The sequence below is a fragment of the Aeromonas sp. 2692-1 genome, assembly GCF_013085505.1.
Lineage (GTDB): Bacteria > Pseudomonadota > Gammaproteobacteria > Enterobacterales > Aeromonadaceae > Aeromonas > Aeromonas hydrophila.
Genome location: NZ_CP038513.1, coordinates 112042 through 222810, shown reverse-complemented (window position 1 = coordinate 222810; position 110769 = coordinate 112042). Strand labels below are relative to the sequence as shown.

At 58.8% G+C, this 110769-nt stretch carries 118 protein-coding genes and 2 pseudogenes (2 of these 120 cut by a window edge); 61 read left to right on the top strand and 59 right to left on the bottom strand.

What is annotated here, in order from left to right; genetic code table 11:
* The 19 genes from E5E97_RS23455 to E5E97_RS01110 form a co-directional block, all read right to left on the bottom strand.
* Window positions 1–2347, bottom strand: the 5' portion of a protein-coding gene (locus E5E97_RS23455) for a phage tail protein (RefSeq protein WP_253265134.1). It extends 722 nt beyond the left edge of the window; 2347 of the gene's 3069 nt are visible here — the first part of the coding sequence; its start codon is at window positions 2345–2347; its stop codon lies beyond the left edge, outside the window.
* A complete protein-coding gene (locus E5E97_RS01190) occupies window positions 2347–3027 on the bottom strand; it encodes a phage tail protein (RefSeq protein WP_171279758.1) in 681 nt (226 codons plus the stop codon). Before E5E97_RS01190 ends, E5E97_RS23455 begins: the two co-directional genes overlap by 1 nt.
* The gene (locus E5E97_RS01185) at window positions 3020–4207 is read right to left on the bottom strand and encodes a baseplate J/gp47 family protein (RefSeq protein WP_171279757.1); all 1188 of its coding nucleotides are present in this window, start codon (window positions 4205–4207) and stop codon (window positions 3020–3022) included. The genes E5E97_RS01190 and E5E97_RS01185 overlap by 8 nt, the downstream gene beginning before the upstream one ends.
* Entirely contained in the window at window positions 4204–4527 is a 324-nt protein-coding gene (locus E5E97_RS01180; RefSeq protein ID WP_016352032.1) for a DUF2590 family protein, read from the bottom strand. The genes E5E97_RS01185 and E5E97_RS01180 overlap by 4 nt, the downstream gene beginning before the upstream one ends.
* A complete protein-coding gene (locus E5E97_RS01175) occupies window positions 4527–6296 on the bottom strand; it encodes a phage tail tape measure protein (protein WP_171279756.1) in 1770 nt (589 codons plus the stop codon). The genes E5E97_RS01180 and E5E97_RS01175 overlap by 1 nt, the downstream gene beginning before the upstream one ends.
* A 191-nt stretch (window positions 6297–6487) precedes the next feature.
* The gene (locus E5E97_RS01170; RefSeq protein ID WP_171279755.1) at window positions 6488–6751 is read right to left on the bottom strand and encodes a putative phage tail assembly chaperone; all 264 of its coding nucleotides are present in this window, start codon (window positions 6749–6751) and stop codon (window positions 6488–6490) included.
* A complete protein-coding gene (gene lysC, locus E5E97_RS23405; RefSeq protein ID WP_236707760.1) occupies window positions 6751–6993 on the bottom strand; it encodes an Rz1-like lysis system protein LysC in 243 nt (80 codons plus the stop codon). Before lysC ends, E5E97_RS01170 begins: the two co-directional genes overlap by 1 nt.
* A complete protein-coding gene (locus tag E5E97_RS23450; RefSeq protein WP_171279754.1) occupies window positions 6875–7318 on the bottom strand; it encodes a hypothetical protein in 444 nt (147 codons plus the stop codon). Before E5E97_RS23450 ends, lysC begins: the two co-directional genes overlap by 119 nt.
* Window positions 7315–7776, bottom strand: coding sequence for a glycoside hydrolase family 104 protein (locus E5E97_RS01160; protein ID WP_171279753.1), 462 nt, complete (start codon window positions 7774–7776; stop codon window positions 7315–7317). Before E5E97_RS01160 ends, E5E97_RS23450 begins: the two co-directional genes overlap by 4 nt.
* Window positions 7763–8089, bottom strand: coding sequence for a phage holin, lambda family (locus tag E5E97_RS01155; protein WP_019838947.1), 327 nt, complete (start codon window positions 8087–8089; stop codon window positions 7763–7765). Before E5E97_RS01155 ends, E5E97_RS01160 begins: the two co-directional genes overlap by 14 nt.
* Before the next feature lie 21 nt (window positions 8090–8110).
* A complete protein-coding gene (locus tag E5E97_RS01150; protein WP_171279752.1) occupies window positions 8111–8320 on the bottom strand; it encodes a TraR/DksA family transcriptional regulator in 210 nt (69 codons plus the stop codon).
* Between the two features lie 3 nt (window positions 8321–8323).
* Window positions 8324–8779 (bottom strand): DUF2597 family protein, encoded by a 456-nt coding sequence (locus E5E97_RS01145; RefSeq protein WP_019838945.1) that lies wholly within the window; start codon window positions 8777–8779, stop codon window positions 8324–8326.
* 3 nt (window positions 8780–8782) lie between these two features.
* Window positions 8783–9907 carry a DUF2586 domain-containing protein gene (locus E5E97_RS01140; RefSeq protein WP_171279751.1) on the bottom strand — a complete coding sequence of 375 codons (1125 nt, stop codon included), beginning with the start codon at window positions 9905–9907 and terminating at the stop codon, window positions 8783–8785.
* Between the two features lie 4 nt (window positions 9908–9911).
* A complete protein-coding gene (locus tag E5E97_RS01135) occupies window positions 9912–10598 on the bottom strand; it encodes a phage virion morphogenesis protein (protein ID WP_101316813.1) in 687 nt (228 codons plus the stop codon).
* Complete coding sequence (locus E5E97_RS01130; RefSeq protein ID WP_171279750.1) at window positions 10595–11119, bottom strand: phage tail protein; 525 nt, start codon at window positions 11117–11119, stop codon at window positions 10595–10597. Before E5E97_RS01130 ends, E5E97_RS01135 begins: the two co-directional genes overlap by 4 nt.
* Complete coding sequence (locus E5E97_RS01125) at window positions 11116–11577, bottom strand: head completion/stabilization protein (protein WP_049045777.1); 462 nt, start codon at window positions 11575–11577, stop codon at window positions 11116–11118. The genes E5E97_RS01130 and E5E97_RS01125 overlap by 4 nt, the downstream gene beginning before the upstream one ends.
* Before the next feature lie 113 nt (window positions 11578–11690).
* Complete coding sequence (locus E5E97_RS01120; protein WP_171279749.1) at window positions 11691–12419, bottom strand: terminase endonuclease subunit; 729 nt, start codon at window positions 12417–12419, stop codon at window positions 11691–11693.
* Between the two features lie 3 nt (window positions 12420–12422).
* On the bottom strand, window positions 12423–13481 hold the full coding sequence (locus tag E5E97_RS01115; RefSeq protein WP_171279748.1) for a phage major capsid protein, P2 family: 1059 nt from the start codon (window positions 13479–13481) through the stop codon (window positions 12423–12425).
* A 10-nt stretch (window positions 13482–13491) separates the two neighbouring features.
* The gene (locus tag E5E97_RS01110) at window positions 13492–14343 is read right to left on the bottom strand and encodes a GPO family capsid scaffolding protein (RefSeq protein WP_171281189.1); all 852 of its coding nucleotides are present in this window, start codon (window positions 14341–14343) and stop codon (window positions 13492–13494) included.
* 175 nt (window positions 14344–14518) lie between these two features.
* Here E5E97_RS01110 and E5E97_RS01105 point away from each other — a divergent pair, with 175 nt between their 5' ends.
* From E5E97_RS01105 to E5E97_RS01095, 3 genes are all read left to right on the top strand, one after another.
* Window positions 14519–16339: a terminase family protein gene (locus tag E5E97_RS01105; RefSeq protein WP_171279747.1), complete on the top strand. Its 1821-nt coding sequence runs from the start codon at window positions 14519–14521 to the stop codon at window positions 16337–16339.
* Complete coding sequence (locus tag E5E97_RS01100; RefSeq protein ID WP_171279746.1) at window positions 16336–17349, top strand: phage portal protein; 1014 nt, start codon at window positions 16336–16338, stop codon at window positions 17347–17349. Before E5E97_RS01105 ends, E5E97_RS01100 begins: the two co-directional genes overlap by 4 nt.
* A gap of 65 nt (window positions 17350–17414) precedes the next feature.
* Complete coding sequence (locus E5E97_RS01095; RefSeq protein ID WP_049045784.1) at window positions 17415–17666, top strand: ogr/Delta-like zinc finger family protein; 252 nt, start codon at window positions 17415–17417, stop codon at window positions 17664–17666.
* Window positions 17667–17752: 86 nt separating this feature from the next.
* On the opposite strand, the gene E5E97_RS01090 is transcribed toward E5E97_RS01095, so the two are convergent.
* From E5E97_RS01090 to E5E97_RS01035, 12 genes are all read right to left on the bottom strand, one after another.
* A complete protein-coding gene (locus E5E97_RS01090) occupies window positions 17753–18670 on the bottom strand; it encodes a serine protease (RefSeq protein ID WP_171279745.1) in 918 nt (305 codons plus the stop codon).
* 146 nt (window positions 18671–18816) lie between these two features.
* Window positions 18817–19323, bottom strand: a complete 507-nt coding sequence (locus E5E97_RS01085; RefSeq protein WP_171279744.1) for a hypothetical protein — start codon at window positions 19321–19323, stop codon at window positions 18817–18819.
* A complete protein-coding gene (locus E5E97_RS01080; protein WP_253265165.1) occupies window positions 19320–21506 on the bottom strand; it encodes a replication endonuclease in 2187 nt (728 codons plus the stop codon). The genes E5E97_RS01085 and E5E97_RS01080 overlap by 4 nt, the downstream gene beginning before the upstream one ends.
* Window positions 21507–21646: 140 nt before the next feature.
* Entirely contained in the window at window positions 21647–21904 is a 258-nt protein-coding gene (locus tag E5E97_RS01075) for a hypothetical protein (RefSeq protein WP_010636123.1), read from the bottom strand.
* The gene (locus E5E97_RS01070) at window positions 21901–22437 is read right to left on the bottom strand and encodes a DNA methyltransferase (RefSeq protein WP_171279742.1); all 537 of its coding nucleotides are present in this window, start codon (window positions 22435–22437) and stop codon (window positions 21901–21903) included. Before E5E97_RS01070 ends, E5E97_RS01075 begins: the two co-directional genes overlap by 4 nt.
* Window positions 22434–22643, bottom strand: coding sequence for a hypothetical protein (locus tag E5E97_RS01065; protein WP_045525316.1), 210 nt, complete (start codon window positions 22641–22643; stop codon window positions 22434–22436). The genes E5E97_RS01070 and E5E97_RS01065 overlap by 4 nt, the downstream gene beginning before the upstream one ends.
* Window positions 22640–22831: a hypothetical protein gene (locus tag E5E97_RS01060; RefSeq protein ID WP_171279741.1), complete on the bottom strand. Its 192-nt coding sequence runs from the start codon at window positions 22829–22831 to the stop codon at window positions 22640–22642. Before E5E97_RS01060 ends, E5E97_RS01065 begins: the two co-directional genes overlap by 4 nt.
* Window positions 22828–23001: a hypothetical protein gene (locus E5E97_RS01055; protein ID WP_253265133.1), complete on the bottom strand. Its 174-nt coding sequence runs from the start codon at window positions 22999–23001 to the stop codon at window positions 22828–22830. The genes E5E97_RS01060 and E5E97_RS01055 overlap by 4 nt, the downstream gene beginning before the upstream one ends.
* 2 nt (window positions 23002–23003) lie before the next feature.
* Window positions 23004–23180, bottom strand: a complete 177-nt coding sequence (locus E5E97_RS01050; RefSeq protein WP_160163719.1) for a hypothetical protein — start codon at window positions 23178–23180, stop codon at window positions 23004–23006.
* Window positions 23181–23246: 66 nt separating this feature from the next.
* On the bottom strand, window positions 23247–23705 hold the full coding sequence (locus tag E5E97_RS01045; RefSeq protein ID WP_171279739.1) for a hypothetical protein: 459 nt from the start codon (window positions 23703–23705) through the stop codon (window positions 23247–23249).
* 10 nt (window positions 23706–23715) lie between these two features.
* Window positions 23716–24225, bottom strand: a complete 510-nt coding sequence (locus tag E5E97_RS01040; protein WP_171279738.1) for a phage regulatory CII family protein — start codon at window positions 24223–24225, stop codon at window positions 23716–23718.
* Window positions 24226–24251: 26 nt separating this feature from the next.
* On the bottom strand, window positions 24252–24485 hold the full coding sequence (locus E5E97_RS01035; RefSeq protein ID WP_156853774.1) for a regulator: 234 nt from the start codon (window positions 24483–24485) through the stop codon (window positions 24252–24254).
* 137 nt (window positions 24486–24622) lie between these two features.
* Here E5E97_RS01035 and E5E97_RS01030 point away from each other — a divergent pair, with 137 nt between their 5' ends.
* From E5E97_RS01030 to E5E97_RS01020, 3 genes are read left to right on the top strand one after another with little or no spacing between them, the layout of a single operon-like run.
* Window positions 24623–25321, top strand: coding sequence for a helix-turn-helix transcriptional regulator (locus E5E97_RS01030; protein WP_171279737.1), 699 nt, complete (start codon window positions 24623–24625; stop codon window positions 25319–25321).
* Window positions 25322–25330: 9 nt separating this feature from the next.
* Complete coding sequence (locus E5E97_RS01025; RefSeq protein WP_171279736.1) at window positions 25331–26185, top strand: hypothetical protein; 855 nt, start codon at window positions 25331–25333, stop codon at window positions 26183–26185.
* Window positions 26166–27227 (top strand): site-specific integrase, encoded by a 1062-nt coding sequence (locus tag E5E97_RS01020; RefSeq protein WP_171279735.1) that lies wholly within the window; start codon window positions 26166–26168, stop codon window positions 27225–27227. Before E5E97_RS01025 ends, E5E97_RS01020 begins: the two co-directional genes overlap by 20 nt.
* A gap of 308 nt (window positions 27228–27535) precedes the next feature.
* Here E5E97_RS01020 and E5E97_RS01015 read toward each other — a convergent pair.
* Window positions 27536–28623, bottom strand: a protein-coding gene (locus E5E97_RS01015; RefSeq protein ID WP_099368947.1) for an IS3-like element ISKpn10 family transposase whose coding sequence is annotated in 2 segments (ribosomal slippage) — window positions 27536–28371 and window positions 28371–28623 — 1089 coding nt in all. Because the reading frame shifts where the segments join, the coding sequence is not laid out codon by codon here.
* Window positions 28624–28663: 40 nt separating this feature from the next.
* Between E5E97_RS01015 and E5E97_RS01010 the strand changes: the two genes are divergently transcribed.
* Both E5E97_RS01010 and E5E97_RS01005 read left to right on the top strand, forming a co-directional pair.
* Window positions 28664–29689 carry a site-specific integrase gene (locus E5E97_RS01010; protein ID WP_171279734.1) on the top strand — a complete coding sequence of 342 codons (1026 nt, stop codon included), beginning with the start codon at window positions 28664–28666 and terminating at the stop codon, window positions 29687–29689.
* 255 nt (window positions 29690–29944) lie between these two features.
* Window positions 29945–30688: a hypothetical protein gene (locus E5E97_RS01005; protein WP_171279733.1), complete on the top strand. Its 744-nt coding sequence runs from the start codon at window positions 29945–29947 to the stop codon at window positions 30686–30688.
* A gap of 547 nt (window positions 30689–31235) precedes the next feature.
* On the opposite strand, the gene E5E97_RS01000 is transcribed toward E5E97_RS01005, so the two are convergent.
* From E5E97_RS01000 to E5E97_RS00985, 4 genes are all read right to left on the bottom strand, one after another.
* Window positions 31236–32969, bottom strand: a complete 1734-nt coding sequence (locus tag E5E97_RS01000; protein WP_171279732.1) for a LeoA/HP0731 family dynamin-like GTPase — start codon at window positions 32967–32969, stop codon at window positions 31236–31238.
* Entirely contained in the window at window positions 32941–34680 is a 1740-nt protein-coding gene (locus E5E97_RS00995; RefSeq protein ID WP_171279731.1) for a hypothetical protein, read from the bottom strand. Before E5E97_RS00995 ends, E5E97_RS01000 begins: the two co-directional genes overlap by 29 nt.
* Before the next feature lies 1 nt (window position 34681).
* Entirely contained in the window at window positions 34682–35476 is a 795-nt protein-coding gene (locus tag E5E97_RS00990; RefSeq protein ID WP_024946433.1) for a hypothetical protein, read from the bottom strand.
* Between the two features lie 146 nt (window positions 35477–35622).
* Window positions 35623–35769, bottom strand: a complete 147-nt coding sequence (locus tag E5E97_RS00985; protein ID WP_162791266.1) for a hypothetical protein — start codon at window positions 35767–35769, stop codon at window positions 35623–35625.
* A gap of 110 nt (window positions 35770–35879) precedes the next feature.
* Between E5E97_RS00985 and E5E97_RS00980 the strand changes: the two genes are divergently transcribed.
* The 4 genes from E5E97_RS00980 to E5E97_RS00965 all read left to right on the top strand — a co-directional run bounded on the left by E5E97_RS00980 (window position 35880) and on the right by E5E97_RS00965 (window position 41809).
* The gene (locus E5E97_RS00980) at window positions 35880–36089 is read left to right on the top strand and encodes a hypothetical protein (RefSeq protein WP_203134094.1); all 210 of its coding nucleotides are present in this window, start codon (window positions 35880–35882) and stop codon (window positions 36087–36089) included.
* Window positions 36090–36096: 7 nt separating this feature from the next.
* Window positions 36097–37896 (top strand): phage/plasmid primase, P4 family, encoded by a 1800-nt coding sequence (locus E5E97_RS00975; protein WP_171279730.1) that lies wholly within the window; start codon window positions 36097–36099, stop codon window positions 37894–37896.
* An 889-nt stretch (window positions 37897–38785) separates the two neighbouring features.
* A complete protein-coding gene (locus E5E97_RS00970) occupies window positions 38786–39292 on the top strand; it encodes a terminase (protein ID WP_238427675.1) in 507 nt (168 codons plus the stop codon).
* A 363-nt stretch (window positions 39293–39655) separates the two neighbouring features.
* Window positions 39656–41809, top strand: coding sequence for a nuclease-related domain-containing protein (locus E5E97_RS00965; RefSeq protein WP_171279729.1), 2154 nt, complete (start codon window positions 39656–39658; stop codon window positions 41807–41809).
* Between the two features lie 62 nt (window positions 41810–41871).
* Here E5E97_RS00965 and E5E97_RS00960 read toward each other — a convergent pair whose 3' ends face one another.
* Window positions 41872–42087, bottom strand: a complete 216-nt coding sequence (locus E5E97_RS00960; RefSeq protein WP_130632757.1) for a hypothetical protein — start codon at window positions 42085–42087, stop codon at window positions 41872–41874.
* Window positions 42088–42329: 242 nt separating this feature from the next.
* Between E5E97_RS00960 and E5E97_RS00955 the strand changes: the two genes are divergently transcribed.
* Window positions 42330–42887: a recombinase family protein gene (locus tag E5E97_RS00955; protein WP_171279728.1), complete on the top strand. Its 558-nt coding sequence runs from the start codon at window positions 42330–42332 to the stop codon at window positions 42885–42887.
* A gap of 200 nt (window positions 42888–43087) precedes the next feature.
* On the opposite strand, the gene E5E97_RS00950 is transcribed toward E5E97_RS00955, so the two are convergent.
* Window positions 43088–45292, bottom strand: a complete 2205-nt coding sequence (locus tag E5E97_RS00950; protein ID WP_171279727.1) for a hypothetical protein — start codon at window positions 45290–45292, stop codon at window positions 43088–43090.
* A gap of 388 nt (window positions 45293–45680) precedes the next feature.
* Window positions 45681–46427 carry a hypothetical protein gene (locus E5E97_RS00945; protein WP_171279726.1) on the bottom strand — a complete coding sequence of 249 codons (747 nt, stop codon included), beginning with the start codon at window positions 46425–46427 and terminating at the stop codon, window positions 45681–45683.
* A 194-nt stretch (window positions 46428–46621) separates the two neighbouring features.
* Between E5E97_RS00945 and E5E97_RS00940 the strand changes: the two genes are divergently transcribed.
* From E5E97_RS00940 to E5E97_RS00900, 10 genes and pseudogenes are all read left to right on the top strand, one after another.
* The gene (locus tag E5E97_RS00940; RefSeq protein ID WP_238427674.1) at window positions 46622–46804 is read left to right on the top strand and encodes a hypothetical protein; all 183 of its coding nucleotides are present in this window, start codon (window positions 46622–46624) and stop codon (window positions 46802–46804) included.
* 99 nt (window positions 46805–46903) lie between these two features.
* Window positions 46904–47353 (top strand): hypothetical protein, encoded by a 450-nt coding sequence (locus E5E97_RS00935; protein WP_253265132.1) that lies wholly within the window; start codon window positions 46904–46906, stop codon window positions 47351–47353.
* A gap of 176 nt (window positions 47354–47529) precedes the next feature.
* A complete protein-coding gene (locus E5E97_RS00930) occupies window positions 47530–49941 on the top strand; it encodes a hypothetical protein (protein WP_171279725.1) in 2412 nt (803 codons plus the stop codon).
* A gap of 96 nt (window positions 49942–50037) precedes the next feature.
* Window positions 50038–50745, top strand: a complete 708-nt coding sequence (locus tag E5E97_RS00925) for a hypothetical protein (RefSeq protein WP_171279724.1) — start codon at window positions 50038–50040, stop codon at window positions 50743–50745.
* Entirely contained in the window at window positions 50739–51287 is a 549-nt protein-coding gene (locus E5E97_RS00920; protein ID WP_171279723.1) for a hypothetical protein, read from the top strand. The genes E5E97_RS00925 and E5E97_RS00920 overlap by 7 nt, the downstream gene beginning before the upstream one ends.
* 201 nt (window positions 51288–51488) lie before the next feature.
* Window positions 51489–51788 carry a hypothetical protein gene (locus tag E5E97_RS00915; RefSeq protein WP_171279722.1) on the top strand — a complete coding sequence of 100 codons (300 nt, stop codon included), beginning with the start codon at window positions 51489–51491 and terminating at the stop codon, window positions 51786–51788.
* A 136-nt stretch (window positions 51789–51924) separates the two neighbouring features.
* Window positions 51925–52245 (top strand): annotated as a pseudogene (locus E5E97_RS23445) (transposase); the annotation flags it as partial.
* Window positions 52246–53199: 954 nt separating this feature from the next.
* Window positions 53200–54636, top strand: a complete 1437-nt coding sequence (gene amt / locus E5E97_RS00910; RefSeq protein WP_016351995.1) for an ammonium transporter — start codon at window positions 53200–53202, stop codon at window positions 54634–54636.
* A 334-nt stretch (window positions 54637–54970) separates the two neighbouring features.
* The gene (rlmD, locus tag E5E97_RS00905; RefSeq protein ID WP_171279721.1) at window positions 54971–56323 is read left to right on the top strand and encodes a 23S rRNA (uracil(1939)-C(5))-methyltransferase RlmD; all 1353 of its coding nucleotides are present in this window, start codon (window positions 54971–54973) and stop codon (window positions 56321–56323) included.
* Window positions 56324–56547: 224 nt separating this feature from the next.
* On the top strand, window positions 56548–56730 hold the full coding sequence (locus tag E5E97_RS00900; RefSeq protein WP_171279720.1) for a DUF5363 family protein: 183 nt from the start codon (window positions 56548–56550) through the stop codon (window positions 56728–56730).
* Here the strand turns inward: E5E97_RS00900 and tppF are convergent.
* Window positions 56699–57316 (bottom strand): type IVa pilus pseudopilin TppF, encoded by a 618-nt coding sequence (gene tppF / locus E5E97_RS00895; RefSeq protein ID WP_171279719.1) that lies wholly within the window; start codon window positions 57314–57316, stop codon window positions 56699–56701. The genes E5E97_RS00900 and tppF overlap by 32 nt on opposite strands.
* A 40-nt stretch (window positions 57317–57356) precedes the next feature.
* Here tppF and E5E97_RS00890 point away from each other — a divergent pair, with 40 nt between their 5' ends.
* The 7 genes from E5E97_RS00890 to deoD all read left to right on the top strand — a co-directional run bounded on the left by E5E97_RS00890 (window position 57357) and on the right by deoD (window position 64550).
* Complete coding sequence (locus tag E5E97_RS00890) at window positions 57357–58145, top strand: TatD family hydrolase (RefSeq protein ID WP_171279718.1); 789 nt, start codon at window positions 57357–57359, stop codon at window positions 58143–58145.
* A 213-nt stretch (window positions 58146–58358) separates the two neighbouring features.
* On the top strand, window positions 58359–59633 hold the full coding sequence (locus E5E97_RS00885) for a NupC/NupG family nucleoside CNT transporter (RefSeq protein WP_011707414.1): 1275 nt from the start codon (window positions 58359–58361) through the stop codon (window positions 59631–59633).
* Between the two features lie 123 nt (window positions 59634–59756).
* Window positions 59757–59927 carry a XapX domain-containing protein gene (locus E5E97_RS00880; RefSeq protein ID WP_005305103.1) on the top strand — a complete coding sequence of 57 codons (171 nt, stop codon included), beginning with the start codon at window positions 59757–59759 and terminating at the stop codon, window positions 59925–59927.
* Between the two features lie 391 nt (window positions 59928–60318).
* Window positions 60319–61092 (top strand): deoxyribose-phosphate aldolase, encoded by a 774-nt coding sequence (gene deoC, locus E5E97_RS00875; protein WP_011707413.1) that lies wholly within the window; start codon window positions 60319–60321, stop codon window positions 61090–61092.
* A 109-nt stretch (window positions 61093–61201) separates the two neighbouring features.
* Window positions 61202–62533 carry a thymidine phosphorylase gene (gene deoA / locus E5E97_RS00870; RefSeq protein WP_171279717.1) on the top strand — a complete coding sequence of 444 codons (1332 nt, stop codon included), beginning with the start codon at window positions 61202–61204 and terminating at the stop codon, window positions 62531–62533.
* Between the two features lie 14 nt (window positions 62534–62547).
* Window positions 62548–63756, top strand: coding sequence for a phosphopentomutase (locus tag E5E97_RS00865; RefSeq protein WP_024945853.1), 1209 nt, complete (start codon window positions 62548–62550; stop codon window positions 63754–63756).
* Between the two features lie 77 nt (window positions 63757–63833).
* Entirely contained in the window at window positions 63834–64550 is a 717-nt protein-coding gene (gene deoD / locus E5E97_RS00860) for a purine-nucleoside phosphorylase (RefSeq protein WP_011707410.1), read from the top strand.
* A gap of 74 nt (window positions 64551–64624) precedes the next feature.
* Here deoD and E5E97_RS00855 read toward each other — a convergent pair whose 3' ends face one another.
* Both E5E97_RS00855 and E5E97_RS00850 read right to left on the bottom strand, forming a co-directional pair.
* Window positions 64625–66871, bottom strand: a complete 2247-nt coding sequence (locus E5E97_RS00855) for a PAS domain S-box protein (protein ID WP_171279716.1) — start codon at window positions 66869–66871, stop codon at window positions 64625–64627.
* A gap of 53 nt (window positions 66872–66924) precedes the next feature.
* Window positions 66925–67533 carry an AhpA/YtjB family protein gene (locus E5E97_RS00850; RefSeq protein ID WP_017411238.1) on the bottom strand — a complete coding sequence of 203 codons (609 nt, stop codon included), beginning with the start codon at window positions 67531–67533 and terminating at the stop codon, window positions 66925–66927.
* Between the two features lie 120 nt (window positions 67534–67653).
* Here E5E97_RS00850 and serB point away from each other — a divergent pair, with 120 nt between their 5' ends.
* Together serB and E5E97_RS00840 are read left to right on the top strand one after the other, a co-directional pair.
* Window positions 67654–68664, top strand: a complete 1011-nt coding sequence (serB, locus tag E5E97_RS00845; RefSeq protein ID WP_171279715.1) for a phosphoserine phosphatase SerB — start codon at window positions 67654–67656, stop codon at window positions 68662–68664.
* Between the two features lie 49 nt (window positions 68665–68713).
* A complete protein-coding gene (locus tag E5E97_RS00840) occupies window positions 68714–69619 on the top strand; it encodes an alpha/beta fold hydrolase (RefSeq protein WP_011707407.1) in 906 nt (301 codons plus the stop codon).
* 126 nt (window positions 69620–69745) lie between these two features.
* Here E5E97_RS00840 and E5E97_RS00835 read toward each other — a convergent pair whose 3' ends face one another.
* Window positions 69746–72124, bottom strand: coding sequence for a PilZ domain-containing protein (locus E5E97_RS00835; RefSeq protein WP_171279714.1), 2379 nt, complete (start codon window positions 72122–72124; stop codon window positions 69746–69748).
* A gap of 100 nt (window positions 72125–72224) precedes the next feature.
* Between E5E97_RS00835 and radA the strand changes: the two genes are divergently transcribed.
* Window positions 72225–73589, top strand: coding sequence for a DNA repair protein RadA (gene radA, locus E5E97_RS00830; protein WP_011707405.1), 1365 nt, complete (start codon window positions 72225–72227; stop codon window positions 73587–73589).
* A gap of 71 nt (window positions 73590–73660) precedes the next feature.
* On the opposite strand, the gene E5E97_RS00825 is transcribed toward radA, so the two are convergent.
* Window positions 73661–74041, bottom strand: coding sequence for a PilZ domain-containing protein (locus E5E97_RS00825; protein WP_011707404.1), 381 nt, complete (start codon window positions 74039–74041; stop codon window positions 73661–73663).
* 101 nt (window positions 74042–74142) lie between these two features.
* Entirely contained in the window at window positions 74143–74625 is a 483-nt protein-coding gene (locus E5E97_RS00820; protein WP_011707403.1) for an Rsd/AlgQ family anti-sigma factor, read from the bottom strand.
* A 97-nt stretch (window positions 74626–74722) separates the two neighbouring features.
* Here E5E97_RS00820 and E5E97_RS00815 point away from each other — a divergent pair, with 97 nt between their 5' ends.
* The 3 genes from E5E97_RS00815 (at window position 74723) to E5E97_RS00805 (ending at window position 75766) form a co-directional block, all read left to right on the top strand.
* A complete protein-coding gene (locus E5E97_RS00815) occupies window positions 74723–74908 on the top strand; it encodes a hypothetical protein (protein WP_130631666.1) in 186 nt (61 codons plus the stop codon).
* A 58-nt stretch (window positions 74909–74966) separates the two neighbouring features.
* Entirely contained in the window at window positions 74967–75239 is a 273-nt protein-coding gene (hupA, locus tag E5E97_RS00810) for a nucleoid-associated protein HU-alpha (RefSeq protein ID WP_005305063.1), read from the top strand.
* A 101-nt stretch (window positions 75240–75340) separates the two neighbouring features.
* On the top strand, window positions 75341–75766 hold the full coding sequence (locus tag E5E97_RS00805) for a hypothetical protein (protein WP_010636148.1): 426 nt from the start codon (window positions 75341–75343) through the stop codon (window positions 75764–75766).
* 75 nt (window positions 75767–75841) lie between these two features.
* Here the strand turns inward: E5E97_RS00805 and E5E97_RS00800 are convergent, their stop codons facing one another.
* Together E5E97_RS00800 and dusA are read right to left on the bottom strand one after the other, a co-directional pair.
* Entirely contained in the window at window positions 75842–75991 is a 150-nt protein-coding gene (locus tag E5E97_RS00800; protein WP_011707400.1) for a hypothetical protein, read from the bottom strand.
* A 2-nt stretch (window positions 75992–75993) separates the two neighbouring features.
* Window positions 75994–76980 carry a tRNA dihydrouridine(20/20a) synthase DusA gene (gene dusA / locus E5E97_RS00795; protein ID WP_049045830.1) on the bottom strand — a complete coding sequence of 329 codons (987 nt, stop codon included), beginning with the start codon at window positions 76978–76980 and terminating at the stop codon, window positions 75994–75996.
* 138 nt (window positions 76981–77118) lie between these two features.
* Here dusA and zur point away from each other — a divergent pair, with 138 nt between their 5' ends.
* From zur to E5E97_RS00780, 3 genes are read left to right on the top strand one after another with little or no spacing between them, the layout of a single operon-like run.
* Window positions 77119–77577 (top strand): zinc uptake transcriptional repressor Zur, encoded by a 459-nt coding sequence (gene zur, locus E5E97_RS00790; RefSeq protein WP_011707398.1) that lies wholly within the window; start codon window positions 77119–77121, stop codon window positions 77575–77577.
* Window positions 77567–78028, top strand: coding sequence for a chemotaxis protein CheX (locus E5E97_RS00785; RefSeq protein ID WP_016351979.1), 462 nt, complete (start codon window positions 77567–77569; stop codon window positions 78026–78028). Before zur ends, E5E97_RS00785 begins: the two co-directional genes overlap by 11 nt.
* Before the next feature lie 4 nt (window positions 78029–78032).
* Entirely contained in the window at window positions 78033–78263 is a 231-nt protein-coding gene (locus E5E97_RS00780; protein ID WP_024945844.1) for a hypothetical protein, read from the top strand.
* A gap of 70 nt (window positions 78264–78333) precedes the next feature.
* Here the strand turns inward: E5E97_RS00780 and brnQ (E5E97_RS00775) are convergent, their stop codons facing one another.
* From brnQ (E5E97_RS00775) to E5E97_RS00765, 3 genes are all read right to left on the bottom strand, one after another.
* Entirely contained in the window at window positions 78334–79611 is a 1278-nt protein-coding gene (gene brnQ, locus E5E97_RS00775) for a branched-chain amino acid transport system II carrier protein (protein ID WP_024945843.1), read from the bottom strand.
* Between the two features lie 393 nt (window positions 79612–80004).
* Entirely contained in the window at window positions 80005–81312 is a 1308-nt protein-coding gene (gene brnQ, locus E5E97_RS00770) for a branched-chain amino acid transport system II carrier protein (protein WP_011707394.1), read from the bottom strand.
* A 191-nt stretch (window positions 81313–81503) separates the two neighbouring features.
* Window positions 81504–82214 (bottom strand): tRNA1(Val) (adenine(37)-N6)-methyltransferase, encoded by a 711-nt coding sequence (locus tag E5E97_RS00765; protein WP_171279713.1) that lies wholly within the window; start codon window positions 82212–82214, stop codon window positions 81504–81506.
* Window positions 82215–82342: 128 nt separating this feature from the next.
* Here E5E97_RS00765 and srmB point away from each other — a divergent pair, with 128 nt between their 5' ends.
* The gene (gene srmB / locus E5E97_RS00760; RefSeq protein ID WP_016351974.1) at window positions 82343–83566 is read left to right on the top strand and encodes an ATP-dependent RNA helicase SrmB; all 1224 of its coding nucleotides are present in this window, start codon (window positions 82343–82345) and stop codon (window positions 83564–83566) included.
* A gap of 176 nt (window positions 83567–83742) precedes the next feature.
* Here the strand turns inward: srmB and yaaA are convergent, their stop codons facing one another.
* The 3 genes from yaaA to tapT are packed head-to-tail and all read right to left on the bottom strand — an operon-like array spanning window position 83743 to window position 86720.
* Window positions 83743–84516: a peroxide stress protein YaaA gene (gene yaaA / locus E5E97_RS00755; RefSeq protein WP_171279712.1), complete on the bottom strand. Its 774-nt coding sequence runs from the start codon at window positions 84514–84516 to the stop codon at window positions 83743–83745.
* Between the two features lie 31 nt (window positions 84517–84547).
* Window positions 84548–85657 (bottom strand): type IVa pilus ATPase TapU, encoded by a 1110-nt coding sequence (gene tapU / locus E5E97_RS00750; RefSeq protein WP_017411211.1) that lies wholly within the window; start codon window positions 85655–85657, stop codon window positions 84548–84550.
* 28 nt (window positions 85658–85685) lie between these two features.
* Window positions 85686–86720, bottom strand: a complete 1035-nt coding sequence (tapT, locus tag E5E97_RS00745) for a type IVa pilus ATPase TapT (RefSeq protein WP_011707389.1) — start codon at window positions 86718–86720, stop codon at window positions 85686–85688.
* Window positions 86721–86759: 39 nt separating this feature from the next.
* On the opposite strand from tapT, the gene E5E97_RS00740 reads away from it, so the two are divergent.
* From E5E97_RS00740 to E5E97_RS00720, 5 genes are read left to right on the top strand one after another with little or no spacing between them, the layout of a single operon-like run.
* Complete coding sequence (locus E5E97_RS00740) at window positions 86760–87461, top strand: YggS family pyridoxal phosphate-dependent enzyme (protein ID WP_029304817.1); 702 nt, start codon at window positions 86760–86762, stop codon at window positions 87459–87461.
* Between the two features lie 58 nt (window positions 87462–87519).
* Entirely contained in the window at window positions 87520–88344 is an 825-nt protein-coding gene (gene proC, locus E5E97_RS00735) for a pyrroline-5-carboxylate reductase (protein WP_041216516.1), read from the top strand.
* Between the two features lie 40 nt (window positions 88345–88384).
* The gene (locus E5E97_RS00730) at window positions 88385–88936 is read left to right on the top strand and encodes a YggT family protein (protein ID WP_016351969.1); all 552 of its coding nucleotides are present in this window, start codon (window positions 88385–88387) and stop codon (window positions 88934–88936) included.
* Window positions 88936–89235, top strand: coding sequence for a DUF167 family protein YggU (yggU, locus tag E5E97_RS00725; protein ID WP_011707385.1), 300 nt, complete (start codon window positions 88936–88938; stop codon window positions 89233–89235). Before E5E97_RS00730 ends, yggU begins: the two co-directional genes overlap by 1 nt.
* Window positions 89236–89253: 18 nt before the next feature.
* Window positions 89254–89673, top strand: a complete 420-nt coding sequence (locus E5E97_RS00720) for a DUF4426 domain-containing protein (protein WP_011707384.1) — start codon at window positions 89254–89256, stop codon at window positions 89671–89673.
* Window positions 89674–89721: 48 nt separating this feature from the next.
* On the opposite strand, the gene E5E97_RS00715 is transcribed toward E5E97_RS00720, so the two are convergent.
* Together E5E97_RS00715 and E5E97_RS00710 are read right to left on the bottom strand one after the other, a co-directional pair.
* Complete coding sequence (locus E5E97_RS00715; RefSeq protein WP_042064670.1) at window positions 89722–90033, bottom strand: hypothetical protein; 312 nt, start codon at window positions 90031–90033, stop codon at window positions 89722–89724.
* A gap of 113 nt (window positions 90034–90146) precedes the next feature.
* Window positions 90147–91751, bottom strand: coding sequence for an ABC transporter substrate-binding protein (locus E5E97_RS00710; RefSeq protein WP_171279711.1), 1605 nt, complete (start codon window positions 91749–91751; stop codon window positions 90147–90149).
* Between the two features lie 172 nt (window positions 91752–91923).
* Here E5E97_RS00710 and E5E97_RS00705 point away from each other — a divergent pair, with 172 nt between their 5' ends.
* On the top strand, window positions 91924–92631 hold the full coding sequence (locus E5E97_RS00705; RefSeq protein ID WP_171279710.1) for a ParB-like protein: 708 nt from the start codon (window positions 91924–91926) through the stop codon (window positions 92629–92631).
* A gap of 51 nt (window positions 92632–92682) precedes the next feature.
* Here the strand turns inward: E5E97_RS00705 and E5E97_RS00700 are convergent, their stop codons facing one another.
* Entirely contained in the window at window positions 92683–93348 is a 666-nt protein-coding gene (locus tag E5E97_RS00700; RefSeq protein WP_171279709.1) for a CatB-related O-acetyltransferase, read from the bottom strand.
* Window positions 93349–93638: 290 nt separating this feature from the next.
* Between E5E97_RS00700 and E5E97_RS00695 the strand changes: the two genes are divergently transcribed.
* On the top strand, window positions 93639–94067 hold the full coding sequence (locus tag E5E97_RS00695) for a DUF2753 domain-containing protein (RefSeq protein ID WP_011707379.1): 429 nt from the start codon (window positions 93639–93641) through the stop codon (window positions 94065–94067).
* Between the two features lie 3 nt (window positions 94068–94070).
* Here E5E97_RS00695 and E5E97_RS00690 read toward each other — a convergent pair whose 3' ends face one another.
* Window positions 94071–94820 carry an enoyl-CoA hydratase-related protein gene (locus tag E5E97_RS00690; protein ID WP_171279708.1) on the bottom strand — a complete coding sequence of 250 codons (750 nt, stop codon included), beginning with the start codon at window positions 94818–94820 and terminating at the stop codon, window positions 94071–94073.
* An 89-nt stretch (window positions 94821–94909) separates the two neighbouring features.
* On the opposite strand from E5E97_RS00690, the gene E5E97_RS00685 reads away from it, so the two are divergent.
* From E5E97_RS00685 to E5E97_RS00675, 3 genes are all read left to right on the top strand, one after another.
* On the top strand, window positions 94910–95350 hold the full coding sequence (locus E5E97_RS00685; RefSeq protein WP_011707377.1) for a copper chaperone PCu(A)C: 441 nt from the start codon (window positions 94910–94912) through the stop codon (window positions 95348–95350).
* Between the two features lie 95 nt (window positions 95351–95445).
* Complete coding sequence (locus E5E97_RS00680; protein ID WP_011707376.1) at window positions 95446–96075, top strand: TIGR04219 family outer membrane beta-barrel protein; 630 nt, start codon at window positions 95446–95448, stop codon at window positions 96073–96075.
* A 64-nt stretch (window positions 96076–96139) separates the two neighbouring features.
* Window positions 96140–96817, top strand: coding sequence for an SDR family oxidoreductase (locus E5E97_RS00675; RefSeq protein ID WP_171279707.1), 678 nt, complete (start codon window positions 96140–96142; stop codon window positions 96815–96817).
* Between the two features lie 85 nt (window positions 96818–96902).
* On the opposite strand, the gene E5E97_RS00670 is transcribed toward E5E97_RS00675, so the two are convergent.
* Window positions 96903–98627: a proline--tRNA ligase gene (locus E5E97_RS00670; RefSeq protein WP_171279706.1), complete on the bottom strand. Its 1725-nt coding sequence runs from the start codon at window positions 98625–98627 to the stop codon at window positions 96903–96905.
* 135 nt (window positions 98628–98762) lie between these two features.
* Window positions 98763–100772, bottom strand: a complete 2010-nt coding sequence (locus tag E5E97_RS00665; protein ID WP_171279705.1) for a methyl-accepting chemotaxis protein — start codon at window positions 100770–100772, stop codon at window positions 98763–98765.
* A 238-nt stretch (window positions 100773–101010) separates the two neighbouring features.
* Between E5E97_RS00665 and ruvA the strand changes: the two genes are divergently transcribed.
* From ruvA to tolB, 11 genes and pseudogenes are all read left to right on the top strand, one after another.
* On the top strand, window positions 101011–101625 hold the full coding sequence (gene ruvA / locus E5E97_RS00660) for a Holliday junction branch migration protein RuvA (RefSeq protein WP_016351960.1): 615 nt from the start codon (window positions 101011–101013) through the stop codon (window positions 101623–101625).
* An 8-nt stretch (window positions 101626–101633) separates the two neighbouring features.
* A pseudogene (ruvB, locus tag E5E97_RS00655) lies at window positions 101634–102643 on the top strand (Holliday junction branch migration DNA helicase RuvB).
* Window positions 102644–103577: 934 nt separating this feature from the next.
* Window positions 103578–105134 (top strand): cytochrome ubiquinol oxidase subunit I, encoded by a 1557-nt coding sequence (cydA, locus tag E5E97_RS00650; protein ID WP_011707370.1) that lies wholly within the window; start codon window positions 103578–103580, stop codon window positions 105132–105134.
* A 12-nt stretch (window positions 105135–105146) separates the two neighbouring features.
* Window positions 105147–106283 carry a cytochrome d ubiquinol oxidase subunit II gene (gene cydB, locus E5E97_RS00645; protein ID WP_011707369.1) on the top strand — a complete coding sequence of 379 codons (1137 nt, stop codon included), beginning with the start codon at window positions 105147–105149 and terminating at the stop codon, window positions 106281–106283.
* 14 nt (window positions 106284–106297) lie between these two features.
* A complete protein-coding gene (cydX, locus tag E5E97_RS00640; RefSeq protein WP_005304933.1) occupies window positions 106298–106414 on the top strand; it encodes a cytochrome bd-I oxidase subunit CydX in 117 nt (38 codons plus the stop codon).
* On the top strand, window positions 106401–106712 hold the full coding sequence (locus tag E5E97_RS00635) for a cyd operon YbgE family protein (protein WP_238427585.1): 312 nt from the start codon (window positions 106401–106403) through the stop codon (window positions 106710–106712). The genes cydX and E5E97_RS00635 overlap by 14 nt, the downstream gene beginning before the upstream one ends.
* Window positions 106713–106817: 105 nt before the next feature.
* On the top strand, window positions 106818–107225 hold the full coding sequence (gene ybgC, locus E5E97_RS00630; RefSeq protein ID WP_011707367.1) for a tol-pal system-associated acyl-CoA thioesterase: 408 nt from the start codon (window positions 106818–106820) through the stop codon (window positions 107223–107225).
* Window positions 107215–107904 (top strand): protein TolQ, encoded by a 690-nt coding sequence (gene tolQ / locus E5E97_RS00625; RefSeq protein WP_011707366.1) that lies wholly within the window; start codon window positions 107215–107217, stop codon window positions 107902–107904. The genes ybgC and tolQ overlap by 11 nt, the downstream gene beginning before the upstream one ends.
* Window positions 107904–108350: a protein TolR gene (gene tolR / locus E5E97_RS00620; protein WP_011707365.1), complete on the top strand. Its 447-nt coding sequence runs from the start codon at window positions 107904–107906 to the stop codon at window positions 108348–108350. The genes tolQ and tolR overlap by 1 nt, the downstream gene beginning before the upstream one ends.
* A 5-nt stretch (window positions 108351–108355) precedes the next feature.
* Window positions 108356–109519 (top strand): cell envelope integrity protein TolA, encoded by a 1164-nt coding sequence (tolA, locus tag E5E97_RS00615; protein WP_011707364.1) that lies wholly within the window; start codon window positions 108356–108358, stop codon window positions 109517–109519.
* Window positions 109520–109613: 94 nt separating this feature from the next.
* Window positions 109614–110769: the 5' portion of a Tol-Pal system beta propeller repeat protein TolB gene (gene tolB / locus E5E97_RS00610; protein ID WP_011707363.1), read on the top strand. It continues 170 nt past the right edge of the window; the window shows 1156 of its 1326 coding nt (coding positions 1–1156); it begins with the start codon at window positions 109614–109616; the stop codon falls past the right edge of the window.

Sequence of the window (110769 nt, the reverse complement as noted above, 5' to 3'; positions counted from 1 at the left end):
CAAGCTCACCGGAACGAGCACCGCAGAGTGAGTTCCAGCGACTTGGCGTGCGCGTGGTTGCTGTCTCTACTTTGGTAATTTCAATGTTGCCAGAACCAGAGAATGCAACGGGACAGGTGAATGTGAACTGGTCAGCCGTGGGGGCAGTGACCACCACAACATCAACCGCGTCCGATAGCACCAAGGGGCCTGTAGTTGCCCGCAACCGCACACGGTTACCAACAACTGCGGATACTCCAGTTGCTTTGACAGTTACAGCGGTCCCGCTCACCGTGTATGTCCCAGTGCGAACAGTGAGATCTAATACCTTATTTGCATTAGACAGGTCAGAGTCAAGTAATCTACCGGCTCCAGCGCCTCCGAAATAGTTTCCATCAGCTTTCTTGATGTTCTGGCCAGCGCTAACGCCGATTGCAGTATCTTCTGCGCCATCACAAAGAGATAGAGTGTCGGCGCCATATGCTGTAATGCCATCGGCTGTTACAGGTGTCGGGTTGGTTATCTCTCCTGTCCAATCAATCGGGCAATATGACGATACCGCATTAGCGCCAGTCGCAGTTACCTTAATTGATGTGGTAACTGCCTGAGCTGTGTTTCTACCAAGTCCTACACCACGGTTTGCCGTTGTGGCGAACCGGAATGAATTGCTCATAATCGCCAGCATTCTCGTACCGGGAAAAGGTCCGTAGTCTGGGCTTTCTGATTCGATGAACTTGAGGGTATCCTCACCGATGCCGATATTATCCCTCAGCGTTATCCCCTCTGACATCGAGCCAGGTCCCCATGCCATAGCCTTTTTAACTCTGGTGGCGCTACCCATTGCCCCAGGCCCCATGGCGGCGACAAACCCGTCAGGACCAATATCATAATCATCTGCCAGCGATGCCAGAGCCCCTTCTCCACTAACAATGCGTCCAGATCCAAACTTTGGGGCGGTGTCGAACACGGCTTTGAACGTACTTGAACCAACCTTAAAATATCCGTTGGCGTAACGGTTACCTGTTGGTATAGCTGCAACAAGGTATGTCTTGCTCATCAGGTCAACGACTTGACCTGAGAAGGACGCCTCTAGCGCATCGAATGCTGCTTGGTCGTTCGTTTTTGCATCACCAACCGCCCCTTTATCCATTGGGGTTATACGCTCTTGCAGTTTACTCCCCACTGTTCTGGCATATGAGCCTGAACCAGCTTGTTCAAAACCAATTCTTTTGCTTCCGCCAGCTTCAGCCATCTTGTAATTAAGAGTTTCGCTACTGACTTCCTTCCATAGGTTATTTACTAAACCATTCGAGGTCCCTGGAGTAGAGTCCTCATCAATACTCTTCGGCAGCTCCCCCATCCATGCATAAACCTGCGTTCCATCTTTGCTCAGAAGCACCTGATTGGCTTTTTCAATAACATTCTTGGTGCCGAACTGGCCTATCAGGTCATAATCTGCCTCAGCCATCGATCGCTTCCACAGGGCGAAGGTGTCAGGGATTGAACCAGCCCCACCACTGCCACCTCCTGCACTACCTCGGCCATCCTCGATAGTTCCATCTGCCAGCACGGTGGCGAGCTTGGCCACATAGTGCTGATAGCCGTTGCTGTCCACATGGTCGGTCAGATCCGCCACGCTGGTGATGATGGTGAAGTGGTTCTGGTGTTCTGAGAGCAGCGAACCTGCACGATGTACATCAACCCAGACGCCGATCGGCTTGGTGCCCGGGTGGATTACCTCTGGCGCTTTCAGTTCGACCCGCAGGCCGCCTACGATAGCCACGCCCTTGGTGACCTGATAGGCGCCATCCTTCTCGACCACCTTGAAGCCGTCACCGATAAATGTGTGATGACCATATAGCTGGCTTGCAAGCTGGCGCAGGTCTTCATCCATCCCGCGCAGGCTGGCGGCATAGTCAATCTGCCACGTTCCTGCATCTACATGGGTGAGGGTGGCCTCGGCGGCTTGGTCGTAACCCATCAGCATCGACTTGACCAGGGAGTTGCCGGTCTGGCCGGTGGTCTGGTCGGTCTTGAGCTTGGTCTCGCGCCCTTTGTAGACAATCATCCCGATCACGCCGTTCTGCTTGTTGCGCAGGTACATGGCGTTGAACGAGAAGTCGCCGACCGTGGTATCCATCACGATGGTGTAGGCCACCGCGTTGTTATTGATGCGGCCGCGCTGGTCCACGTTCTGGCGATGCACGATCTGGCTTTCCGGCGGCATGCCGGTCTCCGGATCAATGGGGGAAGTGATATCCAGATTGGGGATATCAGCCAGAATAAACTCATCCAGCACGACCGGTTTCTCTGCGGCCAAGCAAGACTGCCAATATTGTTCGAATGCGTTGGTAATGACCTGGCTCATCAGGACTCCTTGCGGGGCAGGGTGGCCCCAAAAACGTGTTGAATGAAATGGATTTGACCGGCGCGCAGGTAACCCTTGCAGGCTGGTTTATTGAGGGTGGCGGCGAACACCTGATGGCCCATGTCGATACGGCCGGCATGCAGATATCCCATCGCCGGATAGAGCACCTGGAAGCGGTAGCGGCGGCAGGTGCGGCCGTAGTGCTGGATCAGGGTTTCCATCAGTTGCTGGTTTTGTGTCAGGGCGCTGTCAGCCACCTCGATGGTGATAACGTCCCACGGGGTACCGTCCTGGCGTTCGTGCAGTTCGCACCAACCGATGCCAAGACGTTCAAAAATGCGCTTGAAGCCCGCCACCTCTCCCGAGTCCTGAGCGTTGATAAAGGCGAACTTGACGCGCTTGCGGAACAGGGCGAGCGGCTCCCCCTTGAAGCGGGTGATATCGCGCTCCCATGCCAGCAACGCCAGCATGGCCTCTGAACAGGTCAGCGGGTCTTGTTGCGCCAACGGCTGCAACAGCCAGCCACGCATCCGGCGCCAGAACGCCATGATGCCCTTGGCCAAGAAAGCGGGTTCCTGTACCCCATCAGCGATGGTCTTGCCGTCTTCCCACCAGGGGGCTGTGCTGTCTGGCAACTGTGGGGCTTTGTCCTGGTGGTTGAGCTCGGTTGTCTTAGTCATGGAGGAACACCTCCAGCGCATTCAGTCGCGGGATGGTGAGACCAGAGACGATATCCAGCTCGGTGAAGTGCAGGCTTTTGATCTCTGGGAATGCCTGATGGAGTTCGCGGCCCAGCTGGCTCAGTGAAAAGCGTGACTGTGGCCATGTGCGGGTCACTGCCGGGTAGTCGGCTGATTGCCGGAATGCTGCCTGGATCAGCAGCTTCACGTCGTTGACCAGCGCCAGCCGCTGCTCGGCGGCCAAGTTCTCGATCGGCCACAGCTCAAGGTGCAGGGAGTGCTCGGTTTCCGGCATGGCCATCACCTGCAGGTCATCTCCGTGGCCGTGGTTGCCCTGGTTGTTCACGTAGTCATTGAGCTTTTCGATCAAGCTGGCGGGAGTGGTACCCACCTCCAGCAGGATGAAGGCGTTGGCGGTGCCCGGCCCCCGAGGAGCATCGTGCTCGAAGAAGATGTGATCGGCGCGAATGCCTGCCACGCTGGCCAGCATGGAGCGATAGATGGCGTCGATGTGATAGCGACCCACTGCCGAGAACTGGTTCTTGATGCGCAGGCCCAGCGCATCATTGCTCTCGGCGTCTGCGCCCTGGGTGGTGATCCACTCCTTCTCTGAGTTGCGGGCAGACAGGATGCCGGTGATCGGCTTGCTCAGCAGGTTGTAATAGCCGGGGGCCAGATTCCATGCCACCCCGGCGAACTCGGCCTCGCAGACGACCCGCGCCACCGCTTCACCCGCAGGGCTCACCATCGCCTGCACCGGCTTGACGCGGTAGATGGTGCCGTTGATGCGCTCGGTGGTGACCCACACATCATCCGGGATCGTGGTGGCCTCTGCCGGGTTCACCTTGGTGAAGTTGACGATTCCCCTGGTCTTCTGGGCTGGCTTGCGGGTCAAGTCCACATCCCACGCCTTGAGATCCAGATAGCTGTCTGTCGCCGTTGCGGCAAAGCTGGCTGGCAGCACATGGCCCGCCAGCAGGATACGGATCAGCCACAGCGCCGGAGTGATGACCACGGCGCGTACCAGCCGCCAGAACGGGCTCACATCGCTGTCGTTGGTGATGAGCGAACCGGCGGCCTCCACCTCCTTCTTGAGCTCGACCTCCATGGCCTCTTCGGTTGTCGGTACCCCGCTTTTTGCCAGCAGGGCCATAAAATCCACGGTTGGGCGCAGGTTCACAGGGTTACCTCCAGATCGCCAAATTCATAAGTGCGGGCGGTGACCAGGATGCGGTCGGGTGCCTCTTCGCTGATCACGATGGTGCCGGGGATCAGCCTGGTGTCGTTCTCGACCAGCAGCTCGATTTCGGTCATCACATCGGCGCGGAGGGTGGGGCTGCGCTCGCCGATCAGCTTGCTGGCCAGCCCTGACTCCATGATCCGGTGCTTGATGTCCTGACCGATGCTGTGGCGGTCTTGGGTGTAACGGGGTTGGCCACCGGCATCCAGCTGCCATGCCCCGTCTACCACCCAGATATCGATGTACTTGGCATCACTCATCACGGGGTCTCCAGCCATGCGTTTTCGGCCATCTGCTCAGGGGTCATCGGGTTCTGGCTGGTCATGTGCACCTCACCGATGTGCAGCACCTTGGCCGGTTTCTGGTTGGCGGTGGTGGCAGCTGCGTTGGCCTGGATCAGCTGCTGGCCAAGCCCACCCGATGGGATGCTGCTCCCCCCTTCGCGATAGCGAGCGAGCGGGGCATTGATGTTGGCAGGGTTCGGCAGGTTCAGATCAGGCATCGAGCCCGCTTCAATGTTGACGCCCGGGATCATGTTCAGCTTGTCGATCAGCCAGTCGATGGACTTGCCGAGCAGCTGGAACACGCCCCAGTCAGAGAAGGTCTTTTTCAGGTCGTCCCAGTAGTAGATGACAGCTGCCACCGCGCCGATCAGCAGCACGATGCCCGCCACGATCAGGCCAATGGGGTTGGCGTACATGGCGATGTTGACCGCCAGCATGATGGCGCGGAACGACACAAGGCCCGCTTTCAGCAGGTTGAGCGGGGCAATGATGATTGACCAGGCGATACCCAGCCCCAGCGTGGCCAGCTTGGCAATACCGGCAACCAGCATCCAAGTGCCGGTAACCATGCTCAAACCCACGATGGCCAGCGCGGCATAGCTGATCAGCTTGGTCAGGTTCGGGAAGAGGTGCGTCCAGCGCAGCACGTCGTTGGCGCCATCGGCAAAGGCACCCACCACGGCATTGATGGCGGGCAGCACCACCCCGAACGCAGCGGCGCGGATGGCAAACCAGGCTTGCTCGACCCGCTGCCACTGGTCTGTCATTGCGGCGGCCATCTGCTCTGCCTTTCCCATACCATGGGTGTTGGCCAGCGCGTTGATGTTGGTGGCGAGCCCCTTGGTGTTGGTCATCAACAGCTTTACCATGCTGACCGCTTCATCAGATCCGAATGCCTTCTTGAGCTCGTCCCCTTCGGCCACGCTCAGGGTTTCGCCATAGCGGGCCTTGAGTTTGTCCAGCACGGTGAGCACCGGCAGCATGTTTCCCGCTGCATCGGTGAATTGCAGACCCAGCGCCTTCTGGGCACCGCCCACACCAGCCAGAAACGCCTTGAACTTGGTACCGGCCTCGCCGCCGCTCATGGTGGCTTGCAGCTGGCCGAGCACGGCGAACTGTTCATCCATCGAGATCCCGGCGGCGGTGGCGTTCGCCCCGATCGCCCCGAAGGCATCTGCCATGCCCTGGCCAGTGGTCTTGAACATCTGCACCGCTGTAGCGGTCTTGCCTGCCAAGTCTTCCACCCAGTTGGCCTTGCCCATCATCTTGGCCTGCTGCTCAAAGATGCCGTACATGGTGCCCATGTAGTTGGTGATGGTGGCGGTGTCGGCCTTGGTCGCCTTGGCCAAGGTGGTGGAGGCGCGGGTAAAGGCTGGCAACTCGTTACCCTCCAGCCCCGCGATCGCCGACTGGATATCGTAGGAGGAACGGACAATCTCGGTGGCCGATTCGCCGTACTTCACCGATAGGGCCAGCGCTTCGCGCCCCAACGCCCCGAGCACATCCTTTTGCACATCGAGCGAGGCCACTTCACCCAGCGCCCGATCCATTTCGATGGCTGGGCCCAGAGCAGACTGGATCGCCATGCCACCGGCGGCCACCGTGGTGGCCCCCATAGCCATGCTGCTCCAGCCCTGACGGCCTGCCTTGCTGACCTTGTCCATCTGGGCATTGATGCCAGCAAGGGGCTTGGTGACTTGATCCACCAAAGCCACCTGCATCATCAATTTTTCCATCCAGGCCATAGGTCGTTATCCGTTGAATGCTTTGGCGATGCCCTCTGCCACGGCGGCGGCGTTGGACTCTCTTACGTGCTTGTCTAACCAGATGGCGCGGGCCAGGCTGTCGATATCGTCATCGTCATGGGGCAGGAAGTGGCGCCGCAGCGCCAGCGCCTGCTCCAGTTGGTTGCGCTCGATGGCCTCGGCGCGCGCCGTCAGTTTTTTACAGTAATCTCCAGATCGGGGGCGAACTGCTGGTTAATGGCGGCGGCCAGTTGCAATGCCGCGCCCGGGCGTTTGAGCAGCTCATCGAGCGCCTCTTTGCTTTCCTGGCAGACGATCTTTTTCAGGTAGTTGTGGGCCGGTGCCACCTTGTCGGTCGGCATCATGCCGTTGAGAAAGCCGTTATAGGCCACCATGGTGGGGGCGAACTTCAGCTCTTTACCGGCTACTTCAAGGGTGATAATCGGGTTTGCCATTAGTTGTTTTCCTCTTGTTCAATCCAGTGGTTCAGGGTGTTGATTTGGGTTTGGCAGCGGCGCATGGCCGTCTGCATGGTTGGGATAAACCGCACGGCATCGCCGTAGGTTGTCCCCGTGAACTCAGGTTCCGGGCAGTTTGGTACCAGCCCCGGCGGCGGAAGCCGCTTGACCACCTTGGTTTGCACCACGGTTGTGGGCTGGCTGGAGCAGGCGCAGAGCGCCAACAGGCAGAGGCTCACTAGCGCAGTTCGGGCGGCCTTCCGGTGGCGTGGCCAAGGCTTGTTGCAGTTCATCGGCGGTTTTCCTGTTCAGTTGGTCAAGCTCGGCCAAGGCGGCGTTCTGGTGTTTAAGCAGGGCGCGCAAGCCAGACTCCTGCAGCGAAAGAGCCCTGAACTCTTCGGCCATCTGCTGATTGGCCAGCTGCAAGGTGCTGATGGTGCCGTTGGCATCGGCCAGCGCCTTGGTGCGTTGGTCGAGTACCTTGTTCCCGGCAAACAGCGCGACCAGCAGGGCCAGCACCAGCACGAACAGCAGGTTGGAGAACAACTCCTTGAGGATGTTCATGCCAGCACCCCGCCGAACTCAGTGAACTTGGCCAGCAGATCAGCCAGCTTGTGTTCGCGCTGGCCATAACCGGCGCCCGGCAGGCTGGCCCAGATGTTGGCGCACTTGGTGATCGCTTGGCTGATGCGGCCCTTGAGCACATCGTCCAGTGCCTTGCGCTCGCGGATCAGCTGGATTGCCCAGGCATCTTGCGACTCGGGGCCAAAGTCCGGCAGGCCGAGCTGATCGCGGTAGTGGGCCCAGTGCTTTGACAGGTGCTGATAGCGGCCGGCAGCGGTGCTTTTCAGGGTTGGATTGACCTGCACCAGCACGTTCGGGTGGGTGCGGTAGTCGGTGAAGAACCCCGCCGGATTGACCAGTTTGTTGTACCCGTCATCGCCCCGGCCCTTGGTGCCTTCTGAAAAGGCAATCATGTCGAGAAAGGCGGCCACTTGCGGGTGGCAGTTACTGCGCGGCATTGCTGTCTCCCTTCTTGTTGAACACCAACTTGGCCCGCTCGCGGATGATGTCTACCCCGAGCAGCCCCACCACACCGCCGATAAACGGGGCCGCCTCATAGGGGACGCCGAGCAGGGTGGTACCGGATGCGGCGGCCAAGGTGATCAGGCCGCACATGGTTGATTCGATCAGGCGGCGGCGCCCGCTGCCGCCGTCATAGGTGATGCGCATAAATGAAATGCTCAACGCCAGCAGAGCCCCGGAAACGGCGGGCCAGTTATCCATCAACCAGGCCAGCAGGGCGGCCCAGAGGGTGGGGTCTTTGTTTGGCATAGGGTTCATATCCCGTTCTCGTTATTGCCCGCGCCGTTCTGCGCGGCTCTTGCAGCTGACACACAGGCGCACACCCGGCACATGCAGGCGGCGCGCATCCGGGATCGGATCGCCGCACTCCTCGCAGTGGTACAGGCTCTCGCCCTGGTGATGACTGCGGCCGAGCTGGTTATCCAACTGGGCCGCCAGCATCCGCTCGGCGTGTTGGGTGGCACGGTCGATCAGATCCATCCGTTAGCCCTTCATGTGGCGGGTGTCGTCTTCGGAGAGGTACGGCACGCCATTGATGTGAACGAAGTCGGGGGAGGTGACGAAACCCTTGATCTTGTGTACCCCCTTGCTGCCCCCCTTTGGGTCAACATCCAGCAGGTCAGAGATCTGGAGCTTCACGCCGAAGGCTTCCACCTTCATCTGTTCGTCGCCGGTGTCGGCGTAGAACAGCACATCGTCAGGCTTCATCCCGCGCCAGCTACCGGCCCGCTTGGCGGCATCGCTCAGCAGGGTGAAGTTCTTGGCATCGAGCTCGAACTCCAGCTCTGCGGCCACATCCCCATCGACATAGCCGTCAGGAATGCCACGGGTTTGCGCCACAGCGCTGTTGTCGGTGATGGAGAGGCTGGCCTTCTCGACGTGCACCATGGCGCCCATCAGTTCGGTATCGAAGCTCTGGCCTGAAATACGTCTGGTCATGGGTTAGCCCTCCCCGTTGTTGAGGCTCAAATCGAGCATGATGTTGATATCGATCCCCTTGGGGCAGTCCACGGTGCGCACCACCACGTAGATGGAGACCAAGTTCTTGGCCGTCCACTTGATGGTGATATCGCCATCCTTGGGTGAGGCGATATCGCCCGGGAACAGCTGGCCGTTGATGGTGACGGCCTTGGCCATCTCGCGCAGGTCTTTGCCGAAGTACATGATGGCGGCGGCGGTGCTGCCCGGGGTGGAGTTGAAGGAGCGATCGGCTACGCGAGCAATGGCGCGCAGGCGCATCCGGCGGGCCACCTTGTAGACCACCCGCAGGTTTTCGATCACCTGGTAGTCGCCGCCCTCGGCGTCCAGGGTGCGGCCATCGGCCCAATAGATGCCGTCATAGTCCGGGTACCACATCGGCACCGAATAGCGGTTCTGTTCGAGAGTTTGCAGGGTTGCCAGCGGCAGCTCGGTGCCGTCTTTATCCTTCGGCTTGTTGCCAAGGCCCACCATGGCGCCGGTTTTCACCCGGGCTGGGCTGTCGGCGATGCTCACCGCACGGTTGCAGAGGCGACCGGCGTAGGCCCCGGCGAGGTTGGGCCACAGCTGCGGCAGCAGGGTGACGGATTCCGCCTTGATGCCATCTTGAAGCGCGACCAGTTTGGCCTCGTATTCGCTCCAGTCCTGGCCGCCTTCGAGGGTAGTGACGATGCCAGCCACGACCAGCAGCATGAACTGCCAGCGCCCCATCTTGGCGATCAGCTCCTGGTTGAGGGCGTGGGCGGCGTTGATTTTCGCCTCGTCCCACTCCTGACCCAGTACCACACAGCCCTCGAAGGATTGGGTTTTCTGGGCTTCGCGGACGGCATCTTTCCAGTCCATGTCGGGGGGCAGTACAAAGGCGGCAGCCGTCCAGTTCTGACCGGCGTTGACCATGGCGGCTTGCAGGTTGGTTTTCAGCTCGCTGTCGGCCTCGCCCAGCAGCTTGTCGAAGTCGCTCTGGGTGTTTAGCGAAAGCAGCTTGCCGGTGTTGGTCGGTGCGGTGCCGATGAACAGCAGGTGGCGCTCGACTTCCGTCACTGGCCCCTGCATCTGGTTCAAGTTGTTGATCTGTACATAAGGCCACATGGCGTTATTTCCTCTTCATCTCTTGCTTGTTGACGTCCCAGCCGTAGTTGATGCTTTGCAGGGCGCGGGCAAAGGCTTGCTCTCGTTGCTTGGTGTTGGCGCCGAGGAACGGGCGGGCTGGCAGCTCAATCTCCCAGCTCTCTTTCACCGGCTCGTCCTTGAGCTTCTTGATCAGCAACCCCGCTTGCGCGTAGTTGAGATTGCCGGTTATCCAGCCGAGCGATGCCGATCTGTATGCCCGCTTGCGCTTGCCTGGACGCTTGAACCCCAGCTCCCGCAGCTTGCGGGCCTGCGCCTTGCTGGCCTGCTTGTTCTTGCCGCCATCGCTGGAGGCTATACGGCGCCGACTGGCCGCGGTCACCTTGTAGGTGTGTCCCTTCTGGTGGGTGTTGGCGACAACCCCGGCATGAACGTTCATTGCCCCCTTTTTGAACCCGAGCTCGGCCACATCCTGGCTTGGCTCATGGATCACCAGCAGCTTTGGCAGGCCGCGCAGCATCTTGCGTTTGCCCCGCTTGCGGGGGGCCCATGCATTGCCGTTGGGGTCTTGCTGCTGGCGCACGTTGCGGGCGGCCAGCTTCTTCATCTCGTTGGCGGCTCGCCACACCAGCCGCTGGCGCTTCTTGGGCGGCAGGGCCAGCAGGTTCAGCTGGTCCTTGCTGCGCTGGGTGTCGAGAGTGATGGTGATCATGACGGGTCACCGATCTGGTGATGGCCGGTGTCACCGACGTTCATATCGATGTGGTCTGCCACCCAGATTTCATACGGGGCCACGTTCCAGCGTTTTCCCATCCAGTTGATGGGGCCCTTGGGGTGTTCGATCAGGCGCAGCGGCTCGGTAAAGGCGAGCTGGATCTCGAGATCGGCGGTCTTCTCATCGTTCGGGGTGACGGCGTACTCGGGATCGGCCAGATCGAACTGCTCGCGAAACTCGTCATGCTCCTGCACCCAGGCGGCCACAGAGGCCAGCACGATGGCCGGATCCAGCTCGCGAAACGGCAGTTGCTCGACGGTGAACACCGCCTGATAGGTGAGCCATGCCACATCTACCCCAGTGGGGCCCATGTTCTTGGGCTCCAGCCTGATGGTGCCGTTCTCCATCCAGCTATCCAGATGCTTGTGGCACTTGGCTGGCAGCACCCGCTGGATCTCGGCGTGGAGAGCGTGGAGGAAATAGCCCTGGGCCTGCTGTTCGTTCATGCCTTCACTCATATCAAGGACACCCCCGCACGTCGCTTGCCCTTGATGCTGCGCACCAGTTGCTGACTCTCGGCCAGCAGCTGGGCGCGTTGGTCTGGGGATCGCTCTACCTGGTTGTTTGCTGCGGCCCGTTCTGTGACGCTGGCGAACTCCGGCAGCAAGGCTGCTTTGGCACGGGCAAACACGGCGGCCAGATACTGCTCGGTCAGGGCATTAGTGCCGCCCTCAAGGCTCGGCCCCGGCACATCGGCGGCGCTGACGTAGCCCTCTGCCATCAGTGCGGCCTGACGCATCGCCAGTTGCAGGTTGATTTCAGATACGGCGGCCAGCAGGGCGGCGCCGGTGGTCTGTTGGTCTAGGTCAGCAGGCAGGGCGCGGCGGCGCTCGAAGTCGGCCACGGCCACATCAGGCCAAAACCCGTCATTGCGGATAGTGGCTGCGCTGTAGTCGATATCCTTGCCTGCAAACATCAGTGACCTCGCTGGTTGAATAGGTGCACCCCTGAAGCCACGGATCACAGGATTCGGCGCAGGCCTTGCGGCTTGCCTATCCTCCCCGCCGGGGTGCGGTGGCGCGGAGAGTCTTATTGCTCCGGATTGAGCGCCCGCAGGCGCATGGCAATTTTGAGCAGCAGGGTGTTTACCCCCGCTTTGCGGTGCAGCTTCTCGGCCTGGAGCAGCCAGTGGGCTGCTTGTTCCAGGGTGGCGCTGTCACCCACTGCACTCGGTCGTGGCTGGCCGTCCTGGTCGCGCAGCAGCAGGCAACCCGCAGCCTTGAACCACTTGGCGGTCAGCTTCTCGTTGAGGCGCCACTCGTTGCGCACCTTGTCGAACACCCGGGAGAACCATGGCTCGACGGCATGGCCTTCGGCGGCGTTTTTCTCGGCCCACTCCAGCACTGTGTCGGCCACGAAGGTGGCCCAGTCGCGCTTGAAGTTGTTCGGGGTTCGTTGTCCCTGCTTGATGGCGAGCTCTGCCCAGGCGATCCCGGTGTCGAAGTCACCAACGTCAAAGGCCCAGATCACCAGCCTTTGAAACAGCTCGTTCTGGTAGGACTGACCGGACTCGGCCACGCTGGCCAGATACCGCTCCACATAGGGGCGGTATTTGGGCATCAGCTCGTCGCGTTTCATGTTCACCCGATCCCCAATTCGGGCCAGCTTGCGCAAGCGAACGATGTCCTGTTCCAGGGCAATCATTTGCAGGTGCAGGCTGTCAGCCACCGCACCGGTGGCCACGCCCGTGCAGGCGGCCTGTTCGGCCCCCTGCATGGCATGCACACGCTGCTTGTGACGTTGACCGGGTGAGCTCATGGTTTACGCACCCGCTTCTGCTGGAGCCGCAGGATCAGCACCGATCACGATGTCGGCCTCTTCAAAGCCGCCATAGGCCTTGTGCTCTCCCAGGGCATAGCCTTCCATACGCCAATACTGGTTATCGAAGCTCTTGGTGTCCTGGTTATCGTCTGCCTTGCGCTTGCGGGTACCGCGCTGGGTGTAGCAGTGCAGGTTGTCCAGGGTGGTTACTACCATCCGCTTGCCCGGGAAGAACGGCGGGATCATCGCCTTGCGACCGGCAATGGACTTGGCCAGCTGCTGGGCGGCGATCTGTTCGCTCGGCTTTGTTGCTTCGCTGTAGATCTTGGCTTGAGCGGCGGCTACCAGATCGGTACCGACCAGTACCACCAGTCGTGGGTCTTGCTGGAACAGCGGATCGATGGTGGTGCTGATAAGGTCGGAGGCCATCTCATCGAGGGTCTTGTAATCGCCCTTGCCGTCCGGGTCGAAGTAGATCTTCTTGCCCTCTTCCGCCTTGATGATCTGGCTACCACCGTTCCACTCGCGGGCGATCTGGTGCCAGCCTTTGTTGACGTCTTCGCCGAGCTGGTGAGATTCCGGATCGGTGGTATCAGCAGCGGATACACCGTTCCAGCCAACCCGCAGCATATCGAGGGCGAATGCGGTGTTGACGAACTCGCCAACCAGCTTGATGAACTCGCCTTCGCTACCGGCATTTGCCCAGGTGCAGAGGGTGGCCCAAGAGAGAGAGGCGCAGGAGTCGGTCTCTTTCAGCTCGTACTTGTTGCCATCAACGCCCACTTCGCCCTTGAAGCGGCCGCCTTTTTTACGACCGGTATAGAGCTGGCCGACGCCGACCTGCACCACTTGGCCGGTGATCTGGTCTACGTCCAGACAGGTGATCATGCCGAGGAATTCGACCGAGGCGAGCAGGGCAGAACGCAGGGTTGTCTCAACCGGCCCGGTGACGCTGAACTGTTTGCCCAGCTTGGTGATGTCGATGCCATAGGCTTTAGCCAGGGCATCGCAGTATTTGTTCAGGCGCTGTTCGGCCTGAACGGTCAGGGTTTGGCTCACTGAATGCTCCTTAGCAAACTTGATAGGTGGAGTCGTCACCGCCCAATGGGCTCGGGCGCTGGTCCGGCAACTCAACGGAGAACTTTTCGATCTGGCCTTTCAGCTCGCCGACGGTGGCTGCCAGACCAGTGATGGTCTCGTTCAGCTTGCTGAACTTGTCGTCTTCTTCTTTCGGTTCAATAACCGGCTCGGGCGTTACCTCCGGCTTTGCTTCCAGCTTTGCGCTAAAGCCTTCGATCTTGGTGCCAAGGCCGTTGACGGCTCCCAGCAACTGGTCGAACTGTTCTTTGGTCATTTCCTCATCCTCTGGATGGCTGGGGGTGGGTTTGGTTTCCTGTTCACCATGGCTGGCCAAGAAGCTGAAAAACTTGGTGATCAGACCGTCGGCTTTTTCGTTCTTTGGCAGTTTGAAGGTGGAGAGATCCAGCGGCTCACTGGTGCCAATCAGGCGAGATTTGCCACTCTTGTCTTTGAACTTCAGGTGGGTGGTGCCGGTGCTGGCTGGTTCATCGGTAACGCCGAGGCCGCGCAGGTAGGTGCGGCCCAGATCGGCAAATTGCTCTTGCGGCTCGATGGAACAGAATTGGTATTGGCCAACCTGGTTGTAATAAACCAGATCACGGGTCGGGCTCAGGATGGCGAATAGCTTGAGCTTGCCATCCACGACTTCTGTCTTCAGTTCTTGTACATAGCCGAAGTTCGACCAGCGGTCGTGATCAGGCCAAATCAGTGCGGTGTAGTATTCCGGATCGTAGGTCTCGGCCATGTCAGTCAGCCAAGCGGCGGTAATCTCCCGACCATCGACGGTTGTGCCTTCGGTGGCGATGCAGACCCAGCCAGTTCTCAAGGTTGATATGTTCATGCCAGCTCCCAATTGATACGGGCTCAGGCTATCGGGTCGGCAAGGGGTATTCATCCGGTTGTGTTCAAGGCGATTCGGATCCATGGGGATATCCGAATTGCTTGGAACATCAGGGCGATAAGTGGGGGCGGGGGGCTGGCTATGATGGCGCCATCATTCACAAGATGGAGGCGCCGTGGCGTATCCCGAAGAGATCCGCAATGCCGCGCGGGGACTCTACCTTAAACGATGGACACCCCAGGAGATCAAGGACGAACTTGGCCTTAACTCCTGCAGGGTAGTCTACTTCTGGGCCGAGAAGTACGGCTGGCGTGACCTGCTGACCGAAGAGGCGGTGGAGGATGCCATTGCCCGCCGCCTGCACTCTCTGCTGGGCCGAGAGAAGAAAACCCCCGAAGAACTCGACGAAATCGACCGACTGGTCGGGCACCATGTCAGCCTGAAAGAGAAGGCACTCAAGTGGGCCGAGCGCCAGCAGGCGCTGACCGCCCGCCGTGAATCCGGTGACGAGCCTTCCCCCGACCGTTCCCCGCGTAGCAGGGGCGGGCAGGATGGCGGTGGCCGCAAAGGGAAGGGCGGCAAGAAGGCCAAGAACGAGATCGGCCACCTCACCGAGGCAGACTTTGCCGAGTGGCTTGGTACCTTGTTCGGCTATCAGCTGCGCTGCCGTGAGGCCAAGAACGACCCGGCACTGCCGCGCACCCGTAACATCCTGAAGTCACGCCAGATCGGCATGACCTACTACTTCGCCGGTGAGGCGCTGGAAGATGCGGTACTGACCGGCGGCAATCAGATATTCCTGTCAGCCACCCGCGCCCAAGCAGAGGTGTTCCGCTCCTACATCTGCAAGATTGCCCAGACCTTCCTCGGTGTCACCCTGACCGGTAACCCCATTGTGCTGTCGAACGGGGCCGAGCTGCACTTCTGCTCGACCAACTCCAACAGCGCCCAGTCCCGCTCCGGCAACGTCTACATCGACGAGTATTTCTGGATCCCCAACTTCGAGAAGCTATCGGACGTGGCCAGCGCCATGGCGACCCAGAGCCGCTGGCGCAAGACCTACTTCTCGACCCCATCGAGCAAGGTTCACGAAGCGTACCGGTTCTGGACGGGGGATCGCTGGAAGGGCCAGCGTCCGAGCCGGGTGGCCATCGATTTCCCTGGTGAAGATGATCTGCGCGACGGCGGCCGCATCTGCCCTGATCGGCAGTGGCGTTACGTCATCACCATCGAGGATGCCATTCGCCTTGGTTGCAACCTCATCGACATCGAGGAGCTGAAAGACGAGTACCCCGAAGAGGTGTTCGATCGCCTCTACATGTGCCGGTTTATCGATGATGCCCTGTCGGTGTTCAAGTTCCAGGATATGGAGCGGGCAGGGGTTGACCCGAGCCGGTGGGAGGACTACAAGCCCGGGCGACCTGACCCGTTCGGGCGGCGCGAGGTGTGGATGGGCTACGACCCGAGCCGCACCCGCGACAACGCCACCCTTGTGGTGGTTGCCCCACCGATGGTCGCCGGTGAGCGGTTCCGTGTGTTGGAAAAGCACTACTGGCGCGGGCTCAACTTCCAGTTTCAGGCGCAGGAGATCGAGCGCATTGCCAAGAAGTTCCGGGTCACTTATCTCGGGGTCGATGTCTCCGGCATCGGCTCCGGGGTGTTTGACCTGTTGAAGCCCACCTTCAAAGGGGTATGCCACCCCATCAACTACAGCATCGAGAGCAAATCGCGGCTGGTACTCAAGATGATCGATGTGGTTGAGGCGAACCGCATCGAGTGGGACGGCTCGGATCGGGATATCCCGCTGGCGTTCCTCGCCATCAAGCGCAGCACCACCGGCGGCGGCCAGATGACGTTCCGTGCCGCTCGGGACAATGTGACCGGACACGCTGACGTGTTTTTTGCCATCGCCCACGCCGTGGCCAACGAGCCGCTCGATACCAACCGCAAACGTAAATCCACCTGGGTAACCAGCCAGCAGAAGAAGGCAGCATGACCAAACGACAAAAACCGGCCCAGCAGGTGGCCACCTCATCCCCTCGGCCATCTGTGATGTTCAGCACGGCGGAGGCCATCGACCCCACGGCCTGGATGACCGATTACACCGGGGTATTCTTCAATCCCTATGGGGAATATTACCAGCCGCCCATTGACCGCAAGGGGCTGGCCAAGGTGGCGCGGGCCAACGCTCACCACGGGGCGATCCTGATGGCGCGCCGCAATATGGTGGCGGGTCGCTTCACCACCCAGCGCAATGTCATCACCGCCTATGTGCACAACTACGTGCAATTCGGTGACGGTGGCCTGCTCAAGCTGCGCAATGGCTTTGGCCAGGTGGTGGGGCTGCACCCGCTTTCCAGCGTCTATTTGCGCCGCCGGGCTGACGGGTGCTTTGTCTATCTGCAGCAGGGCAAGCCTAACCTGGTTTATCGGCCGGAGGATGTGATTTGGCTGGCCCAGTACGACCCAGAGCAGCAGGTCTATGGCATGCCCGACTATCTGGGCGGCTTGCAGTCGGCCCTGCTCAACCAGGATGCCACCCTGTTCCGCCGCAAATACTTCCTCAACGGCGCCCACATGGGGTTCATCTTCTACACCACCGACCCGAACATGGACGATGAAACCGAGGAGGAGATGAAGCAGATGATCGCCAACTCTAAGGGGGTTGGTAACTTCCGCTCGATGTTCGTGAACATCCCTGAAGGCAAGCCTGACGGCATCAAGCTGATCCCGGTTGGGGATATCGCGACCAAAGACGAGTTCGCAGCCATCAAGGGGATCACCGCCCAGGATGTGCTGACGGCGCACCGGTACCCGCCTGCTCTGGCCGGTATCATCCCGACCAATGGCGGCGGCGGCTTGGGTGACCCTGATAAGTATGACGCTACCTATGCCCGCAACGAGGTGCTGCCACTGTGCGAACTGATCAAGGACTCCATCAACAGTGCCGGGCTGCCCCGCGCGCTGTGGGTCGATTTTCGGGAAACTATCGGGTCGGCTGTATAAAAAACCAGTCCTTTTGGGGTAAGATGCAATCTATTGATTGAATGTTTGATTTATCGGGAGGGGTGATGCGGGTTTATTGCAAAGTGTGTGGCCAACGGGGCCGCATTACCAAAACCAACAAGTTGAGCGATGACGTCTCTGATCTGTATTGCCAGTGCACTGATGCAGAGTGCGGCCACTCCTGGGTGGCTTGTCTGTCGTTCACCCATACACTGAGCCCGTCAGCCAAGACGGCGAACCAGCTGGTGCTGAGCTTGATGGGGTCGCTGACGCCAGAGGGGCGGCAGATGGTACTGGAAGGACTGGGGGCGCAATAGCGCCCCTTGACTTAAATGAGGTCGTTTCTTTTCAAACTTAAATGCATAGTATGGATTTATTGAATAGGTTTGCGCCGAACTTTTGGTTAGTTACTGACTTCTATCGGTGGATATGGATGCTTCACTAGATTACTGACATTAAATAACTCATCAATAAGGGATCTTTGCCAAACAATACCAATGTTTGGGTCTTTATCTCGCACTGAAACTCTTCCTGAATAAATCCCGACTAGACTAAAGCACAGTCTAGATTTCCCTTCCATGGACGTTGTATCAATACTACTAATAAAATCAGTAGCGCTGAGATTACCTTCTTTGTACATATGGTAACTATCATATGCTTCGCGATTTAGATCTACCATACTTCTCCAACTGGATACAAAAACAGGAGAGCCAGACATACCTGGATGCGTAAAAGCGTCAATAAAAAACATCGATAATCCGTTTGGTTTAACTGATGGTTCACTGGCGACAGTTCCCCTCTTCCATATTGGGTAATAGTCTTCCACGCTGTAACCCCATGGGAATCCGACAATAAACAAATCTGAGCCAGCCATTACATCTATATCTTCTACAAGACCTAGCATATCTTGGGTAAAGGTAACCGCCTCATCGGGGAACGATATTTCGATGGCTACTATATCTACGCCTTCTGCACGTCGTGAATGCTCATACCATGTTGTATCGGCATTGATTTTGATTGCACCTATTTCTGGTCTGAGTTTTGGCTGCATCAAAGTACTGAACTTTATTTCGTCCGGTGAGTCAGGATACCCTGGAAGTAGGCTTGCTGGGTCCTTAGGGTCTCTGCATGTCACGACGTGGTAATTTGTCACTAGGAACTTTTTATTTGAATCTTGATGTAAGTATATAAACCCAGTTCCTTCGCCTATTTTTATTCCTGCCTTATGGAGCTCTAAATGCAGAGGGAATAATGAAATTGGAGATATTTTTTTTTGACGAATCTGCTCACCCTCTAAATATACGATATTTGTCTTATTCATATACTATCTCTCCTAATCGTGAAAACTAGTACAAAGTGATTGTGATTCACTACGTTCTTAAAATAATGACATATTGTCCAGATTTTTTTGTGTTCTGATTAGAGTGATCATTCATGGCGATATCGTCAGTTTTTCAATAAAACATGTCATTCATGGCTTCCCGCTTGTTTCGTGGTCTCCCTGCTATGGTCAGCCACTACCTGGTGCAGGGCTGACTGGTATGTTTTGTTGAGCTGTTCGGCGGCGCCCGGGTTGGCGCGGTCGATTTGGCTGCCTGGTGCGATAAAGAGGGTGCGGCCGGTGACGGCGCATCGGATGGTGCCGCTCTGGTCGATGGCCACGGGGGTGAGCCCATCCACGATATGGCGGCGGCCAACAGTGCGGCCATCGGCTGAGCGCACCGGCACGGTGGGACGGTTGGTGCTGGCCTGAAACGGGTTCGGCACCTCGGTGGCTATGGCTGGCAGGGCCAGCAGCGCGGGGCGAGGGTGCCGGCGGCGCAGGATGGCGCAGGCCACGGACTGTTGTTTTCCCTTGAGCATCCCCACCCACTGGCTAATCTCGTTGGCTGGCCAGCGCTGCTGCAGGATGCAGGTCACCCGATTATCCAGGCGGCGGTAATCTTCACGGCTGACTGTCTGTTTGTTGTTCATACCCACTCCTCGCTGTAGTCGTTCTGTTCTTGCAGCCACTCCGGTGTATCCAGCTTCTCCAGCTCGGCCCACATGTGTGACTGGTAGGGCTCCGGCAGCATCTCGATCCAGCGGAATGCCCCGGCATGGCCCTGTGCCTGGTAAACCTTGCCGCACAGCTCAACCAGCATCGGCCAGTCCTCATCGCCTTCCGGCAGCGCGTACTCATCCGGCTGGCCCAGTTCGGCTGGCCGCTGGCCCTCTGGCTGCCAATCCGGCTCGCTCGGGATCGCTCGTCCCGATTGCACCTGACCGTTCTCAAGCCAGAGGCTGAAACCGTCCACGCTGACGCTGGCGCCTGAGCGCAAACGACCGATGGAGAAGGGCGATAAACCCCATTGCTCTGCCATTAACTGATCCGCGAACGCATCAGGATCCGGCTGCGTACAGTTATTGTCAGAGCTCCAAGGCGCCGGGCTGTCGCCCGCCTTAACCCCAACACCCCCAACCGAAACCCCGGCGGCCTTGGCGGCCTCAAAGGTGCCTGCTGGCACCACTTCCCACCCTTGCAGGCGGGTCTTGATACCCAGGCGAGCGGTGTGCAGCCCCATCAGGCGCTTGATGTCTTCGCCGTATCTGTTGGCCTGCTCTTCGATGAGGTGGGCCAGCTTGATGGGGTGCTCTGCGCGGGTAGAGAGGGCCCCACCCATGGCGTGTAGGTAGCAGCGGAAGATGCCGTTATCCGCGGCAAAGCGGGCTGCCTCAAAGCGCGGGTCTTGCAGAACCGGTTTGGGTGGCCCCACCAGATCGCCGTGCTTCTTGGCGTTGCTGATGCGGCGCAGCTCGCGCCACACCCCGACCGGGGCGCCGCCGATCTGCTGGAAGGTACGGACCCCCCACCAACTTGCCCACGCGCAAGCATGCTGGGCGCCCACGTCTGCCGTGGTGCCCGACTCGTCATCACCATCCACATGCTCACCATCGATGTTCTTGGCGATATAGGCGGCGATGTAGCCGGTGGCGTCCCCCTTGGACGGGTCTATCTCCTTCCAGTCGAAGCGCGGGGTAAAATCGGTGAAGGGGATGCCCTGATTGCTGCGCTCGAGTTCCTGCCGATCATCTGTCAGGGCATAACGCTGCAGGGTATCGATCACCCCATTCCGGTCGCATTTGCGCATAAACAGCAGCATGTGCCAGTGCGGGGTGCCATCGTGGTGCGGTTCGCAAACGCGGAAGCCATAGATAGGCATGCCCCAGCGCTTCAGGTATGAGCGTGCCCTGCTCCAGAGCTGGCCAAGATAGGCGCAGGTGTCGCGCGGGGTGGCCCCCTGGTACTTGTCGTTTTCGATGGTTTTGCCGTTGCGGCCCGTCTTCCAGGCGTGAAATCGGCTCGGCGCCGTCCAGGTGAAGAAGACTCCCACATGGCCCTGCTCCTCGGCGTAGTCTTCAAAGCCGCGCATGCGGGTCATCATCTCGGCTCGGCGGTTGACCGGGTTGGCATTGCTCGCCTCCCAGCAGTCCTTCATCGAGACAACCAGGTCGTGCTGCTCGTTCATCACCTCCGACTCGGCCAGCCAGCGCATCATGGCCCGCTTGCGCTCGCGCACCACCTTCATGGTGGCGTTCGAGACGTAGGCAGAAACGCCCTTGCGCACCTTACCCAACAGAATGGCGATGTGCTCTTGCAGGCGATCCCAACAGCGGTTGACGCGCCTCTCCCACCACTTGGCAGAGAGCAGGCGCACCATGACGCTCAGGATCCAGTTATCCCGCGCCTCTCTGGTTTTGAACTCCGGCATCTTGCCGATAAAGCCCCACTGGTCTGCTGGCTGCTTGATGGCTTCCCATGTCTCCATCAGATCCAGTTCACCGGCGGTGGCGTTCTGCTCGATATTTTTCCAGATGGCGGCCGTCTGGTTGGCGAACTGGTGGGCGACCCGCTTGCGGCCGTCATCATCACGCAGATGGTGGGCATCGACCGGCAGCGCCATTACCAGAGAGCGAACCCACTTCACCCGCTCCCGCAGCCAGATATTTGCGCTACGGCAGTTGCGGGCGGTTCCATCTTTGCGGCGGCGTACGTACTGCTTGAACAGCACCTGGGTGAACTGCATGGAGAGGCCATCGAGCAACTGCACCGCCCAGACCAGATCGGACTCTCCAGGGGCGCCCACAAAGGCGGCTTCCAGTTTGGTACCCGGCATGGCGTTGGCGAGCGCATCGATGCGTGACCGCAGGGCCTTTTTAGACAGCTGCAGCTGGTTGCGCTTTGGCGTCGGCAGGCGGTGGATGGCAAAACCAAGATGGCCAGCCTCGGCGGCTGGCCCTTTGTTGTTCTGGTTGGTCATTGGTAGTGGTTACCCGACAGCTCTTTGATGTTGTTCCGGCAGGAAGCCAGCGTATGGCGGGCATGCCTCGCCATCTTTCTGGCTGCGACACACTGGCGCAGTGTCAGAGAGACCGTGCAGCGTGGGCGAGGGGATAGTTGGCGCATTGCCAGCAGGTCTCGCTGGTAGCTTCGCAAACGGGCCTCATCACCCATCAGGGTGTTGAACCATCTATCCACGCGAGTTTGCAGGTCAGAGATCAGGCGATGGCTCATGCTGCCTCCTCTGCAATCAGGTGGCTCAGACCGTCCGGCAGGGCAACGCGGTTGCCCTTGTCCCAGATAAACCAGCTGTACTCGCAGGAGTCAGATCCGCCATTCACAAAACGCGGGCGAGGCACCAGGATCGGGGTCTTGTTCGGGAAGCCGATTTCAGCCCAGAACGGCACCCGCTTTTTGCTGCCTAGGAAGTTCACACGTTGCAGGTATATGAGCGTGCCGTCCGGCGCGAGTTCGGACAGGCTCTTTCTCATAAATTCCTCGGTGAGGGAAAACGGCGGGTTGGTGATGATGACGTCGAACTGGCGGCCAAAATCCCATTCCATGTAGTCACGGCCATGGCGGATCTCGGCCCATTCCTTCTGACCATCAGGCAGTGGGACGGCATCATAGATATTCCCCTCGGCGCGGCACGGCTCCATAAAGGTGTCACCCTGACGGAACTGAATGCGGCGCATCAGAGCGGCCACGGCACTTTTTGGGGTTGGGTAGAGTTCACGCTCAATGGTGTTGCCGGTGGTGCTACTCATTCCTCATCCCCCATCACTGAGTCGTCATCGAGCAGATCGGCAGGACGGCTGGTCACGACCAGCTGCACCTGGATGTACTCATCCCCCGAGTAGAGATCGCCCAGGGCGATCCGGTTTTCCTGCTCGCCGGTGGCCAGCAGTTCGGTCAGCAGCGGCAGCACTGCCTTTTCGGCGCGCTTGGCGATATGGATTGCATCGAAGCTCATGCGCTGGCCCTCCCGTTCATTGAGCGGAACACCTTGAGCCAACGCAGCTGCTGGCGGGCCTGCTCGCGTAGATTGCGGCCCTCTGGGCCGCGCTTGGTGTTGTATGTATTTGCCTTGATGCGATGTGGCAGCTCTGCCAAATCGGTCAAAGCCGCCTGCTGGGTGATGGGGTGGAACAGCTTTTTCATGCCACCCCCTCGATGATGCGGATCGCGCCAGAGGTCATGCGCTCCATGCGGGCGTACCCGTTCTGGCCGCGCAGCCAGGTGGTGCCGCAGTTGGTGTAACCCTGCCGCACCAGATAGGCGCTGGCGTCTTCGATGGTCGGAACGGTGCGGCGAGTGATAGCTGCAGACATGATCAGATCCCCCCTCGGCTGTTGACGCATGACCATACCGCTCGCCATGCCATGGCGGCCGGTTGTTCCACTGCATTGATCAGGTCAGGACTTGAGTTGTAGCGGCTGCCCAGGCGGGCCAGCTTGCGGTTTTGCAGGCGCAGGTTGCGCACTGTGTCGAGAATGGCTAAAGTTGGCATTCGACCTCCTAGTCGATAACTGATTGATGAAAGCCCGCTGGTGTTGGCGCACCGATAGCGGGTTTTTTATTGCCCGATTGCTCGTGGGCCGCTTTGGGCCATCTGGTTGGCGGCCATGACGGCGCGCTTCATGCGCAGCTTTGCGGCGCGTTCCTTCTTCTCTCTCTCGATATCCCCGATCGGTCTGGTCACTGGTGCCGGGTGCCACACCTTGGTGTCACAACCGCCGCGAAACTCCCCCTGGTACTCCAGCGCGATCACCGCCATCCTGACCGCTTCGCGTTGGGCATGGGGCAGGGCTGACAAGGTGGCTGTCATCAGCTCGCCACGTGGCTGGCGGGCGATGGCACAGATGGCCGCTTTCTTGGCTTGGCTCATGGCCAGCCAGTCGGTGTCCAAACTGGAGCGGGTTTTACCGAACAACTCACGCAGCATCAGGCAGCCGGCGGTATTCATGGCCACCTGCTCCATCGGAGTTAGGCCAGCGAGGTTGCGTTCTTCGTGGTTGATGGTTGTCTGTTGCATGGGTCTCCCCTTACATAGTCATGGTTTGCATCAGGATGTCTGATGCACAGGTGACAGTAGGCACAGCCTGAAAGCGGGCCTCGATGTCGTGGATCAGCAGTGCCAACGACCCCATTGCAGAGGTGGCCACACTGACGATGGTGTTGCGTTCGGTGCGTGAAACCCGTCCCTGCTCGGCCAGCGCCAGCGCGCGCTGACCAATACTGGCCACCTTTGCATTGAGGTCGATCGCTTGATGGGGGAGGGATGGCGCACGTTCAGCGTTTGGAATGGCGATGGCTGTCAGCCCGCATTCCAGCAGCATGCCGTCGAATAGGGTTTCGTCCCCTTCGGTGGCGTGATACAGCGCGATGAGATCGGCCATGGTCAGCTGGTGCGGCTGGTCAGGGTTGAGTTTGTTTCTCAACACCTGAGCATCTATGCCAGCCGCGGCGGCGACCTTGCTGATCACATGGGTGGAGGTAAATCTGCTGCATGCAGATTCAAAGTGCGGATGTTTGCATTCGTCACCGATAAACATGGTTCTCGCTCCATTGAGTGCCATAGTTATCCAACTACGATGACAACATTCTTTAGATTGGCTGACTCAACGGCTTTAACCGTTTCTGCCACCATATTGATCATGATGTTGTCGTTTGCTTTGTTCCTTGGCATAGCAGTCAGACGGCCGTCATGAAGCATCTTTCTAGCCGTCCCTTTTGCTACTCGATGTTCAGAGCAATACGTCTCGAACGGCGTAGCGATGGTTGCGATCTTGATCGTTATGTTGTTCGCTGACATGATGTCTCCCCTTTTACTCCTACTCGGTGCTGCTCTTAGATGTTCATTGCGATTTGGTGATTGCATGATTGATCTAAAAAAAGCGCCGGTCAAGTAATAGGTAGTTTTCGCTCACATAAACTTGATGGTGGCACGATATGGGTGGTAATTGCTTACAACAGATCGCATTTAGCCAAAGCGAGTTTGTTTCGAGGCTAGAAAAGGTTATTGGTAACGAACCATTGAGAGCTTTTGCTCGCAGAGCTGATATGACTGATGGTGGATTGCGGCGTTATCTCTATGAAGGAACGATCCCCCCGGTCGACCGCGCACTAAAGCTTGCACAAGCCGGAGGTGTCAGTTTTGAGTGGTTGGTTTTCGGTACGGGTGAGCAAGCTAAGTTTCATCGGGTCGCTAGCAATGATCTCATCCCAGAGCAATCCGGTGAGTTCACAACCATCCCCGCCTATCAAGTGTTTGCGAGTGCAGGCCATGGCGCCACAATCACGGATGAGCCGCTAGCCGAACCGATGGCCTTCCGTTCAGACTGGCTACGCCGCGAAGGATTTGACCCGGCCAAGATGGCTGTTATTCGCGCCAAGGGTGACAGCATGGAGCCGACTATCAATGACGGTGATGTGATCTTGGTGCGCTTGAAGAATGGGGAAGCGCCGCGCGATGGCCTCTATGTGCTGCGCCTCGATGGTGGCTTGTTCGTCAAGCGCCTGCAGTTCGATCTCGGTGGTGTGCGCATCATCTCTGACAACCCGCTGTATAAATCCCGTGACCTGAGTAAGGAAGAACTAGCCGAGCTGGATCTGGTTGGTCGTGTGGTCTGGGCAGGCAAAAAGTTCTAAGGAGTTCACATGCTTTCGTTGATGGCTGCCTTGGCGGCCCTTTTGTGTTTGTTGCTTACCGTGGCCGGTTTGTTCAAACCTGCTTTGCTTGGCCAGAAGCGCCGCCTGAATGCGTTTTTTATCGGCCTCTATGGATTCCTCGGGTTTTCCCTGCTGGGCATGGTTCCTGATGGCAAGATTGAGCTGTCTGGCGGACTTGTGCTGTTGGGCTTGCTGGCGGCTGCTCATAGCATCCTGCTATTCATCAGCCATGCGGTGGCCGTGAGCAAGATGAGCAAAGATGAACGGGCGCAGGTTCGCCCAGGCAAAGCAGCTGCAGGGGTTGTACTGTTGTTCCTTGCTGCTGGCGCTGGCGCTTGGCTGTCCCGTCCGGCTAGGTTTGATGCCCCCATGCCACCCGCTGATAGTGCGAATGAACAGCGAGAGCAACAACCATCCGATCAGCACCCCGCCGCGGTACTGCGGGCACTGTCACTCGCTGAGCAGTGCAGACTGGAACAGGATATCTATCAGCAGATGAATCAGGTCACGGATGGAGTGATGGCGCGCTTTGGTGGCCTGCTCAATGGCCAGCAGATCGACCCCAACCAGTTCGCAGAGTATCGGTTCATCACTGTCAATCCGGCGATATCTGCGGCCAGCGATTCGATGAGCGGCCTTCGCACCAGCCATATGGATGATGATGTGGTTATCCGGCATGCTGCTTCTCTGGTGCAACGCACCTATTCGTTTGTTGGCCAGCTCTATACCGCCGCCAGAACTGGCGATGATGTTTCGTTGAAGTCTGCGCGCGACCTTTTGGCGCAGGCCATTGCATCCCACAAGCAAGCCCGGGCGGTGTGCGATGACAGTCAAAAAAATTGAGGGGCAAGCCAAGCCGTGGCGGGCAGACGTTCGCCCTGATGGGGTAAACGGCCCCCGCCTGCGCAAATCCTTTATTACCAAGGGGGAGGCGCTGGCGTGGGAACGGCACCAGCTGATGAACAAGCCATGGCTGAAAGAGGATGAACCCGAGCCTGAGCAGAATGGCCAGCGGTTGCTCGATCTGGTTCACCTCTGGTTCGGCCGTCACGGCCAGACCCTGGCTGATGGCGACCGGCGCCGTGACAAATTGGTATGGCTGTGCGAGGCACTGGACAACCCGCTGGCCAGCGAGTTCACCTCTGAACACTTCTCGGCATACCGCGAGCGGCGCTTGGCTGGTGAGCTCTATGTACCAGGGCAGCGCAAGCAGGTCACCCCCACCACCATCAACCGCGAGCAGCTCTATTTGCAAGCGGTGTTCAATGAGCTGGCCCGCCTCGGGGTTTGGCACGGCGGTAACCCGCTTTCTGACCTGCGCCAGTACAAGGTGCAAGAATCCGAGCTGGCCTATCTATCCCAGGATGAGATCGAGCAACTGCTTGATGCCTGCAAGGAGCAGCGGGATCTGTGGCTGGTCGTTATGCTTTGCCTTTCGACCGGCGCCCGCTGGTCTGAGATTGAGAAGGTCAGCCGATCACAGATCGGCATGGGGCGGATCACTTTCACAAAGACCAAGGGCAAGCGGAACCGGACTGTCCCTGTCGCTCCCTGGTTGCTGGCCATGCTGCCCAAGCGCACAGGCCGCCTGTTCGATGATTGCTATGCCGAGTTCGAGAAGGCTATCCGGCGAGCAGGTATCAAGCTGCCCACTGGCCAGAGCACCCACGTTCTGCGCCATACCTTTGCCAGTCACTTCATGATGAACGGAGGCAACATTCTGGTGTTGCAGCGAATCCTCGGCCATACGGATATCAAGATGACGATGCGTTATGCCCACTTTGCCCCCGATCACCTGGAGGATGCGGTACGGCTAAACCCCATCACCGCACTGAAAAGTGTCCATAAACAGTCCACCGAACACCCCAGCAATGAGCATCAGTGAGCACCAGTGAGCAATGCAAAACGATATAAATCAGTAAGTTATTGATTTTAAAGGGTGGTCAACGGTTTCAAAATCCGCCGGTGAATAACCGTGTCGGTTCGAGTCCGACCCCGGGCACCATTATTAAAACCCTGTTTGGTCAACAGTTTAACGTGGCAAATGCGGCGTTATGTCTCCTGAGTACTGCGGTTGAAAACCAAAACTTCGTGCAATTTCGTGCAAAGGGTTTCAACCATGGCAAACATTCAAAAAATCACCGGTAAGCGTGGGGTAATCCCCCCATTTTTAGGGGCATTCAAAAGTAGAGGTCATGCGGCCTGTGCCAGACGCTGTTTCGGCGTGTAGCCACCCAGCGCCATATTGGGCCGCTCATGGTTATAAACCCACAGCCAGTTCGTGGCAAACTCCTGTAGTTCATTCAGTGACTCAAACAGGTAATGGCCCAGCCAGTCGTAGCGCACCGTGCGGTTAAACCGTTCGATGTAGGCATTCTGCTGCGGATTTCCTGGCTGGATATAGCCCAGGGTTATCCCCTCCTGTTTCGCCCATCGCTTGAGCTCTTCGCTGATGTATTCCGGGCCATTGTCACATCGGATAATGGCGGGCTTACCTCGCCACGTGATCACCTGCTCCAGCGCCCGTTTGACTCGTGAGGCGGGTAAGGAGAAATCCACCTCGATGCACAGCGCTTCACGATTGAAGTCATCGATCACATTAAACAGCCGCACCGAGCGGCCATCGCTGAGCTGGTCATGCATAAAGTCCATCGACCAGCACTGATTAGGCTGGTCGGGAACCGCCAACGGCTCTGGCTTAGCCCGAACCAACCGTTTCCTGGGTTTTATCCGCAGATTGAGCTCCAGCGCCCGATAGATCCGGTATACCCGTTTGTGATTCCAGCCAAAGCCTTGGACGTTGCGCAGGTACAAAAAGCATAACCCGAAGCCCCAGTTGCGCTGGCTGGCCGTGATACGTAGCAGCCAATCGGCAATTTCCTGGTTTTCATCGACCAGCACGGGCTGATAGCGATAGCAGCTTTCACTGACCTTGAAGATCCGGCAAGCCAGACGGATGGATATGGCGTAGTGAGTCACGGCTTTGGTCGCCATCTCCCGGCGGGCAGATGGCGTTACCACTTTTTTGCCATGGCCTCGGTGATGATCTCTGCCTTGAGGCGCTCCTCGGCGTACATCTTCTTGAGGCGGCGGTTTTCGTCCTCCAGCTCCTTGAGTCGAGCCATGAGGGAGGCATCCATCCCCCCGAATTTGGAACGCCACTTGTAGAAGGTGGTCGTGCTGATGCCATGCTCGCGGCAGAGCTCCGGGACGGGAGCTCCAGCCTCAGCTTGTTTGAGGATGGCGATGATCTGGGTATCGCTAAAGCGTGATGTTTTCATGTAGAACCTCCTGCGTTCAAGGTACGGGAAAATTCTACTTATGAGCACCCTGGTTTTTCGGGGGGATTACCGTGGCAGTAGCTATCGCGTACAGTTCATGAAAAATGGCCGTCGAATCGGTCAAACCTTCAAAACCAAAAAAGCCGCCGAAGCCTTTATGGCACAGCTCATTGTTTACGATGACATGGCCGATGCTTTGACGCACTCCAGCCTTTCCACAATCCTCATTGATTCCGCAATAACGGCATTTCTCGACCAGTATAAAGGCCGTGATCGTTCGATCATCCAGCGTCTTGGCTGGTGGGCTGACCGTCTCAATGGCAAGCCCGTCGGTAAGGTTTCTCGGCAGCACATCAAATCTGCTCTCGAGGCTCTCCAAAAAGATGAGAAAAGCCCCGGCACGCTCAACCGCTACAAAGCGGCCATTTCTTCCGTATTCCAATGGTTCAACGACAAGCACGACGTTAAGCACAACCCCGCCCGTGAAGTTCGCCAGAAGATTGAGGACAATGGTTGCACCCGCTTCTTATCTGATGATGAGCTGTCCCGCCTGCTGAAAGCCGCAAGTGCCAGTAAGTGGGAACGCCTGCATCTGCTTATCCACATGGCTATCGCCACCGGTGCCCGCAGGAGCGAGCTGATCAACCTGAAATGGGCGGACATCGATTTTCAACGCAAAACCGCTCGCCTTCCGCGTACTAAGAATGAGGATCCGCGCATCTTGGCGCTGACTGCATCCGTCATTCAAGAGCTGATGCTGTTCCGCCAGGTGGGAGATGCCTATCTGTTCCCCCACACTTCAGAGCTGCATGGTCCGTTTGAGCATTTCGATCATCACTGGAAAGCATGCCTTATCGAGGCCGCAATCACCGACTTCCGATTCCACGATTTGCGCCATACCTGCGCCTCCTTGCTTGCCATGAATGGTGCCACCCTGTTGGAGATTGCCAACCACTTGGGACACAAGACGCTGGCGATGGTTATGCGGTATGCCCACTTGTGTGTGGCCCATAAATCAGCCCTGACAGAACATGTTTTTGGTGACATAACGAGCATTGAAAAATGAAAAAATACGAATACAACGATGAAAATGAGGACGAATTTCTACCGACCAAAAGATTCTTGGAGGACTGACATAAGCAGGACCCACGGCAACAAAATCCTTTGTTGTATGAGCCCCATAGAGCGGACATTCGCAGGATTAAAGGCGTACTTACAAACTTCCGCAGTTTGTGGGCGGAAAAGATTGTACCACCCGATTGGATGATGGACTTCATGGCCGACAAATGCAAAGCGATCTCTGTGCCCGCGAGTGGTCGGCATGGTGCAAGTCATCTATGAACGCTTCGGAATGAGTGATGGGGTCAGCGACCAAAAACTCCGAAGCGAAATAGCAGCCGAACTGGATTTCCTTCCTCGTACGGTAGGTAACTATCTAACCATCACTGGGAATCACGTAGAGTACTACGTCGACTTCTTTCGGTGGGTGTATCCAGCACAAGATACGCCGGATATGCGCAAAGCCGAACGGTATGAAATGCTCAGCACCCTCAGTGAGTTGACCAAGTATCACTATGATCACGATGAACTTGACCTGATGAAACTTTGGGTCCCCTTTACGCCGCTTCCGAATGACTTAGTGGAGCGAATTCCTCGGTTTCGCGATGCGAGGCGGCGCATGCGTCGTAAAGAAGAGGATCGCAACACCATACAATTGCTGAACCAAGTTAATGACCTTCAGGAACAATTACTCGAGCACATGCGTGAAATCCTACGGGAAGAAACGCAGGAACTCCTGGACTTTAAATCTGGTTCTACGGAATTGCCGGACCTTTTAAGCCGATGGGAGGACCTTTTGAACCGCTGGCAGGGCCTTCAGGATCGATGGCATGATCTTGAGGGCCTATGGTTGGAACTTGAGAATCGATGGCAGGAACCTGAGAACCGATGGCAGTACCTTTTGAACCGAAGGCAGCTCATTGTGAATCAATGGAGGGGCCTTAATGACCAACTACTTGGAGTAACCAAAAGCGGTCACTCTGAGCCTGTAAATAATTCTGTGTAACTACCCACTCCATTACAGGTGACCGTTCAAGCGGTCACCCAATTCGACAAGAAAGCGATTCAGGGCAAGCTTCTCAGGGTGTACAGATCTAAATAACTGTTCCGAATAGTAGATCACAGGAGGAAGGGAACTCAGTCCAGTTTGTGCGATCTGATTAGTCGCCAAACAAAACCAATCACACCCAAAGGACTAAGTTGATGGCCATCTTACCACCCATACCGCGGCCACAACGGCGCGCATTCATAAAATCATCCACTCCACCCGTGACCACTTTAGGAACACAGCCTAGGCCAAATTTTGGCTTAGCGGCTGAAACGGCCTTTTCAAACTCACGGCCTGATATACCGCAGTAAATAAGAGTATCTCCTTCCCATACCGCATATACCCCGGCAGCAACTGGCGGCAGGTCCGGATTGGGCCATGCCGAAAACTTTTGCCTCGAAGAGAAATTCACCATAAGCCTGCTAACGTTTGAACTCAGGCCGCGGCCCGTTAGGGACGTCGGCCTGCAGCGAATGGTTGGGCGCCAGCGCCCCTCGCCATTCCTTCAAACCGTCGCTTTCAACCGCGCTGGCGTCGACGCAAGTGCATTCAACTTAGCCTTCACACCCTGAAGCTTGGCCTGATTGGCTCTGATAAAAGCCGAGCGCTCCTCCACCGTTTCCACGATCTTCTCGAACGCCTTGAGCTGTGGTGCAAAGAAATCCAGCAGCTTTTCGTCGTCGCCGATGATGTTGTAGATATCCTTGAAAGCACTTTTGATCACCTCGGCAATCGACTCCTTGGCGCTTTTCAACTCTTGTTCCAGTTCATGCGCTTTGTATGCGCTGAGCAGGTCCGAGGTAAGAGTGATGGCTGCACCTGCAGGGCCTGCCCATTTCGAAATGGCTCCGGCGATTTTAGTCGCCTGCCAGGGCTTGAACTTGATCGCGACACCGGTCACCGCGCTGAGCGCATCGCGGGCCGCGAAGACCGCGCCCTTGATAATGTCTGGGCTCAGATTCGCAATGCCTTTGGCAGCACCACCCATCGACTTCAATGCACTGTCGCCCATGGCATTGAGAAAACTTTCGCTGGAGTTGAGCTGGCGGCCAATATCCTGAGAGATGCGACAGGTCACTTTGGACGATTGATCGAATGAGCGGTCGATCGCACCCTTGATCTTCAGGTTCAGCTTGAAGCCTATGCCTTCCTCGGTGTAACCGAGTTCGTCCTCGAGGAATTCACGAATGTTTTCCAGGCCAAGAGGACGGAGCTTGCCCAGCAAACCTTTTTCAAGGTTCTGAAGTTCCTCGAAGAGCTCGCCAGCCAATCGCTTGACCTCACGGCGGCCCGTGGCAATGTCCTGACTGATGCGTGCCGATTCTTCGGCATTCTGTTCGGCAAAGACCTTGAGTTGCTCCAATTGCTCTTCGGCGCGTAGTACATGCTGGCCGACAACATCCCGCACCACATCCAAGCCTGTCTTAGCGATCAGCATCGCCGGCACATTGTTCCGCAGCACTTTTGTGGTCATGGCTTTGAGGTCGTTGATGCGCGAGCGGCTTTCATAGTGCTCCGGCTTGCCGAACCAGAACGGTAGGCCACGCCCATTGGGGTTGGATGCCAGGCAGACAATGTTCAGCCTGGCCATTTCGTCCGAGCTGAGATTGGCCGCACGCTGCAGTTTGCCCTTGAGGTTGTCCTTCTTGATCGTAGCCTGGGCATCGAACAGCACTTGTTCAGTGAGGTCGGTCACTTCGTCCATCTTGTTGATCACGAAAATGGTCGAGGACAGCTTGTTCAAGTCCCGCAGCACCCACTTGACGATGTCGTAGTGGCTTTCCTTGAGCGGATTAGTGGCGTCCACCACATACAGAATCAGGTGCGCCTCAGAGATGTAGCGCTTGGTCAGGTCTTCGTACATCACCTGCTCGCCGTCGACACTCTTTTCCTTGTCGCCGAACAGGCCGGGGGTGTCGACGATTTCGCACTTTTCCGGCAGCCCCTCTGGGGAGTAGATGGCCAGGCGGTCGGAGGACTCGTCCATGTCGATGTTCATGTCAGCCATGACCTTGCCCAACCAAGCGGCAATCACGCTGGTCTTGCCATCGGAAAAAGCACCGAGCAAGGCGATACGCAGAACGTCGGACTCGACCGCCTGTACCGCCGAGTCTATTTTCTGCAGCTCGCTGCCGACATCCGCGCCCATCTCGCCCAACTCGTCGAGCACTGCTCGCAGTTGTTCCAACCCTTTGAGTGCGGTCTGCTTCTCAGCATTGAACTGTTTGAATTGTTCCATAAGGCATGCTCTCCAGTTGTTCTTTGGTACGGGTCATCAGCGCTATCTGCTGTTCGATGATCTTCAGAGGGCGCCTGAGCGACTCGTCAAGTTGCTGCACACGAGACAACACGGTCTCATCAATTTGCTTGCGCACGGGGGCAAACAGCGTTTTGCGCTCTTCCTTCAAGGCTTTATGTGCTTCAAAACAGGCTTCATCGATCTTCTCCTGCACTTGCCCCTGCGCCTTGCGAATACGCTTTTCCTTGCCGGTGAAGACGCTCAGCAAACTGACCAGGATGCCCACTAGAGCACCGGCAGCAGCGCCTATCAGGTTACCTATCACAGGAAACGCTGTGCCGATACCTGCCCCTGCTAATGCGTAGGAGCCTATGTTGAAGGCCATCCAGCCATAGTCACCCAGCTCAAGGCCAAGGTCCAAGTCAGGTGTCTTGTAATTGATGTTCAGGGTTTCGGTGTCATAGAGAAGCTGCTCGAACTCCACCCGTGCAACGTCCTCCAATAGGCGCTGAATGGCCTGCTGCAGGTCTTTGCCCAAGTCGTCGAGGTACCGCTCGAACTGCTCCTGCAGTTTTTCCTTGAGCGAACTCTGCCGGGTCTTGAAGGCACGATTGATCTGGCTGGAAATAGCGTCGTTGTCGCCGAAATGGCGTTCGACGATATCGTTGGCGTCTTCCTTCAGGCTATTGAACAGATTGTCCCAAAGGTTTCGCCTTCCGGTCATGACCAGCCGTTCGAATCGCTCCATGGAACCCTTGATCGCTTCGCGGCACTTCTCAAACTCTGGCTTGGATCTAGCCACAAATGCTTCATGGGCGGAGTGCAATGATTGCAAGGTCGAGATGTTTTCAACCAGCAGTTCGTACACCTTGGTTTTGTTGCTCTCGACCATGTCTTCGCGGAACGTCGCAAGTTTGGAATGCAGCACTTTGGCGACCGACTTGATCTGGCTGAATTCGTACATCGCTTTCGACGAGGCGAAGTGCTTCTGATAATTGCGCTGCTGAATGACCAAGTCTCGGCCACGGGCAGGGTCGATTGTCGTGCGCCCAGTTTGCGCATCGCTCGCCAGCGACGAAAACGCTAGCAGGCCCTGCACGCAGTAGCCGGGCTGCAAGACCTTGCTGCCCAATACCGAACGCAGCACGTCCTCGGTCTGTTGCAAGGCAGCGGTAGCTCCGCCGTGCGCTGTCAGCGACTCGCGGTCTTCCTCGAACTCGTAGGCATCAGCATTACCACGCACGTTGACCAAGGGACAGACCTGAGTTCCTAGCCGCAGATAGGAACGAATTTTCTCTGCGGTGGCCTTTTCAGGCTTTTTATTGGTGCCGTTCACATAGAGGACAAGATGAGCCTTGGCCACCGCTTCGCGAACCATGTGCGCGTACTTGCTTTCGTCACCCTCGATACCGGGCACGTCGATCAGCTGAAAGCGTTTGCCCTTGTAGTTCAGGGGGTAGAGCGTGTTGCCCTTGGTGAAATCAGCTTCACCAGTGCCGATGATCAGCCCGTCTACCCGGCGTGTTTGAGCCTTCTTACGCTCGTGCGCCAACAACTTGTCATGCAGTGCCGTGAGTTGCTGATTGACCAGGGCATCCAGCGCCGGGGAGCGAGCCTCGATGTATTGGAGGGCAGGCGCATCATCCGAGGAAACAGGCAAGGGCGTTGAGGTAGCCTCATCGAACAGTTCATCGAGTTCATGTCGGGACATTTCAGGCTCCTGCCAACGTCAGGACTGCCGCCACAGCTGAGGCGCCGATCAAAACCCCACCGATGCCGAACAAGGCCAAGCGGACCTTGAAACGCGATATCGCATGCGCTTGCGCAATTTCCAGACGCTGTGAGGTTTCCTGCTGTTCCAGTGCCAGGCGTGCGTTGGACTCCTGTTCGGCGAGATCGCGCTTGGCCCTCGCGTCAGCCTCGGCTATCTGCTGGCGATGTGCTGCTACCTGTTGTTGCACCGCAATGCGTGCCTCAGCCTCTTGCTGGGCAATCCGGGTTCTTGCATCTGCTTCGGCTTGGGCAATCGTGTTTCGTTCCTGGGCTTCGCTCTGAACAATTTGCGTCAGTCGGGCTGTGCTTTGGCAGATGCTGGCCACTTCACCGGTGTACTCACTGTACAAGGCACGCAAGCCTTCGCGGACGTGTTCGAGCTGAGCGGTAAGGGCCTGGGAGAACTGTTCCAGGTCGTCGGCATGTTGTTGCAGCAGTGCCTGGCGGGATTCTTCCTTGAACAGGATGCGCAGAGATTCGATGATCGTGCTCTTGCCCGCGTTGGTCTCACCGAAAAACGCCAGGGTGAACGTGTCCCACTCGGCATGGGTTTTCAACTGCTGCAATTCGCTGTCGAATCGGCCCCGTATGTCACGCAGCTTGTCGGTGATATTACCGATTTCTCGCTTACCATCCTTGTGCTCAACATTGAGCGCGAGAATGTCTGCCATTGCGCTGCCAATGCTGTCCGACACATCGGTATAGAGGCGGTTTAGGTCTTCAGGGGAGTTCATTACGCGTCCTTGTGATGAGGCTATGTCAGGCAGGGGTTCGCTCGGCAATATACTCTGAATCGCCCCTACTTTCCGAGACACTTCCCAGCCGTTCTCGGTAACGGGTCTCGAACTCTACCGGGCTCAGCAGATCATTGGAACCATGTTTACGTTTGCTGTTGCTGTTGTAAATCAACAGAGCCCCACCGCACGGGATGCTTCACCTGCAAGGCCGTTGCTTGCGCCTCCTCACCGTTGTGCATTTCACAATCGATATCGACTTCCGGATAGGTTGGAAAAAAACCATTTTTCATTTCTTTCCAAATGACGATCGGATTTGTTGCATCCTGCGTTTGACCAAAACCGCAGTGACTCAAGACAACAAATGTAGGGGTATTAGATGACTAATAGCGAGCTTATTAGCATGACGCAGAATCTGGACAACTGGGTCCCGATGAGCCAGTTGCCGAACATCTATAAGCAGTTTGGCTATTCGACACTGAAGACTCTTTTCTGGAAACGTGCCGACCGCCCCGGCCTGGAAAGGTGTAGCCGTCTGGTGGGGAAACGCCTGTATGTCAACGTGCCGTTGTTCGGCCTGTGGTTGGCAGGTCAATTGCCTGAACAGCAGTAGGTGACGGATGACCAATCCGATCGCAACAGATGCTCCGGCTGATCTACCGTCCGATGTAGTGCAAAACGTCGTGCAAACAGGCAAGAAGGCGTGGCCTCGGACCCCATCTGGTGAGCTGGACATTGATCGGCTGGAACGTCGGGCCGATGGCTCCAATGGGGTGAATTACAACGCCTATGTGTCGCATGAGGACGGTGTCCACATCGCTATCGCTGTCAGGGATGCCGAACAAGCCCGGCGTGATGCAGCTATGGACCAGATGGAGGCCACGCCTCGCAAGTCGCTGTCTGGCAAACCGTCAGCCGAGGTCGTAGCCATGGCCCGCCAGATAGGTGCCGAGATCCGTGGGATGGATGGAGAGGCCATCCTTGCCCGTGCCAGCGGCGAGGTAATCCAGATGCCTACTTTTAACCCACCTGTCCGGCCTGCTTCCGCGCCGCTTGGTGAGCTGGACCCTGAAGTGTTATCCAAGATGCCGCCGAGCCGTCTTGGCCGCCTGCTGGCGAACCTGCTTGGTACGCCTGCCGTCTGCCGCGAGTCGGGGATCGTGTACCGTTATGAAGATGGTGTGTGGCAGCCCGTGCCGGACGCCAAGCTTACGCCGAAGCTGGCCAAAGTGTTTGATTCTGTCGACTGCGCTTATAGTGCCCGTAAACTGAGAGGTGCCGTGGAAACCATGAAAGACGGCTTGCCAGACATGGGGCTGCCGTCCATGGGCTTGATTGGCTTCGCTAACGGAGTGTATGACCTTAAGTCAGCTAGCTTTCGCCCACACTCGCCCGACCACTTTCTGCCGAGTCATAACGGGATCGCTTATGGCGAGCCGGTAGCGGGAGAGAACCTCAAGCAGCACGCGCCAAGCTTCAATCGTTGGCTGACCCATGCAGCCGGCGGCGACGTAGAGAAGATGGATCGCATCAAGGCCGCCCTGTTTATGGTGTTGGCGAATCGCTATGACTGGCAGATGTTCCTTGAGGTAACTGGTGAGGGGGGCTCTGGTAAGTCTGTCATGGCGAACCTGTGCGAGCTGTTGGTAGGCAAGGATAATGTGGGCCCCACCTCTATGGAGGCAATGCGCGGATCATTCGGCCTTGAGAACGTCTGGGATAAGCGCTTGATCCTGCTGACTGACCAGTCCCAATACATTGGTGACGGGGCATTGCTCAAGGCTATTACAGGGGGCGATGAGGTAGCTATCAACCGCAAGGGGCTGGCGATGTTTGGGGCTAAGGTGCGTGCCGTGGTGATCGCTACAAACAATGAGCCGATGAAGATGACTGAGCGGAACGGTGGGATTTCTCGGCGCCGGGTGATCTTCGCCTTCAACAACGTGGTGGCTGATGCAGATAGAGATCCGCAACTGGGGGGGAGAATAGCCGCTGAGCTGCCAGTAATCATTCGTCACCTGCTGGCCCAGTTCGCAGACCCTGAGCAGGCACGTCAGTTGCTGCTGGAGCCGCGCGACGGCGCTGAGGCGCTGGCCGTCAAGCAGGAGGCCGACCCGGTGATCGCCATGTGCGCTCAGCTGGAGTTTCTAAATGAGACGACGGGGCTTCGTGTTGGTGGTGGCAACGGTGTCCATGACCCTGTCCGTTTCTTGTATCACTTCTATTTGGAGTATCTGAAAGCCGAGGGGCTGGATCGCCCGCTGCACCGCACTGCGTTCGGTAAGGCGATGAAGGCAGCCGCCAAGGCTTACGGAGAGGAGTATCAGACCCGCAAGAGCAACGGGGATCGTGTCACCAACGTGAAGTTGAAGGACGAAGCCCGCAGCGTATTGCCGCAAACTCGATTATTGGATGACTAAGCCAGCCAGAAGGTAACAAGGGCTCCCAGACCGGGAGCCCGTTTTTTGGCTAACGCTAACGGGGTTGTTAAATATTGGGGATTTACTGGCACTGTTAGTTCTTTTGCTCTAAAAGCCGCGTCATTACTGACTTGGAGAACAGTGCTAGTATTTTTATTACTGGGACTTACTAGGACTGAGGCACTGCCGACCGAAAAATGAAGATCTATAAGCAGTGCCAGTAGTACCAGTGAGTGCCAATAGAAAAATCTACTGTACTGCCCTATAAGCCGCGCTATTGCTGGTTTTTTTGAGAAAGTGTCCACAGTGCCTGTAAATGGCTAAGTCACCTCGTAACCTTGGTTCCCCCTATTCCGACCCATCCACAAACCGGCAGCAGCCTCATTCTCTGGTTGGCGACTTTTTGCCCTCCGATCACCCGTTTGCACGGCGCTTTGCACGCTAACCAGCGCGCGCCCCTATTTGTTGGCAGGCCTACCGGGTGCGTAATCCACTGTTCCAGCTAAGGAGGGCAGGCTGATTTATTTCCACACATCCTGGCAACGATGTTCGTCCTCCCCCTGTAGGGCTGGAACCGGTCTACCTCCATAGTAAATACTGGTCGCCTATGATCTATTCCCCTATGCATACGACAGATTCCCCAGACTGGCACAGTATCAAACTCGCGTACTGTGCTGGCCGCCAGAGTGTGCGCCAAATAGCGATAGAGTACGGTGTTTCACATACCGCCATTAACAAGCGGGCCAAAACACACGAATGGTCAAGAGTCACAACACCCGTCAACGCTACCTCATCTTCAGGTATGCCTACGGCCCCGATCAGGGGCTCTGAACACGTGGATTCTACAACTCAAGTTATGATCCCAGTTTTTACTCCTAAGGTTTCCACTGTGGAAACCAATACGTCGAATTCCAAGCTGGTAACTAGAGGCCGTCGGAGTGCATTCACAAACGAGTTGGGGGAGGCTATATGCAGCGCCATTGCTGATGGGATGAGTCTACGCGCAGTGCTTGCGCGTCCGGGTATGCCATCCAAATCCATGGTGATGCGCTGGTTGGCTGATGAACGCTACATAGAGTTTAGGGACCAGTACGCGTGTGCGCGCGAGGATCTGGCCGACAAACTGGCCGACGAGATCCTCCAGATTGCCGATGACAGCAGTAATGACACCTTTCTCGACGCCAACGAGACCGTAAAAGTTAACCATGATGTGATTGCTCGTGCCCGCCTGCAGATCGATGCTCGTAAATGGCTGGCCTCGAAGTTGGCTCCCAAGAAGTACGGCGATGGGGGGGCGCGAGAAAATTCGGGCCTTAGCCACGGGAGCATGCAGGTGAAATCGACAGTCACGTTTGTGCATCCACCCAACTGCGACGAAGATAGCGAGGTTGATTAGGATGACTGATTTTGCAAGATCGAATGAAAGCCCCAAAGCCATCGTGGCAATCTCGTTCGGGACGAAGGGGTCGGAGGTTCGAATCCTCTCACACCGACCAAATTTAACAAGGGCTTAGCTTCGGCTAGGCCCTTGTGCTTTTCCGGTCCCCCAGTTCTGTGGGGCATTTTGATTTGCTGCCCTGCTTGCCACATCTGTAATTGCCAGTTCTTGGCTCCTCATCAGCAGTTTCCCCTTTCAGGGAAACGTGCTAACTATTTCCTTTCATACAGATTACCCGACCTTGCTATGGGTCTCACATGGAGCATCTGTTTCAGTGTCTTTGAATATCAAGATTCGACGGCTGGAAAAGGATAACCAGATATGAATGGCCAGGCGCGGCAATGTCAGGATTTTTACCAGACTCTCTTTGCTGGATATGCTCAGCAGCTTGCCCCATTCGCCGCACTTGATGAGTGCCTTCACGACTTTCTGGATCAACGTCCGAGCGGCAAATACACAACTCGCAATCGTGCTGCCGGACTAGCTGCCGCATCCTTTTGGTGGGAGCCAGTCAATCTTGAAGGTGCTCAACTGGCAAGCTTGGCACTGGGACGTATTTTGCATTTTGAGGATGCTATTAGCACTGCGCTGCTGAATCATCTGGCCGCTCGTCATCCAGATGTATTGCGTTGGGCGATTCGTTATTCGAAGCTGTTTACACGCAGCGATTCACCGCTCTGGCGGCATCTCCGAGACAATCTCGGTAGCGGAGATTGGTACGAATTTTTCGGCGTCTGTGATCGTCTACTTGAGCAACTTGAACCATTCGACGAAGCAATTGCACTGGCTGAGACCCACCTGAAGTCACTTTCGTTACTAGAGCTGCTTTCCTATTTGAGCGTGATCGCATATGGGCAACTTGGTGCCTCTCAGGGTAAGGACAGTTCTGCGGAAGATTGGGATGTCTATGATCGGTTAATAGCGCGCAAGCTGTCGAATTGCTCTGAGTGTGATTTTCAGCTGACAGAGGAAACTCTCGGTCGCTCTATTAAGCGTCATTTGTCGCCAATCCTTTTTCCACAGTCAGGTTTGGGGCGAGAGAATGTTGCCAACCTCGAATCGGTCGCCTTGCTTACTGTCGCCATGCGCGAGCGAATCGACTACGAGAATTCCATCAATTGGTTCTGTTTTGACAATGATTGTGGTTACCAGCTCAAACCGGGACAACCGGTCATATTCAACAAAACAGATACGGGCTCACAGCGCTGGCAGCGTACCGGGCGCAAAAGCAAGTTGCTTTGGCACTACTGGATGTACCGTGCAATTGACCAATTCGCAGCTTCGGATAAGGCTGGCAAAATCATCGGGAGACCGGAAAACCACGAATCGAATCAGCTAGCTTACATAAAAACCATCCGCAGTCAGCTTTACCTGCAGACGATATTCGGCCTGGGTGAGCGGGTCAGACTGAACGATGGAGCGGAGGTCGCCCTGCACCACGCGATATTAGCCAGTGAGCTGACGACAGTGTTTTTTGAGCAGGCGTTTCTTCAGCCTTTTCTTCGCTATATGGGCGACTTCGGTGTAGCAGCGAAAGCACTTGGTCAATTAGCTTTGGAAGGGCTTGTACAAGGCGAGAACCGCTTTCCCATCACTTGGTCGGAACCGAAAGATAAGATCCATCGTATCTGTGGTTGGGCCGTCAGTCCCGAACATCCCAAGGGCGACCCCGAGGCGGCCGAGGCCATCCTGAAGTTCTGGACCAGTGACCTGCAGGCACTGTCCGTGCAGATGAGGCAGACACCTAACATGCCATTTCCACGTATGTACGAGCGGCCATTCTACAAGATTGGCCGCTACAGCTTTCAGTTTCCCTGGGTTGCCGGTCAACAGAACAATCTGACCGCTACGGTGAATAACCTGCGACGTGTTGAGCAACGCAGGCCTGCTTTGCGCAGCGAAACGGAACGTATTGAACATACCCTTGCCGAAGCACTAAGGCAGAGGGGGTTCCGCGTCGTCGTGGGCTCCCAACCACCATTGAGTGATGAGCGCGATGCTGGTGAGGTGGACCTGATCTGTCATTTGGATGGGGTAGTTTTGCTGCTGGAGGTCAAGTCGGGCTTCATCCGTTCAACTCGTCATGAAGTCTGGCTGCATCGAACCAATACTCTGCGCAAGGCGGCGAGGCAGTTAAAGCGCAAGCAACCGGTTGTGCTTCAAGCCCTGCAAAATGACCAAGGGTTACGTTCAGATCTATTGCTGAGTGATGTCAATCCTCTGCTAACCCTGCATGCCTGGGTTGTGGATACGTCGATTGAATTTGATGGTGAGATTGTCGATGGTTTCCACGTCGTCTCCCGCGAGATCATGGAGATCGCTTTGCGCGATGAACCGCATTATCTGCGCGTGTTTGAAGAAATGGACGAGGCTGAGGTTGGGAATGAGGAAGAGACTCTGTATGCCGACGGATTCAGTGCGCAAGCTCTTGTTAGGTTGATCGAGTCTGATGGGGTCTGGTGTGACTTGCTTTAGATATCAAGATCACTCAAATATGCTTGCCATTCATTGGCGACGTCACCATATGTTGATCGGAACTAGTATGGGTTCCAGCGTTCATTCATAAAGCCGCCACCATGTTCGCGGCGATATTCTTCTCTGCGCTGCTCCTCTTCTGGGTCTGGGCGGTCGTACTCACTGTCGAGACTATCGTGGTTTTCCCAATACTCCCGCTCGGCCTCTTCCTCAAGAGTTTCTTCTATCTCGTCCTCGTCGCCGAAATCGTCGATAAGGTCATCATTGTCATTGCCCATTGTGTTCTCTCCCAGTAGGTACAATGCAGAGTGCATTCATAATACTACAGCTAACATTGAATATTTTAGTGTGTTGAGGAGGCACGGGACTAAGACTAACTATCTTTATGGTGGCTCATAGTGTGTACCTTTTGAGCCATATAATCAGTCCTTCAAAAAACATAGCTCAAAGCTGTTGTTTTTATTATGAGCCATACCTACATTTAGAGCCATAGATAATGAGCCAAGCATAGGGGCATATCGTGGCAGTCATCGGGTATCTCAGGGTTAGCACGGGCGAACAGAGCGTTGGTGCTCAACGGCACAGCATTGAACAAACGCACAATGTCGAAACCTGGTTTACGGACGAGGGGGTATCGGGAGGAGTGAAGGCACTACAGCGCCCTGGCTTTGCCGAGTTGTTCAAGTTCATACGCAAGGGAGACACGCTGATCGTTCCTGCGGTAGACCGCCTTGGGCGCAATACCATCGACGTATTGAATACGGTTGAGGCACTGCAAGGCAAGGGCGTTTCGATCATCAGTTTGCGGGAGGGGTTCGACCTGTCCACACCCATTGGCAAAGCCATGCTCACCATGTTGGCTGCTGTTGCAGAATTGGAACGTTCAAACATCAAGCTCCGGCAGATGGCAGGGATTGCCAAGGCAAAGGCAGAAGGTAAGGCGCTGGGGCGGGAGAAGACAATTGACGATGCTGCCGTTGCCATTTGGCGCAAAGAGAATACAGCAAGCATCAAGTTGACGGCTGAACATTTCGGTATCTCGCCCGCTAGTGTGAAGCGCGCATGTCGGTCTGCGTAATTAGCTTGCTGTGCAGGCGTTCACCGGCCCCGCTTGGTGACGCGCAGGCTTGGGCCACACAATATTTCGAGCATTTCCGACCCAAAGAGAATGTCGGCTGGCGTTGTTGACGGAAGCCCAGCCCGAATACCCGTCGTTCAAGCGATATTCCCAGAATCTGCCGTTCGTGGAGTTTCTGTACCACTGATCCATGAGCCGATTCAGGATAACCGGTGCCGGCATGACTCCAATAAGAACCGTATCATCGGGATGTCGGGCGCTTCAGTCTCTAGCACATAGTCCACATCGTCTTTGCATAATTGCAGGCGTCGTGTGGCAAGTGCCAGCAGGAATTCACTTGCAGCACCGCCGCGAGGGCTTTGGCTGGCGAGGATGACCCGCCTAATCAGCCGGCCCATTTCACGACTTTCAGCGACTGTGTCAGCGAAATTGAGCTCGTAGGGATAAGCAGCGCGCAACAGTGAAGCCTGAATGACATCGTCGTTGAATCGGCCGAAGTTGCCGGGCGCAAGAAGCGTCTGCTGGAACCAATTGCTGATGATCCGGCGCTCGCTGGGTACGAAAGCATTCGCACGGAGCCGCTGTAGCACCGAAGAGATCGTGAAGTACACGTCCGCCTGCCGGTGTCCGGGCTTTTCCGGCAGGCTTTTTGGCCAGAACACAAATCCTGGCTGGAGACACAGTTGCTGCTGCGCATTAGCCAAGAACAGGTCATCGCCCATGGGCTGGCTCGCAAGACGCAGGCGGTTAATCCGTGACTCTACGACAGGCAGCAACTGCTCCGGTACCAGTATCTTGATTTCCAGATCGATCAGCAACTGTAGCTCGGCGGCCCAAGCATGATTATCGTATGAGGCTGGAAGCACGATCTGGTCGACCGTCAGAAACTGATAGGGAAAGAAGTTGTGTGTCTGGATTAGGCTGTTCTCAAGCCGCTCACGCTTTGGTTCGCCTGTGGTCTTAGCCATGCCTACTAGGTACATTAGTGGCGCATCGGGCGAGATGCTTCGTAGGTCCCGGCTGATATCGAGCAATGTCCTACCGCTCTCAATGACACTCGCGACAATGACTATTGCTTCGCTCGTTTTGGCAGGAATGTCATCGATATTATCCCGTGCAATCACCAGCGCTGGCGTGGCGAGGTGGGCCGCCACGCGCGTTGCAAGCGCCTGCGACTGTTGGTCGGCGGCGATCACATGCGACAAACGCGCCGGTAGCGATCGGCGCAGAGCATAGTCGAGCTTTTTGCCAAAGTCTGCGCTTTCGAGCAGCTTGTCAGCGTTTACGTGGAACAAGCGCGGCGACTTGGAACCACTGCGTCCGAGCCCCACCTGGAATACCTCGGCACAGGCGTAGCGGTCCATCAGCGCCGAAAGCCCTTTTGGAGCATCGGCGAGTCCCACAAGCAGCGCATCCTGTTGGGGGCCCGCGAACTCGAACTGATCACCCCGGAGCTTGATTGCGTGTGAGCCTCCTTTGCACATTGGGCAATCCACGGACTCGTTGGCTGAGGGTAAAGTAGTGAATCCGGCAGGATTGACCTGGGCTTCCCGTAAAAGGTCACAGACGACTGGCGTCGTGCTCGGGTTTTGCCCGAGGTACAGCAAATGCACGATCCGCGTCGGCTCGGCATTTTTCTCGTCGATGAGGCGTGCCGCGAGAGAGCCGCTGGATGATGCAGAGATCAAAACCACTGCGTTATCGTCAATGTCGAACTCGTATTGATCAAAACCTGCATAGGACGAGAAATTGTCAGCGAGAATCCAACGCGCTCCCTCAAATGAGCGACGCTGCTCGTTGATTGCGGCGACGATAGCGTATAACGCGGGCGTATCAAGGTACGCCCTTGCTACTGTGGGGTCGATGTGAGGCAGGCAGCAGAAACCGATGAACGCGATCTCGGCACCGCGCGCCAATATGTTGGATAACCGTATGAACCGCTCAGTGTGGCGGCCAGAAGGGTTCTCGAAATGATAAGTGGCGTTCGCCTCGACGAATCCTTGGCGTTCGTTGAAGATAAAGGTGATTCCGCGACGCCGCACATCATCGATGGTCATGCCAGTGGTAGGCATAGTGCCCGCGACGGAGTGGCGTCTACTCTCTAATCCATTCCAGTCGTAACCGATGAGAGTGACGGTGCTATGGCCGAGCCTACCCAACGTCGAGTGATGAAGCGAATGGCTGGTCAGCATTTCCAGCGTGTCATCAAACGACGGATCGCGCACAATGATCGCAACCTCGTCGGGCACGAGATTGGTTTCAATCTCCGCCTCCATCATACTTGCGAACTCTTCTGGGTCGAGTTCTGGCTCCGCGACGAAGACCATCAACGTATCACGTGTTCTGGCTTCCGCTGCCTCGTTCGAGCGATGGAGGTCGAACCTCAAGCTAAATAGTGATTTCACCGTCCCCTCCGCAGTGGCAGCAGGACCGTAAGTAGACTTCCAGCGACCGGGGCAAGGACCCCGTCCTCAGGATGGAACACCTGGAGGGTCTCAGGGCCTTCCCCCACATTCGTATCCGAGAAGTCGGCATGGATCGATAGGCGTCCTGTTCGCAGTCTCAGGAACCCTCGCTCTTGACGCAGCACCCGCAGCACATGCGGTAACCCCTGTCCAAAGCGCGATCCTCCCTTGGCGCTGAAGGTAGTAAAGCAGTCCCGGACCGCGGCCTCTTCCTCTTCAATATCAAGCTCAACGAGCGGTTTGCCTGCACGTGAGACGGCAAAGCCAGGTCCAGAATCGAGGATTGATAGCTCGAACAGGTGAGTCTGGGCGGCTCCTTCCGCTGGTTCTAGCGACTGGCAATAATGAGCGAGGGGGGATAGTCGGCCACGATCTGGGCTAACGTTTCCGGCTTGATTGCATGATGTACGGTCTTGATGGCGCGGATCGACATCGACAGGATATTGCCGAAAGCGTCGAATTGGCCGTGTTCCTCGGTGTTTTTGAAAAGCTCAAAGATCATGCCACCTAGGGCATCGGGCATTTGTGGCGCGATCCTGTTTTGGTACGCTTTCGGCACGGTTTGCCGCAAAAGCCACGAAGCCAACGAGGCAAAGGAGTGTCTCGGCCGCAATTGGGGGGCCTGGCCGCTATCGGACTTATAGAGGAGATAAGGTGCATTACGCCCAAGATGATCTGCGCAGATAACTTCCACCGATGAGCCGCGATAGGCTGCTTTCGGCTTGGCGCTCAGCAAAGTTGTTAGGCGCGCGAGCGCTGCCTCTCGCACCTGATAAGTTAGGTCTCCTATTTCACCACCGCCCATGACGACCCCGGCGCAAAGGGCACCAGTCAGCCCAGGCAGGCGACGGACTAGTTCCCCGATCTGCTCAGGTGTTTCAACGTAAGTTTTCAGAGTAACGGGAGGGCGCGGCTGGGCCCATGTGACCAGCAATTGGTTCAGGGCCGCCTCGCCGCCGCATCCGAAATGACGCAGGTTAGACGGCAAAATGAAGGGCTCATTCTTGGGCGCGACGGCAGCTTCACGCAGGGCCCGCTCGATGTTGGCGACACTCGCCTGTGCTGGAATTCGCAACACTGTCTCCTTGAACCCTTCAGCTGAGGCCCGGGCCCAGCAGTTAGGAAATGAATGCAATCAGCTTCAACATTGCCGCAAAGGTTGAGGTTCGCCCATCCGATATCTCATTGACTTTATCTGGATGTTAAAAGCATGACAGGAATGTTAATCCGGCAATTGGAGTTGCGATAGCCCCAAATGAGATATTTCATATGTTCAGTAAACCATCCTTTATGGATGGTCATCGGGATTGGCTCGTCGAGCTGCACGAGGTGAAGGGGGTCTGGGAGGATGATGCCCGGGTGAAGATCAAGGTCGCGGCCAAGCAGCGCTGGATGTTCACCTTCGTCGGGGTACAGCGCAAAGGCGCCCACTGGTCACTGGAGGCATTCTGATGCGACTCGAATATGCGCTGTCGATAGGGGAGCCACGCTCGGCGATGATCCAGGCCATCCAGTCCCGCTCCACGGGCCCCTCTCACCTGACGCAGGCCGATGTACTGGGGGGGGCTGGGGCTGGTGCAGAAATATGAAGGGGTGGGCCTGGCGCTGATGATGGCCCGCTACACCAAGGACAAAGCCAGCCACCACAAGGCGGTGATCGGGGTGATGGCCCAGTGCAGTAAGCTGGCACCCAAGTATGTGGGGGCCATCAAGGAGCGCGGCCAGGGGATGGCCTTGAAGGCGATCGCCGCGCTGGCGGTTCAACACTATTGCCGCACGGTGGACAAGCCGGGGGCGGCCTGTCACCCGCAGTTCTGCCGGGGGAAGGGGGTGATCCGTGATCTGGAGCTGAGCCGCCTGCACGGCAAGGCCGTCGACAAGGTGTGCCCGCGCTATGGCGGTACCGGGCTGCGTCCCATCCCCGGCACACAGGTGCGCCGTGCCATCGAACCCTTGCTTGGGACGCTTAGCCGCGGCGTTTTACAAGCGAGTGACGCTTGATTAGTAGATTAAATGAGATGGCACTGAACTGCCCCCATTTTTCAACACACCTAATTGAAACAACTCCTATATTTAACACTTAGCTCTACACTGCTCGCCAAATGAGTCATTCGAGACTTGATATTACAGTGAGGCACTTTCTACAGTAACGCTATGTCAGCGCTTGGGGAATAAGAATGACTAATATCAAGTCACTATGTCGCCATACCGTGAGCTTACTTTGTGCGATCCTCTTCCTTTCCATAGAGTTGCCCGCCGTACATGCGGGGGAAGTGATTGACGAGAACCAAGTCTTGGTCCCTGGCAAGGACTGGATGTTAAGTGACCGCCAGGCGTGGGACCAAGCCGCTGGGAGTCTCCGTGGACAAGATTTGCATGCCTGGGTAGAGGATCATCCCAACCGTTTCTTTGAAGCCGCCATTCAAAACACCCTAGCGTTGCGGCCAGGAGAGTACGCAACGGTGCGCCAACGGCATAGCTATTACGACTATCTAGCGTACTACATGGAGTATTCGCAAGCTGCTCCCTCAACTTTGAAGGATGTGCGTTTCTTCGCAGCTACAACATCAGTCACGATTCGTGGTGAATTGGGGTTAATTGAAGGATTGATTGCAGCCAAAAGTGACAAGCTCGCGGAACTGCTGGATAGCACGCTCCCAACTGCTGCCAATTTCCTGAAGATCACTGCTGATTCTGCACGGACGCTTTCATCAATCAATGAACGACTGTTCCAGAAAAACATGAGAGTACTGAGGGATCTGCTCCAGACCTGGAAAGCCCCTCGTGATCCCAGAGTCGCTTCTCCCCGCAACGTTCTCACGGCGTTTGACTTTGACATGGCCATGGTCGACTTCGAGCAGTCTGAGGTTCAGGCGTTTCTAGACACTACGAGTGTGAGCGTGGCAAGGATCACCAATATCAACAGGCTCATGACTCTGCAGAAAGACTTCCTACCTGGTTTGTCCCTCGTCAGTACCCTCAACTCGTGGGCTGAGAAAGCGGGTTTCAAGCGTGTCGACTTTGGTGATAAAGGCTGGAGAGTCGCGCTGGGCCGCGCGATCGTTTTCCGCTTTAACAATAAAACCGAAGGCGAATACCTTGCGTACATGAAGGCTCACCCCGTAGCTAAGCAGCCACGAGCGGCGCTTTATGACGGGATGCAGGCGCCCCTCCGTTATACTGCGGACGTAACCGGCTCTTTCACTGTATTGGGATCTTGGCGCACCGAGGGCGGAGCAAAACGTCACCTAGCGAAATTGCGCTCTGATAACCCTGGGCTTCAGGCTAGCGTTTATCCTCCTTACGGGAGCGATCGATATTGGACAGTAATGGGGGCTACCTTTTCCGCAAACGATACAGCCGCTGAGTTGGCCAAAGTTGCGCGCAATAAAGGGGTGGCCCACGACGCATATGTCATCAAGCGCAAGGCGGTCGATGCTAAGGGTAATAAGCAAGCCCCTGTCGCGGGAGCTGCCGAACTGGGAGCTTCTTCGCGGCTGCTAGATCCCCTGCCCACGACCCATGACGCCCTGCACAACCATTTCCTCAGTGTTCTGAAAACTTCGTCACTGGACGAAGCCCGAACAGCCTACGCGGACTGGCGAATTCGGTTTCCAGATCTGCAAGTCGGGCTCTATAAGGTGGGGATGCCAGAGGAATATCTGATAGCGCTGGCTGCGTTCGTCTCCGAGACAGAAGTGGAACTTGCTAGGCAGATGGCGCGCAAAGTAGGCGTGGCTACCGAGGATATTAATACATGGACTCTTCAAGGCGGCTCTGTCGAGCGCCTCAACGAGAAAGGCACAGTTGCCACAGACGGTTGGGAAAAAGTTAAAGAGTGCTACCAATCAGGATCGATTACGGCGGCGGCTCTACATCAGTGCAGTGGTCAATGGCTGACACCCACAATTCTTACCAGGTGCATAATTCAGAATGACTGCGATGGGCTTGGCGATAAACTGTTGCCGACGATGGACAGGGTGAGAGCGTTCTATGCCTCCCAAGGATTGAATTTTGATGATGGGTTATTGGAACTGAAAATTCTGACCGAGGCGGTCCCACTTTCCACGAACGGAAATGCCTTCGTCAACGGAATGATCAACTGTAAGAACACCTCCGGCGGTAACAAAGACGCCTACCAGAAGTGCCTATCCACCGAGGTGCTTCCTGATGCTCAAGTGAACCTCAAATCCCTCGAATGCCTTCAAGCCAGCAACTCTAACGAGCAGGCCCTCCAGTGCGTCTCGCAGGCAGGTGCGCTGCCCTCTATGGCTGGCAAGATAGAGTGTTTTTCGGAGGATGGGATGGGCCCCACCGAAACAGCGCGCTGCCTGATGAGTGATAGCGACAAGCAGGCGCTCGAAAAGGCAAAGAAGTGCTTGTCCGGTGCATCAAGCGAGCGAGCTGCGCTGACTAAGTGTTTCGGGGCGCTGCTTCCTACTGAAGCTCGCCAAGCTGCCGATTGTGTTGCTGGCAACGCAGACAGCCCGAGAAATGTAATTAGCTGTTTTACTGGCGACAACCCCACTGCGCGCAAGGCCGCACAGGCCTTCGATTGTGCGACGCAGAAGGACATTTCCTCGCAGTAGGCTGCGTCGTGCGTGGCAGAGTTGGTCGGAGGTGACGCCGCTATGGTTGCCGCGTGTACCTCCAGCGCGGCTAATGCTGGCTCTGCGCTGAGTTGCATGCTGGAAAACAAGCCCGAGCTGCAGGCCGCTCGAGAGGCATACGAATGTGCTAGCAAGGCGACTAGCGCCGCTTCGATCGTTGCCTACTGCAGCGGTGACAGTATCGATCCCAAAGCTAAGGCCCTGGCCGCCTGTATCGCCAACGGTGGGGCTGACTTTTCCAACGCTGCCGCCAGCTGTGCGGCAAGTGCAATGCTTCCCCCAGAACTGGCCAGCGTTGTCGGCTGTGCGGCACAAAGCACGGGCGCTGTCGATACAGCACTGTGCATAGGGGCACCATCAATGAACGCGGAGATGCGGATGGCCTTGGAGTGCGCTAGTTCCACAGGAGGAGAACCCATTTCCTTTGCTTCTTGCACAGCAGGAAGATTGACCGTGGCCGAGCTGACCAAGTGCTTGAGCGGGCGCGTTGGCCAAGACTGCTTCGGCAAGGGCAACTCGATCATCGTCGCATTCGATACTGTGGCCAGCGATTTGAGCAAGTGCACCAGTGGCGGAGCATGTCTTGGGGAAAACAACGACATCACAAAAGCGGCTAGGGGGGCGGAGAAATTTATTGCAGATGTAGGCGAAAAAGCCGGGGATGCCTGGAATGGTGCGTTTGGCCCCGGTTCCGCTTGGTGTCGCGGCGATCTGACTGGCTGGACTTGTCCAGGGAAGAGCTCCGATTGGTGTCGCGGCGATCTGACAGGATGGACATGCTAGCCATGAAAGCAAAAACAGTATTTACATTTTTTCTGACCGCCATCCAGGCTGCATACTCGGCTGAAGGGCCTGAAGACCCACCGCCACCTAGCCCCCTCTGTGTGGTGCTCACGGAAGCTCTGTCTACTCATCCCTCCTATCAAAATTCACCTAGCCATGCAGTTGAATCGAACCAAGTGTGCACCGTATCGGATGGTGCTAAGACTTGGCGGTGCGAGCTGTTATTCAGGGACAGTTGCAATAACGTTATCCGAGGCAGTTCCGATGATCCGGGTAAAGTCTTCAGTGCAGCGCTGCGTACTGCCGAAGAGTGTTTTCCGGATAGAGTTCGCCGAAATACGGAACTCGTCGAGAACAACTCTGAACTACGCCGCCGTATACTTCGTGACGCTCACTTTGGATATCCCGAAGAGAGGATGCCAACCCTGACAGTTTCGGCGGATGCCATCCAATATCTAGGTAAGGACAGACAGTGCGAAACCATAAATATTGAATTACGTTTTGAAGAGGCGCCTCTTCCTCCAGCTCGGTCACTGCATTGACGCTACAGCTGGCCGGGCAGGATGCAACTGGACAGTCAAGTGCAATACAATTTTGCGACTGGCTTCGCCAAGCTGCTCAAGAATGATCAGCATCCACTGGGGTGTATGGAATGGATTATATGGACAACGACATCACGGTCGTTTGCCCCGTTGTCCAGTGAGTTCATGACCTGAAACTGAATCTAGTGAGGATGAATAACTATGGCTAGCACTGCAGTTTTACTGCTCGATTTCGGTAAGCAACTCAGTATCACCCTGCACGACAGTCATATTTGGGAAGTATCAGGGGACCCGAAGGGGGTGCTGGCGGTTGAAGGAGGAGATTGGAGTTTTGCTCCCACGGTTGGTACGCAACTGATCGCAGAGGGGCAAGTGGAGATCGTGTTTGTCGGCTGGAAGTTGGCGGATGTTACACCCGGAGCCAACAATGGGGGCACTGCCTATCTATTCCCGGAAACAGCGAATACGCTTGGTAATTTCAAAGTAACCTTGGCCGTGTGAGAGCTTCGGCGTAGTAGAGGGTACTTCGGGGATTCAGATAATAAGTGCGACATTAATGATTGAATGGCGAGAGGTGATTCTCTTCTCCTCGCACAGAGGATGTCGGTCTGTGCCACCGCACACGCCATTGACATTCTGGCAGCAACTTCATGGCGCCTTGCTGACCCAGCTACACCAAGCGGGTCACATCGACTGGAGCAGAACAAGTATCGATGGGGCCAGCAAACAGGGCGTAACCTGACCGACAGAGGCAAATTAGGCAGCAAACGACACATTGTGGTCTAGCGCCAAGGTATCCCCCTCGCGGTGCTAGTAACAGGAGCCAATCGTCATGATGCCATCGTGTTTGAGGCCTTGTTTGATGCACGCTCCCAGGTCTCTCGGGTAAGAAAGGGCGGTCACGATGTCGACCAGATAAGCTGCTGCCGACAAGGGGTATGACTATCCCCGTTGTCGCGCGTACCTGTGTTATCTGTTTACGCTTTGTGAAACGGTTTTGTTAGCGATGCACGCAATCTGCAACCTCTATCGCCGAGCGAAATTATCGCTAGGCCACTCCTACTCGCCCCCACCGTTCTACTGTGGACACCGGTGCTGTTGGCCTTCGCTTCCAGTCAGTACGAACTAATGAGTAACAGGGGGTAGTTTGGCGACGATGTGCCACATGGCTATGAACATGCTGTAGTTAGAGAACAGCAGAAAGGCCTACCTGGTCTTTGATATTGAAATGCTGGAAACTGATTGTAGAGAAATCATACGAGTCCTTTTTTTGCCTCCCATTTTCGTGCCATTTCGTGTAATTCAGTGCAAACCACCAGAAACTGTACGCAACCAAAAATAACCAAACAGCCTTGAATCAATGGTTTATAACTACCATAATTTACTCTCAACCGTTGTTTAGGGATTCAAAATCCGCCGATGAATAATCGTGTCGGTTCGAGTCCGACCCCGGGCACCATCAAATTCCAAAACAAAAGGCCATCAGCAATGATGGCCTTTTGTTTTTCCGCTTTTCCCCTTTCTCATCGCTCTTCCGTTTTCTGGCTGATATCGGCAGGCCGGCTACTCGCCTATGTCCCGCATGGCGTCCCTCTGCGCTATTTCGGTGCGGCAGTATGTGTGTGCACAGCGGAAGTGCGCACTTGCTCAAGTTAGCGCGTCCCGTGCGCCAATCTGGTGCATTACTTCGCTGTGGTAAGCATAACTTAATGATTTAAAACTATTTATTAAGTTGGCCTGCTTTGTGCTTTGAAGCATTTATGTCGCCATGATGCCGCTCATCCGAGGAATGATGGGCGGGGCGGTCACCAGTGTGTAGCGAATGTGGATGTACGTGAATCGTCGGTTTCGATGTTCATATCAGGAAATGGACCCGGCCGGGAGCCGGGACGACAGGGAAGGAGATGGCTGTATGCTCAAGAGACTCGTGATGACTGGCCTGTTGGCGCTTGCCGCCTTGCTGGCCGCCCCCAGTTGGGCTGAAGAGGTGGTGGCCGCCTCGGCCGAGGTCGTGCAGGCTGCGGCCCCGGCAGTCGTAACCATCAACAAGGGGGACAATACCTGGATGCTGCTGTCGGCAGCCCTGGTGATCCTGATGTCCATTCCGGGCCTGGCCCTGTTTTATGGCGGGCTGGTGCGCAGCAAGAACATGCTGAGCGTGCTGATGCAGGTGTTCACCCTGTTCTCGCTCATCTGCGTGTTGTGGATTCTCTACGGCTATTCGCTGGCCTTTACCGAGGGCAACAGCGTTTATGGCTCTTTCAGCAAGGCGCTGCTCAAGGGCGTGACCCCTGATTCCATCGCCGCCACCTTCAGCAAGGGGGTCGGCATCAGCGAGTTCATCTATGTGGTGTTCCAGGGCGCCTTTGCCGCCATCACCTGCGGTCTGATCGTGGGGGCCTTCGCCGAGCGCATCAAGTTTGCCGCCGTGCTGCTGTTCTCGGTGATCTGGTTCACCTTCGCCTATATCCCGCTGGCCCACATGGTGTGGTACTGGGCGGGTCCGGATGCCTATACCACGGCCGATGCCGCGGCAGCGGCCACCGCGACCGCCGGTTATCTGTTCCAGCACGGTGCGCTGGACTTTGCGGGCGGCACAGTGGTGCACATCAACGCGGCGGTGGCCGGTCTGGTGGGTGCCTACTTGGTGGGCAAACGCCTGGGCTATGGCCGTGACCCCATGACTCCGCACAGCCTCACCATGACCATGATCGGGGCCTCCCTGCTCTGGTTCGGCTGGTTCGGTTTCAACGCCGGCTCCGCGCTGGAAGCCAACGGCACGGCGGCGCTGGCCTTCATCAATACCTGGGTGGCTCCGGCGGCGGCGGCCCTCTCCTGGACCCTGGCCGAGTGGGTGATGAAGGGTCGTCCCTCCCTGCTGGGCGCGGCTTCCGGCGCCGTCTCCGGGCTGGTGGTGATCACTCCGGCGGCCGGCTTCGTCGGAGTGGGTGGTGGCCTGGTAATGGGCCTCATCAGCGGTGTTGCCGGGCTGTGGGGAGTTCACGGCCTCAAGCGGCTGCTGGGCGCCGATGACAGCCTGGACGTGTTCGGCGTGCACGGGGTGTGCGGCATCCTGGGGGCGCTGCTGACCGGCGTCTTCGCCAGCCCGGATCTGGGCGGTACCGGGGTGTGGGACTATGTCACCAACCAGGTGGCTGAGGGCTACTCCATCCTGGCGCAGGTCAAAATTCAGGCCATCGGGGTCGGTGTGACCATCCTCTGGTCCGGCATCATCTCGGTGGTGGCCTACAAGCTGGTGGATCTGCTGATCGGCCTGCGAGTGAAAGAAGACGCGGAGCGGGAGGGGCTGGATGTCACCACCCACGGCGAAAAGGCCTACAGCCTGTAATCCGCCATCTGTTAGTCAGCTATATTGCCGCCGGCCATGCCGGCGGCTTTTTTATGTCCGCCCACCAGGCCAAGCATCCTGTTTGATGTCTGGCCGGCGGGGATGATGGCCCGTCCGTGGTCACCATGCCCTCTTATAAGGACAACCCTAAAATTGCGCCGGGGGATTCCGGCTTTTTCGACAGATAACGCCAGGCGGGGCAATGTCCTCGGTCTTGTTGCTGTTTTATGCCTGCAATTTGGCCGGATCTCCGCTAAACTCTGCCACCTTTTCTTGATGGGGCTGGCCGGGCCAGCTCCATCACCCCTCTTTATATGTACTTTTGGAGCCGCTCATGCCGTTAGTGGGACATCAACACCAGATCGAGATCCTGGAACTGACCGACAAAGGAGATGGCAAAGGACGCCTGTTCGACCGCCCCCTGTTTGTCGAAGGTTTGCTGCCCGGTGAGCAGGCGCTGGTGGAGCTGACCGAGGTCAAGCCCAACTATCTGCACGGCAAGGTAGCCGAGCTGCTCCAGCCCTCCGCCGATCGGGTCGCCGACTTCTGCCCCAACACCGAATGCGGTGGCTGCCAGGTGCGCCCGCTGGCCTATCTGGCCCAGCTCAAGCTCAAACAGGCGCTGGTGGAGAGTGCGCTGGAACAGGCCGGGCTGGGTGATACCACCGTCAGGACCATCCTCGGCATGGACAGCCCGTTTGCCTATCGCAACAAGGCGCAATATGCGGTGCGCGGTTGCGACGCCGGCGCCGAGATCGGCTTTTATCGCAAACACTCCCATGACCTGATCACCGCCGATGACTGCGCGGTGCAGGACTCCCTGCACGTGGAGCTGAACGCCCGGGTACGCAGCTGGATGCGCGAGCACGACATCGCCGCCTATGACGAAGTGAACCACTCCGGCTGTGTGCGCAACCTGATGACCCGCAAGGGCTTCAAGAGCGGCGAGCTGATGGTGGTGCTGGTGACCCTGGGCGAGGAGCTGCCGTTTGAAGCCGAGCTGCTGACCGCCCTGAGCGATCTGCCGGTTACCACCCTGGTGCAGAACATCAACGAGGAACGCACCAACCGCATCCTGGGGGCCACCAACCGGGTGCTGCTGGGCGAAGGGGTGATCCGCGACAAGATCCACGAGCTCGAGTTCGAGATCTCGCCGCTCTCCTTCTTCCAGAACAACCCGAGCCAGACCGATGTGCTCTACTCCAGCGCCCTCGAGTATGCCGAACTGACCGGCAACGAGACGGTGTTCGACATCTATTGCGGTATTGGCACCATCTCCCTGTTCCTGGCCGGCAAGGCTGCCAAGGTGGTGGGGATCGAGTCGGTGGAGAGCGCCATCAGCGATGCCCGTCGCAACGCCGCCCTCAACGGCATCGAGCACACCGAATTCCACGTCGGCAAGGCCGAGCAGCTGATGCCCGAGCTGCACGCTCAGGGGGTGACCGCTGACGTGGTGGTGATGGATCCGCCGCGCAAGGGTTGTGACAAGGCCGTGTTGCAGACTCTGGTGGCCATGGCGCCGCGCCGGCTGGTCTATGTCTCCTGCAACCCGCAGACCCTGGCTCGCGATCTCGCCTGGCTGGTCAAGCAGGGCTTCGTGCTGGACGAGGTGCAGCCGGTCGACATGTTCCCGCACTCCATGCACGTGGAAGCGGTTGCCCGCCTGAGTTTGCCGGCCAAGGCCTGATCGCCGGTGGACATGTTCCCCTTGCGGTATGCACGTAGAGGCCGTTGCTCGACTGAGCCTGCCCACCCAGGCGTGAATTGAATTAGCCAGATGGCTCTGATAAAAACGACTCCAAATGGAGTCGTTTTTTTATACCTGTCATTCCGGTATCGAGTCGTGACATTAGCGGATTCGGAGCAGATAGATAGAAACGGCAAGGGTGTGACAGAGACGAGGAACAGACCATGAAAGGCATCTTGTTACGCTGGCTGGCTCGCTACGATGGCTGGTGCGAGGAGTGGGGATTCACGCCGGAGAACCGGCGCTGCTGCGTGCCGGTGCGCAGCGAGCAGGATGACGCGCCGCAGACGGAGCAGCAGGGCGAGTCGCAATCGCTCACTCGAAATTGCGGGTCACGGCACCAGTGATGCTGTTGTAGTCAAAGGAGAGGCCAGCCGGATAGGCCGGGAAGCGGCCGATGGAGTCGCGCAGGGTATAGCGGCAGTTGCTGTGCGGCTCCCCATCCGCATCTACCTGGTTGGCAGGCAGTTCGCTGGACAGGTAGTCGGCGTTGAGCTGGATCTCGGGATCCTGATCGACCGAGGCGACGGTATAGCTGCTGTCCAGCAGCCCCTGAAACAGCAGGCGGCAGTCTGACTGGTTGCTCACCGAGATGTAGTCTCCCTGACCTGCGACATAGGGCTCATCTATCCCCTTGCGGCCCTGATCTTCGTCGGTGCCGGCGGGCCAGCCATAGCGGTTGATGTCGAGATTGCGCTGCCCCATGCTGCCGAGATTGTAGAGCGCCTGATCCTGCGCTTTGACCGCCCAGCCGGCATGGGCCAGCTGCACCGCGCTGGCGAAGCTGGTGGCGATGGTGGCGACCGTACTCTTGAGCGCATCATCCTTGAGATTGATGAAACGGGGCAGGGCGGTGACGGCCAGGATCCCCAGCACTATGATGACCAGCACCAGTTCTATCAGGGTAAAGCCATGGCTTGTGCGTTTCATCATGATATGGACCCATTAATTACGACAAACAGGTGAGAGCGACATGCAACTGATCGACACCCATTGCCATCTCGATTTTCCGGTCTTCGATCCCGATCGGGCGGCGCTGCTGGCCGAGTGCCGCCAGCTGGGGGTGAGCGAGTATATCATCCCCGCCGTGGGAGAGGAAAACTGGGGCCGGGTGATGGCGCTGGCAGCAGAGCATGACGGTATTTCCTATGCCTTGGGTGTGCATCCCTGGTATGTGGGGGGGCAGACTCCGGCGGTCTTGACCCGGCTGCGGCGACTGCTGGCCGAGCGTCCAGGCGGGCTGGTGGCGGTGGGCGAGTGCGGGCTGGATCTGCGCTCCCATGTGCCGCAGGAGGGGCAACTCGAGATGTTCGAGGCTCAAATCAAGCTGGCCATGGAGCATGAGCTGCCCTTGATCGTCCATTCGGTGCGCGCCAACGACACGGTGGCCAAGATCCTCAGGCGCCAGCGTCCGGCCAGAGGGGGCGTCATCCACGCCTTCAGCGGTTCTCTGCAGCAGGCAGAGGCGTTCTGGCAATTGGGATTTCGGCTCGGTATCGGCGGGGTCATCAGCTTCGAGCGGGCCAACAAGACCCGGGAGGCGGTGCGCGACATGCCGCTGGAATCCTTGCTGCTGGAAACCGACGCCCCCGACATGCCGCTGCAGGGTCAGCAGGGGGCGCCCAACACCCCCGCCAACCTGCCAAAAATTGCGCAACTGCTGGCCGATTTGCGGCAACAACCGCTGGCCCATGTTGCCTCGGTGTTACGTGAATCCACTTTGCAGGCTTTCCAACTGGGCAAGTCACAAATTAACAGCTGATTAACTATTGATAGCGGCATGATAAAAAACGGGGTAAGTAAAAATCGTTTGCGGTCTAATTTGACGACCCCTAGCGCATTTCATGCTTATAAAATGTGACCAGCATTCTACTTTGTCGCACCGTAATTAGTATAATGCGCACCCTTGATTGATGGCTTTGAGATACAAGTTGTTAACAAGCTGGAAGGTGCTACTAAAGAGGAAGTGTTAATAATGAATTTGATAATGGGTCTGGTAGGGATGGCAACGCTCGTCCTTATCGCGGTGCTGTTCTCCAGTAATCGCAAAGCAATAAAAATTCGCACCGTTGTCGGTGCCTTTGCAATTCAAGCTGGACTGGGTGCATTCGTGCTGTACGTCCCGGTTGGCCGAGATATTCTGGTGGGTGTATCCGATGCCGTTTCCAGCGTCATCGGTTATGGCCAAAACGGTATCGAATTCCTGTTCGGTGGTCTGGTCAGCAACAAGATGTTCGAAGTATTCGGTGGCGGCGGCTTTATCTTCGCCTTCCGCGTACTGCCGGTCATCATCTTCTTCTCCTCGCTGATCGCCGTTCTTTATTACCTGGGCATCATGCAGTGGGTCATCAAACTGCTGGGTGGTGGTCTGCAAAAAGTACTGGGCACTTCCCGTACCGAATCCCTCTCTGCCACTGCCAACATCTTCGTGGGTCAGACTGAAGCCCCGCTGGTGGTGCGTCCCTTCATCTCCAAGATGACTGACTCCGAGCTGTTTGCCGTCATGTGTGGTGGTCTGGCCTCCGTTGCCGGTTCCGTACTGGCTGGCTACGCCTCCATGGGCGTCAAGATGGAATACCTGATCGCCGCCTCCTTCATGGCCGCTCCGGGTGGTCTGCTGTTCGCCAAGCTGCTGGTGCCGGAAACCGAGACCCCGAGCTACGACGAGAACAATGCCGATGGCGAGCTGGAAGACAAGCCTGCCAACGTGATCGATGCCGCTGCCGCCGGTGCTTCCGCCGGTCTGCAACTGGCCCTGAACGTCGGTGCCATGCTGCTGGCCTTCATCGGCCTGATCGCCATGATCAACGGCATCTTCTCCGGTGTGGGTGGCTGGTTCGGTTATCCGCAGCTCTCCCTGGAACTGCTGCTGGGCTGGATCTTCTCCCCGCTGGCCTTCCTGATCGGGGTGCCCTGGAGCGAAGCTATCGTGGCTGGTTCTTTCATCGGTCAGAAACTGGTGGTCAACGAGTTCGTGGCTTACCTGAACTTTGCCCCGTATCTGAAAGATGAAGTGCTGATCAATGGCGTGGCCATGTCCGACCACACCAAGGCCATCATCTCCTTTGCCCTGTGCGGTTTTGCCAACCTGTCGTCCGTTGCCATCCTGCTGGGTGGTCTGGGCTCCATGGCACCGAACCGTCGCGGCACCATTGCCAAATTTGGTCTGAAAGCCGTACTGGCTGGCTCTCTGTCCAACCTGATGTCTGCGACCATCGCAGGCTTCTTCCTGGCGCTGTCCGGCATGTAATATCGCCTGACTGTCAGGGTAAAGACGAACGCCACAGCGAGAAGCTGTGGCGTTCGCGTTTGGGGCGGTGACAACCGTTTTCCTTTCTAAACTAATAATAAAATGAGTCAAATCGGAGGTTATATGAATGAAGTGCTACTGGCGATGGCGGCCGGCTTTATCGTTGGCTTGTTGTTTTCTTTCCTCAAATTGCCGATCCCGGCCCCGCCCGTATTGTCCGGGGTAATGGGGATCGTCGGAGTCTATCTGGGGGGGCTGGCATACTCCTGGATACTCACTCGCTTCTTCTCTTAACGCACTTTTCAGTACCGGATTTGCCAGATGTGAGGTACCTCTGAAAATGGCAAATCCGGCTTGCAAACAAGGGGTATCTCGGCTGAAATAGGCATTGCCAGCAGGGTGCTGGCATTGACTAATGCCCGATGAAATCGGGTGTTGGCGGTCAAATGGAATTGATTGGGAAGTCGGGTCAGACCTTGTCTGCCTTTCTCAAGTCTTCATGGAACCAAGTCCGCACTTTTGTAAGAAAGTGACAGGGCTCTTGCCTTATTTGCAGCCTCATTGCCCGTGCAATTGCGCTGCAATTCCATTCCCGTTTCTTTGGGAGTCGTGTCTTGCCGGTTGCGTTGCGACAGGCGGACCCATGCCCTGGAATCCGGACTAAATCGAGACTTTGGAGAACAGAATGACTGATCTGAAACTGGCCGCCCAGCGCGCCCTGAACCTGATGGACCTGACCACTCTGAACGATGACGACACCGATCAGAAGGTGATCGACCTGTGCCGCAAGGCCAAGTCACCGGCCGGCCTGACCGCCGCCGTCTGCATCTATCCCCGCTTCATCCCCATCGCTCGCAAGACCCTGCGTGAAATCGGCGCTGCCGACGTGCGCATTGCGACCGTGACCAACTTCCCGCACGGCAACGACGACATCGAGATCGCCGTGGCCGAAACCCGCGCCGCCGTGGCCTACGGTGCCGATGAAGTGGACGTGGTGTTCCCATACCGCGCCTTCATGGCCGGCAATGAACAGGTCGGCTTCGATCTGGTCAAAGCTTGTAAGGAAGCCTGTGGTAGCCAAGCCCTGCTGAAAGTGATCATCGAAACCGGTGAACTGAAAGAAGAGGCGCTGATCCGCCGCGCGTCTGAAATCTCCATCGACGCCGGTGCCGACTTCATCAAGACCTCCACCGGCAAGGTGCCGGTCAATGCGACCCCGGAAGCGGCGCGCATCATGATGGAAGTGATCAAGGCCAAGAACCCGAAAGTCGGCTTCAAGCCGGCCGGTGGCGTGAAAGATGCCGCCGTGGCGGGTCAGTACCTGGCCATGGCCGAAGAGATCCTGGGCAAGGACTGGGTATCTGCCCGCACCTTCCGCTTTGGTGCATCCAGCCTGCTGGCCAGCCTGCTGGCCACACTGGGGCATGGCGACAAGCCGGCCAACACCAGCGGTTACTAATAGGTTGATGAGAGGGCGGACCTGGTCCGCCCTGTTTCGCCCCCACCATGCGGTGTGTGGGCAAGGATTCAGGCTTGTGTAACGCCAGCAATGGCGGAGGGAATGAAAGATGTTTTTGCCTCAAGAAATTATTCGCAAGAAGCGCAACGGTGAAGCGCTCAGTACCCAAGAGATTCAATTCTTCGTTCAGGGCATTACCAACAACACCATCGGCGAGGGCCAGATTGCGGCGCTGGCGATGGCGGTCTACTTCAAAGACATGACCATGGATGAGCGGGTTGCCCTGACCTGCGCCATGCGCGATTCCGGTATGGTGCTGACCTGGGACCACCTCAATCTGGGTGGCCCGATCGTCGACAAGCACTCCACCGGCGGTGTGGGTGACGTCGTCTCCCTGATGCTCGGCCCGATGGTTGCCGCCTGCGGCGGTTTCGTGCCGATGATCTCCGGCCGTGGCCTGGGCCACACCGGCGGTACCCTCGACAAGCTGGATGCCATTCCCGGCTACCAGACCTCGGTCGACAACGATCGTTTCCTGAAAGTGGTGAAAGAGGCGGGTGTCGCCATCATCGGCCAGACCGGCGATCTTGCCCCGGCCGACAAGCGTATCTATGCGGTACGGGACATCACTGCCACCGTCGAATCCATCGCCATGATCACCGGCTCCATCCTCTCCAAGAAGCTCGCCTCCGGGCTGGAAGCGCTGGTGATGGACGTCAAGGTGGGCTCCGGTGCCTTCATGCCGACCTTCGAAGCTTCCGAAGAGCTGGCCAAGAGCATTGTTGCCGTGGCCAACGGTGCTGGCTGCCGCACTTCTGCACTCTTGACCGACATGAACCAGGTGCTGGCCTCCAGCGCCGGCAACGCGGTGGAAGTGCGCGAAGCGGTGCGCTACCTGACCGGTGAATACCGCAACCCGCGCATCCACGCCGTGACCATGGCGCTGTGTGCCGAGATGCTGATCTCCGCCGGCCTGGCCAGCGATGACGGCGAGGCCCGCCGCAAGCTGCAGGCGGTGCTGGACAACGGCAAGGCGGCCGAGATCTTCGGTCGCATGGTGACCGGTCTCGGTGGCCCGAGCGACTTCATGGAGCGCTACGATTACCACCTGCCGAAGGCCGCCATCGTGCGCCCTGTCTATGCTGCCAACAGCGGTTTCGTGACTGCCATGGACACCCGTGAACTGGGCCTGGCCGTGGTCGCCATGGGCGGTGGCCGTCGCGCTGCCGGTGACAAGCTTGATTATGCGGTCGGTCTGACCGACTTTATCCGCCTGGGTCAAAGCGTCGAGGCAGACAAGCCGCTCGCCCTGATCCACGCTCAAACTGAAGAGCAATTCGCTCAGGCTGCCAGCATGGTGCAGGCCGCCGTCAAGATCGGTGACACCCGACCAGAGGCGCTGCCCGAGGTCTACCGTCGCATCGGTCTGGCTGATTTGTAACAAGGGGAAGTCCCATGAAACGTACCTTTATTCTGATGATGGACTCTTTCGGTATTGGCGCTGCCGCCGACGCCGACAAGTTCGGAGATGTGGGCGCCAATACCCTTGGCCATATCGCCAAGGCCTGCGCCGCCGGTGAGATCGAAGGCCGTGGCGCCCTCAATCTGCCGAACCTCAGCAAGCTGGGTCTGGGTCACGCAGGCGAACTCGCCAGCGGCACCTTCCCGGCCGGCCTGAACAAAGACATCGAGGTGGTCGGGGCCTACGGCTTTGCCCAGGAGCTCTCCTCCGGCAAGGACACCCCGTCCGGCCACTGGGAGATCGCCGGCGTGCCCGTGCTGTTCGAGTGGGGTTACTTCCATGACCACCACAACAGCTTCCCGCAGGAGCTGCTGGACGCCATCGTCGAGAAGGCTGGTCTGCCGGGCTACCTCGGCAACTGCCACGCCTCCGGCACCCAGGTGCTGGATGATCTGGGCGAAGAGCACATGCGTACCGGCAAGCCGATCCTCTACACCTCTGCCGACTCCGTGTTCCAAATCGCCTGCCATGAAGAGACCTACGGCCTCGAGAAGCTCTATGAGCTGTGCCACATCGTGCGCGAGCTGCTGGAGCCCTACAACATCGGCCGCGTCATCGCGCGTCCGTTCGTGGGCAGCGGCAAGGGCAACTTCAAGCGCACCGGCAACCGCCACGACTACTCCGTGCTGCCGCCGGCACCGACCGTGCTGGACTACATGAAGGAAGCGGGCGGCCAGGTGGTCTCCATCGGCAAGATCGCCGACATCTATGCCCAGCAGGGCATCACCAAGCAGGTGAAGGGGACCGGTCTGACCGAGCTGTGGGATCGTACTCTGGAAGAGGTCAAAGCGGCCGGTGACCAGACCATCGTCTTCACCAACTTCGTCGACTTCGACTCCTCTTACGGTCACCGTCGCGACGTGAAGGGCTATGCCGATGCGCTGGAGTATTTCGACTCCCGCCTGCCGGAGCTGTTCGAGTTGCTGGAAGATGGCGACGTGGTGGTGCTGACCGCCGACCACGGCTGCGATCCGACCTGGGGTGGTACCGATCACACCCGCGAGTACATCCCGGTGTTGTTCTACGGCAAGCCGGTCAAGGCCGGCTCCGTCGGTCGTCGCGAGACGTTCGCCGACATCGGCCAGAGCATTGCGGCGTACCACGGCCTGCCCAAACTGGCATACGGTACCAGCTTCCTGTAATTTACCCGCCCGCCGCCTCGGCGGCGGGCAACCAATAAAGACAATAAAACTCAACCTAGTGTGAAGGAATCAAGAGAATGGCAACTCCTCATATCAATGCGAAAGATGGCGCCTTTGCTGATACCGTGCTGATGCCGGGCGACCCCCTGCGCGCCAAGTACATCGCCGAGACTTTCCTGGAGAACGTCGAGCAGGTGTGCGACGTGCGCAACATGTTCGGTTTCACCGGCACCTACAAGGGTCGTCGCATCTCCATCATGGGTCACGGCATGGGCATCCCGTCCTGCTCCATCTATGCAAAAGAGCTGATCACCGATTACGGCGTGAAAACCCTGATCCGCGTCGGCTCCTGCGGTGCCGTGCGTGAAGACGTGAAACTGCGTGACGTGGTGATCGGCATGGGTGCCTGCACCGACTCCAAAGTGAACCGTCTGCGCTTCAAGGATCACGACTTCGCCGCCATCGCCGACTTCGATCTGGTTGCCAATGCCGTACAGGCCGCCAAGAACAAAGGCGTCGCCGTGCGCGTGGGCAACATCTTCTCCGCCGACCTGTTCTACACCCCGGACCCCTCCATGTTCGACGTCATGGAAAAGTACGGCATCCTGGGTGTCGAGATGGAAGCCGCCGGCATCTACGGCGTGGCTGCAGAGTACGGTGCCAAGGCACTGACCATCTGCACCGTCTCCGACCATATCCGTACCGGTGAGCAGACCACCTCCGAAGAGCGTCAGCTGACCTTCAACGACATGATCGAAATCGCGCTGGATTCCGTCCTGCTGGGCGACAACTAATCCCCCTCGCGCATGAATAAAATAATGACAACGGCGGCCCTCGGGCCGCCGTTTTGCATTGCAAGGATGGCAGATCAGAGGTCGAGGGCGAAGCGCCCCTTGCCGGCCTGCTTGGCTTGGTACATGGCACTGTCGGCCCGATGCAGCAGATCGTCGATGTGGCAATACTGGCCCGAGTGACAGAGCGCACCGCCAATGCTGCCGGCGAGGGGCAACAGGTGGCCGGCCACGTCGGCTGGCACTGCCATGGCCGCCAGCAGCCGCTCGCACAGGGCGGGCAGCTCCAGCTCCGGCTGGCGCAGGGCCGGCAGTATGATGGTGAACTCGTCGCCAGCCAGGCGCGCCACCATGTCGCCGGGACGCACCTCGGCACTCAGCACGCTGGCGAAGCGTTGCAACAGGGCGTCGCCGACGTGATGGCCGAGCTGATCGTTGATGCGCTTGAAGCCGTCGAGATCGAGAAACAGCAGGCCCAGAGTCTCGGCATTCTGGCGCACCCGCTCCAGCTCCCGGGAGAGGCGCAGGGTAAAGGCGCGCCGATTGGGCAGGCCGGTGAGGGGGTCGTGGGCCGCCTCGTGCTCAAGCTGGTTTTGCAGCGCCTTGAACTCGGTGATGTCGCTGCCGAGGATGTAGACTCCCGGCTCATCGCCCCGGCTCGGGATCATGGTGATCCTGAGGTCGCGCGGGCCGATGGGCAGCTCGAAACGGTTCTCGAAGCTCACCTGCTCGCCGGCGAGGGCCCGCTCCAGATGGGCGATGGCCCGGCCGTAGGCCGCGTCGCCGATCACCTCCCGCACGCTCATTTCCCGCATCAGCTCGGCATCGAGCCCGAAGTAGCGGCAGTAGGCCTGGTTGGCGAACAAATAGCGCCCCTCGGGCGAGACCATGCTGATGGTGACCGGCAGGCCGTCGGTGATGGCCCGCAGCCTGGCCCGCCCGCGCTCAATCTCGGCCAGCACCTGGCGGCGGGCCGTGATGTCGTGCAAAAACAGGGCGATGCGCACCTTGCCGTCGAACTGGTAGCGCTCGGCAATCACCTCCACCGGGATGCGCCGGCCATCGTGGGTGCCGATCTCGCACTCCAGCCGGCGCGCAGCACTCTGGGGATGGGTCAGCTGGGCCAGCAGGGGGTGAGCGCTGCCGAGCAGGGCGGGCAGGGTACGCCCCAGCATCTCCTCGGGATGCCAGCCCAGCAGGGTGGTGGAGGCCGGATTCCAGCCGGTGATGACCAGCGCCTCGTCGAGTTCGAGGAAGGCGTTGCTGGTGTGTTCCAGCATGTGCTGCAGGCGGCGCTGCTCCTGCCACAGGCGCTGCTGCATGGCGCCGCGCTCCTGCATCTCGCGATGCAGCTGCTCCACCGTGCTCGACAGCTCGCGGGTGCGTTCACGGACCTGCCGCTCAAGCCCCTGCTGCAATTGCAGCAGCTCGGCTTCGGCCTGCTTGCGCTCTGTGAGATCGGCGAACACGGCGATCAGATGCGGCGCCATGGTGCGGCTATGGCACAGGGTCACGCTGAGCTGGACCCAGCACTGGCTGCCGTCGGCCCGGATCATCCGCTTCTCCAGCCGGTAGTCCTGCCGTTGCCCTGCGAGCAGGGCGTTGAACAGGGGCAGCTCGCGCGGCAGATCCTCGGGATGGGTCATGGCATGCCAGGTGCGGCTCAGCATCGCCTGTTCGCTGTAGCCCAGCAGCCGCTCCAGCCCCGGGTTGGCCCGCAGCCACTTGCCTTCGAGGGAGGAGAGGGCCATGCCCACCGACGACTGGTTGAAGGTGAGGGTGAACAGGTGATCCTTGTCCTCCAACACCTGATTGAGGCTGCGCACCTGATGGCGCCGCTCCAGATCGTGCAGGGTGTTCTCCACCAGGCGGCCGAAGTCATCGAGATCGCGGCAGGCCTCCTGGTCGAGGTGGCGCGGTGCATGATCCACCAGACAGAGGGTGCCGAGCACCACGCCATCCAGTGCCCGCAGTGGCCGGCCGGCATAGAAGACCACGTGCGGCTCTTCGGTCACCAGCGGGTTGTCGGCAAACCGCGGGTCGAGCCGGGCATCCGGCACCTGCATGATGTCGGGACGCAGGATGGCGTGGCCGCAAAAGGAGTGCTCCCGGCTGATCTCGCACAGGGCGACGCCGGTGCGGGCAAGAAACCACTGCCGGTTCACGTCGGTCAGCGAGACCATGGCGATGGGCAGCGAGAAATGGCGGGTAATGAGCCGGGTCAGGCGATCCAGCTGATCGATGGGCTCGCGGTCAAGCAGGCCGAGGATGCGGAGTCGTTCCAGTCGACTCTCTTCATCCAGCGGCAGTGAGGGGGCAATCATACAGCGCTCCTGCTGGTGGCATTGCCAGTTTCGGGTCGGGGGATCGCGCCGCCTTATTGCGGCTCGACCGGTTTGCTTTTCTTCTTGTGCTTGCGCACCCGCATGTAGTTGCGACGGATCCCGTAGGAGATCAGCAACCCGGCCAGCAGGGCGACCAGCAGCATCAGCCTCTGCTTCTCCTGTACCACCTTGAGCCGGGTATCCTTGTCCGCCAGCATCTGCTGCTCTTCCAGCGTAATGCGCAGATACCCCAGGGTCTGCTCCCCATCCAGGATCTCCTGCACGAACTGGATGCGCCCCTTGCCCTGTTCCGGTATCGACTTGTTGCTGTCGCCGATGGGCAGCAGGCTGTCCAGCGGCACCGCGTTGTCCGACTGGGCGAGGGGGATGCCGCGGGCATCGTAGAGGGTGACGTCGAGGATCTCGGGCTCGGCAGCCAGATCCTGGGCCAGTCGCTCCAGCTCGCTGTTCTTGTCCTCCTTGAGCCAGCGCTTCATGTCGCGGGCGGCGTAGGCCACCAGCGCCTGGGCCCGGTTGCGTGCCTCGCTGTGCAGCGAAGCCTGGCTCTCACCCTGCATGTGGATGAGTACCGCGAGTACCCAGAGCCCGAGCAGGACGCCGGCACCGAGACTGAGCACACGTTTGATGGGGAGATGACGCAAGCGTTGAGCCTTTTGCTGACAAGGGGTGGCGGGATCTTGGCGCTTGCCTGTACAAAAAGCAATACGCTACTCTGGACCAGCATTGTTAACCCCATGATCACCAAGGAAGGCGTTATCCCTATGTTGTTGTCCCAATTGCCCGCAGAGATTTCAGAGTGGCCCGAGTGCCTGTCCGGCGCCCCCTGGTGGGAGGCGACGCCGCAGGCGCTGCTGCCTGCCGCCAGTGCACTGGATGGCGCCTGGCTGGTGCTGTTCGGGCGCGCGCTGGCCGGTCATCATCTCGGGCGGCTGGCCTCGCTGCTGGCGCAGCACGCGTTGCAGGCCAGGCTCTATCCGCCCGCCATGCCGGCCGGGGTGCCTCTGCTGCTGCTGGGCACGGATCGCTTCTCACCCGCTCTGGTACAGGCGCTCAAGGGGGAGGAGTGGGACATCGATCTGTGTCATCTGTCGGCCCTGCCCAGCCTGGCGGAGCCCGGTTTGCTGGTGATGGACATGGACTCCACCGCCATCCGCATCGAGTGTATCGACGAGATTGCCCGGTTGGCCGGGGTCGGCGAGCAGGTGGCGGCGGTCACGGCGGCTGCCATGCAGGGCAAGCTGGAGTTTGCCGACAGCCTGCGGGCCAGGGTCGCCCTGCTGGAGGGGGCGCCGGTCAGCCTTCTCGACCAGGTGGCGGCCGACATGCCCTGGATGCCGGGCCTGCAGTTGATGGTCGATACCCTCAAGCAGGCTGGCTGGAAGGTGGCGATCGCCTCCGGTGGCTTCACCCGTTTTGCCGGCCAGTTGCAGCGGGAGCTGGGGCTGGACGCCATCTTCGCCAACGAGCTGGCGGTGGAAGGGCAGCAGCTGACCGGCAAGGTGAGCGGGCGCATCGTCGATGCCGCCGTCAAGGCCGAGGTGCTGCAGCAGCTGGCGCAGGAGTACGGCATCGCCGCTGGCCAGACCGTGGCCGTCGGCGATGGCGCCAACGATCTCAAGATGATGGGGGTGGCCGGGCTCGGCATCGCCATCCACGCCAAGCCGCTGGTGCGGGCGCAGGCGGCGGCCACCCTCAATCACCACGATCTGGAAGGGGTGATCTGCCTGCTCGGCGCGCTGGCCTGCCGCCAGCAGCGCTGGGATCGCCGCTAGTCCCGGCGCCTCGGCAAGACCCCCACGTCACGGAGGACGTAGTCTCAAAATGGAACTGTTACAGCAATCCCTGTTTATTCCCTGCGGCGCACATCGGCTGCACGTGCGCCACATTCAGCCGCGGGTCGCGGTACATGGCGAGCCGATCCTGATGGTGCACGGCGCCATCGAGAACGGCCGCATCTTCTACACCGAATCGGGCAAGGGGCTGGCCTGCTTTCTGGCCCGCCACGGCTATCAGGTCTATGTGGCCGACCTGCGGGGACGGGGGCTGAGCACGCCGGCCATCGCCGAGCAGGCCGAACATGGCCAGCATGAGCTCATCACCGAGGATCTGCCGGCCCTGCACCGCTGGATTGCCGCCCGCCATGCCGGCTTCAAGCTGCACTGGATGGCTCACTCCTGGGGTGGGGTCATCATGGCGTCGACCCTGGTGCGCTTCCCCGAGTTGGCGGAGCAGGTGGCCAGCCTGGTGTTCTTTGGCACCAAGCGCGGCGTGTCGGTACAAAATCCGGAGCGCTGGCTGAAGGTGGATCTGATCTGGAACCGGCTGGCCCCCTGGCTGGCCAGACGCAACGGCTTTCTGGCCGCGCGCAGCCTGAAGATCGGGGCGGATGACGAGCCGCTGCGTTACCTGCAGGAGACCATCCCCTGGGTCAAATGCGGCCCCTGGCAGGATCCCAGCGACGGGTTTGCCTATGACGAGGCGGCCGCCAGGGTCAACTGGCCACCGCTGTGGATGATCTCGGCCAAGGCGGACAAGGTGCTGGGTCACCCGACCGACGTGCGCCGCTTCAGCGCCGAGATGGGGTCGGCCGCGCGCCATACCCGCCTCGGCCGGGACAACGGCAACCGGCTCGATTACGACCACATCAACATGTTGACCGCCCCGCAGGCGCAGGAAGATCACTTCCCGCAGATCCTGGAATGGCTGCTCAATCCGCAGGCTGCCTGACAAAGACCGGTTGGCGGAGCGGGTTGCTATCCGGTGTACTGATGAATGAACCATGGCGGGCCAGAGGCCCGCCATGGTTTTATTGCCTGCCCGCCGGGTTGAGAGCCGTGGTTTGCAGGGGCCTGCTCAATTGACGGGCGCCGTGATGCCAAGCCGGAACAGGGTCGCCTGGCTGGTATCGGTCAGCTCACCCACCCCCACCACGCTCCACAGCTCCTCTTCCAGCTTTTTGGCCTTGTGAATGGCGAACTTGGCGATGTAGTCCAGCTCGTTGGCGATGAAGTTGGTGTCGGGGCGGCCGGTGCGGGAGATGCCCACCAGCACCGAGTAGAACTCCCCCTGGCGCAGCGCCTGTTCAATGAAGCTGCGCTTCTCCGCCACATTCTTGAAGCTGCTGGCGAGCCGGCTGGTGAAGATGGGCAGACCGGCCGCCGTCTGCAGGCTGGCGATGTAGACCTCCTCCTCCTGGGGCTGATCCTCCCGCTCGATGGCTCGCAGCGGGTTCATGATGAGCTGTTTGAGCAATTCGCCCTGGAACAGGGGATAGAGGTTGTCCTGGTCGCCCTGCTCGGCACAGGCCTTCAGCAGCCGCGACAGGCTGCGCGGCTGCGGGGCATGACCGATGGAGGCTGGCCTCGGGGCGCCCTTGAGCTTGTTGATGTAGACCGGGGTGCTGAAGACGTGGTGGGTGTAGATGTTGCGCAGCGCCCGCGCCATGCCGCGATAACGGCGCTGCTCCTGGGCTGCTTTGAGCTTGTTCTGATTGCTCTCGATCAGCAGCTTGAAGAACTGGCGGCCGGTGTGGCGCTCCGGATTGCCCTCGATGCACAGGTGCAGCACGGTGCGGGTCAGGTTGATGCTGACCAGCCGGTAGGGCAGGCGCTGCAGATCCATGCTCTTGGAGAGCTCCTGCAGGCGCGGCAGGGCGATGGTGACGATGTCGTCCTTCACCCCCTCGAACGGCTCTTCCAGCTCGATCTGCATGCCGTGAGCCGAGATGTCGCGGGTCCAGCCGAGCCAGGCGCGACCATTGTGCTTGATGGCCACGGCCGTCTTGTGGATGTAGCGGGCCTCCTTGCGCAGCTGGACATAGTGCAGCGTCTCGATCTCGAAGGGGGCGGCACTGCTGTCGTGGCCGAAGCGCTGCAGTTCGTTGGCATTGTGCTGGGCGCTGGCATCGTACTGGAACTCCTCCCGCTGGCTGTCGAGGCCGACATCCTGCAGCAGGCCGACATAGCTTATCTGCTTGAGCCGCTCCTGCAGCAGCATGTCTTGCAGCTGGGGGCTCTCCTTGCTCTGCTGGCTGGCCAGATCGGCCTCGTGCAGGTCACAGCGCTCCAGACTGAATTTGTAGACCCGCCAGCTGGGGCGCCGGGCGCCGACCTGGAAGAAGAGCGACATCAGCCCGCTCTGCAACAGCTCTTCCCGGGTGGCGGAGAAGAAATAGAGGTGGCTGCGTACCGAGTGGGTGAAGCAGTAGATCAGGGTCTCTTTCAATTCACCCGCCGCCGGCAGCAGGGCCTGCATGCGGGTGGCGGAGAACAGGCTGGCGAGCATGTCGCGGTTCTTGGCATCGCGCCAGTATTCGAGGATATGCTGGTTGTTCTCGGTGCGCAGGGCGATCTCGAGGCTGGGGCTGTCGCCCGAACCGAAAAATAGCGGCATGCCGGTCATGCGCGGCAGATAGAACTGCTCATACCCCTTGATGATGGCGGCGGAAAGCAGATAGTCGACGCTGACCCGATAGCGGCTCTTGTTGCTCTCGATGAACTCGCTCAGGAACTGGTCGAAGCCGGGGTGTTCGCCGGTTTTGACCAGCCTGAGCCAGAACTTGCCCTCCTTGCTCTCTTCCCCGAGGATCTGGTAGCTGACCGAATGGTGCAGGACCGGGTTGGCATGATCCCGCTCCAGCCCGGTGAAGAACACCTCGACCTGGGCGCCGGTCTGGTAGTTGGGCAGATAGGGCACCGAGACCCGGATCCCGCCGAGGGAGAGGTCGGAGCTTTTGGCAAACAGCTTGTCGCCATCGGCGAACTTGATGAGCACGGGGGAGCTGAAGTGCATCCGCTCCTGGCGTCGGCCATAGTAGCTGGCAAAGGCGATGGGGTTGACGTCGTACTGGCGAAACGGGCTGGCAGGAGGCTGCAGCGGGCCATCGCTCTTGCCATGGTGGTGTTTCTGCCAGTATTGCAGTGCCTCGTAGACTCCCAGGGTGTAATCGTCTTTGTAGAGATAGCACTGGGACTGGAACAGACCGATGGCTTCGGCTGGCATGAAGTGGGTGATCCCGTCGGATTCATGGACCAGACACTCGTCACCCAGTTCGTCCCGCATGTCGATCACGCGACGGCAGGGGGTGCATCTGCGCTTGATCTCCATCTTGATCAGAAAACGGCTGTTGCTGTTTTCGTCCTGGGTCAGGCGATTGAAGATGTCATCGAAATCCTTTTCTCTGAGCAGGGGGATGAGCTGTTCAATAAGGTGCTGTTGTTGTTCTGAATCCATGTGTTCCTGCCACGGAAAGTCACTTTTCCGATTCTGGGTTTGATCTGTCGGTCGCAAACAAGTATATCAAGCAGGAATTCATCCTGTCCCCGAGTTATCCATGGCCAAAAACAAAACTGCCTATGTTTGTACCGAATGTGGCGCCGACTTCACACGCTGGCAGGGCCAGTGCAGTGAGTGCAAGGAGTGGAACACCATCAGCGAGGTGCGCCTCGGCTCGGTGACCCCGGGCAAGAGTGCCCGTTATACCGGTTATGCCGGCGCCATCGGCAGCCAGGTGCAGACGCTGGCGGAGATCGCCACCACCGAGATCCCCCGTTTCTCTTCCGGTTTCAAGGAGCTGGACCGGGTCCTGGGTGGTGGGGTGGTGCCGGGCTCGGCGATCCTGATCGGTGGCAACCCGGGGGCGGGCAAGTCGACCCTGCTGCTGCAGACCATGTGCGGTCTGGCGGAGCGGATGAAGACCCTCTATGTCACCGGCGAGGAGTCGCTGCAGCAGGTGGCGATGCGCGCCTCGCGCCTCGGCCTGCCGACCGACAAGCTGCGCATGCTGTCGGAGACCTCGGTCGAGCAGATCTGCCTGATTGCCCAGCAGGAGCAGCCGCAGATCATGGTCATCGACTCCATCCAGGTGATGCATGTGGCGGATGTACAGTCGGCGCCGGGTTCCGTGTCTCAGGTGCGGGAAGCCGCCGCCCTGCTGACCCGCTATGCCAAACAGAATCATGTCGCCATCTTCATGGTGGGCCACGTGACCAAGGATGGCACCCTGGCCGGCCCCAAGGTGCTGGAGCACTGCATCGACTGCTCCGTGCTGCTCGATGGCGGCCACGATTCCCGCTTCCGGACCCTGCGCTCCCACAAGAACCGCTTCGGGGCGGTCAACGAGCTCGGTGTCTTCGCCATGACCGGGCAGGGGATGCGGGAGGTGAGCAACCCTTCCGCCATCTTCCTCAGCCGCGGTGAAGAGCAGGCGCCGGGGTCGGTGGTGATGGTGATCTGGGAGGGCACCCGGCCCCTGCTGGTGGAACTGCAGGCGCTGGTGGATTACTCCCAGCTCTCCAACCCGCGCCGGGTGGCAGTGGGGATGGACCACAACCGTCTCGCCATGTTGCTGGCTGTGCTGCATCGCCATGGTGGCCTGCAGATGGCGGATCAGGATGTCTTCATCAACGTGGTCGGCGGGGTCAAGGTCGAAGAGACCAGCGCGGATCTGGCCCTGCTGCTGTCCATGGTCTCCAGTTTCCGGGATCAATCCCTGCCCAAGGATCTGGTGGTGTTCGGGGAAGTGGGGCTGTCTGGCGAGATCCGCCCCGTGCCCTCCGGCCAGGAGCGGTTGCAGGAGGCCGCCAAGCATGGCTTCCGCCGGGCCATAGTGCCGCACGCCAACGCGCCCAAGCATCCCATCGAAGGCATGGAAGTGGTGCCGGTCAAGAAACTGGCCGATGCCCTGGAGGCCTTGTAATCGGCATAGTGGCCGCAGGCTGGCAATAAAAAGGAGCGCAATGGCGCTCCTTTTTACATCGGGTATACCGCTCAGGGGTGAGGGTGTTCGAGATGTTCGCTCAGCAGCTGCTCCAGCTCCCGGTGCAGCAAGTCTTCATCGCCGACGTTGAGCTCGATCATCCGCTTGAGGTGGGTAGCGCTGTCGATGTCGATGTGATGGCAGTAGAACCCCAGCTTCTTGCTGGCTTCATGGGTCAGCATGACCTGCATCTTGATCTCGATGTCGCTGCCGCTCAGCACAAAGCTGAGTGAATACTCTTTGTTGTCGTGACTTTCCCAGTCATCGGGCCGGATCAACAGGGCGCCCTGCAGGGAGATATCCACCAGCTGGGTCCGCCATTTCTTATCTCCCTGGACGAGGTCGGCCATGGTCAAGTAGAGGATCCGTGAAAAACGGCGACGCTCGGACATTCTCATCTCCTGTCAGCAATAGGAATTGGAGCTAAAGGTCATGACATAGAGTGTAATGCACCTTGCACATCAGGATCTTGAACTGGCTCCGAAATTGGATATCAAACCTGCTGGGCGCTGAGTGACTCCACGACCTGCAATGCCTTGATCAGCCGATCTTCCTGTTTGAAACGATCTTCCAGCACGGGACCCAGCTGGTTCAGATCCTCGTCCAGCAACAGCAGCTGAGCCTCATCGGCATTGCTGTACTTGTCGTTGAACTCCAGTGCAAACTCGGTGCAGGCCCGGATGTGGGGGTAGATGCGTTTCGCCAGCTCCAGCTTGTCGCCGCTGGCCTGTTCGAAGGCGGTCACCACATGGTTGTAGATTTCGAAGTGTCCGGCGCTGACATAGTCGACCAGGCGTTCACAGAAGCCTTGCAGTTCCACATGGCCGGGCAGCGAGCGCTGCTTGGTGCGGGCGGGGGTTAGTCCGGCAAGCCGCATGTATTCGACCAGTAATGCCTGCCTGGCATCCAGCCAGTCGTCGATAGCTCTGTGCTTTCCTGCCAATGCGCGTTTGGTTTGTTCCAGTTCAGTTAACATAGTCCCTCCGTGGGGCATAGGCATGGAGTGCTATCGTGACGGGCCTCCGGCCTTTTTATTGACTGACGACACCCTCCTATAACTAGGGAAAATCCAGTTGACCGTCAATAGGGGCATGGGGATATTGTTACACCGGGTGGCGTTTTGGTTACAAGGCACCATCATTTGCTCTCCTCTTCCCGTCAATTACGATCACGAAGGGGCGAGATATGTGACTATTTCCGCAGATCTTGATGAAAACCCCAGCATTCAAGCCAATCCGGCTGATAAAGCCTTTGCCTGAGTGTTTTTTTTTGAATAGAGTGGCCCGGTGCTAAATGCCCGATCATAAAGGAAATGTTATGAACAAAGCTCAACTTGTCGATGCAATTGCAGCCAAAGCAGATCTGAGCAAAGCTCAGGCCAAAGTCGCTCTGGAAGAGATCATCAATGGTATTACCCAGAGCCTGAAAGAAGGTGATGCTGTGCAGTTGGTGGGTTTTGGCACCTTCAAGGTGAACCATCGTGCTGGCCGTACCGGTCGCAATCCGCAAACTGGTAAAGAGATCCAGATTGCAGCCGCGAATGTGCCGTCCTTTGTGGCAGGCAAGGCGCTCAAAGACGCCGTCAAGTAATCCCCAAAAACCCGGCGCCAGCCGGGTTTTTTATTGCCATCGTCAGCGGAAATTGTTTCAGATACACTCAAGATATGGCGTGCGCCGTAGTGAGGTGGATGATGGAACAGAAAAATGCCATTCGGCAGGTTGCCGTACCTTGGGCTCCGTCCCGCCAACTCCCCCCGGGCCTGGTTGTGGCCGAACTTCATCAGGATATCTGGAGCGACTCCCTCACCATCATGCTGGGCAGGGCTCGCAGCATCGATCTGCCGCCGCAGATCCTTTGCCGGGTCTACTTTCGGCATATCTTTGCGGTGCGAGTGATGGAGGATTGCGATCTGGCGGAGGGCAAGGATAGCCATGCCATCGAGGAGCAGATCCAGCTCATCACCCCGTCCCGATTTGCCAGCTGGTTCCATCAGGAGTCGGACGGCCTGCACCTGGACGAGGATCTGCAGCACTACCGCATTTCGACCTGGGATTATTGTGCCGATGTGCTGACGTCCAGAGCGCCCGAGCTGCAGTTCGTGGACAAAGGCGATTAGCGAGGCTGAAGAGACAATAAAAAACCGGCCACACTGGGTGTTGCCGGTTTTTTTATTGGTCGACGTGGGGCGAACTCAGCCGAGCAGTTGATCCCGATGCAGCCCCAGCACGATGAGCAAGCCGAGGAAGTAGAAGGCGCTGAGTTTGATGCCCAGAATGGCTAGCAGGCCGGCGCAGAGCCGGACGATGGCCTTGTGCAGCCAGGAGCCGGTGAAACGGTACATGGTTACTCCGCCGCCTCCGTGGTGGCGAATTCCGGTACCTTGGCCATGGCATCCAGCACTACCTGGATATCCGCCCCCGGTTTGCAGGCGTTTTCACTCAGGTGGCGGCGCCAGGCGCGGGCCCCCTGCATGTTCTGGAACAGCCCCAGCATGTGGCGGGTCATGTGGGAGAGATAGTTGCCCTTGGCCAGCTCCTGCTCGATATAGGGCAGCATCATCCGCACCACCTCGTGGCGGCTCGGTACGGCGTGGTTCTGGCCGAACACCAGATTATCCACCTGCGCCAGAATGTAGGGATTCTGATAGGCTTCGCGCCCCATCATGACGCCATCCAGGTGCTGCAGGTGCTCGAGGGTCTGCTCCATGGAGGTGACGCCGCCGTTGATGGCGATGGTGAGATCTGGGTAATCCTGTTTGACCCGATAGACACGGGGATAATCGAGCGGCGGGATCTCGCGGTTTTCCTTGGGGCTCAGGCCGCTCAGCCACGCCTTGCGGGCATGGACGATGAAGGTGTCGCAACCGGCATCGCGTACCTGTTCGATAAAGGCCTGCAGAAATTCGTAGGAGTCCTGATCGTCGATGCCGATACGGGTTTTCACCGTCACCGGAATATTGACCACATCGCGCATCGCCTTGACGCAGTCGGCCACCAGTGCGGGTTCACCCATCAGGCAGGCACCAAAGCGGCCGTTTTGCACCCGATCGGAGGGACAGCCGACGTTGATGTTCACCTCGTCATAGCCGCGCTCCTCGGCCAGCTTGGCGCAGCGCGCGAGATCGGCCGGGTTGCTGCCTCCCAGCTGGAGGGAGATGGGGTGCTCCTGCTCGCTGTAACCCAGATAATCTCCCTTGCCGTGGATGATGGCGCCGGTGGTCACCATCTCGGTATAAAGCAAGGTCTGGCGAGTCATCAGACGATGGAAATAACGGCAATGCCGATCGGTCCAGTCCAGCATGGGGGCGATGGAAAAACGCTGCGCCTGCATAAAAATCATCCGGGTTGGCTAAACAAAGGGGGCGGATTTTACCACAACGTGAGGCAGCCCCAGAAAATGAATTTTGTCACCGCGTCAAAGGGGGCCCTGTGATAGTATCCGGCTAATAAAAAGGGTAATTGCGTGATCATGAATCAAGACCAACTTTTACAACGAGCCGAACGACTCTGCGAACAACGCGGGATCCGCTTCACCCCTACCCGGCGTCAGGTGTTCAGGCTGCTGGCTGCCCACGGCAATGCCATCAGCGCCTATGATCTGTTGGCCCAGTTGCAGCAGACCGAGGCCCATGCCAAGCCGCCAACCGTTTATCGGGCGCTCGATTTTCTGCTCGAACAGGGCTTTGCCCACAAGGTGGAATCGCTGAACGCATTTATCTTCTGCTGTCACTTCGATCATGCCCACCCGATGCAACTGCTCATCTGCGATCGGTGTGGTGAGGTGGTCGAGTTGCATGACTCGGCGATCGATGGCGCGTTTTCCGAGCAAGCCCACTTGCATGGCTTTACTATTACCAATAAGACAATAGAGGCACATGGCCAATGTGCTCGCTGTACGCCCACCGTAGGAAGTCAACATGAAGGCTGATTTTGTAAACCCGTTCCTGCTCTCCCTGCTCAATGTGCTCTCCACCATGGCACAGCTCGAGCTCAAGCCGGGCAAACCCAAACGCAAGATGGACGAGCTGGCGCGTGGCGATGTCTCTGGCCTCATTGGCATGGTCGGCCCGCAGACCCGCGGCTCGCTCTCTATCAGCTTCGAGAAGGGGCTGGCGCTGGAGATCATGCGCCGTATGCTGGGCGAGGCACCGGCCACCATCAATGAAGAAGTGACCGACATGGTGGGCGAGATCACCAACATGGTGACCGGCGGCGCCAAGCGCATGCTGGGGGAGAAGGGGTATGAGTTCGACATGGCGACCCCCATCATCGTCTCCGGCCCCAACCACACCATCACCCATCGTGCCGATGGCACCAAGATCATGATGCCGTTCGAATCAGATTATGGTCGTGCCACCATCGAGATCTGTTTCGAGTAATCCTATGTGGAAAGCGCTGAAATGGTTCTTCATCGGTTGGGCCCTGCTGCTCATCCTGTCTGATCTCCAGATCACCACCTCGCTCTACAAGTACGAAGACAACCGGGTGGTGGTGAACTTTCCGCGCTGGCAGGCAGATCAGCCCTGGTGCACCTTTGAGTGGCATGCCGGGCGGGTGGAGACCCATTGGTATGGTCTGGCAGGCAGACCCAAGCAGGTAGACCCGCTGCTGTAGCAGCCAGGATGACAGATGCAATGCAAGAGGCCAGCTGATGCTGGCCTCTTGTCGTTGGTCGCCCGGTTGATCAGGCCGCTTCGGCGGCCAGATCTTCGCGGGGGCGCAGCAACATGCCGAAGCCGCAGGTCAGCAGGGTGGGCAGCAGCCAGGCCAGCCCCTTGTCGAACAGCGGCAGGAAGGCGAACGCATCCATCTGCATGCCGGCCGCGCCTAGCCCGTCCAGACAGCCGAATAGAAACGCCACCAACAGCACGGCGCGAAATGCCAGTCGTGGCCGTCCAAAATAACCCTGTACAAAGGTCACCAGCACCAGTGCGATGGCGACCGGGTAGATGGCGACCAGCACCGGGATGGAGAGGCTGATGAGCTGGCTCAGCCCGACATTGGCCACCAGGATGGAGACGCATCCCATCAGCAGTACCCACTTGCGGTATGTCCAGCCGGCCAGACCGTGGAAGTAGTCGGCGCTGGCGCAGAGCAGGCCGACTGCGCTGGTGAAGCAGGCCAGGGTGATGATGGCGGCCAGGATCAACTGGCCGTAGTGGCCGAACAGGCTCAATACATAGGCGTTGACGATGGCACCGCCATTGTCGACGTTGGTCACCACGCCCGCCGCGCTGTTGCCCAGGTAGAACAGGGAGATGTAGACCGCCGAGAGGCCAACCGCCGAGATAAGACCCGCGATGGTCAGGTACTTGAACTGGCTCGGGTAGTCCTCGATGCCCCTGCGTTGCAGCAGACCGATGATGAGAGCACCGAACATCAGCGAGCCGAGGGTATCCATGGTGTTGTACCCCTCCAGCATCCCCTTGATGAGCGGCGTATCCGTGTAGTCGCCACTGGCCTCTGGCAGAGTGCCTTGCGGGTCAATCAAGACCCCGACCGCCAGGATCAGCAACATCACCATCAAGACAGGTGTCATGTACTTGCCCACCGCATCGAGCAACCTGCCCCGATCCAGCGATACCAGGATCACCAGCGCGAAGAAGAGCAGGCTGTAGAGCAGCAGCCCGTGTTGGCCAGCTTCGCCGAGCCAGGGCTTGAGCCCCATTTCATAAGCCACCAGCCCGGTGCGGGGGGTGGCAAAGGCCGGCCCCATGATGATGTAGATGGCGATGGCCAGCGCCGTGGCCGCCCAGGTCGGCAGATAGCGGGTCATCGCCGTCCAGCCACTGCTGCCTTGTCCGGCGCTGCCTCTGGCAACGGCGACCAGCGTCAGCAGAGGGAGACCCACCGCCGTCAGCAGAAAGCCGACCATGGCTGGCATCAAATGTTCACCGGCCATGAAACCGGCGAGCGGCGGAAAAATGATATTGCCTGCCCCCAGATAGAAAGCAAACGTCATAAAACCCAGTCCGAATACGTCGGACAACTTCAGTGATTTCGTCAAACCTGACCTCATCTGCCTTATCAGCTTGTTCTTGTTGATTGCACCCACTGCCTGGCAGATAACCGGATAACAATGCTTCCCTCTCCTCCACGATGAGCACATCGATAAAGGAGCACTCTTCTGAGCATAAAGAAGAGAAATTTGATCTCAATCACACATTAATATCTTGAAACAATTTAATTGGCCAGAATAAATCACCGATTAGCCAGCGGTTGGCAGCAGTGAAGGAGGTCGGCATGGCGGCAGAGGGCTGGCCACAGGAAAGGGGCAACGGGTGGTAAAAGGCTGTGGGCAGACAAACGAAAGAGCCTGCGCAAGGCAGGCTCTTTGAGATGGGCTGGAGTGAAATCAGGCGGCTTCGGCAGCCAGTTTCTCGCCGGAGCGTACCGCCATGCCGAGGCCACAGGCCAGCAGGGTCGGCAGCAGCCAGGCCAGGCCCTTGTCGAACAGCGGCAGGAAGGCAAACGCATCCATCTTCATGCCGGCGGCGCCCAGACCGTCCAGGCAGCCGAACAGGAAGGCAACCATCAGCACGGCGCGGAACACCAGGCGCGGGCGACCGAAGTAACCCTTCAGGAAGGTGACCAGCACCAGTGCCACGGCAACCGGGTAGATGGCGACCAGCACCGGGATGGAGAGACTGATGAGCTGGCTCAGGCCCACGTTGGCGACCACGGCGCAGATGACCCCCAGCAATACCACCAGCTTCTTGTAGCTCATGCCGGTCAAGTTGTGGAAGAAGTCGGAGCAGGCGGAGATCAGGCCTACGGCGGTGGTGAAACAGGCCAGGGTGATGATGGCGGCCAGGATGAACTGACCCGGCTGCCCAAACAGGCTCAACACGTAGGCGTTGACGATGGCGCCACCGTTGCTGATGTCGGTGGCGACGCCGGCTGCGGTGTTGCCCAGCTGGAACAGGGAGACGTAGACCACGGACAGACCGATGGCAGAGATGATGCCGGCAATGGCCAGGTACTTGAACTGGCTCTGGTAGTCATGAATGCCTTTCTGGCGCAGCAGGTCGACGATCAGGGCACCGAACATCAGGGACGCCAGGGTGTCCATGGTGTTGTAGCCTTCCAGGATCCCTTTCACGAAGGGGCCGTTCTGATAGTCACCGGAAGAGGCCGGCATGTCACCTTGCGGGGCGACGAACACGCCGATGGCCAGGGTCAGCAGCAACAGCATCAGCACCGGGGTCAGGTATTTGCCGATGGCATCCATCAGCTTGCCCTGATTCATGGAGACCAGGATGGCCACGCCGAAAAACAGTACGGTGTAGGCCGCCAGACCGGCCTGACCCATGTCACCGATGAAAGGCTTGAGGCCCATTTCGTAGGCCACCAGCCCGGTACGGGGGGCGGCGAAGGCCGGACCGATGATGATGTAGATGGCGACGGCCAGTGCGGTGGCGACGCCGGCCGGCAGCAGCTTGGTCATGCCGGCCCAGCCGTTGCCTGCCTTGGCGACGGCGATGATGGTGATGAGGGGCAGACCGACGGCAGTGACCAGGAATCCCAGCATGGCGAGAGAGAGGTGCTCACCTGCCATGTAACCAGCCAGCGGCGGGAAGATGATGTTGCCGGCGCCCAGATAGAAGGCGAAGGTCATGAAGCCCAATCCGAGCACGTCGGACAATGTGAGTGATTTCGTCAAGTTCAACCTCGTCTGTCTTGTAAACTATTGCTTGTTATAGTTTTTTATTGGTCAGTGACCGATATTGTTCAGGGGTAAAAAAAAGGAGCCCCGCTTGTTTTTTCATCGCAACCAGTGGTTTGAGCTGGTCTTGAGCGGGCGCTCGTTTAGAAGCCAGCATAATGGCGTGAAAAAATAGTTCAAGACGAAATTTACATCTTAAAATAGAAGGGGCTGGTTAGTTGGATGTATCTGTCGGAATAGGTTCCATCAGCAGAATGGATCACGATTTCACCCTGCTCACACTTGTTTAATCCTCTGCCAAGTCGCAATAAAACACGATTTGCCTCTTTTCCCGCTCTGGTGATAACAGCTGTATAACAAACGGCGTGCAGATCATAATCCGCCGAGATGCATAAAATTTCATCGGCCATGGCCGTTGGCACGACCAGCGCAACCTCGCCGTTGGGGGCCAATAGCCGGTCACAGGCGGCCAGCAGATCCCGGCTGTCGAGGCCGCCGGTATGACGTGCCAATGCCCTGGCCGGATCGCGAAACGACTGGCCCGCCACGAAGTAGGGCGGGTTGGAGACGATGAGATCGTAAGGGGCGGCCTGATAGGTTTGAATGGCACTCTCGATGACGGTGACCCGCTCATGCCAGGGGGAGGCTGCCGCATTCTCGCGAGCCTGCCGGGCTGCATTGCTATCCAGCTCTACCGCATCGATGTGGCAGTCGGCAGGGCTGCGCTGAGCCAGCATCAGGGCGATGAGGCCACTGCCACTGCCAATGTCGAGCACCCGGCGGGCGTTGGTGACAGGTGCCCAGGCGCCGAGCAGGATGCCATCGGTGCCGACTTTCATGGCGCAGCGATCGTGCGCGACGTGAAATTGCTTGAAGGTAAAACCGCTGTTTCGTCCCATCCGACTCCCGTCCTGTGCCAGCGCCGCAGAAAATGGTCGGCGATTATAGCGACTAAGCCACAGTCGCCATAGGAGCCGACGACATAATCGCCTATAATCTGCCGTTTCCTTAATGACCGAGTATTGCCATGAGCCAGTCCTTTGATGATTTCGACCTGAATCCAGCCCTCAACCGGGCCTTGGCCGAGATGGGTTTCACCCGCCCCACCACCATTCAGCAGATGGTGCTGGAGCCAGCCCTGGACGGCCGCGATATTCTGGCATCCGCCCCGACCGGTACCGGCAAGACCGCCGCCTTCCTGCTGCCAGCCCTGCAGCATCTGCTGGACTTCCCGCGCCGCAAGCCGGGCCCGTGCCGCATGCTGGTGCTGACCCCGACCCGCGAGCTGGCGCTGCAGGTCACCGCCCACGCCAAGGCGCTGGCGGCCCACACCAACCTCAGCATCGAGACCATCATCGGCGGCGTAAGCCATGAAGAGCAACTGCCGGCCCTGACCAAGACCACCGACATTGTGGTGGCCACCCCGGGCCGCCTGCTCGAGTACATCGAGAAAGAGGAGTTCGAGAGCCACGACATCGAGGTGCTGGTGCTGGACGAAGCGGACCGCATGCTGGACATGGGCTTCATCAAGGATGTGAACCGCATCGTGGAAGAGGCGCGTTATCGCAAGCACACCATGCTGTTCTCCGCCACCCTGGAAGGGGCAGGCCTTGAGAAGTTCGCCAACGATATCCTGAAGGAGCCGGTAGAGCTGCACGCCGAGCCGCCCCGCAGCGAACGTCGCCCCATCACCCAGTGGGTGCACCTGGCCGACGATGCCGCTCACAAGCTGGCCCTGCTGGTACACATCCTGAAAGATCCCGAGACCCAGAAAGCCATCATCTTCGTCAAGACCCGTGAGCGGCTGGCGGAGCTGTCCGGTCAGTTGCAGGCGGCTGGCGTCTCCTGCGCCTGGATCCGCGGCGAGATGGAGCAGAGCAAGCGCATCGAGTCGATCCGCAAGTTCCATGAAGGGGAAGTGCCCTTCCTCATCGCCACCGACGTGGCCGCCCGCGGCATCGACCTGCCCAACGTCAGCCATGTCATCAACTACGACATGCCCTACGGCGCCGATGTCTACGTCCACCGGATCGGCCGCACCGGCCGTGCCGGCAACCGCGGCTGTGCCATCAGCCTGGTGGAAGCCCACGACATGGCGATGGTCGCCAAGATCGAGCGCTACACCGAAGAGCGTCTCAAGCGCCGGGTGATCGACGAACTGCGCCCCAAACATAAAGAGGCGCGGGTGCCGGTGAAGAAGAAAAAGCCGAAGGACGACAAGAAGAAGTCGGCCAAGAAGAAAAAGAAGTAAGCCTGCCCGCCACAACGGCCATCCCCGGATGGCCGTTGTGCTATCTGCTGCCCACTCGGCGGGGGCCAGAAAAGAAAAAAGCCGACGTATAAACGTCGGCCAATAAAAAGTGCTTACAACAGAGGATTCACCTATTCAGACTTGGGGATCCTGAATTTGGTTCCCTCGGGTCGTAATTAATTTTCAGCGCGTTTGAACATCAGGGTATGGGCGTCGGACTCTTCCGCTACGAAGTAGTAGCCATCGGCGTTGAACCCGGTCAGCTGCTCCACCTTGGTGAGCCGGTGCTTGATGATGTGACGGGCCATCATGCCGCGCGCCTTCTTGGCGTAGAAGCTGATGATCTTGAACTGGCCGTTCTTCTCGTCCTTGAACACCGGCGTGATGATGCGCCCCTGCAGGGCCTTGGGATGTACCGACTTGAAGTACTCGTCGGAAGCCAGGTTGATCAACACCTCGTCCCCCTGGGCAGCCAGCGCCTTGTTCAGGTGGGCGGTGATGATGTCACCCCAGAATTGGTAGAGATCCTTGCCACGCGCGTTGTCGAGGCGGATCCCCATCTCCAGCCGGTAGGGCATCATCAGATCGAGCGGGCGCAACACCCCGTAGAGACCGGAGAGCATGCGCAGGTGTGCCTGGGCGAAGTCGAAATCTGCCTCGCTGAAATCCTCCACCGCCAGCCCCGTGTAGACATCCCCCTTGAAGGCCAGCAGCGCCTGGCGGGCGTTGGCCGGGCTGAAGTAGGGTTGCCAGTCGGCAAAGCGGGCGGCGTTGAGGCCGGCCAGCTTGTCGCTGATCTTCATCAGGCTGGCGATCTGGTCCGGGCTCAGCTGGCGGGCCCGGCCGATCAGCTCGGCGGAGTGGTCCAGCAGCTCGGGTTGGGTGAAACGGGAAGTCACCAGCGGCGACTCGTAGTCCAGCGTCTTGGCCGGGGAAACCACAATCAGCATAACGATCCTTTATAGCGGTTACGTACGCCCCTCATTCATCCAGGGTGACGTTGTCGAGAGTGCCTGCACCCAGCTGCTCGCGCCCCGACAGCTTGATCAGCAGTCGCAGGTCGTTGGCCGAGTCGGCATGGGCAAGGGCCTCACTGTAGCCAATTTGGCCGGCACAGAACAGGGCGAACAACGCCTGATCGAAGGTCTGCATGCCGAGCTCGGTGGACTTGGTCATCACCTCCTTGAGCCGGTGCATCTCCCCCTTGCGGACGATATCGGTGATGAGCGGGGTGTTGAGCAGCACCTCGAAGGCCGCACAGCGGCGGCGTCCGTCCAGGCTGGGCAGCAGTTGCTGGGCCACGATGGCACGCAGGTTGAAGGAGAGATCGAACAAGAACTGGCGATGTTTCTCCTGAGGGACCAGGTGCAGGATGCGGTCCAGCGCCTGATTGGCATTGTTGGCGTGCAGGGTGGCGAGACAGAGGTGGCCGGTCTCGGCAAACTGCAGGGCAAACTCCATGGTCTCCTGGCTGCGGATTTCACCGATCAGGATCACGTCAGGGGCCTGGCGCAGCGAACTCTTCAGCGCCACGTCGAATGACGCTGTGTCTATACCCACCTCGCGCTGGGTGATCAGGCTACGGCCGTGCTGATGCACGAACTCCACCGGATCTTCCACCGTCAGGATGTGGCCGTCCACATGCTGGTTGCGATAGCCGATCATGGCCGCCTGGGTGGTGGATTTGCCGGCGCCGGTGGCTCCGACGAACAGCACCAGCCCGCGCTTGGCCAGGGCGATCTCCTGCAGGATGGGGGGCAGCGCCAGCTCGTCGAAGGTGGGGATGCGGGTCTCGATACGGCGCAGCACCATGCCCGGCAGCTCCTGCTGCCAGAAGGCGCTGACCCGAAAGCGGCCAAGCTCCTCGCGGTGGATGGCGTAGTTGGCCTCCTTGGTATGCAGATAGCGCTCGAAGTGCTCCTGGCTCAGGGTCTCCTTGACCAGCGCCAGCGCCCTTGCCTTGTCGAGGGGGGCTTCTGCCAGTGACTGCAGGTGGCCGTTGACCTTGAGGGTCGGCGGCGTGCCGACCGTGATGAACAGATCCGAGCCTTTGCGGGCGACCAGCTCGGTCAGCAGGGCATCCAGATTCATAACGACTCCTTCCCTAGATTCGTCGTGGTTAGATGGTGTTGGGATCGACCGCCTTGGCCTTGGCATCCAGCGCCGCCACTACGCCGCGGCTCACCAGCTGCTTGAGGCTCTGATCCATGGTCTGCATGCCGTGGGTCATCCCGGTCTGGATCACCGAGTAGAGCTGGGCAATCTTGTCTTCCCGGATGAGGTTACGCACGGCGGGAATGCCCATCATGATCTCGTGGGCCGCCACCCGGCCGCCACCGATGCGCTTGAGCAGGGTCTGGGAGATGACCGCCCGCAGCGACTCGGAGAGCATGGAGCGCACCATGTCTTTTTCCGCACCGGGGAAGACGTCGATGATCCGGTCGATGGTCTTGGCCGCCGACGAGGTGTGCAGGGTGCCGAACACCAGGTGGCCGGTCTCGGCCGCGGTCATGGCCAGACGAATGGTTTCCAGATCGCGCATCTCGCCTACCAGGATGATGTCCGGGTCTTCCCGCAGCGCCGAGCGCAGGGCGTTGCTGAAGCTCTTGGTATCGCGGTGTACTTCCCGCTGGTTCACCAGACAGCGCTTGTTCTCGTGCACGAATTCGATGGGATCCTCGATGGTGAGGATGTGGTGATGAAAGTTCTCGTTGATGTAGTTGACCATGGCCGCCAGGGTGGTGGATTTACCCGAGCCGGTCGGGCCGGTCACCAGCACCAGGCCGCGCGGGTATTCGGCAATCTTGCGAAAGATCTCCGGCGCGTCCAGATCTTCGAGGCTCAGCACAGTGCTGGGGATGGTCCGAAATACCGCGCCGGAGCCGCGCGCCTGCTGGAAGGCGTTGACCCGGAAGCGAGCCAGGTTCGGCACCTCGAACGAGAAGTCCACCTCGAAGTTCTCTTCCAGTTCCTTGCGTTGGTGGTCGTTCATGATGTCGTAGATGAGGGCGTGCACTTCCCGGTGTTCCAGGGCGGGCAAATTGATCTTGCGAACCTCGCCATCAACCCTGATCATCGGGGGAACCCCGGCCGAGAGGTGTAGATCCGAGGCTTTATGTTTTACACTGAAAGCCAATAACTCTGTGATATCCATAGATTTGTCATTCTCCCATCACAAGATCACTAACGAAACATGAACCAGATTGCCGAGCACCTGCTTCAGGTCAAGGAACGTATTGTACAAGCCGCCAGTCGCGCGGGCCGAAGCCGCGATCACATCCAACTGCTGGCGGTCAGCAAGACCAAACCGCTGGAGGCCGTTTGCGAGGCCTATGCCGCCGGCCAGCGCCGCTTTGGCGAATCCTACGCCCAGGAAGCGGCGACCAAGATAGATACCCTGCGTGAGCAAGGGGCCTGTGCAGACATAGAGTGGCACTTTATCGGCCCGCTGCAATCGAACAAATCCAAGCTGGTGGCCGAGCGCTTCGACTGGGTGCAGAGCGTGGACAGAGAGAAGCTGATCGAACGCCTGAACAATCAGCGCCCGAGTGGGCTCGCGCCGCTAAATGTCTGTCTGCAAATCAATATTAGCGGAGAGAGCAGCAAATCCGGAACGTCGGAGCAAGAGATTTTCCGTCTGGCTGAACTGGTCTCCCGCTGTGAACGGCTGCGGCTGCGTGGCCTGATGGCGATTCCGGAGCACACCAGCGACGAGGCGGTGCTGGCCGCCCAGATGGTGCGCATGCAGACTCTGTTCACCGAGCTTGCGCAACAATACCCGGGCGTCGACACCCTCTCGATGGGGATGACCGAGGATCTCGAACTGGCGATCGGCCACGGCAGCACCATGGTGCGGGTCGGTACCGCCATCTTCGGTGCTCGCGACTATTCATGAGCAAGGCCCGGGATGCGATGCATCGGGCAGTGCTTTTTTCAGGTAACAGGAGCGTTTGATGCAGCATAGAATCCTCGCCTTTATCGGGGCGGGCAACATGAGCCGCAGTATCATTGCCGGTCTGGTTCAGGCGGGCTATCCGGCCGACCGGATCATCGCCGCCAACCCCAGTCGGCCCAAGCTGGATGCGCTGGCCAACGACTACGGCATCCGCATCACCCAGGACAACGCCGAGGCGGCCCGGGCGGCGGAGGTGATCGTGCTGGCGGTCAAGCCGCAGCTGATGGCCGCCATGCTGAGTGCGCTGGTGGCACAGCTGGGCACGCTGGAGGGCAAGCTGCTCATCTCCATCGCCGCCGGCATCAAGGTGGCGCGGCTGGCCGAGATGGCGGGCGGCCACGGCCGGATCATCCGCACCATGCCGAACACCCCCTCTCTGCTGGGGCTGGGCATGACCGGGCTGTACGCCCCGCCCGGCATCGAGCAGGCTGACCGCGCGCTGGCCGAGCAGATGATGCAGGCGGTGGGCAAAACCCTGTGGGTGGAGCAGGAGTCCGCCATCAACGGCGTCATCGCCGCGGCCGGCAGTGCACCTGCCTACTTCTTCCTGTTCATGCAGGCCATCGCCGAGGAGGCTGAGGCCATGGGCTTCTCCCCCGAGCAGGCTCGCCTGCTGGTGCAGCAGACCGCCCTTGGTGCGGCGGCCATGGTCGAGCAGAATCCCGAGCTGTCGCTGCAGACCCTGCGCGAGCAGGTGACCAGCAAGGGCGGCACCACCGCCGAGGCGATCAAGACTTTCCAGCAGCAGGGACTGATGCCGCTGACGGCACACGCCATGCAGGCGGCCGTTGCCCGGGCCGGCGAAATGGAAACCCTGTTCTGAACCCGATTTCTCTTACTCTCTGTCTCAACCTGGAGCCCAGATGAACACTGCTTACTTTCTGATTAACACGATTTTTGACCTCTATCTCATGGTGGTGCTGTTGCGCGTCTGGCTGCAGTGGGCCCGCGCAGACTTCTACAACCCCATGAGCCAGATGGTGGTCAAGCTGACCAATCCGCTGGTGGTGCCGCTGCGCCGGGTCATTCCCGGGTTTGGCGGGCTGGACATGGCCTCTGTGCTGCTGGCCATCATCATCGCCTTCGCCAAGCTGGCGTTGCTCAAGAGCATGAACGTGCTGCTGGCCGACTGGCTCACCCTCAGCCTGTTTGCCGGGCTGACCGTGCTGAAGAAGGCCGGCTCCATGATCTTCTGGGTGCTGCTGATCCGCGCCATCCTGAGCTGGGTCAGCCAGGGTCGCAACCCCATCGAGTACGTGATGCACCAGCTGACCGAGCCCTTCCTGGCCCCCATCCGTCGCATTCTGCCGGCCCTGGGCGGGCTGGATCTCTCCGTGCTGGTCGCCTTTATCGGGCTGCAGGCCATAAACTATCTGTTGGGTGATCTGTTCGGCCAGCTGTGGTGGATGATTTGATGGCAGCCGTCCTGCGGGAAGGGGATGAGCTGATAATGCATCTGATGATCCAGCCCAAGGCGAGTCGGGATCAGATCGTCGGATTGCATGGAGAAGAGTTGAAAGTGGCCATCACGGCGCCGCCGGTGGATGGCCAGGCCAACAGCCACTTGATCAAGTATCTGGCCAAGCAGTTCAAGGTGGCCAAGGGGCAGGTTCGCATCGTGCGGGGGGAGCTGGGACGGCACAAGACGGTCGCCATCGAGGCGCCCAGGCAGATCCCCGCCGAGGTCAGTGCCCTGCTGGACAATCAGGGTTAACACGAGAAGGATGACACCATGAAAACAGCCTGGATAAGCTGCCTGCTGGCACTGCTGCTGACCTTGCCCCTGCGGGCCGAACAGATGAAGGAACTGGGCCCCTGGCAGGTGCACTACAGCGCCTTCAACTCCAGCTTCCTCACCCCCGAGGTGGCCAAGGCCTACGGCCTGGAGCGCAGCCGCTACAACGGCATCGTCAACATCGCGGTGCAGAACAAGCAGGGGGTCGCCCAGGCGGTGGGGATCAGCGGCGAGGCCAAGAACCTCACCGGCACCATCCGCAACCTGAGCTTCCAGGAGGTCAAGGAGGGGGATGCCATCTACTATCTGGCGGTGCTGCCCTATCGCAACGAAGATACCTACCAGTTCACCCTGAAGATCATGGGAGAGGGGCAGCAGCAGACGCTGACCTTCCAGCAGACCTTCTACGTCGACTGATGCTTGTCATGCCCAGAAAAAGCCCCGAACGCAGGTTCGGGGCTTTTTTCATGATGGCGAGTCGGCCGGCGGGGTGAAGTCGTGGATCTCCCCGATCCGCGGGGTGAAGCGGGGATCCTGATCCCGGTTGTGCTCCACCCACTCCATGGCCTGACAGAAGCTCTCCCGCTTCGAGAACTCGCTGCGCACCTGATCGATGGCCCGCTCAGCGCTGCGCCGCTCCATCTTGCTGGCCTTGCGGTCGCTGAACTGCTTGTGCTGGGCCAGCATCCACTCGGTGAAGGCCTGGCGGCACTGGGCCTCGCTGGCAGCCTGGACGGGCAGGGCCGCCAGCAGGGCGATCATCAATAAATAGCGCATAACAACATCGGTGACTGAGGGGGGGGGGTTGTCTGAAAGGGCGGCATTCTATGCCGAAAACTTGAGCATGAACAGGGGAAGAGAGGGAGCCGGCATGGCCGGCCCCCACAGGGTCAGTGTTTGACGAGGTAGAGCTGGCGGCTGTAGGCCACGTCTTCCGGATTGTTGATGGGATAGCCCTTGAGCCAGGGCTTGATCAGCCGGGCGTTGGTGTACTGATAGATGGGGGCGATGGGCGCCTCGTCCTGCAGTATGGTTTCGGCCTCATCGAACAGGCGGGCCCGCTCACGGGGATCCTGGCTGCTGGCAGCCTTGGCCAGCAGGGCATCGTAGCCGGCATTGGCGAAGCGGGCCATGTTGCCGCTGTGGTGGGAGCCCCACAGGCCGAGGAAGGCGGACGGGTCGTTGTAGTCGGCCACCCAGGAGGAGCGGATCACCTCGAACTCCCCGCTCTGGCGGCTGTCGAGATAGGTTTTCCACTCCTGATTGGTGAGCTCGACCCGGGCTCCCAGCTTCTGTTTCCACAGGTTGGCGATGGCCAGCGCCATCTTCTTGTGTACCTCGGCCGTGTTGTAGAGCAGGGTCAGTTTGAGCGGGTTGGTCGGGCCGTAGCCCGCCTCCTTGAGCAGGGCTCTGGCCTTGTCGTCCAGCACCTGCTGACTGCTGCTGGAGAGCAGGTTGGCCTTGGGCTCGAAGCCGGCAACCACGTCCGGGGTGAAGTGATAGGCCGGTTTTTCTCCGGTGCCCAGGATCTTGCTGGCGATGAGGCCCCGGTCGATGGTGTAGGAGAGCGCCTTGCGCACCCGCACGTCGTTGAGGGGGGCGCGCTGGGTATTGAAGGCGTAGTAGTAGGTGCCGAGCTGATCCGGGGTATAGACCTCGCCCGGGATCTGCTGCATCAGCTTGTGATACTGCTCCTTGGGGAAGGACTCGGTGATGTGCAGGTCGCCGGCCAGGTAGCGGTTGGTGGCCGCGCTCTCCTGGTTGATGGGCACGAAGGTGACCTTGGTCAGCACGGTATGGGCGTGATCCCAGTAGTAGGGGTTGGGGGTCAGCTCCAGCTTCTCGTTCACCACCCGGTGACTCAGCACGAAGGCACCGTTGCCGACCAGCTTGCCGGGCTGGGTCCACTGGTTGCCGTATTGCTCCATGCTGGCGCGATGCAGTGGCGACAGGCTGGGGTGGGTCAGCAGGCTCAGGAAGTAGGGCACCGGCTGGGAGAGGGTTACCTGCAGGGTATGCTCATCAAGGGCCTTCACCCCGAGCTCTGCGGGGGGCAGCTTGCCGGCCACGATGTCATCCACCTTGTCGAAGCGGGCCAGCTGGGCGAACCAGGCAAAGGTGGCGGCCTCCCTGGGATCCACCAGTTTGCGCCAGCCGTAGACGAAGTCGGCGGCCTGCACGGGATCGCCGTTGGACCAGCGGGCGTCCGGGCGCAGATGGAAGGTGAAGCGCTGATTGCCCTGATTGTCCCAGCTGGCGGCGACCCCGGGCTGCACCTTGCCGTCCGGTCCCTGGGTCAGCAGCCCCTCGTAGAGATCCCGCAGTACCTGCAACTCGGGCAGGCCGACCAGCTTGAGCGGGCTCAGGCTCGCCGGCTCGTCTTTCAGATGACGTACGACGGCCTGTTCGGTGGCGAGCTGGGTGCCGGGTGGAACATCGGCAGCCTGGACACAGGCACAGCCCAGCAGGGCCAGCAGGGGACTCCATCCTTTCATGATTGATCCTTCAAATAGTGTGAAGCGGGGTGAAAACTCGGCGAGAAGTGATCGCCGACAGACGGGAAATCATGATATCCCGTTTGCTGGTCAGACCGCCAGTATGAGTCCCTTGGATGAGGGGACTCCCCGGCATCTTATTTGACCCGCCATTCGGGCAGAGGAGTGAGCAATGAGAACATGGATCCTTTTGGCTTTGGCCATCAGTCAGGGGGCCTGGGCCTTGGCGCCGTGTGAGCGCGAGAGCCAGGTTGGTAGCTGGTGCGAGGTGAACATAGATCAGCTGCATCCGACCCAGGGCGGCGTGGGCCAGATCCAGGTCGACAACACCCAGGCCGAGCTGGCGGGCAAGAGCGCAAAGCAGCTCGACAAGTTGATGAAAAAGAAAGAGATCCCCATCGTCATTGCGCCCGATGGCGGTTACTGGCTGGTGGACAGGCACCATCTGACCAAGGCGCTGTGGCAGTCTGGCGTGAAGCAGGTGCGGGTCAAGGTGATCGCCAGGTTGCAGGACAAGGAGAACTTCTGGAGCCAGATGCAGTGCAACCACTGGGCCTGGCTCAAGGATGAAAAGGGCGGTGCACTGACACCGCAGCAACTGCCGGCCCACATCGGCGATCTGCCGGATTACCCCTACCGGACGGTGGCCGGGCTGCTGCAGGATGCGGGCTATTTCGACAAGCGGGAGCAGGTCTACTTCGTCGAGTTTGCCTGGGCCAGCTGGCTCGGCCAGCAGATGGACTGGCTGCCGGTCGACAGCGCCAACCTGGCGGATCGCCTCTATCAGGCCAAGCGGCTGGCGTGCAGCAGCAAGGCGGCGGATCTGCCCGGTTATCCCGGCAAGCAGTGCCGAGTCAATCAGTCGCGCAGCGGCAACTGAGGGGATAGCCGCTATCAAAGCAATTGCGGGGGGCCTATGCCCCCCGCTTCGTCATGATGGCTGCCGGGCCTGCTGCCAGTGCGCGGCGGCCTGTTCCAGCAGGGCCACTTCGCCTTGCTGGATCAGCGGCAGCAAGGCCTGCACCTGGGCATCCGGCCATTCCCACCAGGCCAGCGCCTGCAAGCGGGCGATCTCCTCCTCAGCAAAGCGCATCCTGATCACTTTGGCCGGCGTACCGGCCACCATGGCATAGGGCGGCACATCCTGATTGACCAGGGCGCGCGCCGCTATGATGGCGCCGTCGCCGACGGTGACCCCCGGCATGATCATGGCGTCCATGCCGATCCAGACGTCGTTGCCGATGCGGGTGTCGCCGGCAGGGCGATAGCTGCGCTGGAGGGCATCGAGATCGGCAAACGGGTAGGTGCTGATGAAGTCGGCATTGTGGGTGTAGTTGCCGCCCATCAGGATCTTCACCCCGGCGGCTATTTGCACATAGTCACCGATATGGAGCTGATCGATGTGCCAGAGCGGCTCCCAGCCGGTCTCTGGGCTGCGGCTGAAACGGTCGCCGTGCAGATAGCGCACGGCGGCCTCTTCAAACGGGCCGTCCCAGGCGCCGGAGTAGTAGCTGTGGCGCCCCTTCAGGTGGATGTTGGGGTTGCTCACCGTCAGGTGCAGGTACTCGACCTGCGACCAGTGTTGGCAGGGTTTCATGGTTGTCTCCTCGTTCAAATGGATAGGGTGGATGACGCGAGGAGCACAGCTAATAGATCCAGACCAGCAGGCGGGGCACGCACAGGGTCGAGCAGCCCAGATCCTGGGGTAAACGGGGTCGCAGCATGGAGAGTGCGGGTCCTGAAGGGTGGATCGGCATGGTAAGTCATATGGGGATGGGGGCCAAGCCAAGCATCGTTATCTGGTCAAAACCTGCACGAAATATCGGGTTGATATTCATTCTCAACTGGGCATGATAAAAGTCCCACCCATCAACTTGGGAGATCGGCATGACCCATCAAATCTGGCAGCGTTACATGCTGGAGGCTGAAAACGCACTGGGCGCGGGCGCGCTCGGCACCGCCATCTGCCTCTATCAGCAGGCCCTCGCCGAGGTATACGAACTGAGTGACGGCGAGCTGGATGAGTTGGCCAGCATGCGGGTGGCGACCTGCCACCGGCTGGCCGACTTCTGGCGCGCCATGGAGGAGCCGGCCTATGAGTTGCGCTACCTCAAGCTGGCCTCCGAGCTGGTGACGGCGTTGGTGCCCCAGTGTCCGAACCAGGAGTGCGAATCCCTCATCAGCGAACTGGGTTGCTGTCGGGCGGCGCTGCTCTCTTTCCTCAAGCGCCACCCCAATCCCGACATCGCCCGCTTGATCCAGCTGCAGGATCAGGTGCAGGGCTGCGAGCTGATCGGCCGCTTTCGCCTCAACTGAGGATCATTTACGGCCTTTGAGGCGCTGGGCGATCCGCGTTTGTGCCTCTTCCCCCAGCAGGGCGAGGGAGAAGGCGCGCGCCTCCAGATCGATGACGAAGTGCACCGCCTGCCTGAGTTCCTGCTTGAGCAGCGCCTTGCTCTTTTGCAGTGCCTTCGGCGCCTTGGCCGCCAGCTTCAAACCCTGCTCCCGGGCAAAGGGGAGTAGCGCTGCGGCCGCCAGCACCCGGTTGGCGAGCCCCAGCCGCAGTGCCTCGTCGGCATCGATGGCTTCGGCCAGCAGCAGCAGCTCCGCCGCCTTCAAGTGACCCACGCTGCGCGGCAGCAGCAGGCTGGAGGCAAACTCCGGCACCAGCCCCAGCTCGACGAAGGGCAGTTGCAGGCGGGCATTGTCGGCCAGATAGACCAGATCGCAGTGCAGCAGCAGGGTGGTGCCAATCCCCACCGCCGCGCCGCCGACCGCGGCGATCACCGGCTTCGGAAAGTCGGCCAGGGTGTGGAGGAACTGCAAGATGGGATCGTCGGCCTCTAGAGTCTCTTTCCCCACGAAGTCGGCCAGATCATTGCCGGCGGTAAAGCAGTCGCTCTGCCCCTGGATGAGCAGGGCGCGGATGGCGTCATCTTCCGTCGCTTGTCGCAAGGCGTCGGTGAGCGCACGATACATGGCGGTATTGAGGGCATTGCGCTTGTCGGGACGATTGAGGGTCAGGGTGAGCAAGCCATCCTGCTGCTCGACAATGATAATGGGGTCCATGTCTAAATCCTTGTTATTGCTGGCTGTCAAAAGCTTACTGCTGCGGTAATCTTTGTGGCGTTTAACAACATCATAAAAGGATTTCAACCATGTTTAAACGTGCGTTCTATTCCCTGCTGGCCCTGGGGCTGGCCGCTCCCGCCCTGGCCAAGGTCGAGGCCGTCGACGGCTATGTGCGCCTGCTGCCGCCGGGCTCGCCCAACACCGCCGCCTTTCTGGTGCTGAAGAATGATGCCGATCAGCCGGTCAAGCTGGTGGCTGCCGCCTCGCCCGAGGTGGGCCGCGCTGAGCTGCACACCCATCTGCACGAGAACGGTGTGATGAAGATGCGCCAGGTCGAGAGCATAGAGGTGCCGGCCAAGGGTGAAGTGGCGCTCAAACCCGGCAGCTTTCACATCATGCTGTTCGAGGTGCGCGAGCTCTCCCAGGGCACCCCTTTCCCGCTGACATTGACCATGGATGATGGCCAGAAGCTGGAGTTGAGCCTGCCGGTGAAGCCGATTGAACCCATGGCAGGCATGCAGCACTGACATTAATGGACGCTTGTTCAGTTTTTTACACTGTGTATTCCCGTCGCACTGGGTAAAATGATGGCCTTTCCAGTCCATAGATAGAGAGTGACGTGATGAAGAAGACCTTGATTGCCGGTTGCGTACTGGCCCTGTTCAGCCAGGCAGCCATGGCTGCCGATGACTGGCGTTTCGCTGCCGGTACCGATGTATGGAATGCTCAGGGCAGCGGCCAGATCAACGGTGTCGGGGCCAACGGCAGCTACGACGAGAACTACAACTGGAGCGGCTACCTGCAACTGGAGCACGGCATCATCCTGCTGCCCAACGCCAAGTTCGAGATCTCCGATTTCGGTACCAGCGGCGGCGCCCTCAACAACGATCTGATGGCGTATGACCTGAGCCTCTACTATCGCCTGTTCAACAACGACCTGTTCCAGATCGATCTGGGTCTGACCGGTCGTCGCTACGATGGTGATTTCAACACCCAGCACTACTCCTATGACAAGGACGTGCTGATGGCCTACACCGGCGCCGAAGTGCGCATCCCGGGTACCGGCTTTGCCGCCTTCGGCGATGCCCGCGTGCAGGATGCCGACAACTATGACTACCGTCTGGGTGGTTCCTACAAGTTCGCGACCGTACCGCTCAAGGTGCGTGCCGGCTGGCGTGATGCGAGCATGGACTTCGATCGCGTTGACCAGCGGGTCGACGGCTGGTTCATCGGTGGCGAATTCACCTTCTAATTCCGGCAACGGCTGATAACGATGTCCCCATCATCCCGATGGCGGCATCCGACGAGGAAAGAGCATGGGTCATATCATAGTGACGGGGGCGGGGTCCGGTCTGGGCCGGGCGCTCACCATAGGTCTGGTTGAACGCGGTCATCAGGTCTCCATGATGGGGCGTCGTTATCAGAGGCTGCAGGAGCAGGAGGAGTTGCTCGGCAAGGCGGTGATCGGCATCGCCGCCGATCTGGCGCACCACGAGGAAGTGGACGTGGCGTTCGCCGCCGCGGTGGAGTGGGGCGGCCTGCCCGAGCTGGTGCTGCACTGTGCCGGCGTGGGCGAGTTCGGCCCGGTCGGCGTCTATACCGCCGAGCAGATCCGCCGGGTGGTGGAGAGCAACCTCATCTCCACCATTCTGGTGGCCCAGCAGACGGTGCGCCTCATCGGCGACAAGGGCGGCGTGCTGGCCAACGTGCTCTCCTCCGCGGCCCAGGTGGGCAAGGCCAACGAGAGCCTCTACTGCGCCTCCAAATGGGGCATGCGCGGTTTTCTGGAGTCGTTGCGGGCCGAGCTGAAAGGCTCGCCACTACGGCTGGTGAACCTCTATCCGAGCGGGATCCGCAGTGAATTCTGGGACAACTCGGATCACGTGGACCCCAGTTGCTTCATGACCCCGGAAGACGCCGCCGCCTACATGCTGGATGCGCTGGAAGCCAGAAGTAGCTGCCATGTGACCGATCTCTTCATCGGTCGCAACTAGCTGCGGCCTGCCTCGCCTCTGCCCTGCGGCAGAAAACAAAAAGCGCGCCTAATGGCGCGCTTTTTTATGGTGGCTAGGGGCGTAATTAACGGCCCAGCTTGGCCTTGAGCAGGGCAACGATCTCGCTGATCGCCACTTCCTGCTTCTCGCCAGTGCGGCGGCACTTGTACTCCACCACGCCGTTGTCCAGACCGCGATCGCCGATGACGATGGCGTGCGGCACACCCAGCAGCTCCATGTCGGCGAACATCACGCCCGGGCGCTCTTTACGGTCATCGAACAGCACATCCACCCCGGCGGCCTTCAGCTCGGCGTAGAACTGCTGCGCCTGTTCGGCCACGCGCTCGGATTTGTGCATGTTCATCGGCACGATGGCCACTTCGAACGGGGCGATGGCTTCCGGCCAAATGATGCCGTACTGGTCGTTGTTCTGCTCGATGGCGGCAGCCACCAGACGGGAAACCCCGATACCGTAGCAACCCATCTCCATGGTGACGGACTTGCCGCCCTCGTTCAGCACGCTCGCCTTCATGGCTTCGGAGTACTTGGTACCCAGCTGGAAGATGTGTCCCACTTCGATGCCGCGCTTGAGCAGCAGTTTGCCCTGGCCGCACGGGCTCGGGTCGCCTTCTACTACGTTGCGCAGGTCGGCAACTTCGTAAGAGGCGATGTCGCGATCCCAGTTGGCACCGGTCAGGTGGAAGCCGGTCTCGTTGGCGCCACAGACGAAGTCCGCCAGATGGGCGGCGCTGCGATCGGCGATGATGCGACCGGCAAAGCCGACCGGGCCGATGGAGCCTGCGTCGCAACCGGCGGCAGCCTTGATCTGCTCGTCGTTGGCGAAGGTCAGCGGGTTGGCAACGCCGGCCAGCTTCTCGGCCTTGATTTCGTTCAGCTCGTGGTCGCCACGCAGGACCAGGGCGATGACGGCCTGTTTACCGTGCTCGTCCTCTTCGCCCAGCACCAGCAGGGTCTTGGCGATGGCGCTCGGCGCCACGTTCAGGAAGGCGGCCACTTCGTCGATGGTGTGGACGGCCGGGGTGGCGACCTTGATCAGGGCCGCGGTGGCGGCAGGGCGCTCGCCAGCCGGTGCCAGCGCTTCGGCCATCTCGATGTTGGCGGCGTAATCTGATGTATCGGAGAAGGCGATCAGATCTTCACCGCTTTCGGCCAGCACCTGGAATTCGTGGGAGCCGGTACCACCGATGGAGCCGGTATCGGCCTGCACCGGACGGAAGTTCAGCCCCATGCGGGTGAAGGCGGCGCAGTAGGCAGCGTGCATCCGCTCGTAGGTTTCGATCAGCGAAGCCTTGTCGATGTGGAAGGAGTAGGCGTCCTTCATCAGGAATTCGCGACCACGCATCACGCCGAAGCGGGGACGCACTTCATCGCGGAACTTGGTCTGGATCTGGTAGAGGTTGAGCGGCAACTGCTTGTAGCTGTTCACTTCGTAACGCACCAGCGAGGTGATCACCTCTTCGTGGGTCGGACCCAGCACGAAGGGACGGTTGTGACGGTCGGTCAGACGGCACAGCTCGGGACCGTAGTCATCCCAGCGGCCGGACTCCTGCCACAGCTCGGCGGGCTGCACCACCGGCATGGAGACTTCGATGGCACCAGCATTGTTCATCTCTTCGCGAACAATGTTCTCGATTTTTTTCAGAACCCGCAGACCGGACGGCAGCCAGGCATACATGCCGGAGGCCAGTTTGCGGATCATGCCGGCGCGCAGCATCAGCTGATGGCTGACGATCTCGGCATCGGACGGGGTTTCCTTGAGAGTGGAAAGCAGATATTGGCTGGTACGCATCGCGGTAGACCTTAGCTAAGACGGGCGGCTGGGCCCTGGATAATTTCAAGAGCGGAATTTTAACAGGCCGGACCCTGCGGCCCAAGGGCTAAATTCGTACGACGGGAGAAAGCGGGGGCATAGCCCCCGCGTTGGTCAGACCCGAAATTGCGACAACAGGCGCTGTTGCAGCAGGCTGGCCTGATGCAGGGAGGAGGCGAGCTGCAGGCACTCCTGCGCCTCCTGCTCGCCGGTCTGGGCCTGTAGGCTGATGCCGGAGACCTTGTCCGAGGTGTGGCTGAGGGTATGGGAGAGCTGACCGGTGGCATCGGCCACCTGTTGCACCATGTCCGCCAGATGGTCGATGGCCTCTTCCACCTTGAACAGGATCTGCCTGGTGTTGTCAGAGTCCTCCATGCCGGATTCCACCGTCTTCAGATTGCGCTGCATCATCAGATAGGCTTTCTCGGTCTGTTGCTGGATGTTGTTGATCACCTCGGTTATTTCGGCGCTGGAGGAGGCGGTGCGATTGGCCAGGGTGCGCACCTCGTCGGCCACCACGGCAAAGCCGCGACCCATTTCGCCGGCCCGGGCCGCCTCGATGGCGGCGTTGAGCGCCAGCAGGTTGGTCTGCTCCGAAATGCTGCTGATGGTGGAGATGATCTGGCCAATCTGGCTGGCCTGCTCCTTGAGGGCGTTGATGGCGTTGGCGCACTCGCCCACTTCCACCACTACCCGCTGCATGCCGTTGCTGGCGGAGGTCACGTATTGGCTGCTCTCGGCAGTGAGCTGGCGCACCTCGTTGGCGTTTTGGGCCGCCAGGCTGCAGTTGTCCGAGATGGAGGTGGCGACCTGGACCATCTGCTCGCTGTCGTGGTGCAGTGCCTGGGCGTGTTCGGCGGTCTGGCGGCTGCTCTGGCTGATGGCTTCGACCCGGTTGACCGAGGTGTGGACGTGCTCGCTGATGTGCTGGTTGTTGTCCATGGTGGAGCTGATCATCTTCTGCAGTTTCTCGATGAAGCGATCCACGCTGCCGGCCAGCGAGCCAATCTCGTCGTCGCGCTTGAGATTGATGCGGGCATTGAGGTCGCCTTCTCCTGCCGCGATATCCTGCATGCGTTGATTGACCTGCAGCAGGGGTTTGACGATGGTGCGCACCAGCCAGAAGCCGCACAGGGTCACGAGCAGCAGGCTCAACAGCAGACCCCCCAGCAGCAGGTTCTTGGTGTGGCTGATGATGCTGTTGAGCTGGTTTACCTGATCCTCGACCGTGGCGTCCCCCTTGGCTTCTACCTCGACCAGTTGCTGCTTGAGCTGGTCGGCGCTGCGTTCATAGTTGACCAGTTGACCCTGATACTCGCTCAGTGCCGCCATCCACTGCACCATCAGCCGCTGCACCTCGGTTTGCAAGGTGCGGTACTGGGTTGCCAGCGACTGGCCGGCAAATTCCCCTTTGCCGGGCACATCAAACATGCCGCTGCCCAGCATGGCGTCGACTGCTTCCTGGTAGAAGCGGGTTGCCTCCTTCATCTCGGCCTGGATGGCGGGAGTTGGCCCCTCGCTCTGCATCTTCTCCAGCGCATAGAGCTGGCGCAGGAAGCCGATGTTGGCCTCCATGCCGCCATCGGCGGCATGCCAGCGGGTGGCCAGACCGCCATTCCAGCTGATGGCCTGATCCGGCGACTGGGTCAGGCTCTCGACCGCACCGTCCCCCACCACCTCAAGCTGGGTCGAGAGGCGGGACATGCGCTCCGAGCTGGCGCGCAGCGCCTGATCGACGCTGGTAAAGGCCCGGTAGAGTGCCAGCAACTGCTCCTGTTGCTGCTGATAGGCCAGATGCTGCTGCTCCATCGAGCTGATGGCGGTGGCGTCGATCAACCGGCCTTCCCCCACCCGGCGCATGGCATCGGCGGTGGCCGCTCTGGCGCGCTGCAGCTCCGGCTCGTCGAGCGGCATGCCTCTGAGCATCTTCTGGATGTAGAGCGACTGGTTGCCGAGCTCGATGGACCCCTCCATGGCGCCGTCGGCAGTCTGCCAGGCGGCGCCCAATACATAAGAGAGCAGATCCGCCAGTCGCTGGCTGCCATACCAGCCGACGATGCCCATCCCCAGCGTGCAGCTGAGCAGAATGGTCAGCCCGAGATTCGATGTGGTGACAATTTTCATGATGCAGGACCTTCCTTGGCTCCGAACAAACCCAATTCAGTGTTTTATCAATGGCGGGAATCCGCCATTCCCGATGAAAAATAAAGTTGTTGCCATGCCCGGATCCAAGCATGGCTGGCAACGGGCGAACGTGCCGAGAATCCGCCCCGATCCTCACCGCCCTATGCTGGATACTTATCCAGTTATTCTTTATGCTATGAGCCAATTTACAGATAGCTGGTTTGGTGAGGAGATTGCCGTGATTGGTCGCTTGAGAGGCGTAGTCATTGAGAAACAACCCCCCGAGGTACTGCTGGAGGTCGGGGGCGTGGGCTATGAGGTACAGATGCCCATGAGCTGCTTCTATGATCTGCCCGAGATCGGCAAGGAGGCGACCATTCACACCCACTTCGTGGTGCGAGAAGATGCCCAGCTGCTCTATGGTTTCAATCACAAGCAGGAGCGGGCGCTGTTTCGCGAACTGATCAAGACCAACGGGGTCGGTCCCAAGCTGGCGCTGGCCATCCTCTCCGGCATGACCGCCACCCAGTTCGTGCTGAGCGTCGAGCGCGAAGAGATAAGCTCCCTGGTCAAGTTGCCGGGAGTGGGCAAGAAGACCGCCGAGCGGCTGGTGGTGGAGATGAAGGACCGGCTCAAGGGCTGGGTCAGCCACGATCTCTTCTCGCCGGCCGAGATCACCCTGCCTGCCAGAGAGAGTGCCCTGCGGGCGCCTGATTCGAGCGAAGAGGCGGCCAGCGCGCTGGTGGCGCTCGGCTACAAGCCGCAGCAGGCCAGCCAGATCGTCAGCAAGGTCGCTGTCGACGGCATGTCGGTGGAAGATATCATCCGTGAAGCACTGCGCAGTCTGGTGTGAGGTAGACAATGATTGAAGCGGATCGTCTCATCTCCGCCTCCGGCGGGCGGGAAGAGGAAGTCATCGATCGGGCCATCCGGCCCAAGCTGCTGGCCGATTACACCGGTCAGGATCCCGTCTGCGAGCAGATGGAGATCTTCATCGCGGCGGCGCGCCAGCGTGGCGAGGCGCTCGATCACCTGTTGATCTTCGGCCCGCCGGGGCTTGGCAAGACGACACTGGCTAACATCGTTGCCAACGAGATGGGGGTCAACATCAAGACCACCTCCGGCCCGGTGCTGGAGAAGGCCGGCGATCTGGCGGCGCTGCTCACCAACCTCGAACCGAACGACGTGCTGTTCATCGACGAGATCCACCGCCTCAGTCCGGTGGTGGAGGAGGTGCTCTATCCGGCGATGGAAGATTACCAGCTCGACATCATGATCGGGGAGGGGCCCGCCGCCCGTTCCATCAAGCTCGATCTGCCCCCTTCACCCTGATCGGTGCCACGACCCGGGCTGGTTCCCTCACCAGTCCGCTGCGGGATCGTTTTGGCATAGTGCAACGGCTCGAGTTCTACAACGTCAAGGATCTGACCGACATCGTCGCGCGCAGCGCCCGTTGCCTCGGGCTCGACATGACGGAAGACGGTGCACTGGAGGTGGCGCGTCGTTCGCGCGGTACGCCGCGAATTGCTAACCGTTTGTTGCGCCGGGTGCGCGATTTTGCCCAGGTGAAATCTGACGGCCGCATCGATGGACCCATAGCGGCCCGAGCCATGGACATGCTGGACGTGGATAATGAAGGCTTCGACTTCATGGACCGCAAGTTATTGTTGGCTGTGATAGACAAGTTTCTGGGCGGGCCGGTGGGGCTCGACAACCTGGCGGCTGCCATCGGGGAAGAGAAGGACACTATCGAGGATGTACTCGAGCCTTATCTGATCCAGCAGGGCTATCTGCAACGTACACCCAGAGGGCGGATCGCGACACCAAGAGCTTATGCGCATTTTGGCCTGCAACGGCCAGATGAAGGGTGAAAATAGCTGATTGAACAAAAAACCGCCGCTAGAGGCGGTTTTTTGTTATCCGGGCAAAAAAAGCCCACTGCGGATGCGGTGGGCAAAGACAATTCAGGATGGATGTTCACAGACAGTGAGTGCGTCTGGAGACAGACCGGTAAAAAAACAGAGGAGCCGTCGCGAGGCCTCAGAGTCGGTTCATTTGATAGAGCTGCACGAACGAAAGCTTGTAGTAACGGATGGTTTTAGCAACAAACTTTTTCATCTTTGATTCCAATAAACAGGTTCGAAATGTTCATCGAATACGTACCGGGAACCCAGATTGACCGGCCTGTATCCAAGGGTATGCCCTCACTGCGAGGCGCATTGTAGGAGCTCTATCGGACTCGGACAAACAAGAAAAATTACCTATCTCAGATTAGATTAACTAATCATTTTGCCAGCTTATGGAATTAGCATGAACATGCGTTTTTAGTGGTTTTTAATTAGTTTATTCGGACCCGACACAGCCACAGGAAACATTATGAAAACGACCTTGTCAGTTGTTTTTTAACAGAACCATTACTAATTGGTGATAAATATAAATTTGATTTAAATCAATGATTTGCGATCTTTGTTTTTTTGTGACGCAGCTCTCTAAAATAAATCTCATCGGTCGTGAAAATGCCTTTAAAAGGCATGTATTCATGATGGTTTTACATTGATTTCAATCAAATAAAGGTGATATAAAACGCAGGTCATTATGGGCGGGAATAAAGCAAGCTAGATTGTTTTGTAATTGTTAAACATTAACTTTTTTTGTTCCCTATTATTGCCTTGTTGTTAATGTGGTGGCAGTCGAATCCGGTCGTCAGTGCAAAACTGGAACATGACCGATAATTCGGGGACTTCCAACGGAAGCTTTGTCCTTAAAACTTAAAATAGCCGTGCCAATAATCGGTGAGGAAACATCATGATTGCTGAGCATGTGGTAGACCTATCGCGGTTCCAATTCGCTGCGACGGCCCTTTATCACTTCCTGTTTGTGCCCCTGACGCTCGGAATGGCCTTCATTCTGGCGATCATGGAGTCTGTCTATGTGATGACCAACAACCCTGTCTACCGGGACATGACCAAGTTCTGGGGCAAGTTGTTTGGTATCAACTTTGCCCTTGGGGTCACCACAGGGCTGACCATGGAGTTTCAGTTCGGTACCAACTGGGCTTACTACTCCCACTACGTCGGCGATATCTTCGGGGCCCCGCTGGCCATCGAAGGCTTGATGGCCTTCTTCCTGGAATCCACCTTCGTCGGTATGTTCTTCTTCGGTTGGGATCGCCTCTCCAAGCGTCAGCACCTGGCTGCGACCTGGCTGATGGCACTCGGGACCAACCTCTCCGCCCTCTGGATCCTGGTGGCCAACGGCTGGATGCAGAACCCGGTCGGTGCCGAGTTCAACTTCGAATCCATGCGGATGGAGATGGTGAGCTTCGCCGAGCTGGTGTTCAACCCGGTGGCCCAGGTCAAGTTCGTGCATACCGTCGCGGCCGGCTACACCACGGGCGCCATGTTCGTGCTGGGTATCTCTTCCTACTACCTGCTGAAGAATCGTGATGTGGCCTTTGCCCGTCGCTCCTTCGCCATTGCAGCCGCTTTCGGTATGGCTTCCATCCTCTCCGTGCTGATCCTCGGTGACGAGTCCGGTTACGAGACCGGTGAAGTGCAGAAGGTGAAACTGGCGGCCATCGAGGCCGAGTGGAACACCGAGCCGGCACCTGCCTCCTTTACCCTGTTCGGCATTCCGAATCAGGAAGAGATGCGCACCGACTACGCCATCAAGATCCCCTATGCGCTCGGCATCATCGCCACCCGCTCCCTGGATGGTCAGGTCACCGGCCTCAAGGATCTGAAGAGCGAACATGAGCTGCGTGTGCGCAACGGCATGACCGCCTACGACCTGCTGACCAAGCTGCAATCCGGCGACAAGTCTGACGATACCCGTGCCCGCTTCGATGAAGTGAAGCAGGATCTGGGCTACGGTCTGCTGCTCAAGCGCTACACCAACAACGTCACCGATGCCACCGACGAACAGATCAAGGCTGCCGTGGATGACTCCATCCCGCAGGTTGCGCCGCTGTTCTTTGCCTTCCGCATCATGGTCGCCTGCGGCATGCTGATGCTGCTGCTGATCGGTCTGGCCTTCTATGACAGCACCCGCCACAAGATCGGCGAGCGCAAGTGGCTGCTCAAGGCGCTGCTGTATGGTATCCCCTTGCCCTGGATCGCCATCGAGTGTGGCTGGTTCGTCGCTGAGTATGGTCGTCAGCCCTGGACCATCGCCGAAGTGCTGCCGACCTCCGTCTCTGCATCCAATGTGCCGGCGTCCGAGATCTGGTTCTCCCTGATCGGGATCTGCCTGTTCTATACCGTACTGCTGATCATCGAGATGTACCTGATGTTCAAGTATGCGCGTCTGGGCCCAAGCAGCCTGAAGACGGGCAAGTACCACTTCGAACAGAGCAAGGCATAAGGAGAGTAACCCATGTTTGATTACGAAATGTTGCGTCTGGTCTGGTGGGTGCTGGTCGGTGTCTTGCTGATCGGTTTCGCCATCACCGACGGCTTCGATATGGGGGTGGGCGCACTGCTCCCCTTCGTCGGCAAGAAGGATGTCGAGCGTCGGGTGATGCTCAATACCATGGGCCCGCACTGGGAAGGCAACCAGGTATGGCTGGTGACTGCCGGTGGTGCCCTGTTTGCCGCTTGGCCCATGGTCTATGCCGCCGCCTTCTCCGGCTTCTACATCGCCATGATCCTGACGCTGATGGCTCTGTTCTTCCGCCCGGTCGGCTTCAAGTACCGCTCCCTGCGTGAAGACGCCAAGTGGCGCAGCAACTGGGACTGGGCACTGTTCGTCGGCAGTGCGGTACCGCCCATCGTGTTTGGCGTGGCATTCGGCAACCTGCTGCAGGGCGTACCGTTCGACTTCAACCAGTTCATGATGCTGACCTATCACGGCAACTTCTTCGGTCTGCTCAATCCGTTCGGCCTGCTGGCCGGCCTGGTGAGCCTGTTCATGCTGGTCACTCAGGGTGCGACCTGGCTGATGATGAAGACCGACGGTGAAGTGCTGGCCCGCTCCCGCACTGCTGCCATGATCTGCTCGCTGCTGACGCTGGTGCTGTTCGGTCTGGCCGGTTTCTGGGTCAGCGGCATGGAAGGCTATGTGGTGGTCAAGGCGGCCGCGACCGATGCCGTTTCCAATCCGATGAACAAGGAAGTGGTGCGTCAGGCCGGAGCCTGGATGAACAACTACAGCCTCTATCCCTGGATGGTTGCAGCACCTGTGCTGGGTCTGGCCATGAGCCTGCTGACCGCGCTGTTCGCCAAACTGAACAAGGGCTGGCTGGCGTTCACTACCTCCTCCCTGGCGGTTGCCGGCGTGATCCTGACTGCAGGCTTCTCCATGTTCCCGTTCGTGATGCCTTCCAGTCTTGAGCCGTCACTGAGCCTGACCATGTGGGATGCCACTGCCTCCTTCAACACCCTCAAGGTGATGACGGTAGCGGCAGCCATCTTTGTACCGATTGTGCTGGGTTATACCCTGTGGACCTACATCAAGATGTTCGGCCGGGTGACCAGCAAGCACATCGAAGACAACCAACAATCGCTCTACTAAGAAGGTGCCCTGATATGTGGTATTTCACCTGGATCCTGGGTCTGTTGCTGGCTTGCGCATTCGGCATCATCAATGCGCTCTGGCTGGAGCACACCGAGAACATGGATCGCCAGATCGATGAGAACAAGTGATCGACTCGCCCGGTTGGCCGCTCCCTTGGAGCGCCAACCCTGGCAGGGGTTGATGCTGTTGGCGGCGGCCCTGTTGGCCGTCGCCATTTTACAGGCTCCCAACCTGGTGGCCGCCAATACCAGTGAACACGAGCTCTGGCTCGCGCCCTGGCTGATGTGGGCGGTCTGTTGCGGCGTCATGCACGGGCTGGGATTTCATCCCCGCAGCCTCATCGGTCGTGTGCTGTTTTGCCCCTGGCTCGCCTGGCCCAGTTTGTTATATGGGCTCTGGTTGACCCAAGGCTATTTCCTTTCATAAAAAACGGGGGGAGGCAGGATTTCCCTGCTTCCCCCTGCTTCTTTCCTATTCAGCCCTGCGCTATGATAGCCCCCCATCTGACTGTCGAATGGATCACAGATTGTTATGGGGGAAGTCTCTGAGTTTCCGGTACGGGTCTACTACGAAGACACCGATGCCGGGGGCATCGTCTACAACGCCAATTATCTCAAGTTTATGGAACGTGCTCGCACCGAGTTCCTGCGCTGCGGCGGCATCGAACAGGATGTCATGCTGCGCGACGGGTTCGCGTTTGTGGTGAGTCGAACAGAGATCGATTTCCGCTCGGCGGCCCGATTTAATGAGCTTTTGACTGTATTAACGCAAGTGACTGAAGTGAAACGCGCCTCCATGCGTTTTTCACAACGGATACTGGCGGCTGATGGACGACTGATCACCCAGGCCATGGTACAGATAGCCTGTGTCAGTCATCCGCATATGAAACCTGTTGCAATACCTGAAAATGTGAAGGGAGTGCTGTTAAGTGCACGCTGAAATTTCGTTTATTGGCCTGTTTTGGCAAGCCAGTCTGCTGGTAAAACTGGTCATGATGACCCTGATGGGTATGTCGGTAGTTTCCTGGGCGCTGATCATCCAGCGTTCCAAGGCCATCAAGGCAGCCAATCTCGCATCGGAGCAATTTGAAGACAGATTCTGGTCCGGGGTCGATCTGAACCGTCTTTACCAGGAGTCCTCCTCCCGTCGCGACGACATCGAAGGCATGGAAGACATCTTCTACTCCGGCTTCAAGGAGTACGCCCGTCTGCTCAAGGCCGGTGCCCGTGGTCAGGATGCGGTGATGGACGGTACTTACCGTGCCATGCGGGTCTCCCTTTCCCGTGCCGTGGACGAACTGGAATCCAACCTGCCGGTGCTGGCAACCATCGGCTCCATCAGCCCCTACATCGGTCTGTTTGGTACCGTCTGGGGGATCATGAACGCCTTTATCGCCCTGGGTCAGGTGCAGCAGGCCACCCTGCAGATGGTGGCACCCGGTATCGCGGAAGCGCTGATCGCCACCGCCATGGGTCTATTTGCCGCCATCCCGGCCGTTATCTTCTACAATCGCTTCTCCAACAAGGTCGAGCGGCTGGAAAACGCCTACGCCAACTTCATGGACGAGTTCACCACCATTCTGAACCGTCAAATTGCTCAGCAGCAGGGTGATCAGTAATGCAAACCTATCAGCGGATCCGGCGTAAGAAGGTGGCCGAGATCAACGTGGTTCCCTATATCGACGTCATGCTGGTGCTGCTTATCATCTTCATGGCGGTGACGCCCGTGATCACGCAAGGGGTCAAGGTTGACCTGCCGCAGGCGGAATCCGAGCAGTTGCCGGAAGATGCCAAGCCGCCCTTCATCGTCAGCGTCAACACCGAAGGCGAGTACGTCATCAAGGCCGGCGAGGCCGATGACGAGCCGGTGCCTGCCGGTACTCCCGAGGCGATGCAGCAATACATCACCGAGAAGGCCATGGGCTATCTGGCCATCAACCAGAACGCCCCCGTGGTGGTCGCCGGCGACAAGTCGGTGCGCTACGAAGAGGTGATCCTGCTGATGGTGGCCCTCAAGAAAGCGGGTGTGCCTCAGGTCGGCCTGATGACGGATCCGGTGAACTGACGGAGATGGATGTGAAGCGTGGTATTTCCGGTTATCTCATCGCGTCGCTTCTGCTGCACCTGATCATCGGCATCATCCTGTTTGTCGGGCTCGACTTCAGCAAGCCGAAGCGACCCGAGTCGAAGGGGCAGATCGTCAATGCCGTCATGCTCGACGAGAATTTCCTCAACGAGCAGGCCAAGCAGATCCAGCAGCAGAAGTCTCAGCCCAAGCCGCAGAAGGTAGAGAAAGAGAAGGATAAGGAAGACACGGACATCGCCAAGCGCGAGCTGGCCCAGCAGCAGGAGCGGCTGCGTATCGCCGAGACCAAGCGCAAGGAGGCCGAAGAGGCCACCCGCAAGGCCGAGGCTGAAAAGCAGAAGAAGGTAGCCGAGCAGAAGCAGGCGGAAGAGAAGGCCCAGAAGGCCGAGGAAGCCCGCAAGCTGGAAGAGCAGAAAGCCAAGAAGGTGGAAGCCGAGCGCAAGGCCGCGGAAGAAGAGAGCAAGGCGCTGGCGCTGAAGAAGAAAAAGGAACAAGAGAAGAAAGAGGCCGAAGAGAAGCAGGCCAAGGCGGACGCAGCCAAGAAGGCGGAAGCCGAGAAGAAGGCCAAGCAGGAGGCTGAGAAGAAAGCCAAGGCCGAAGCGGACAAGAAAGCCAAGGCGGAGGCCGAGAAAAAGGCCAAGGCCGAAGCCGACAAGAAAGCCAAGGAGGCCAAGGAAGAGGCCGCCAAGAAGGCAAAAGCTGACGCAGAGAAGAAAGCCAAGGCGGAGGCCGACAAGCAGGCCAAGATCGCGGCAGAGCGCAAGCGCAAGGCGGCCGAGGAAGCCAAGCTGCAAAAAGAGATGGAAGACATGATGCAGCAGCAGCTGGCGGCTGAGGCCAATGCCCGCAGTCAGGCGGCATCGGCTGCAGCGCAGGGCGAGGTCGACAAATACGCGGCACTCATCAAGGCGACTGTTGAGCGATATATGATTTTGGATCCCACCATGCGGGGCAAAACATGTACTATCGGCGTACGTCTTGCGAGCACTGGCTTTGTCATTTCGGTAGATAACGGCCAGGGTGACCCGGCGGTATGTCGTTCCGGCAAGGCGGCCGTATTGAAGGCCAACCAACTGCCGGTGCCGAAGGATCCTGCGGCGTTCGAGATGTTGAAGGAGTTCAACCTCAAGTTGGAACCGAGCATCTAAGGCCTGGGTAAGGTAAATCGTGTAGCGTGGTTGGCAGCATCTTGCCGAGAAAGGAAGTTAATCTCTCATTTTTTTGGAACCGAGTATTTAAGCCATGATAAGAAAAGTGTTTTTTGCTTTGGTTGGCTGTTTGTTGCTGGGCCAGAGCGCCCAGGCGGCCTTGGACATCGTCATCACCGGCGGTATCGACAGTGCCCGACCCATTGCGGTCGCCCCCTTCAAGTGGGAAGGCAATGGCCAGCTGCCGCAGGACATCGCGGAAGTGGTCTCCAACGACCTGATGCGCAGCGGCAAGTTCAAGCCGCTGGCTCGTGGCCAGATGCCGCAGACGCCGAGCACCAGCGGCGAAATCAACTTCGCACCCTGGGCTTCGCAAGGGGTCGAGGCTGTGGTGGTCGGTTCCATTGCGGCTGTCGGTGACGGTACCTACAAGATCAACTTCGAGCTGGTCGACGTGCTGAAGGGCCAACTGGCCAAGGCGCAAGGTGGCGAGAGCAACGGCTACATCCTGGACAGCCGCATGGCGACCATCCCGGGTGCCCAGATGCGTCAGTTCGCTCACCGCATCTCCGACATCGTCTATGAGCGTCTGACCGGCGAGCGTGGGGCCTTCCTGACCCGTCTGGCTTATGTCTCCGTCCAGCAGGGCACCCAGTTCCCGTATCAGCTGCGCATCGCCGACTACGACGGTTACAACGAGAAGACCCTGCTGCGCTCCCGCGAGCCGCTGATGTCCCCGGCCTGGTCGCCGGATGGCAGCAAGCTGGCCTACGTGAGTTTCGAGAACCAGAAGTCCGAGATCTACGTGCAGGATATCTACACCCAGCAACGCAGCCTGATCACCAGTTTCCGCGGGATCAACGGCGCGCCTGAGTGGTCTCCGGATGGTCGTCGTCTGGCTATCGTTCTCTCCAAGGATGGTTCACCGAACCTCTATGTAGTTGATGTCGCTAGCAAGCAGCTGACCCGCGTCACAACCAGCCGGGTGATCGACACCGAACCCTCCTGGATGCCGGACGGGCAAAATTTGTTGTTCACCTCTGAACGTGGTGGCAAACCCCAGATTTATAGCGTAAATTTGGCGACTGGTATGACTCGCCGGATGACTTGGGAAGGTGAATCCAACCAGGGCGCATCCATCACTCCTGATGGCAAAATCATGGTGATGGTGACTCGTGTTCAGGGGCAGTACCGTATTGCCCGCCAGGACATGGAAAACAATGCCCTGCTGGTCCTTACCCAGAGTGCGC

What these genes read in the sequence shown, in the direction of transcription:
- E5E97_RS01190 (WP_171279758.1), bottom strand. Translation starts at nt 3,027, where the DNA reads ATGACTAAGACAACCGAGCTCAACCACCAGGACAAAGCCCCACAGTTG.
- E5E97_RS01180 (WP_016352032.1), bottom strand. Translation starts at nt 4,527, where the DNA reads ATGAGTGATGCCAAGTACATCGATATCTGGGTGGTAGACGGGGCATGG.
- E5E97_RS01175 (WP_171279756.1), bottom strand. Translation starts at nt 6,296, where the DNA reads ATGGCCTGGATGGAAAAATTGATGATGCAGGTGGCTTTGGTGGATCAA.
- E5E97_RS01170 (WP_171279755.1), bottom strand. Translation starts at nt 6,751, where the DNA reads ATGGCAAACCCGATTATCACCCTTGAAGTAGCCGGTAAAGAGCTGAAG.
- E5E97_RS23450 (WP_171279754.1), bottom strand. Translation starts at nt 7,318, where the DNA reads ATGAACATCCTCAAGGAGTTGTTCTCCAACCTGCTGTTCGTGCTGGTG.
- E5E97_RS01160 (WP_171279753.1), bottom strand. Translation starts at nt 7,776, where the DNA reads ATGCCGCGCAGTAACTGCCACCCGCAAGTGGCCGCCTTTCTCGACATG.
- E5E97_RS01155 (WP_019838947.1), bottom strand. Translation starts at nt 8,089, where the DNA reads ATGCCAAACAAAGACCCCACCCTCTGGGCCGCCCTGCTGGCCTGGTTG.
- E5E97_RS01150 (WP_171279752.1), bottom strand. Translation starts at nt 8,320, where the DNA reads ATGGATCTGATCGACCGTGCCACCCAACACGCCGAGCGGATGCTGGCG.
- E5E97_RS01145 (WP_019838945.1), bottom strand. Translation starts at nt 8,779, where the DNA reads ATGACCAGACGTATTTCAGGCCAGAGCTTCGATACCGAACTGATGGGC.
- E5E97_RS01140 (WP_171279751.1), bottom strand. Translation starts at nt 9,907, where the DNA reads ATGTGGCCTTATGTACAGATCAACAACTTGAACCAGATGCAGGGGCCA.
- E5E97_RS01135 (WP_101316813.1), bottom strand. Translation starts at nt 10,598, where the DNA reads ATGATCACCATCACTCTCGACACCCAGCGCAGCAAGGACCAGCTGAAC.
- E5E97_RS01130 (WP_171279750.1), bottom strand. Translation starts at nt 11,119, where the DNA reads ATGAGTGAAGGCATGAACGAACAGCAGGCCCAGGGCTATTTCCTCCAC.
- E5E97_RS01125 (WP_049045777.1), bottom strand. Translation starts at nt 11,577, where the DNA reads ATGTTTGCAGGCAAGGATATCGACTACAGCGCAGCCACTATCCGCAAT.
- E5E97_RS01120 (WP_171279749.1), bottom strand. Translation starts at nt 12,419, where the DNA reads ATGAGCTCACCCGGTCAACGTCACAAGCAGCGTGTGCATGCCATGCAG.
- E5E97_RS01110 (WP_171281189.1), bottom strand. Translation starts at nt 14,343, where the DNA reads ATGAACATATCAACCTTGAGAACTGGCTGGGTCTGCATCGCCACCGAA.
- E5E97_RS01100 (WP_171279746.1), top strand. Translation starts at nt 16,336, where the DNA reads ATGACCAAACGACAAAAACCGGCCCAGCAGGTGGCCACCTCATCCCCT.
- E5E97_RS01095 (WP_049045784.1), top strand. Translation starts at nt 17,415, where the DNA reads ATGCGGGTTTATTGCAAAGTGTGTGGCCAACGGGGCCGCATTACCAAA.
- E5E97_RS01090 (WP_171279745.1), bottom strand. Translation starts at nt 18,670, where the DNA reads ATGAATAAGACAAATATCGTATATTTAGAGGGTGAGCAGATTCGTCAA.
- E5E97_RS01085 (WP_171279744.1), bottom strand. Translation starts at nt 19,323, where the DNA reads ATGAACAACAAACAGACAGTCAGCCGTGAAGATTACCGCCGCCTGGAT.
- E5E97_RS01080 (WP_253265165.1), bottom strand. Translation starts at nt 21,506, where the DNA reads ATGCCGGGTACCAAACTGGAAGCCGCCTTTGTGGGCGCCCCTGGAGAG.
- E5E97_RS01075 (WP_010636123.1), bottom strand. Translation starts at nt 21,904, where the DNA reads ATGAGCCATCGCCTGATCTCTGACCTGCAAACTCGCGTGGATAGATGG.
- E5E97_RS01070 (WP_171279742.1), bottom strand. Translation starts at nt 22,437, where the DNA reads ATGAGTAGCACCACCGGCAACACCATTGAGCGTGAACTCTACCCAACC.
- E5E97_RS01065 (WP_045525316.1), bottom strand. Translation starts at nt 22,643, where the DNA reads ATGAGCTTCGATGCAATCCATATCGCCAAGCGCGCCGAAAAGGCAGTG.
- E5E97_RS01060 (WP_171279741.1), bottom strand. Translation starts at nt 22,831, where the DNA reads ATGAAAAAGCTGTTCCACCCCATCACCCAGCAGGCGGCTTTGACCGAT.
- E5E97_RS01055 (WP_253265133.1), bottom strand. Translation starts at nt 23,001, where the DNA reads ATGTCTGCAGCTATCACTCGCCGCACCGTTCCGACCATCGAAGACGCC.
- E5E97_RS01050 (WP_160163719.1), bottom strand. Translation starts at nt 23,180, where the DNA reads ATGCCAACTTTAGCCATTCTCGACACAGTGCGCAACCTGCGCCTGCAA.
- E5E97_RS01045 (WP_171279739.1), bottom strand. Translation starts at nt 23,705, where the DNA reads ATGCAACAGACAACCATCAACCACGAAGAACGCAACCTCGCTGGCCTA.
- E5E97_RS01040 (WP_171279738.1), bottom strand. Translation starts at nt 24,225, where the DNA reads ATGTTTATCGGTGACGAATGCAAACATCCGCACTTTGAATCTGCATGC.
- E5E97_RS01035 (WP_156853774.1), bottom strand. Translation starts at nt 24,485, where the DNA reads ATGTCAGCGAACAACATAACGATCAAGATCGCAACCATCGCTACGCCG.
- E5E97_RS01030 (WP_171279737.1), top strand. Translation starts at nt 24,623, where the DNA reads ATGGGTGGTAATTGCTTACAACAGATCGCATTTAGCCAAAGCGAGTTT.
- E5E97_RS01025 (WP_171279736.1), top strand. Translation starts at nt 25,331, where the DNA reads ATGCTTTCGTTGATGGCTGCCTTGGCGGCCCTTTTGTGTTTGTTGCTT.
- E5E97_RS01020 (WP_171279735.1), top strand. Translation starts at nt 26,166, where the DNA reads ATGACAGTCAAAAAAATTGAGGGGCAAGCCAAGCCGTGGCGGGCAGAC.
- E5E97_RS01010 (WP_171279734.1), top strand. Translation starts at nt 28,664, where the DNA reads ATGAGCACCCTGGTTTTTCGGGGGGATTACCGTGGCAGTAGCTATCGC.
- E5E97_RS01005 (WP_171279733.1), top strand. Translation starts at nt 29,945, where the DNA reads ATGGTGCAAGTCATCTATGAACGCTTCGGAATGAGTGATGGGGTCAGC.
- E5E97_RS01000 (WP_171279732.1), bottom strand. Translation starts at nt 32,969, where the DNA reads ATGGAACAATTCAAACAGTTCAATGCTGAGAAGCAGACCGCACTCAAA.
- E5E97_RS00995 (WP_171279731.1), bottom strand. Translation starts at nt 34,680, where the DNA reads ATGTCCCGACATGAACTCGATGAACTGTTCGATGAGGCTACCTCAACG.
- E5E97_RS00990 (WP_024946433.1), bottom strand. Translation starts at nt 35,476, where the DNA reads ATGAACTCCCCTGAAGACCTAAACCGCCTCTATACCGATGTGTCGGAC.
- E5E97_RS00985 (WP_162791266.1), bottom strand. Translation starts at nt 35,769, where the DNA reads ATGAAAAATGGTTTTTTTCCAACCTATCCGGAAGTCGATATCGATTGT.
- E5E97_RS00980 (WP_203134094.1), top strand. Translation starts at nt 35,880, where the DNA reads ATGACGCAGAATCTGGACAACTGGGTCCCGATGAGCCAGTTGCCGAAC.
- E5E97_RS00975 (WP_171279730.1), top strand. Translation starts at nt 36,097, where the DNA reads ATGACCAATCCGATCGCAACAGATGCTCCGGCTGATCTACCGTCCGAT.
- E5E97_RS00965 (WP_171279729.1), top strand. Translation starts at nt 39,656, where the DNA reads ATGAATGGCCAGGCGCGGCAATGTCAGGATTTTTACCAGACTCTCTTT.
- E5E97_RS00960 (WP_130632757.1), bottom strand. Translation starts at nt 42,087, where the DNA reads ATGGGCAATGACAATGATGACCTTATCGACGATTTCGGCGACGAGGAC.
- E5E97_RS00940 (WP_238427674.1), top strand. Translation starts at nt 46,622, where the DNA reads ATGTTCAGTAAACCATCCTTTATGGATGGTCATCGGGATTGGCTCGTC.
- E5E97_RS00935 (WP_253265132.1), top strand. Translation starts at nt 46,904, where the DNA reads ATGTACTGGGGGGGGCTGGGGCTGGTGCAGAAATATGAAGGGGTGGGC.
- E5E97_RS00930 (WP_171279725.1), top strand. Translation starts at nt 47,530, where the DNA reads ATGACTAATATCAAGTCACTATGTCGCCATACCGTGAGCTTACTTTGT.
- E5E97_RS00925 (WP_171279724.1), top strand. Translation starts at nt 50,038, where the DNA reads ATGCTGGAAAACAAGCCCGAGCTGCAGGCCGCTCGAGAGGCATACGAA.
- E5E97_RS00920 (WP_171279723.1), top strand. Translation starts at nt 50,739, where the DNA reads ATGCTAGCCATGAAAGCAAAAACAGTATTTACATTTTTTCTGACCGCC.
- E5E97_RS00915 (WP_171279722.1), top strand. Translation starts at nt 51,489, where the DNA reads ATGGCTAGCACTGCAGTTTTACTGCTCGATTTCGGTAAGCAACTCAGT.
- amt (WP_016351995.1), top strand. Translation starts at nt 53,200, where the DNA reads ATGCTCAAGAGACTCGTGATGACTGGCCTGTTGGCGCTTGCCGCCTTG.
- rlmD (WP_171279721.1), top strand. Translation starts at nt 54,971, where the DNA reads ATGCCGTTAGTGGGACATCAACACCAGATCGAGATCCTGGAACTGACC.
- E5E97_RS00900 (WP_171279720.1), top strand. Translation starts at nt 56,548, where the DNA reads ATGAAAGGCATCTTGTTACGCTGGCTGGCTCGCTACGATGGCTGGTGC.
- tppF (WP_171279719.1), bottom strand. Translation starts at nt 57,316, where the DNA reads ATGATGAAACGCACAAGCCATGGCTTTACCCTGATAGAACTGGTGCTG.
- E5E97_RS00890 (WP_171279718.1), top strand. Translation starts at nt 57,357, where the DNA reads ATGCAACTGATCGACACCCATTGCCATCTCGATTTTCCGGTCTTCGAT.
- E5E97_RS00885 (WP_011707414.1), top strand. Translation starts at nt 58,359, where the DNA reads ATGAATTTGATAATGGGTCTGGTAGGGATGGCAACGCTCGTCCTTATC.
- E5E97_RS00880 (WP_005305103.1), top strand. Translation starts at nt 59,757, where the DNA reads ATGAATGAAGTGCTACTGGCGATGGCGGCCGGCTTTATCGTTGGCTTG.
- deoC (WP_011707413.1), top strand. Translation starts at nt 60,319, where the DNA reads ATGACTGATCTGAAACTGGCCGCCCAGCGCGCCCTGAACCTGATGGAC.
- deoA (WP_171279717.1), top strand. Translation starts at nt 61,202, where the DNA reads ATGTTTTTGCCTCAAGAAATTATTCGCAAGAAGCGCAACGGTGAAGCG.
- E5E97_RS00865 (WP_024945853.1), top strand. Translation starts at nt 62,548, where the DNA reads ATGAAACGTACCTTTATTCTGATGATGGACTCTTTCGGTATTGGCGCT.
- deoD (WP_011707410.1), top strand. Translation starts at nt 63,834, where the DNA reads ATGGCAACTCCTCATATCAATGCGAAAGATGGCGCCTTTGCTGATACC.
- E5E97_RS00855 (WP_171279716.1), bottom strand. Translation starts at nt 66,871, where the DNA reads ATGATTGCCCCCTCACTGCCGCTGGATGAAGAGAGTCGACTGGAACGA.
- serB (WP_171279715.1), top strand. Translation starts at nt 67,654, where the DNA reads ATGTTGTTGTCCCAATTGCCCGCAGAGATTTCAGAGTGGCCCGAGTGC.
- E5E97_RS00840 (WP_011707407.1), top strand. Translation starts at nt 68,714, where the DNA reads ATGGAACTGTTACAGCAATCCCTGTTTATTCCCTGCGGCGCACATCGG.
- E5E97_RS00835 (WP_171279714.1), bottom strand. Translation starts at nt 72,124, where the DNA reads ATGGATTCAGAACAACAACAGCACCTTATTGAACAGCTCATCCCCCTG.
- radA (WP_011707405.1), top strand. Translation starts at nt 72,225, where the DNA reads ATGGCCAAAAACAAAACTGCCTATGTTTGTACCGAATGTGGCGCCGAC.
- E5E97_RS00825 (WP_011707404.1), bottom strand. Translation starts at nt 74,041, where the DNA reads ATGTCCGAGCGTCGCCGTTTTTCACGGATCCTCTACTTGACCATGGCC.
- E5E97_RS00820 (WP_011707403.1), bottom strand. Translation starts at nt 74,625, where the DNA reads ATGTTAACTGAACTGGAACAAACCAAACGCGCATTGGCAGGAAAGCAC.
- hupA (WP_005305063.1), top strand. Translation starts at nt 74,967, where the DNA reads ATGAACAAAGCTCAACTTGTCGATGCAATTGCAGCCAAAGCAGATCTG.
- E5E97_RS00805 (WP_010636148.1), top strand. Translation starts at nt 75,341, where the DNA reads ATGGAACAGAAAAATGCCATTCGGCAGGTTGCCGTACCTTGGGCTCCG.
- E5E97_RS00800 (WP_011707400.1), bottom strand. Translation starts at nt 75,991, where the DNA reads ATGTACCGTTTCACCGGCTCCTGGCTGCACAAGGCCATCGTCCGGCTC.
- dusA (WP_049045830.1), bottom strand. Translation starts at nt 76,980, where the DNA reads ATGCAGGCGCAGCGTTTTTCCATCGCCCCCATGCTGGACTGGACCGAT.
- zur (WP_011707398.1), top strand. Translation starts at nt 77,119, where the DNA reads ATGAATCAAGACCAACTTTTACAACGAGCCGAACGACTCTGCGAACAA.
- E5E97_RS00785 (WP_016351979.1), top strand. Translation starts at nt 77,567, where the DNA reads ATGAAGGCTGATTTTGTAAACCCGTTCCTGCTCTCCCTGCTCAATGTG.
- E5E97_RS00780 (WP_024945844.1), top strand. Translation starts at nt 78,033, where the DNA reads ATGTGGAAAGCGCTGAAATGGTTCTTCATCGGTTGGGCCCTGCTGCTC.
- brnQ (WP_024945843.1), bottom strand. Translation starts at nt 79,611, where the DNA reads ATGACGTTTGCTTTCTATCTGGGGGCAGGCAATATCATTTTTCCGCCG.
- E5E97_RS00765 (WP_171279713.1), bottom strand. Translation starts at nt 82,214, where the DNA reads ATGGGACGAAACAGCGGTTTTACCTTCAAGCAATTTCACGTCGCGCAC.
- srmB (WP_016351974.1), top strand. Translation starts at nt 82,343, where the DNA reads ATGAGCCAGTCCTTTGATGATTTCGACCTGAATCCAGCCCTCAACCGG.
- yaaA (WP_171279712.1), bottom strand. Translation starts at nt 84,516, where the DNA reads ATGCTGATTGTGGTTTCCCCGGCCAAGACGCTGGACTACGAGTCGCCG.
- tapU (WP_017411211.1), bottom strand. Translation starts at nt 85,657, where the DNA reads ATGAATCTGGATGCCCTGCTGACCGAGCTGGTCGCCCGCAAAGGCTCG.
- tapT (WP_011707389.1), bottom strand. Translation starts at nt 86,720, where the DNA reads ATGGATATCACAGAGTTATTGGCTTTCAGTGTAAAACATAAAGCCTCG.
- E5E97_RS00740 (WP_029304817.1), top strand. Translation starts at nt 86,760, where the DNA reads ATGAACCAGATTGCCGAGCACCTGCTTCAGGTCAAGGAACGTATTGTA.
- proC (WP_041216516.1), top strand. Translation starts at nt 87,520, where the DNA reads ATGCAGCATAGAATCCTCGCCTTTATCGGGGCGGGCAACATGAGCCGC.
- E5E97_RS00730 (WP_016351969.1), top strand. Translation starts at nt 88,385, where the DNA reads ATGAACACTGCTTACTTTCTGATTAACACGATTTTTGACCTCTATCTC.
- yggU (WP_011707385.1), top strand. Translation starts at nt 88,936, where the DNA reads ATGGCAGCCGTCCTGCGGGAAGGGGATGAGCTGATAATGCATCTGATG.
- E5E97_RS00720 (WP_011707384.1), top strand. Translation starts at nt 89,254, where the DNA reads ATGAAAACAGCCTGGATAAGCTGCCTGCTGGCACTGCTGCTGACCTTG.
- E5E97_RS00715 (WP_042064670.1), bottom strand. Translation starts at nt 90,033, where the DNA reads ATGCGCTATTTATTGATGATCGCCCTGCTGGCGGCCCTGCCCGTCCAG.
- E5E97_RS00710 (WP_171279711.1), bottom strand. Translation starts at nt 91,751, where the DNA reads ATGAAAGGATGGAGTCCCCTGCTGGCCCTGCTGGGCTGTGCCTGTGTC.
- E5E97_RS00705 (WP_171279710.1), top strand. Translation starts at nt 91,924, where the DNA reads ATGAGAACATGGATCCTTTTGGCTTTGGCCATCAGTCAGGGGGCCTGG.
- E5E97_RS00700 (WP_171279709.1), bottom strand. Translation starts at nt 93,348, where the DNA reads ATGAAACCCTGCCAACACTGGTCGCAGGTCGAGTACCTGCACCTGACG.
- E5E97_RS00695 (WP_011707379.1), top strand. Translation starts at nt 93,639, where the DNA reads ATGACCCATCAAATCTGGCAGCGTTACATGCTGGAGGCTGAAAACGCA.
- E5E97_RS00690 (WP_171279708.1), bottom strand. Translation starts at nt 94,820, where the DNA reads ATGGACCCCATTATCATTGTCGAGCAGCAGGATGGCTTGCTCACCCTG.
- E5E97_RS00685 (WP_011707377.1), top strand. Translation starts at nt 94,910, where the DNA reads ATGTTTAAACGTGCGTTCTATTCCCTGCTGGCCCTGGGGCTGGCCGCT.
- E5E97_RS00680 (WP_011707376.1), top strand. Translation starts at nt 95,446, where the DNA reads ATGAAGAAGACCTTGATTGCCGGTTGCGTACTGGCCCTGTTCAGCCAG.
- E5E97_RS00675 (WP_171279707.1), top strand. Translation starts at nt 96,140, where the DNA reads ATGGGTCATATCATAGTGACGGGGGCGGGGTCCGGTCTGGGCCGGGCG.
- E5E97_RS00670 (WP_171279706.1), bottom strand. Translation starts at nt 98,627, where the DNA reads ATGCGTACCAGCCAATATCTGCTTTCCACTCTCAAGGAAACCCCGTCC.
- E5E97_RS00665 (WP_171279705.1), bottom strand. Translation starts at nt 100,772, where the DNA reads ATGAAAATTGTCACCACATCGAATCTCGGGCTGACCATTCTGCTCAGC.
- cydA (WP_011707370.1), top strand. Translation starts at nt 103,578, where the DNA reads ATGATTGCTGAGCATGTGGTAGACCTATCGCGGTTCCAATTCGCTGCG.
- cydB (WP_011707369.1), top strand. Translation starts at nt 105,147, where the DNA reads ATGTTTGATTACGAAATGTTGCGTCTGGTCTGGTGGGTGCTGGTCGGT.
- cydX (WP_005304933.1), top strand. Translation starts at nt 106,298, where the DNA reads ATGTGGTATTTCACCTGGATCCTGGGTCTGTTGCTGGCTTGCGCATTC.
- E5E97_RS00635 (WP_238427585.1), top strand. Translation starts at nt 106,401, where the DNA reads ATGAGAACAAGTGATCGACTCGCCCGGTTGGCCGCTCCCTTGGAGCGC.
- ybgC (WP_011707367.1), top strand. Translation starts at nt 106,818, where the DNA reads ATGGGGGAAGTCTCTGAGTTTCCGGTACGGGTCTACTACGAAGACACC.
- tolR (WP_011707365.1), top strand. Translation starts at nt 107,904, where the DNA reads ATGCAAACCTATCAGCGGATCCGGCGTAAGAAGGTGGCCGAGATCAAC.
- tolA (WP_011707364.1), top strand. Translation starts at nt 108,356, where the DNA reads ATGGATGTGAAGCGTGGTATTTCCGGTTATCTCATCGCGTCGCTTCTG.